The sequence below is a fragment of the Heyndrickxia sp. FW510-T9 genome (assembly GCF_058781025.1).
Window position 1 is genome coordinate 57,672 of the sequence record NZ_JBYSWK010000005.1, and the last position, 92,573, is coordinate 150,244.

The 92,573-nt window shown below is 35.2% G+C and carries 89 protein-coding genes, 1 other RNA gene, 1 riboswitch and 3 other annotated features (1 of these 94 only partly in view); of the genes, 78 read left to right on the forward strand and 12 right to left on the reverse strand.

Going from position 1 to position 92,573, the window contains the following annotated elements; translation table 11 throughout:
* The 24 genes from AC3WJF_RS04185 to AC3WJF_RS04300 all read left to right on the forward strand — a co-directional run.
* On the forward strand, window positions 1-621 hold the 3' portion of the coding sequence (locus AC3WJF_RS04185) for a type IV pilus twitching motility protein PilT (protein ID WP_492449863.1). 420 nt of this gene lie to the left of the window's left edge; 621 of the gene's 1,041 nt are visible here — the last part of the coding sequence; its start codon lies beyond the left edge, outside the window; it ends in the stop codon at window positions 619-621.
* Window positions 621-1,829, forward strand: coding sequence for a type II secretion system F family protein (locus tag AC3WJF_RS04190; protein WP_492449864.1), 1,209 nt, complete (start codon window positions 621-623; stop codon window positions 1,827-1,829). Before AC3WJF_RS04185 ends, AC3WJF_RS04190 begins: the two co-directional genes overlap by 1 nt.
* 98 nt (window positions 1,830-1,927) lie before the next feature.
* A riboswitch (cyclic di-GMP riboswitch) is annotated at window positions 1,928-2,011 on the forward strand.
* 83 nt (window positions 2,012-2,094) lie between these two features.
* On the forward strand, window positions 2,095-2,577 hold the full coding sequence (locus tag AC3WJF_RS04195) for a prepilin-type N-terminal cleavage/methylation domain-containing protein (protein WP_492449865.1): 483 nt from the start codon (window positions 2,095-2,097) through the stop codon (window positions 2,575-2,577).
* Window positions 2,578-2,708: 131 nt separating this feature from the next.
* Window positions 2,709-3,464, forward strand: coding sequence for a prepilin peptidase (locus tag AC3WJF_RS04200; RefSeq protein WP_492449866.1), 756 nt, complete (start codon window positions 2,709-2,711; stop codon window positions 3,462-3,464).
* Between the two features lie 15 nt (window positions 3,465-3,479).
* On the forward strand, window positions 3,480-4,454 hold the full coding sequence (pilM, locus tag AC3WJF_RS04205; RefSeq protein ID WP_492449867.1) for a type IV pilus biogenesis protein PilM: 975 nt from the start codon (window positions 3,480-3,482) through the stop codon (window positions 4,452-4,454).
* Window positions 4,455-4,464: 10 nt separating this feature from the next.
* The gene (locus AC3WJF_RS04210; RefSeq protein WP_492449868.1) at window positions 4,465-5,037 is read left to right on the forward strand and encodes a hypothetical protein; all 573 of its coding nucleotides are present in this window, start codon (window positions 4,465-4,467) and stop codon (window positions 5,035-5,037) included.
* A gap of 3 nt (window positions 5,038-5,040) precedes the next feature.
* The gene (locus AC3WJF_RS04215) at window positions 5,041-5,781 is read left to right on the forward strand and encodes a hypothetical protein (RefSeq protein WP_492449870.1); all 741 of its coding nucleotides are present in this window, start codon (window positions 5,041-5,043) and stop codon (window positions 5,779-5,781) included.
* Window positions 5,782-5,883: 102 nt separating this feature from the next.
* The gene (locus AC3WJF_RS04220) at window positions 5,884-6,879 is read left to right on the forward strand and encodes a hypothetical protein (RefSeq protein ID WP_492449871.1); all 996 of its coding nucleotides are present in this window, start codon (window positions 5,884-5,886) and stop codon (window positions 6,877-6,879) included.
* 127 nt (window positions 6,880-7,006) lie between these two features.
* Window positions 7,007-7,570: a Maf family protein gene (locus AC3WJF_RS04225; protein ID WP_492449872.1), complete on the forward strand. Its 564-nt coding sequence runs from the start codon at window positions 7,007-7,009 to the stop codon at window positions 7,568-7,570.
* 57 nt (window positions 7,571-7,627) lie between these two features.
* A complete protein-coding gene (gene radC / locus AC3WJF_RS04230) occupies window positions 7,628-8,299 on the forward strand; it encodes a RadC family protein (protein WP_492449873.1) in 672 nt (223 codons plus the stop codon).
* 441 nt (window positions 8,300-8,740) lie between these two features.
* Entirely contained in the window at window positions 8,741-9,754 is a 1,014-nt protein-coding gene (locus AC3WJF_RS04235) for a rod shape-determining protein (RefSeq protein ID WP_492449874.1), read from the forward strand.
* Between the two features lie 410 nt (window positions 9,755-10,164).
* The gene (mreC, locus tag AC3WJF_RS04240) at window positions 10,165-11,043 is read left to right on the forward strand and encodes a rod shape-determining protein MreC (protein ID WP_492449875.1); all 879 of its coding nucleotides are present in this window, start codon (window positions 10,165-10,167) and stop codon (window positions 11,041-11,043) included.
* Window positions 11,043-11,561, forward strand: coding sequence for a rod shape-determining protein MreD (gene mreD / locus AC3WJF_RS04245; RefSeq protein ID WP_492449876.1), 519 nt, complete (start codon window positions 11,043-11,045; stop codon window positions 11,559-11,561). Before mreC ends, mreD begins: the two co-directional genes overlap by 1 nt.
* 149 nt (window positions 11,562-11,710) lie before the next feature.
* Complete coding sequence (gene minC / locus AC3WJF_RS04250) at window positions 11,711-12,391, forward strand: septum site-determining protein MinC (protein WP_492449877.1); 681 nt, start codon at window positions 11,711-11,713, stop codon at window positions 12,389-12,391.
* Between the two features lie 2 nt (window positions 12,392-12,393).
* A complete protein-coding gene (gene minD, locus AC3WJF_RS04255) occupies window positions 12,394-13,197 on the forward strand; it encodes a septum site-determining protein MinD (protein ID WP_492449878.1) in 804 nt (267 codons plus the stop codon).
* A 339-nt stretch (window positions 13,198-13,536) separates the two neighbouring features.
* The gene (locus AC3WJF_RS04260) at window positions 13,537-14,307 is read left to right on the forward strand and encodes a peptidoglycan DD-metalloendopeptidase family protein (protein WP_492449879.1); all 771 of its coding nucleotides are present in this window, start codon (window positions 13,537-13,539) and stop codon (window positions 14,305-14,307) included.
* Window positions 14,300-15,166 (forward strand): site-2 protease family protein, encoded by an 867-nt coding sequence (locus AC3WJF_RS04265; protein ID WP_492449880.1) that lies wholly within the window; start codon window positions 14,300-14,302, stop codon window positions 15,164-15,166. The genes AC3WJF_RS04260 and AC3WJF_RS04265 overlap by 8 nt, the downstream gene beginning before the upstream one ends.
* An 86-nt stretch (window positions 15,167-15,252) precedes the next feature.
* Window positions 15,253-16,734, forward strand: a complete 1,482-nt coding sequence (locus AC3WJF_RS04270; RefSeq protein WP_492449881.1) for an Rne/Rng family ribonuclease — start codon at window positions 15,253-15,255, stop codon at window positions 16,732-16,734.
* Window positions 16,735-16,780: 46 nt separating this feature from the next.
* Window positions 16,781-16,865: a sequence feature (ribosomal protein L21 leader region), on the forward strand.
* 13 nt (window positions 16,866-16,878) lie between these two features.
* On the forward strand, window positions 16,879-17,187 hold the full coding sequence (gene rplU / locus AC3WJF_RS04275) for a 50S ribosomal protein L21 (RefSeq protein ID WP_492449882.1): 309 nt from the start codon (window positions 16,879-16,881) through the stop codon (window positions 17,185-17,187).
* An 11-nt stretch (window positions 17,188-17,198) separates the two neighbouring features.
* A complete protein-coding gene (locus AC3WJF_RS04280; RefSeq protein ID WP_492449883.1) occupies window positions 17,199-17,528 on the forward strand; it encodes a ribosomal-processing cysteine protease Prp in 330 nt (109 codons plus the stop codon).
* Window positions 17,529-17,540: 12 nt separating this feature from the next.
* Window positions 17,541-17,831 carry a 50S ribosomal protein L27 gene (gene rpmA / locus AC3WJF_RS04285; RefSeq protein ID WP_492449884.1) on the forward strand — a complete coding sequence of 97 codons (291 nt, stop codon included), beginning with the start codon at window positions 17,541-17,543 and terminating at the stop codon, window positions 17,829-17,831.
* A gap of 198 nt (window positions 17,832-18,029) precedes the next feature.
* Window positions 18,030-18,557 (forward strand): Spo0B C-terminal domain-containing protein, encoded by a 528-nt coding sequence (locus AC3WJF_RS04290; protein WP_492449885.1) that lies wholly within the window; start codon window positions 18,030-18,032, stop codon window positions 18,555-18,557.
* A gap of 58 nt (window positions 18,558-18,615) precedes the next feature.
* Entirely contained in the window at window positions 18,616-19,911 is a 1,296-nt protein-coding gene (obgE, locus tag AC3WJF_RS04295) for a GTPase ObgE (RefSeq protein ID WP_492449886.1), read from the forward strand.
* An 80-nt stretch (window positions 19,912-19,991) separates the two neighbouring features.
* Window positions 19,992-20,444 (forward strand): ACT domain-containing protein, encoded by a 453-nt coding sequence (locus AC3WJF_RS04300; RefSeq protein ID WP_492449887.1) that lies wholly within the window; start codon window positions 19,992-19,994, stop codon window positions 20,442-20,444.
* Window positions 20,445-20,547: 103 nt separating this feature from the next.
* Here AC3WJF_RS04300 and AC3WJF_RS04305 read toward each other — a convergent pair whose 3' ends face one another.
* Together AC3WJF_RS04305 and AC3WJF_RS04310 are read right to left on the reverse strand one after the other, a co-directional pair.
* Window positions 20,548-21,090 carry a transcription repressor NadR gene (locus tag AC3WJF_RS04305; RefSeq protein WP_492449888.1) on the reverse strand — a complete coding sequence of 181 codons (543 nt, stop codon included), beginning with the start codon at window positions 21,088-21,090 and terminating at the stop codon, window positions 20,548-20,550.
* Window positions 21,091-21,170: 80 nt separating this feature from the next.
* Window positions 21,171-22,328: an IscS subfamily cysteine desulfurase gene (locus tag AC3WJF_RS04310; protein WP_492449889.1), complete on the reverse strand. Its 1,158-nt coding sequence runs from the start codon at window positions 22,326-22,328 to the stop codon at window positions 21,171-21,173.
* Window positions 22,329-22,419: 91 nt separating this feature from the next.
* Between AC3WJF_RS04310 and nadB the strand changes: the two genes are divergently transcribed.
* The 12 genes from nadB to yajC all read left to right on the forward strand — a co-directional run bounded on the left by nadB (window position 22,420) and on the right by yajC (window position 34,929).
* Complete coding sequence (gene nadB, locus AC3WJF_RS04315) at window positions 22,420-23,997, forward strand: L-aspartate oxidase (protein ID WP_492449890.1); 1,578 nt, start codon at window positions 22,420-22,422, stop codon at window positions 23,995-23,997.
* Window positions 23,966-24,805 (forward strand): carboxylating nicotinate-nucleotide diphosphorylase, encoded by an 840-nt coding sequence (gene nadC, locus AC3WJF_RS04320; protein WP_492449891.1) that lies wholly within the window; start codon window positions 23,966-23,968, stop codon window positions 24,803-24,805. Before nadB ends, nadC begins: the two co-directional genes overlap by 32 nt.
* 81 nt (window positions 24,806-24,886) lie before the next feature.
* On the forward strand, window positions 24,887-25,930 hold the full coding sequence (gene nadA / locus AC3WJF_RS04325) for a quinolinate synthase NadA (protein WP_492449951.1): 1,044 nt from the start codon (window positions 24,887-24,889) through the stop codon (window positions 25,928-25,930).
* 360 nt (window positions 25,931-26,290) lie between these two features.
* A complete protein-coding gene (gene safA / locus AC3WJF_RS04330) occupies window positions 26,291-27,469 on the forward strand; it encodes a SafA/ExsA family spore coat assembly protein (protein WP_492449892.1) in 1,179 nt (392 codons plus the stop codon).
* On the forward strand, window positions 27,456-28,436 hold the full coding sequence (locus AC3WJF_RS04335; RefSeq protein ID WP_492449893.1) for a phosphotransferase: 981 nt from the start codon (window positions 27,456-27,458) through the stop codon (window positions 28,434-28,436). Before safA ends, AC3WJF_RS04335 begins: the two co-directional genes overlap by 14 nt.
* Window positions 28,437-28,541: 105 nt before the next feature.
* Complete coding sequence (locus AC3WJF_RS04340; RefSeq protein WP_492449894.1) at window positions 28,542-29,264, forward strand: YhcN/YlaJ family sporulation lipoprotein; 723 nt, start codon at window positions 28,542-28,544, stop codon at window positions 29,262-29,264.
* Window positions 29,265-29,533: 269 nt separating this feature from the next.
* On the forward strand, window positions 29,534-30,079 hold the full coding sequence (locus AC3WJF_RS04345) for a BofC C-terminal domain-containing protein (protein WP_492449896.1): 546 nt from the start codon (window positions 29,534-29,536) through the stop codon (window positions 30,077-30,079).
* Window positions 30,080-30,477: 398 nt separating this feature from the next.
* Complete coding sequence (gene ruvA / locus AC3WJF_RS04350; protein ID WP_492449897.1) at window positions 30,478-31,083, forward strand: Holliday junction branch migration protein RuvA; 606 nt, start codon at window positions 30,478-30,480, stop codon at window positions 31,081-31,083.
* 23 nt (window positions 31,084-31,106) lie between these two features.
* Window positions 31,107-32,108, forward strand: coding sequence for a Holliday junction branch migration DNA helicase RuvB (ruvB, locus tag AC3WJF_RS04355; RefSeq protein ID WP_492449898.1), 1,002 nt, complete (start codon window positions 31,107-31,109; stop codon window positions 32,106-32,108).
* A gap of 127 nt (window positions 32,109-32,235) precedes the next feature.
* Entirely contained in the window at window positions 32,236-33,264 is a 1,029-nt protein-coding gene (gene queA, locus AC3WJF_RS04360) for a tRNA preQ1(34) S-adenosylmethionine ribosyltransferase-isomerase QueA (protein ID WP_492449899.1), read from the forward strand.
* 186 nt (window positions 33,265-33,450) lie between these two features.
* A complete protein-coding gene (gene tgt, locus AC3WJF_RS04365; RefSeq protein ID WP_492449900.1) occupies window positions 33,451-34,590 on the forward strand; it encodes a tRNA guanosine(34) transglycosylase Tgt in 1,140 nt (379 codons plus the stop codon).
* Between the two features lie 30 nt (window positions 34,591-34,620).
* A complete protein-coding gene (gene yajC, locus AC3WJF_RS04370; RefSeq protein WP_492449901.1) occupies window positions 34,621-34,929 on the forward strand; it encodes a preprotein translocase subunit YajC in 309 nt (102 codons plus the stop codon).
* Between the two features lie 166 nt (window positions 34,930-35,095).
* On the opposite strand, the gene AC3WJF_RS04375 is transcribed toward yajC, so the two are convergent.
* Window positions 35,096-35,551 carry a TIGR04086 family membrane protein gene (locus AC3WJF_RS04375; protein ID WP_492449902.1) on the reverse strand — a complete coding sequence of 152 codons (456 nt, stop codon included), beginning with the start codon at window positions 35,549-35,551 and terminating at the stop codon, window positions 35,096-35,098.
* Window positions 35,552-35,677: 126 nt separating this feature from the next.
* On the opposite strand from AC3WJF_RS04375, the gene AC3WJF_RS04380 reads away from it, so the two are divergent.
* Window positions 35,678-36,340: a DUF421 domain-containing protein gene (locus AC3WJF_RS04380; protein WP_492449903.1), complete on the forward strand. Its 663-nt coding sequence runs from the start codon at window positions 35,678-35,680 to the stop codon at window positions 36,338-36,340.
* A gap of 29 nt (window positions 36,341-36,369) precedes the next feature.
* Here AC3WJF_RS04380 and spoVB read toward each other — a convergent pair whose 3' ends face one another.
* Entirely contained in the window at window positions 36,370-37,914 is a 1,545-nt protein-coding gene (gene spoVB / locus AC3WJF_RS04385) for a stage V sporulation protein B (protein ID WP_492449904.1), read from the reverse strand.
* Between the two features lie 103 nt (window positions 37,915-38,017).
* On the opposite strand from spoVB, the gene AC3WJF_RS04390 reads away from it, so the two are divergent.
* The 5 genes from AC3WJF_RS04390 (at window position 38,018) to AC3WJF_RS04410 (ending at window position 43,409) form a co-directional block, all read left to right on the forward strand.
* Complete coding sequence (locus AC3WJF_RS04390; RefSeq protein ID WP_492449905.1) at window positions 38,018-38,329, forward strand: post-transcriptional regulator; 312 nt, start codon at window positions 38,018-38,020, stop codon at window positions 38,327-38,329.
* Window positions 38,330-38,603: 274 nt separating this feature from the next.
* Window positions 38,604-40,871 carry a protein translocase subunit SecDF gene (gene secDF, locus AC3WJF_RS04395; RefSeq protein WP_492449906.1) on the forward strand — a complete coding sequence of 756 codons (2,268 nt, stop codon included), beginning with the start codon at window positions 38,604-38,606 and terminating at the stop codon, window positions 40,869-40,871.
* 417 nt (window positions 40,872-41,288) lie between these two features.
* Window positions 41,289-42,014 carry an SDR family oxidoreductase gene (locus AC3WJF_RS04400; protein WP_492449907.1) on the forward strand — a complete coding sequence of 242 codons (726 nt, stop codon included), beginning with the start codon at window positions 41,289-41,291 and terminating at the stop codon, window positions 42,012-42,014.
* Entirely contained in the window at window positions 42,014-43,048 is a 1,035-nt protein-coding gene (locus tag AC3WJF_RS04405; RefSeq protein WP_492449908.1) for an S-adenosylmethionine:tRNA ribosyltransferase-isomerase, read from the forward strand. The genes AC3WJF_RS04400 and AC3WJF_RS04405 overlap by 1 nt, the downstream gene beginning before the upstream one ends.
* Before the next feature lie 13 nt (window positions 43,049-43,061).
* Window positions 43,062-43,409, forward strand: coding sequence for a VOC family protein (locus tag AC3WJF_RS04410; protein WP_492449909.1), 348 nt, complete (start codon window positions 43,062-43,064; stop codon window positions 43,407-43,409).
* A gap of 124 nt (window positions 43,410-43,533) precedes the next feature.
* On the opposite strand, the gene AC3WJF_RS04415 is transcribed toward AC3WJF_RS04410, so the two are convergent.
* Together AC3WJF_RS04415 and recJ are read right to left on the reverse strand one after the other, a co-directional pair.
* A complete protein-coding gene (locus tag AC3WJF_RS04415) occupies window positions 43,534-44,046 on the reverse strand; it encodes an adenine phosphoribosyltransferase (RefSeq protein ID WP_492449910.1) in 513 nt (170 codons plus the stop codon).
* Window positions 44,037-46,406 (reverse strand): single-stranded-DNA-specific exonuclease RecJ, encoded by a 2,370-nt coding sequence (gene recJ, locus AC3WJF_RS04420; protein WP_492449911.1) that lies wholly within the window; start codon window positions 46,404-46,406, stop codon window positions 44,037-44,039. Before recJ ends, AC3WJF_RS04415 begins: the two co-directional genes overlap by 10 nt.
* A 300-nt stretch (window positions 46,407-46,706) precedes the next feature.
* On the opposite strand from recJ, the gene AC3WJF_RS04425 reads away from it, so the two are divergent.
* Window positions 46,707-48,896 carry a RelA/SpoT family protein gene (locus AC3WJF_RS04425; RefSeq protein ID WP_492449912.1) on the forward strand — a complete coding sequence of 730 codons (2,190 nt, stop codon included), beginning with the start codon at window positions 46,707-46,709 and terminating at the stop codon, window positions 48,894-48,896.
* Window positions 48,897-48,925: 29 nt separating this feature from the next.
* Window positions 48,926-49,375 carry a D-aminoacyl-tRNA deacylase gene (gene dtd, locus AC3WJF_RS04430; protein WP_492449913.1) on the forward strand — a complete coding sequence of 150 codons (450 nt, stop codon included), beginning with the start codon at window positions 48,926-48,928 and terminating at the stop codon, window positions 49,373-49,375.
* 38 nt (window positions 49,376-49,413) lie between these two features.
* On the opposite strand, the gene AC3WJF_RS04435 is transcribed toward dtd, so the two are convergent.
* Complete coding sequence (locus AC3WJF_RS04435) at window positions 49,414-51,180, reverse strand: N-acetylmuramoyl-L-alanine amidase family protein (RefSeq protein WP_492449914.1); 1,767 nt, start codon at window positions 51,178-51,180, stop codon at window positions 49,414-49,416.
* A 191-nt stretch (window positions 51,181-51,371) separates the two neighbouring features.
* Between AC3WJF_RS04435 and AC3WJF_RS04440 the strand changes: the two genes are divergently transcribed.
* From AC3WJF_RS04440 to AC3WJF_RS04485, 10 genes are all read left to right on the forward strand, one after another.
* Complete coding sequence (locus AC3WJF_RS04440; RefSeq protein WP_492449915.1) at window positions 51,372-51,548, forward strand: RNA polymerase subunit sigma-70; 177 nt, start codon at window positions 51,372-51,374, stop codon at window positions 51,546-51,548.
* A 72-nt stretch (window positions 51,549-51,620) separates the two neighbouring features.
* Window positions 51,621-51,849, forward strand: a binding site (T-box leader).
* Window positions 51,850-51,932: 83 nt separating this feature from the next.
* Window positions 51,933-53,201 (forward strand): histidine--tRNA ligase, encoded by a 1,269-nt coding sequence (gene hisS, locus AC3WJF_RS04445; RefSeq protein ID WP_492449916.1) that lies wholly within the window; start codon window positions 51,933-51,935, stop codon window positions 53,199-53,201.
* 14 nt (window positions 53,202-53,215) lie between these two features.
* Entirely contained in the window at window positions 53,216-54,994 is a 1,779-nt protein-coding gene (aspS, locus tag AC3WJF_RS04450) for an aspartate--tRNA ligase (RefSeq protein WP_492449917.1), read from the forward strand.
* A gap of 248 nt (window positions 54,995-55,242) precedes the next feature.
* Window positions 55,243-55,433: non-coding RNA, 6S RNA (gene ssrS / locus AC3WJF_RS04455), on the forward strand.
* 331 nt (window positions 55,434-55,764) lie between these two features.
* Entirely contained in the window at window positions 55,765-56,529 is a 765-nt protein-coding gene (locus tag AC3WJF_RS04460; RefSeq protein ID WP_492449918.1) for a tRNA threonylcarbamoyladenosine dehydratase, read from the forward strand.
* A gap of 121 nt (window positions 56,530-56,650) precedes the next feature.
* Window positions 56,651-57,430 (forward strand): hypothetical protein, encoded by a 780-nt coding sequence (locus AC3WJF_RS04465; RefSeq protein WP_492449919.1) that lies wholly within the window; start codon window positions 56,651-56,653, stop codon window positions 57,428-57,430.
* Between the two features lie 3 nt (window positions 57,431-57,433).
* Entirely contained in the window at window positions 57,434-57,811 is a 378-nt protein-coding gene (locus AC3WJF_RS04470; RefSeq protein WP_492449920.1) for a GntR family transcriptional regulator, read from the forward strand.
* Window positions 57,801-58,523 (forward strand): ABC transporter ATP-binding protein, encoded by a 723-nt coding sequence (locus tag AC3WJF_RS04475; protein WP_492449952.1) that lies wholly within the window; start codon window positions 57,801-57,803, stop codon window positions 58,521-58,523. The genes AC3WJF_RS04470 and AC3WJF_RS04475 overlap by 11 nt, the downstream gene beginning before the upstream one ends.
* Window positions 58,520-59,434, forward strand: a complete 915-nt coding sequence (locus tag AC3WJF_RS04480; protein WP_492449921.1) for an ABC transporter ATP-binding protein — start codon at window positions 58,520-58,522, stop codon at window positions 59,432-59,434. Before AC3WJF_RS04475 ends, AC3WJF_RS04480 begins: the two co-directional genes overlap by 4 nt.
* Window positions 59,427-60,368, forward strand: a complete 942-nt coding sequence (locus tag AC3WJF_RS04485) for an ABC transporter permease (RefSeq protein WP_492449922.1) — start codon at window positions 59,427-59,429, stop codon at window positions 60,366-60,368. Before AC3WJF_RS04480 ends, AC3WJF_RS04485 begins: the two co-directional genes overlap by 8 nt.
* Window positions 60,369-60,756: 388 nt before the next feature.
* On the opposite strand, the gene AC3WJF_RS04490 is transcribed toward AC3WJF_RS04485, so the two are convergent.
* Entirely contained in the window at window positions 60,757-62,034 is a 1,278-nt protein-coding gene (locus AC3WJF_RS04490) for a replication-associated recombination protein A (RefSeq protein ID WP_492449923.1), read from the reverse strand.
* 186 nt (window positions 62,035-62,220) lie between these two features.
* On the opposite strand from AC3WJF_RS04490, the gene AC3WJF_RS04495 reads away from it, so the two are divergent.
* The 7 genes from AC3WJF_RS04495 (at window position 62,221) to AC3WJF_RS04525 (ending at window position 70,445) form a co-directional block, all read left to right on the forward strand.
* Window positions 62,221-62,889: a YczE/YyaS/YitT family protein gene (locus tag AC3WJF_RS04495; RefSeq protein ID WP_492449924.1), complete on the forward strand. Its 669-nt coding sequence runs from the start codon at window positions 62,221-62,223 to the stop codon at window positions 62,887-62,889.
* Complete coding sequence (gene cymR, locus AC3WJF_RS04500; protein ID WP_492449925.1) at window positions 62,886-63,305, forward strand: cysteine metabolism transcriptional regulator CymR; 420 nt, start codon at window positions 62,886-62,888, stop codon at window positions 63,303-63,305. Before AC3WJF_RS04495 ends, cymR begins: the two co-directional genes overlap by 4 nt.
* Window positions 63,306-63,331: 26 nt before the next feature.
* Window positions 63,332-64,486 (forward strand): cysteine desulfurase family protein, encoded by a 1,155-nt coding sequence (locus AC3WJF_RS04505; protein ID WP_492449926.1) that lies wholly within the window; start codon window positions 63,332-63,334, stop codon window positions 64,484-64,486.
* 164 nt (window positions 64,487-64,650) lie between these two features.
* Entirely contained in the window at window positions 64,651-65,766 is a 1,116-nt protein-coding gene (gene mnmA, locus AC3WJF_RS04510; protein WP_492449927.1) for a tRNA 2-thiouridine(34) synthase MnmA, read from the forward strand.
* 110 nt (window positions 65,767-65,876) lie between these two features.
* On the forward strand, window positions 65,877-66,542 hold the full coding sequence (locus AC3WJF_RS04515) for a tetratricopeptide repeat protein (protein ID WP_492449928.1): 666 nt from the start codon (window positions 65,877-65,879) through the stop codon (window positions 66,540-66,542).
* 12 nt (window positions 66,543-66,554) lie between these two features.
* Window positions 66,555-68,951 carry an SF1B family DNA helicase RecD2 gene (gene recD2 / locus AC3WJF_RS04520; protein WP_492449929.1) on the forward strand — a complete coding sequence of 799 codons (2,397 nt, stop codon included), beginning with the start codon at window positions 66,555-66,557 and terminating at the stop codon, window positions 68,949-68,951.
* Window positions 68,952-69,494: 543 nt separating this feature from the next.
* A complete protein-coding gene (locus tag AC3WJF_RS04525; protein ID WP_492449930.1) occupies window positions 69,495-70,445 on the forward strand; it encodes an Abi family protein in 951 nt (316 codons plus the stop codon).
* Window positions 70,446-70,563: 118 nt separating this feature from the next.
* On the opposite strand, the gene AC3WJF_RS04530 is transcribed toward AC3WJF_RS04525, so the two are convergent.
* Together AC3WJF_RS04530 and AC3WJF_RS04535 are read right to left on the reverse strand one after the other, a co-directional pair.
* Window positions 70,564-70,743: a helix-turn-helix domain-containing protein gene (locus AC3WJF_RS04530; protein ID WP_492449953.1), complete on the reverse strand. Its 180-nt coding sequence runs from the start codon at window positions 70,741-70,743 to the stop codon at window positions 70,564-70,566.
* 77 nt (window positions 70,744-70,820) lie between these two features.
* Complete coding sequence (locus AC3WJF_RS04535; RefSeq protein WP_492449931.1) at window positions 70,821-71,231, reverse strand: hypothetical protein; 411 nt, start codon at window positions 71,229-71,231, stop codon at window positions 70,821-70,823.
* A gap of 231 nt (window positions 71,232-71,462) precedes the next feature.
* Here AC3WJF_RS04535 and AC3WJF_RS04540 point away from each other — a divergent pair, with 231 nt between their 5' ends.
* Window positions 71,463-72,920 (forward strand): WD40/YVTN/BNR-like repeat-containing protein, encoded by a 1,458-nt coding sequence (locus AC3WJF_RS04540; RefSeq protein WP_492449932.1) that lies wholly within the window; start codon window positions 71,463-71,465, stop codon window positions 72,918-72,920.
* A 224-nt stretch (window positions 72,921-73,144) separates the two neighbouring features.
* Here AC3WJF_RS04540 and AC3WJF_RS04545 read toward each other — a convergent pair whose 3' ends face one another.
* A complete protein-coding gene (locus AC3WJF_RS04545; protein ID WP_492449933.1) occupies window positions 73,145-73,381 on the reverse strand; it encodes a hypothetical protein in 237 nt (78 codons plus the stop codon).
* Window positions 73,382-73,620: 239 nt separating this feature from the next.
* On the opposite strand from AC3WJF_RS04545, the gene AC3WJF_RS04550 reads away from it, so the two are divergent.
* From AC3WJF_RS04550 to AC3WJF_RS04560, 3 genes are all read left to right on the forward strand, one after another.
* A complete protein-coding gene (locus AC3WJF_RS04550) occupies window positions 73,621-74,250 on the forward strand; it encodes a hypothetical protein (RefSeq protein ID WP_492449934.1) in 630 nt (209 codons plus the stop codon).
* 315 nt (window positions 74,251-74,565) lie between these two features.
* Window positions 74,566-78,975, forward strand: coding sequence for a colicin E5-related ribonuclease (locus AC3WJF_RS04555; protein ID WP_492449935.1), 4,410 nt, complete (start codon window positions 74,566-74,568; stop codon window positions 78,973-78,975).
* Window positions 78,976-78,986: 11 nt separating this feature from the next.
* Window positions 78,987-79,493, forward strand: a complete 507-nt coding sequence (locus AC3WJF_RS04560; RefSeq protein WP_492449936.1) for a hypothetical protein — start codon at window positions 78,987-78,989, stop codon at window positions 79,491-79,493.
* A gap of 264 nt (window positions 79,494-79,757) precedes the next feature.
* On the opposite strand, the gene AC3WJF_RS04565 is transcribed toward AC3WJF_RS04560, so the two are convergent.
* On the reverse strand, window positions 79,758-79,988 hold the full coding sequence (locus tag AC3WJF_RS04565) for a helix-turn-helix domain-containing protein (RefSeq protein WP_492449937.1): 231 nt from the start codon (window positions 79,986-79,988) through the stop codon (window positions 79,758-79,760).
* Between the two features lie 313 nt (window positions 79,989-80,301).
* On the opposite strand from AC3WJF_RS04565, the gene AC3WJF_RS04570 reads away from it, so the two are divergent.
* The 13 genes from AC3WJF_RS04570 (at window position 80,302) to greA (ending at window position 92,228) form a co-directional block, all read left to right on the forward strand.
* The gene (locus AC3WJF_RS04570; RefSeq protein ID WP_492449938.1) at window positions 80,302-80,787 is read left to right on the forward strand and encodes a hypothetical protein; all 486 of its coding nucleotides are present in this window, start codon (window positions 80,302-80,304) and stop codon (window positions 80,785-80,787) included.
* A 1,688-nt stretch (window positions 80,788-82,475) separates the two neighbouring features.
* Window positions 82,476-82,997, forward strand: coding sequence for a PRC-barrel domain-containing protein (locus AC3WJF_RS04575; RefSeq protein ID WP_492449939.1), 522 nt, complete (start codon window positions 82,476-82,478; stop codon window positions 82,995-82,997).
* The gene (locus tag AC3WJF_RS04580) at window positions 82,969-83,157 is read left to right on the forward strand and encodes a YrzR-like zinc ribbon domain (protein ID WP_492449940.1); all 189 of its coding nucleotides are present in this window, start codon (window positions 82,969-82,971) and stop codon (window positions 83,155-83,157) included. Before AC3WJF_RS04575 ends, AC3WJF_RS04580 begins: the two co-directional genes overlap by 29 nt.
* Window positions 83,158-83,175: 18 nt before the next feature.
* Window positions 83,176-83,304, forward strand: a complete 129-nt coding sequence (locus AC3WJF_RS04585; protein WP_492449941.1) for a YrzQ family protein — start codon at window positions 83,176-83,178, stop codon at window positions 83,302-83,304.
* A gap of 88 nt (window positions 83,305-83,392) precedes the next feature.
* On the forward strand, window positions 83,393-84,469 hold the full coding sequence (locus AC3WJF_RS04590; protein ID WP_492449942.1) for an AI-2E family transporter: 1,077 nt from the start codon (window positions 83,393-83,395) through the stop codon (window positions 84,467-84,469).
* A gap of 50 nt (window positions 84,470-84,519) precedes the next feature.
* Window positions 84,520-84,733 (forward strand) — a binding site (T-box leader).
* A 45-nt stretch (window positions 84,734-84,778) separates the two neighbouring features.
* Window positions 84,779-87,412: an alanine--tRNA ligase gene (gene alaS / locus AC3WJF_RS04595; RefSeq protein ID WP_492449943.1), complete on the forward strand. Its 2,634-nt coding sequence runs from the start codon at window positions 84,779-84,781 to the stop codon at window positions 87,410-87,412.
* A gap of 89 nt (window positions 87,413-87,501) precedes the next feature.
* Window positions 87,502-87,771, forward strand: a complete 270-nt coding sequence (locus AC3WJF_RS04600) for an IreB family regulatory phosphoprotein (RefSeq protein WP_055739186.1) — start codon at window positions 87,502-87,504, stop codon at window positions 87,769-87,771.
* A complete protein-coding gene (gene ruvX / locus AC3WJF_RS04605; RefSeq protein ID WP_492449944.1) occupies window positions 87,772-88,188 on the forward strand; it encodes a Holliday junction resolvase RuvX in 417 nt (138 codons plus the stop codon). It begins immediately after the preceding gene.
* 14 nt (window positions 88,189-88,202) lie between these two features.
* The gene (locus tag AC3WJF_RS04610) at window positions 88,203-88,499 is read left to right on the forward strand and encodes a DUF1292 domain-containing protein (protein WP_492449945.1); all 297 of its coding nucleotides are present in this window, start codon (window positions 88,203-88,205) and stop codon (window positions 88,497-88,499) included.
* Window positions 88,500-88,709: 210 nt separating this feature from the next.
* Entirely contained in the window at window positions 88,710-89,855 is a 1,146-nt protein-coding gene (gene mltG, locus AC3WJF_RS04615) for an endolytic transglycosylase MltG (protein WP_492449946.1), read from the forward strand.
* 351 nt (window positions 89,856-90,206) lie between these two features.
* Window positions 90,207-90,857 carry an O-methyltransferase gene (locus tag AC3WJF_RS04620; RefSeq protein ID WP_492449947.1) on the forward strand — a complete coding sequence of 217 codons (651 nt, stop codon included), beginning with the start codon at window positions 90,207-90,209 and terminating at the stop codon, window positions 90,855-90,857.
* Between the two features lie 46 nt (window positions 90,858-90,903).
* On the forward strand, window positions 90,904-91,539 hold the full coding sequence (udk, locus tag AC3WJF_RS04625) for a uridine kinase (RefSeq protein ID WP_492449948.1): 636 nt from the start codon (window positions 90,904-90,906) through the stop codon (window positions 91,537-91,539).
* A gap of 212 nt (window positions 91,540-91,751) precedes the next feature.
* The gene (gene greA / locus AC3WJF_RS04630) at window positions 91,752-92,228 is read left to right on the forward strand and encodes a transcription elongation factor GreA (RefSeq protein WP_492449949.1); all 477 of its coding nucleotides are present in this window, start codon (window positions 91,752-91,754) and stop codon (window positions 92,226-92,228) included.
* Window positions 92,229-92,573: the final 345 nt, after the last annotated feature.

Here is a 92,573-nt window from a genome sequence, read left to right on the forward strand (position 1 = left end):
ACATTGGCGGCAATGCTAGACTTAATGAACCGTACTGTAAAAAAACATATTATTACACTTGAGGATCCTATCGAATATTTGCATAAACATGGAACTTGTATTATAGATCAGCGAGAAGTAGGGTTTGATACGAAATCTTTTTCCAATGCGTTAAGAGCATGTTTAAGACAAGATCCAGATGTCATTTTAGTAGGAGAAATGCGTGACCTTGAAACGATATCAACTGCGATAACAGCTGCAGAAACGGGACATTTAGTTCTAGCAACATTGCATACTACTGACGCACCGACGACAATCGACCGTATTATAGATGTCTTTCCAGCAAGTCAACAAGCACAAGTAAGGATTCAATTAGCTTCTGTTCTCCGTGCTGTTATTTCACAAAGATTGTTTCATCATAAGGAGAAAAAAGCTCGAGTTGGAGCATTTGAGATTTTAATTAATAACCCAGCCATTCGCAATTTAATTCGTAATGAAAAAATCCATCAAATTCAAAGTGTAATGCAAACAAGTAAAGCAGCGGGTATGCAAACGATGCAATTGGCCATTCAAACGTTAATAGAAGATGGGGAAATTGCTAACAGTGATGCCAAACCTTATTTATTGGAAGGTGTACATTAATGGCTGTCTTTCAATATGATGGTAGAGATCGTAAGGGTGAGAAAGTAAAAGGAAAAATAAAAGCAGTCAACTACAATGAGGCTGTCTTAACAATGAAAGAGAATGGCATTGCCATTCGATCTTTAGTTGAATTAAAAGGAGTTTTATATAAAGATATAAATGTTTTAAAGCCGAAAGTTAAACATAAGGATTTAGTTATTTATATACGTCAATTCAGTACATTGATCAAAGCCGGTATTAGTGTTGTTGACTCGACCAAAATATTGGCAGAGCAAACGGGAAATCATGTTTTAAAACGTACACTATATAAATTGTATGAAGATATTCAATCCGGTAAAGCGTATTCGGAAGCTGCCGAAAATTTTCCGAGTATTTTTCCGCCCATGTTTATCAATATGATGAAAGCGGGAGAGGTTGGAGGACAAATAGAAGAAATTCTGGAAAGATTAGCTGTCTATTTTGAAAAACAACATCAAACAAGACAAAAAATTAAAGCGGCAATGTCATATCCCATTATACTAGCCATTATTTCTATCGTAGTAGTTATTTTTATGCTAGCTGTAATTGTCCCGAAATTTTCCGACATGTTTGCCTCTTTTAATGCTAAATTACCGGCAATTACACAATGGCTTCTAAATACAAGTCAGTTTGTCACCCAATATTTTTGGCTATTTCTACTTTTACCAGTGCTGTTTTTTATATGCTACCTTATGTTTGTCCGATCCACAAATGGTAGTTATTATTTAGATATGATGAAGTTAAAAATCCCGATTTTCGGAAAAATCATTCAAAAAGCAGCTCTAGCAAGAATGACTCGAACCTTAAGTACTTTATTCTCTTCATCTGTACCAGTATTGCAAGCAATCAGTATTGTTGAAAAAGTGGTGGACAATAAAGTGATTTCAAAAGTTTTAGGAGAATCAAAGGTTTACTTGGAAGAGGGGAAGTCGATCGCGGAGCCCATGCAAGATCATTGGGCAATTCCGCCACTAGTATCACAGATGATGATCTTAGGGGAGCAATCAGGTACTATGGATTATATGCTAGAAAAGGTAGCGGAATTTTATGAATCTGAGGTCGATCAGGCAACAGAGCAATTGAAATCACTTTTAGAGCCAATTCTGATTGTCTTTCTAGCAGGTATTGTCGGTACCATTGTTGCTGCCATAACCATCCCTATGTATAGTATTTTTCAAAATATCCAATGAATCGAACAAAAACACTGTTTGCAGAAAAATTTGTATTGTTTTGTAAAATAATGTTGTAATGTAAAGATTTGAGATAGTATAATAATTATAGATTTAATATAGTAATTGGAAGTGAAGAAGAGTCGTTTTTATTTGGGCACTTGAATGACTTGGAGCTTGTAGTGCAACCCGCCAATTTTTATGTTTATTAACCTATTAACATAGTAGCTTAATAAATATGAGGTTGGCTTTTTTAATACACTTTTGTATAAAAGGAGAAGATGAAATGAGAAGCAGACTGCAAAAAGTATGGAAGAACCAAAAAGGGATGACGCTAGTTGAGTTGTTAGCTGTAATTGTGATTTTAGCGATTATTACTGCAATCGCAGTACCTAGTATTGGTGGGATTATTAATAATACCAAAAAAAGTGCACATATATCGAATGGTTTGATGGTTATTAATGCAGCTAAGGTAGGGATTGCTGGACAAGATAGTAAATTACTGAATCTGGATAAAGACGGTACCGGAAAATTCACTGTAACTGTGCAACAATTAAATAATTTTGGATATTTGGATACTGTTCCTTCAGACCCTTCAGTTAAAGGTAAAAAGTATAATCCAACAGCAAGTACTGTTACAATAGAAAAAAATGGTGATAGTGGAAAATATTCATATAGTGTCGTATTATATCCAGCTGGAGATACTACTACTCCTTATGTAGATAATTCCGAAGATGGACTCAATAATGGAAAGGCAATAAAAAAATAAAGCAAAACAACATAGTAATAAAAAGGGGCATCCACTGCTCCTTTTTTTATAACAACTAAAACCCAGCATATGATAATATACAATTATATGAAAAGTTTCATAATCCAAAAAGGAGTAATCCCTTATAGCCAATGAACATATTCTGGACAATCTATTTTGCTATAGTAGGCTTCATCTTCGGTTCTTTTTTTAATGTAGTTGGGTTACGTATTCCGAAGAAAAAATCCATCGTGTACCCAAGCTCACAGTGTCCGTACTGTAAGCATAAATTAAGATGGTTTGAGTTGATTCCAGTGTTTTCATTTCTTCTTCAATTAGGAAAATGCCGTTCCTGTAAAGCATCGATTTCGTTCGTGTATCCAATAATGGAAGCAATAACTGGGTGTTTATTTGCTTTTTCATTTGCTAAATTTGGGTGGAGTTCAAATCTGTTGTTCGCGTTATTGCTCCTTTCCCTGGTCATTATCATTACCGTCTCAGATCTTGTATATATGATAATACCCGATATCATTCTATTAATTTTTACTATATTGTTTATATTTGCTAGGGTAATATTTCCTGCTGAACCATGGTGGGATTCTATAGTCGGTGCTATATTTGGGTTTGCCTTACTATTCCTTATTGCTATTATAAGCAAAGGAGCAATGGGTGGCGGAGATATTAAACTATTTTTTGTACTTGGTATAGTACTTGGACTGAAAAACACATTGTTAACCTTTTTAATCGCTACATTTCTTGGTGCGGTTTTTGGCGTATTGCTGATGTTAGCTAGAAAATATCAGAAGAGAAATCCTATTCCATTTGGTCCTTTCATTGGTGCAGGTGCGATAATCTCTTTCTTCTACGGAAATAATATAATTTCTTGGTATTTTAACTTGTTTATGTAATGGAGAGTGAAGTGAATGAGTCCACATATATTTTATAGACAACACCGGTTATTTCTAATGTTTACGGACCATTACGTTCGCTTTATTGTCACAGGGAAAAATAATATTATCCTTAAATTTGGACAAAAGTGTTTGCCTAATGGAGTTCTTCAAGATGGACAAATTGAGGATATTCTAACATTAAGTACATTACTAGAGCATTTTCTTCACGAAAACAAAATAAGACGACTACCGACTTATTTATGCTTACCAGATGGACATACGATAGCAAGAAAGATTCTCGTTCCAAAAGAAGTGCCTTCTGATGAATTGAAGGGCTATCTTTATATGTCTGTTGGAGAGAGCCTGCATCTACCATTTGAAGACCCAATCATGGAAGCAATAGAATTAAATGAGGAAATAGACCGTAGGGACGTACTAATGATATCTTCTCGTGAATCAGTTGTTCAACAGTATGTGAATTTGTTGAAAAAAATTAAATTAAAACCGGCTGTAATGGATTTATCCTTTCTATCTTTATATCGTTTATATTATCATTTGGATCTTGCCGGTCAGGATGAACATCTTTTAGTGGTGCAAATTCAATTATCCTATTTCCAATTATCGATTTTTCACCAGAATAAACCGCTGTATGTTCATCATGTTCATTTTAATGATAAATTAGATTTAGAGTTTCAAAGGACAAGATACACATATGAAAATTGGACAGTGCAAGAGAATCCGCAACATATTGAAGGACAATTGCAACAAATAGAACAGGAAGTAGAGCGAATTCGTAATTTTTATCAGTTTAATTTAACAAATGGACAGCATGAAATTAATGCAATATTAATAGCCGGAGAACATCCCTATAATAACTATTTTGCTGAGCGTATAAAAGAAAATAGTAGTATCAAGGTTCAATCTCTTACAGATTCACTATTTCAAACAAGAAAGAATATTAATGTACCTCCAGTTTTTTCAGAAAGTATCGGTTTAACTTTAAAGTAGGTGTATATGCATGCTAGTAGATATTAATCTTATTGAAAAAAAGCACCGCCCAAAGTTGTATTGGATTATTGTAACGGGTTTGTTAATTTTTTTGGTTATCGCCTTTTCCGCTTGTTATTCGTACTATATGTCACTCAAACAGCAAGAAGTTGGGTTAAATAGACAATTAATTTATGAAAGACAACTAAATAAAATTCAACAAAATGGTACTAAAGATAAGGACCAGCTGGCCGTTCAAAATTTAAAAAAAGAAATACAATGGGCTAAAGATTACCCGATTTCTACCGTCAAAATGTTAAAAAATATAATAGAGCTATTGCCTACAAGAGGATTTATCACCAATTTTTCATTACAGGACGATCGTTCCGTTCATTTAATTGTGCAATTCGATACTAGCAGTGATTCTGCCTATTTTCTGAAATACTTAAATGAAGCAAAATTTGTTCAAAATGCAGAAATTGAAAATATTACCACTTCTAATCTCGATACTTCTAGTACAAATACATTACCTAGATATTTTGCAAAATATACGATAAAACTTAACGAAAACTATTTGAAAAATAAGGATGGAAAGGAAGAATAGAAAATGGTTGCAAAAAAACTTAAAGTATATTTAACTATCGCCATCTTTCTATTGATCTTTAGTTTTTCAACTTTATTTTTTATACAAAAAGTCATTCCTGCCAAGAAAAACATTCAAGTACTAAAACATGAATTACAGGGAGAGAAAGTAAAGCCTATTATAAAAAAGAAAGCTGCAAATACAATGCAATTAGAAGCCACTAACCTGCAAAAACGGCTTCCCGTTGTATTGAATATGGACAGTTTTATATTGGACCTTGGAAAAGCGGAAGTTACCTCTGGGAGTACAATTAAAAATATTGATTTTGGAGATGACCAAACACAGGGAGAATCAAATACTGATCCATCGCAAGTATTGCCAAATAACAGTCAAAATGCAGATCAAAAAGACAATCAAAAGATTTCTACCAACACATTGCCTGATACAGTAAAAAAAGTATCTATTCAAATAATGTTAGATACACCAACTTTTTTTCATCTATATCGCTTTCTTGAACAAATAGAATCCTTTCAAAGGATAACAAGTGTAGATACTATTGAATTTCAAGGACCGGAAGAAACGAACTCGTCACAGAATATTACAACACCTATCCAATGCACTGTATCAGTTTCCATTTTCTATGATCCAACATTGGAATCAGAATTAAAATCAGCACTGCCTAAGCTTGAAACGCCAGATCCTAGTAAAAAAGAGGATCCATTCTTTTCTCCTCCCGAGCAAGAGGAATCAAATAATGGTAAATAAAAATTTTGGCGAAAACCTTCTGGAACAAGACGACAAAAGTCTTGGTCTTTTTTATTTCGCATATGTTAGCATTGAACAAATATGTGTGCGGGAGGGACAAATATGGACAAGCAACCAACAAATAGAATAAAAATTAAAATCAATGGTGATGAACGTCCGCTTAAAGAGGAGGTTGCTATACATAAATGGAACTCTAATGAAATAGAAGCGGCTGCAACCACAGAAGAAATTGTAGAGGAAGATCAATTTGATTGGGTCTTACCTGAAATCGAGGATAATCCCGTTCCGGAATTTAAGAAGATATATTATGAACCCTCATTGGAAAACGCTACACCGAGTATTTCACACCGGAAAAATTCTTCTTCCCATCTTCTAACGATTTTCATTTCAGCAGTGACTGCGATTTCAATCGGGGTACTATTTGGTTTTATTATGTTAAAGGTGATTGCTTACCAGACGAATGGTGTATCGCAGAAATCGCTAGGAAATAATTCGGACTCTGTTCCAGCAGGTGCTAATTCTCAGCAGAAAAATTCAGTTACTCTGCCAGCCTTATCGACCTCTATCATTCAAGGTGGTGCTTTTGATGATGCAGATCCAACAGTACCAGCAAATGAAATTAAAGACAAAGGATTGCCTGCTACTATCATCACACTTGCTGGCAAACAATATATTTTTATTGGGGTTTCGGATAATCTAGAGTCAGCTAAACAATTAGCTGCGGAGCAAAAAAAGCAGAATGTCGAAGTTTATGCGAAACAATTAACATTTCAAGAAAAAAAAATAACGGTATCTTCAAATGATGAAAAAACATTTGTCGAACAAACAGGATCTCTATTTCAAATAATGGCTGGGGTTACAGCTAATTCATATATAACAGGTTCATTAGATGCGAACGAATTAGCGAAAATAGAACAACAATACAAACAATTGCAAGAGCTGAAAGATTTGCAAAATAAAGCCATCAAAAATTTATTTAGCGTACAGTCGGAATGTTACCAACATTTATTAAGTTATCAAAAGAATAATGATAGTAAGGAAATAATAAGTGCGGAACAAGCTTTATTAAATTATTTAAAACAATATAATGAAATGTGAGAGGGAGAGGGTAGTATAAAATCTATCCTCTTTTTTTATGGAATCTTGGATTGTTAACACCATGTTTTTTTGATAGGATAAAAATGGATGTATCTCTAAAAATTAATATAAGGAAGGGAAAACTGTCATGCCAAAACTAATTCTAGCTTCGCAATCACCTCGTAGAAGAGAACTCCTCCAAAAGCTGCAAATCCCCTTTGAATCAATTGCCAGTAATGCAGATGAACAACTTTCTGAAAACATATCACCAGAAGAAGCTGTGATTGAACTCGCTGTCCGAAAAGCTCAGGTAATCGCAAATCAATATCAGGATGAGATAGTGATTGGAGCGGATACTATCGTTATGCTTAATGAAAGTATTCTCGGAAAACCAAAAAATGAAAAAATGGCTAAAAATATGCTAGAAAGTTTATCTGGAAACAAACACTCTGTTTATACTGGAGTAGCTATCCTCAATCAAGGATCCATTCATACATTTTATGAAAAAACGGATGTAACGTTTTGGGAGCTAACGGAAAAGGAAATTGATCAATATTTGGATAGTGGTGAACCATTTGACAAAGCTGGTGCATATGGAATTCAAGGCCTAGGTGCCCTTTTTGTCAAAAAAATTAGTGGGGATTATTTTAATGTTGTCGGATTACCGATTTCCAGATTAAATCGTTTTCTTAAAAAAAATTATTTTTTTTGAAACCAAACTCTTTAAACGTTCGTCTAAAAGGGGGGAAATAATCGCTTGGAGAAATTAATGATAAGAGATTTTCCACAGGATGAGAAACCACGTGAGCGCTTAATACAAAATGGGGCAAGCAGCCTCTCAAATCAAGAATTGCTTGCCATTTTACTGCGAACTGGTACAAAACAAGAGTCTGTAGTGCAAATGTCAAATCGTGTATTAAAAAAATTTGAGGGATTAAGTCTTTTAAAGGACGCATCTCTAGAAGAAATCATGAACATTAAAGGCATTGGGCTAGCAAAGGCTGTGCAGATTTTGGCTGCTTTTGAGTTAGGGAGACGCATCGCGAATCTATCATACGATGATCGTTATGTTATAAGAAGTCCTGAAGACGGAGCAAATTTTGTGATGAATGATATGCGATTTTTGTCACAGGAGCATTTTGTTTGCCTCTATCTGAATACCAAAAATCAAGTCCTGCACCGACAAACGGTTTTTATCGGGAGTTTAAATGCCTCCATCGTCCATCCACGCGAAATTTTCAAAGAAGCATTTCGGCGTTCAGCTGCATCCATAATTTGTATCCATAATCATCCATCTGGAGACCCAGCTCCTTCAAGGGAAGATATAGAAGTGACGAAAAGACTTGTAGAATGTGGGAAAATAATCGGAATCGATGTTTTGGACCATATAATCATTGGTGATAAAAAATATGTTAGTCTAAAAGAAAAAGGTTATTTGTAGCATATTGTTTTTAGCCAAAAAACTACAATCTTAATAGGGATTTTCAAGAAGAATGAAAAGCAACAATTTATATGAAACAAGCTTAGTAGCACTATGAAAATTTTTGTCGATACGCTATAATATTGTTTATGGTTTTTGGCGAAAACTCATCTTTGTAAATTATTTTGAGATAAAATACGCAAGCTAAAGAGGAGACCCAGTGCTTTTTTAATACAAATGACTTTGATTTTTCCTAAGGCTCTTTTCATAAAATTTGTTGCTTCTGTAAATGCAAATCTTATACATCTTCTTATTCCTGGTTGAAAAATGAATAACCTATTAGGAAAAGATGCCTCGAAACTATAGCTGGATTAGGATTGAAAACAATTTACGATAAGCAACAATGAAAAAGAAAGAGCCATCCTTAAGAAGTATTTTAAGTTTAGAAAGGGAGATACATCCATGTTTGGTAGTAGAGATCTTGGCATTGATTTAGGAACAGCGAATACATTAGTGTTTATTAAAGGGAAAGGTATCGTAGTTCGCGAACCTTCTGTTGTTGCAATAGAAACGGACACAAAACATATTAGAGCGGTTGGTAATGATGCAAAAAATATGATTGGTCGTACGCCTGGAAATATTGTTGCATTAAGACCTATGAAGGACGGAGTTATTGCCGATTATGAAACAACGGCAACCATGATGAAGTATTATATTAGACAAGCTTCCAAAAAAGGCGCTTTTTCACGTAAGCCTTATGTCATGATATGTGTTCCATCAGGTATAACTGCTGTGGAGGAAAGAGCAGTTATTGATGCTACAAGGCAAGCTGGTGCAAGAGATGCCTATACAATTGAAGAACCATTTGCAGCGGCAATCGGTGCAAATTTACCTGTGTGGGAACCAACAGGTAGTATGGTAGTAGATATTGGCGGAGGTACTACGGAGGTAGCGATTATTTCATTAGGCGGTATCGTAACAAGCCAATCAATCCGTATTGCCGGAGATGAAATGGACGATTCTATTATCAGTTATATTAGAAAAACATATAATCTTCTAATCGGAGATAGAACTGCGGAAACGATAAAGATGGAAATTGGTTCTGCAGGGGATGCTGAAGGTATTGAACCAATGGATATTCGTGGACGAGATCTGCTTACAGGTCTTCCGAAAACAATCGAAATTACAGGACAGGAAATCGCAACAGCACTTCATGACACAGTGTTTGCAATTGTTGATGCGGTAAAGAGTACACTTGAACAAACACCTCCTGAACTTGCGGCGGATATTATGGACCGCGGTATCGTATTAACTGGTGGTGGTGCCCTACTTCGGAATCTTGATAAAGTGATTAGTCAAGAAACAAGTATGCCGGTTATAATCGCAGAGAATCCACTTGATTGTGTAGCCATCGGTACCGGAAATGCTCTAGAGCATATCAATTTATTTAAAAGCAAAGCGAAAGATTCACGCTGAGTTACTTGTTGATTAGAATATTTTAATATTAACTCCGTAGATAACTTTTATTAAATTTTTTACGTCCAGCTTCAGCGCCTATCGGCTAGCGGATTTCTACGTCTCCTCCCTACGATAAGTCAACATCAGGTGAAATTGGTAGTTCAAATTTCAATAGCTCGTGAACTACCTCGCTGTGTTTCCTTTATCTCAGTCGAAGACTACTCAGGTGAAATTACACTTCAAATTTCACTCATCCGTACGCCGATGTTCAAGGCGCTTACGCATTTTGGATCGGCCGATATGACATAAAAGTCTACCGGCCAATTTTTTTCTTTATTATTTATATCGAAAAATTGTATGTTATAATTGACTAGTGAAAAATATCGAAAGTTACAATTCAGGATTACTTTTAATGAGGTGTACACAGCATGCCACAATTTTTTCTCAATAAACGACTGATTATCTTGCTCATCAGTATCATTTTACTAGTGGCATTGATAGGATATTCTCTTCGTGAACGTGGTCATCTTTCTAAGCCTGAACAGTTTTTAACAGATGTAGTTGGTTTTGGAGAAACAATCATTGCAGTCCCTGCAAATAGTGTGAAAGATTTCTTTGGAAGTATTTATGATATTCAAAATACATATACTGAGAATAAGAAGTTAAAAGCACGGATTGAACAATTATCACAGCTTAGTTCAGAAGTTAGTATTTTAAAAGATGACAATGACAAACTAAGAAAAATACTAAATAAAAAAGATGATTTAAGTGCCTATACAATTACACAAGCTTCTGTAATTGCCCGAGATCCTGATGGGTGGTATGAGCAAATTAAAATTAACAAAGGAAAAACAAGCGGTATTAAAGAGAATATGGCTGTCATTACTTCAGAAGGATTTGTTGGTAAAGTTAAAAGTGTATCAGCTTTATATTCTACTGTAGAACTGCTAAGTTCTGTAAACCCCAAAAATAGAATTTCTGCAAAATTATTGGGTGATAATAATAAGAACATTTATGGTACGGTTGAAGGGTACGATCAAACCGAAAGAGTATTACTCTTAAAAGGGATACCATATGACGTTAAAGTGAAAAAGGGTGCAAGTGTTTATACATCTGGATTAGCAGATATTTTTCCAGAAGGGCTCCCAATCGGTACAGTTGAAAAACTAGTCCCAGATGAAAACGGATTAACTCAGACTGCTTATCTTAAGCCTTCAGCTGATTTTTACGATATTGAACATGTCATGATTGTGAAAAGTTCAATAAACAAAGATGGCTTGGCTGATTTTAATGGGGGGGGACAATAATGAAACGTATTGTTCTTCCTCTTATTTTAAGTCTATGCTTTATCTTTGAAAGCTTGTTCGTTGAATTTTTTCCAAACGGATTATTTGGGGTAAATAAAATCTTTGTACCTCATTTTATTTTGGTTGTACTTATTATGATGGGGATATATTATGTACGTAATCGCACCATCATTTATGCTTTTGTTTTTGGGCTATTATTCGATGCTTTTTATACGGGAATACTAGGTGTATACTTATTTGTCTTTCCACTAGTCGTATATATAACCACATCACTCATGAAAGTTTTGCAAGCTAATTTATTTGTTTCCGCAATTGTCACAATGTTGAACATAACTATTGCCGAATTTATTGTATATGGTTTAAATATTTTGATTTTAAAAACAACGATGTCTGCAATAGATTTTCTTAATTTACGCATAGTTCCTACATTAATTCTAAATTTAGTATTTTATTTCATCATTTTCTACCCATTGCGAAAATGGCTTTTACGAGCTAGGAAAGAAGTATTAGATGAATAGAAAAGCGGAAGTGCCTTGCTCATCCGCTAGCCAATAGGCATTGGAGCTAGACAAAAATATTCAGTAAAAATTTAATTAGATTTTTTTCTAAAAGAGGAATTGCGTAACTATTTGTCGAATTTATAAGCCACTGAGGTGAGCAATTTGCGATGAAGAAAACACATAATGTTATGATTAAAGGTACGAAAGATGGTTTAATTCTCCAATTGAATGATCAATGTTCCTATTTGGACTTGAAGAAAGAATTAGAAGACAAGCTTATAATTCATCATGTTGAAGACGAGGAAGGTCCACTTATTTCTGTTAGGATTCAATTAGGAAATCGGTACTTAACTCCTGAACAGGAAGAGGAACTGAAGGAACTCGTTAGAAATAAACGGAATTTAGTTGTTGGCGACATTACAAGTAATGTAATGACAAAAGCAGAAGTGCAGAAGATCCGAGAGGACAATGATATTATATCTGTTACATCGATTGTAAGATCCGGACAAATACTGCAGGTTCCTGGTGATTTATTACTCGTTGGAGATGTAAATCCTGGTGGAACTGTTTTAGCAGGTGGTAATATATTTATTTTAGGCGCTTTAAGAGGTATTGCCCACGCCGGGTTTGATGGTATGAAAGAAGCGGTTATAGCAGCAAGCGTTATGGTTCCATCACAATTAAGAATCGCTGATTGCTTGAATAGAGCCCCTGACCATTATGAAAAGAAAGACCAGCATGAAATGGAATGTGCGTACATAGATAATACAAATCAAATTGTCATAGACAGACTGCAAGTATTAAAGCGTCTTAGACCAAATATTAATAGATTTAAAGGGGGATACTAATCATGGGTGAGGCGATTGTTATAACTTCTGGAAAAGGAGGAGTTGGTAAAACGACCACATCAGCGAACCTAGGTACCGCTCTTGCATTGCAAGGGAAAAAAGTTTGTCTAATAGATACGGATATTGGACTAAGAAACCTAGATGTTGTATTAGGTCTTGAAAATCGTATCATATATGATTTAGTAGACGTTGTAGAGGGACGATGCAAAATTCATCAAGCTATCGTAAAAGATAAAAGGTTTGATGATAAGCTATTTCTTCTTCCGGCTGCACAAACTAGTGACAAAACTTCAGTTATGCCAGAACAAATGAAGGATTTAGTAGGTGAATTGAAGCAGGAGTATGACTATATCATTATTGACTGCCCTGCCGGTATTGAACAAGGCTACAAAAATGCAGTAGCTGGCGCAGAAAAGGCGATAGTTGTTACAACACCAGAAATTTCAGCTGTACGTGATGCAGATAGAATTATTGGATTACTAGAAAAAGAGGAACATATTGATCCTCCGAAATTAATCATTAATAGAATTCGAAATCATATGATGTCAAATGGTGATATGTTAGATATTGATGAAATAACTACCCATTTATCGATTGATTTAATTGGGATTGTATTGGACGACGACGAGGTGATTCGTTCATCGAATCAAGGTGAACCTATCGTCTTAAATCCTAATAGTAAAGCTTCCATTGCTTACCGGAATATTGCTAGAAGAATTCTGGGTGAATCGGTTCCACTTCAAGCGATTGGAGATAACAAGTCAGGTGTGTTTTCAAAAATAAAAAAGCTGTTCGGTGTAAAGTAACAGTATATGCATGGAAATTGACATTTTGTCAGTTTCTTTTTTTTTGTCAATTTTACAAACGTCTACGTCTAGAAATCTAGTGCCTATCGGCTATAGGATTTCTACTCCTCCTAGTATTTCTGGTAAGGTCATCTGCTTATGAGCTGCCTCACTGTGTTTACTTTATCTCGGCTGTAACTACAAATGTGATATTCGTAATGCTAATGCCATTCTGTGAAATTACACTTCAAATTTCACACATTCGTACCCTAGATGCAGCGCTTCCACTTTTGTTTTTTGTCATATCAAAGATGGACAACTCATACATTAGTACAAAAGGAATAAAGGAGTAGGGTGATTGTGGGAAATCGTGCGGATGATATAAGGAAACAAATTGAGAAACGCAAACAGTTAAAAGCGAAGCCACCGAAAAAAGAAGCAGGTCCATTACCCTTGAATCAGAATGTATGGGAAGAGCAAGGGGAAATGACGATATTTGAAACAGATCCCCCACCAGAAAAGGTTCATCCTCTCTGGAATAAAGAAATGTTCTTATTTAAAATCCTAGCGTCTGCACTTCTAGTACTAGCAGTAGCGATAATATTTAAATCGCAAGCAGCAGTTTTTCAAGATGCTAGAAATGTAGTGAAGCAAGTGATGGGGAAAGAATTTCAATTTACAGCTGTATCCGATTGGTATGAGAAAAAGTTCGGTAAACCATTAGCATTTTTGCCTATCCAAACGAAAGAAAAACCAAATAATAGTGCAAAACAAGAATATGATCTTGCTGCATCAGGTAAGGTGCTAACTAATTTTTCATCGGATGGGCGTGGTGTTATGATAGAAACGAAAAATAATGAAACTGTTAAATCAATGGATAGTGGAACGATTGTATGGGCTGGTAAAAAAGATGATATAGGAAATACGGTAATCATTCAGCATTCGGACAAGTCAGAGTCTTGGTATGGAAATTTAAAGGCTATTAATGTAAACCTATATCAACAAGTCGCTGCCGGGACGAAATTAGGAACAGTATCTAGCAAAGATGATGGTACGAAGGGTGAGTTTTATTTCGCTTTAAAAAAAGGTGAAACATTTATTGATCCAATACAGGTGATAAAATTTGAATAATTTACTTGGCATCATTCGAAAAATTCATATTCATCCACTATTTTGGATTGTGATGGGGGTAGCAGTAATGACAGCAAGATTTTATGAACTGCTAACCCTATTATTTATTCTTTTCATCCATGAAATGGGTCATGGGGTGATGGCTCATTTTTTTTCTTGGAGAATAAAAAAAATTTCCATCCTTCCTTTTGGAGGAGTAGCCGAAATGGATGAGCATGGAAATCGTCCGTTGAAAGAAGAATTTTTGGTAATTGCAGCTGGACCACTACAGCATGTTTGGCTCTCTGTGTTAATTTTTGTATTATGGAATCAGGAAGTGGTATCTAGTCTTTATTTTCATATGTTTATGGAATTTAATTTAATGATTCTATTATTTAATCTTTTGCCAATTTGGCCACTAGATGGTGGAAAGCTATTGCACCTTACCATTTCAAGATATATTCCTTATTTACAATCATTTCGTATAAGTATTATCAGCTCCTTTATATTTTTAATTATTTTTCATTTCATTTCTCTTTTTATTGCTCCATTCAATTTAAATATTTGGATTGTTGTTAGCTATCTTTATATATCACTTTGGTTGGAATGGAAACAATTGCGCTTTGTATTTATAAGATTCCTTCTGGAAAGATATTACGGAAAAAAGAATGGGATTAAAGGTCTCAAACCTATTATTGTTGATAGTAATACTTATTTGTATGAAGTTTTGGTACAATTTCAGCGTGGCAGTAAGCATCCCTTAGTTGTAACTAATGATGGCAGAGAATTTGGCAAATTAGATGAAAACGAGCTTCTTCATGCTTATTTTGCAGAAAAACAGGTTACTGCAAGGATTAAGGATATCATGTATATTTATTGACAGAAGCTAATGGTGTATAATGTTTAGAATCAGTTATCATACGGAGATAAATTAATTTTACAATAGTTAAAAGCAGGTGCTATGGATTGAATGAGATTGTTATTGATTGCAAATCAAGAGAGAAGCGTTTTGCAGTTATGGAAAATAAAAAGGTGTCAAAAATCAGTATCCAGCAATCGACGGATCAATCAAAGGTTGGTAATATCTACCTTGGAAAGGTAGTCGATGTAAAAGTCGGAATAAATGCCGCTTTTATTGATATTGGTGAAGGGAAAAATGGATATCTACATAGAGATCAGCTTCCGATGTATGTACAATGCACGGATATAAATAAAGAAAAATTATCGCTATCAACATTTATCCAAGAAGGTAAAAAAATAATTGTACAAGTAAAAAAAGATGAAACAGATAAAAAAGGTCCACTTTTAACAGCAATTATAGAGCTTTCCGGACAAAACATGATATATATACCTGAGGGAGATTACATTGCGGTATCAAAAAAAGTAGATCAAGCAACGCGGGAAAAATGGCAAACAATTGCTCATAAGAACAAAAAAGAAAATGAAGGTTTTATTATCCGAACGGAGGCAGCAAAAGGCAGCGAATCGGAATGGGTTCAAGAGTTACAGTTCCTTCGAGATCATTATCTAGAGATTGTTAACCACTCAAAAAATATGAAGCATCCATCAATTATATGGGAAAAGCCTATCTTCTTTGAAGAAGTTATAAATGAATTAGTGAGGCTTAAAAAGGGTACTGTGGTAGCGGATGAACCCGGAATCATTAAAGCCTTACAAGAAAAAACAAAGAGTATATTTGGATTGAACTGGGAGTATGTTTTTAATCAGCGTAACCAAAATATATTTTCAACCTTTCATCTCGAAGAAGAAATAGAAAATGCATTAAAGAAAGTCGTTTGGTTGAACAATGGATCTTACATTGTTATCGAGGAGACAGAGGCTTTAGTCATTATTGATGTGAATACCGGAAAATATACCGGTCATCAAAACCTCCAAGATACAGTATTAAAAACTAATATACTAGCAGCAAAAGAAATTGGTAGGCAGCTTTCTCTTAGAAATTATGGTGGGATTATTTTAGTTGATTTTATTGATATGAAGCACAAGGATGATCAGCAAAAAGTAATCGATGCACTACAAGGAGAGTTGAAAAAGGATCCTAGATATACACGAATTGTTGGTTTCACGGATTTAGGAATATTGCAGATCACAAGAAAAAAAACGAATAAATCGTTACCAGAAACCATTATGACTACTTGTCCGATCTGTAATGGTAAAGGAAAAATTCATAGTGCCGAAACAATGGCTTTTCGTTTAGAACGGGAATTATGGGAAAAGCCTTTTCAAGATCATGAGGCAGTGCTTATTGAGATCACCGAAGAGCTGAAAAAAATTTTTTGTGGAATGAAAAATATTCATTTAGATCGATTAGAGCAAGCCCTTCATATTAAAATAAACTTTAACATTATAGAAAATCCGACCCCTGTTTATTATATTCGTCAATTTGGAACGGAAGAAGAAATTCTTGCAGGTAGATCAAGCTATTGACACGAATCTATCGATATGTTAGGATTTTAATGTTATGTTTGTAGCACCCGTGCTACAACCGCACGATTCAGGTCTTAAGATTTTGCTTAAAGTTTGCAAAGCGCCTGCAATTGGCGAGTCTGAGTTTATTAAGGAGGTGCAGGTATGTACGCAATTATTGAAACTGGTGGAAAACAAATCAAAGTTGAAGAAGGTCAAGCTATTTACATCGAAAAATTAGCTGCTTCTGAAGGTGATTCAGTTACATTTGACAAAGTTCTTTTCGTAGGTGGCGAAACTGTAAAAGTTGGAAGTCCACTTGTTGCTGGCGCTACTGTTACAGCTAAAGTTGAAAAGCAAGGACGTCAAAAGAAACTAGTAGTTTTCAAATACAAGTCTAAGAAAAACTATCATAAAAAGCAAGGTCACCGTCAACCATATACAAAAGTTGTCATTGAAAAAATCAATGCATAAGGGTGACGAACATGATTCATGTTCAAATTAAGCAAAAATCAGATGGAACCATTTCATCCTTCAAGATGACTGGCCATGCCGATTTTGCTGTAAAAGGTCAAGATATTGTTTGTGCAGGTGCATCAGCAATATCATTTGGCTCCATTAATGCGATTATGGAATTAACTGGGGTTAAACCTGAGATTAACCAATCTGAAGGTGGCTACCTGGAATGTAAATTTCCTGATTCCTTACCTAGTGATTCGGCTGAAAAAGTTCAGTTGCTAATGCAAGGGATGATCGTATCGTTACAAACCATTGAACAAGACTATGGGAAATATATTAAAATAACCTTCGGGTAGGAGGTGGAACAAATGCTAAGATTAGATCTTCAATTTTTCGCTTCTAAAAAGGGAGTAGGTTCTACAAAGAACGGTCGTGACTCTATCTCAAAGCGCCTTGGCGCAAAGCGTGCTGATGGTCAATTTGTAACTGGTGGATCCATTTTATATCGTCAACGCGGTACAAAAATCTATCCAGGTGAAAACGTTGGCCGTGGTGGAGACGATACACTTTTTGCTAAAGTTGACGGTGTAGTACGTTTCGAACGTATGGGCCGTGACAAGAAAAAAGTGAGCGTATATCCAGTTGCTCAAGAAGCATAAGAAAATGCTTAGAAACCCTAATCGCTAAGTCGATTAGGGTTTTTTATTAGAATAATAACAGGAAATCACTGCTAGTACTGTATTTTCTCGGTCTCACATCTCATATCTCACCTCTCTCCTCTAGAATATGCAGAAATTCTCCATTTTTGGTATACTTGCAAGAAGAAATGATATGAAATGTAGTAAGGAGCACTGAAAATGAATAATTGGACGGTTGTTGAAGTGCTACGCCATGCACGTCATGATTGGATGAATAAATTACAATTAATAAAAGGAAATCTTGCGTTAAATAAAATTGAACAAGTAGAACGATTGTTGGATGAAATGGTAATGGATGCTCGCAGGGAAACGCGACTTTCAAATCTAAACCTTCCAAAATTTGCAGAAATATTAATGACTTTTAATTGGGAAAAACATCCCTTTCAAATTGAATATGAATTAATCGATGATTCAAGTTCATGGTCAGTGGATGACGAAAAACTTTCAAAATGGATTCTATCTTTTTTTGAAACGATTGAAAATAGTGTTGAACCATATTATGATAATCATTTATCCCTTTCCTTTGAAATATCTGATCAAAATGTACGATTCTATTTTGATTTTAGCGGAACAATAAAAGATATACATAAAATAAACAATTGGTTGTCTGAACAAAAAACACTATTAACAGACGTTTCCGTAAAAGAAATAGACGAACGGAAATTTATTGGAGAATTTTTAGTATAACCTGCATGAATGATCGCGTGTGATAAATACTTAATAATAGAATAAAGGTGGTGCATCTATGTTTGTCGATCAGGTCAAGATTTATGTAAAAGGTGGAGACGGCGGTAATGGAATGGTTGCCTTCCGTCGTGAAAAATACGTTCCAAAAGGAGGACCTGCCGGAGGTGACGGTGGCCGAGGTGCTAATGTTATTTTTCAGGTTGAAGAAGGACTAAGAACGTTAATTGATTTCCGCTATCAGCGTCATTTTAAAGCGAAACGTGGGGATCATGGTATGTCGAAAGGGCAACATGGTCGTGGAGCTGAAGACATGATTGTAAAGGTTCCTCCTGGCACAGTAGTGATGGATGACGACACAAAAGAAATAATCGCAGACTTAACAGAGCATGGACAGCAAGTGATTGTGGCTAAGGGTGGTCGTGGTGGCCGAGGCAATACACGATTCGCTACACCTGCAAATCCTGCCCCGGAAATAGCGGAAAACGGCGAGCCAGGTCAGGAAAGATATATTGTTTTGGAATTAAAAGTACTTGCAGATGTTGGCTTAGTAGGTTTTCCAAGTGTCGGGAAATCAACCTTATTATCGGTTGTTTCGGCAGCGAAGCCAAAGATAGCAGAGTACCATTTTACAACGATTGTACCGAATCTTGGTATGGTTGAAACGGAAGATAGTAGAAGCTTTGTAATGGCAGACTTACCGGGTCTCATTGAAGGGGCGCATGAAGGGGTAGGTCTTGGACATCAATTTTTAAGACATATTGAAAGAACAAGAGTTATCGTTCATGTTATAGATATGTCCGGTATGGAAGGAAGAGACCCATATCAAGATTACCTTACGATAAATGAAGAACTGACGGAATATAACTTAAGATTAACGGAAAGGCCGCAAATAATTGTGGCAAATAAAATGGATATTCCGGAAGCGGAAGATAATTTAAAGCAATTTAAGAGCCAGCTCCAAGAGGATTATCCGATATTTCCAATTTCAGCTGTTACTAGACGTGGTCTAAGAGAGTTGTTATTTGCCATTGCTGACTTATTGGAAGATACACCTGAGTTCCCGCTTCATGAAATACAAGATGAAGAAGAAATAGGTATTCATCGAGTTGTATATAAACATGAAAAGCAGGAAGATCAATTTATCATTACAAGGGACCCTGATGGAGGATTTGTCGTGTCAGGAGAAAAATTAGAGAAGCTCTTTAAAATGACGAATTTTAATCATGATGAATCTGTTCGCCGTTTTGCAAGACAAATGAGATCGATGGGTATAGACGATGCATTAAGAGAACGCGGAGCGGGAAATGGGGATATCGTACGGATTCTTGATTATGAATTTGAATTTGTTGAATAGAAAATTATTCTTTTAATTAGGAGTGAATTATTTAAATTAATTTGCTCCTGATTTTCATTCTTCTTCAGGGGGAACTTGTAATGGAGAAAAAAGAGGATCTGCAATTTTATTTAGTTCGAGAAGATGTATTGTCAGAAGCAATGAAAAAAACATTAGAAGTAAAAGAATTACTTGAGCGTGGCAAAGTAACATCAGTAGGAAAAGCTGTTCAAGAAGCCGGTTTGAGCAGAAGTGCTTTCTATAAATACAAAGATAGCGTATTTCCATTTCATACGATTGTAAAAGAAAAGATAATATCATTGTTTCTATATTTAGAAGATCGTAAAGGTACACTTTCTGAGTTATTAAGAGTCATTTCATCTCATTCCTGCAATGTATTAACAATACATCAGACAATCCCGCTTCTAGGAAGAGCAAATGTAACAATTTCATTGAATGTAACAGAAATTTCATCTAGTTTAGATGAGCTATTAACAAAGTTGAGACGCTTAGAATTTGTAGATAAAGTAGAAATTTTGGGCACTGGTGCATAAGTGGATACAGAAGGGAAGAAGTCTGTTAAGTTGCTTTGGAGCCATCAACCTTACTTATTTAGAGAAAATGTTAAAAGAGGGTTCCGAAAATATATCGGTACCCTCATTCATTTTCATTTAATAGAAATCCCGCAGCATTTAAAGCTACTAATGCTTCTTGTATAGTTTGTTCGTCATCGGCAGCAATCGTGTGTAAATGTATACCTTCTGTTAACACTGATAAATACGAAGCCTGGGTGCTTTTAATCTTCTCGATAAATTGTTTAACCTCTTTTCTATTGGATACCATAATGGATGCAGTTAAGTCACCGTATACAGGATGTTCTATCTTTACATCTTTAACAGTAACACCATGATCGACTAGAAGATTGAGCTCGTTTTCCGTTTTTTCGGGACGATGAAAACAGGCAATTATTTTTTCTATTGATGTTTTTACAGTAGGTGGTTCCATATATAAATAACCTTGGCTAGTAGCAATAATAGGTTCGTTTTTTGCTTTTAAAAGCGTAATGTCATTTACAATTACTTGTCTACTAACATTTGCAATACTAGCTAGTTCTCCTCCTGTAATTGGAGATTTTTGTTCTTGAAGTAGTTTTAACAAAAACGCACGTCGATTCTCCCCAAGAAGTTTTTTATCCGCCAATACCCTCTCCTCCGATTCTATACAATATATTTGAATAGTATCACATGTCTACTAGTGAACCAAACAATATAGTAGAGTAATTACTTATTACTTAGTATTTCTTTGTTTCCCACTACATCCAAAGAGAGTTGAATAAAACAATCTGCTAGTTGGATTACATGATGTTCCTCGGTTTCTTTTCCAAATGTTACACGAATGAACTCGTTTGCTTTCGCTTTTTCTATACGCAGCGCTTTCATGGCTAACGAAGGTTCTTGCTGGCCAACCTGACATGCGCTTCCTGTAGATATTGCATACCCTTTTCGATTACATTCTAACATTGCTAATTGTCCTTCCATTCCAAGTATCCGCATTCCGATAATTTGCGGCAATTGCATGTTCTCCACATTTGCTTGAAATATTTCAAATAGATTAGGGACTTCGTTCAATTTGTTTATAAATAATGCCCGTAAATTACTATAAAATTTTTGTTTATTCTGCTCATGAATTTTTTTGGCTGCAAAAAGGAATGCGACAATTCCAGGTACATTTACAGTCCCCCCTCTAAAGCTGTTTTCGTGATGAAAGCCTGGAAAAACAGGGTTGATGTGATGTACTGGATTAATATAAGCAGCACCAACCCCTTTTGGCCCATAAATCTTGTGACTAGAAATGGTCAAGCTGTCAAGATAAGGTGTTAGCTCCTTTAGGTTTGATTTTCCGAAGGATTGTACACAATCACAATGGAAAAGGATATGTTTACCTTGAATAAACTCTGCAATTTCGCGAATCGGTTGAATGGTGCCTATTTCTGAATTAATATGTTGAATGCTAACTAAAATGGTATCGTTTCTGATTGTTTCTTTTAAAACCTCTAAATCTATTATTCCTTCAGATGTAAAAGGAATATAGCTAATTTCAAAGCCATCTATTTTTAAATACTCCATGGCTGCGTGTACAGACGCATGTTCAGCCATGGAAGTTATAATATGTTTCCCTTTACTTGAATGGCTTTTTGCAAGGGAAATAATCGTTAATAAGTTGCTTTCAGTTCCTCCTGAGGTGAAATATATCCCTTTACTTTGAACATTTAACATTTTTGCAAATTCTGACCTGCACTTTTCAAGTATTTGCTGTGCACTTGTTCCAATGTCATGAAGACTGCTTGAATTTCCGTAAATATTCTTCGAAGCTTCTGCATATACCCGGATAGCTTCGTCATCCATCGGTGTTGTTGCTGCATAATCAAAATAAAACATAGCAATCCTCCTAAAAAAATCTCTTGCTTTCAGTCTAATAATATGTAAACATATGTGTCAAGACACCTGTTAAAACAGGAGGATGTATTTTATGGAAAAAATAGATATTATTATTGTTGGAAGTGGAATTGCTGCCATGCAATTAGCACACCATTTATCTAAGGAATTTCATGTGATGATTATCACAAAGTCTTCAAAAATGAATAGTAACTCTTATTTGGCCCAAGGTGGCGTCGCTGCAGCACTTTCCAAAACCGATCACTATATGTCTCATTATCAGGATACATTAGAAGCTGGCTGTCATTTTCATAACAAGAGGGAAGTGTATGAACTTGTAAAATCTGCTCCCGAGCTTATTAACGAACTAGAAAAATCCGGCATAGCATTTGATTTGGATGAAAAAGGTGTGTGGAAATTAGGGAAAGAAGGTGCACATAGTCATAACCGGATCGTTCATAGTGGAGGAGATGCCACAGGAAAATATATAATGGAGTATTTCTTAAAGAATATTCCCACAAATATCGTCATGAAGGAACATGAATATGTGTATGAAATCATGATAGATCATAAGACGAATAGATGTATGGGAGTAAAGACAAAGAATACAAACAATCAAGTTAACCATTATTTTGCTCAGCATGTTGTCTTAGCGGTTGGTGGTGTTGGTGGATTATATCCTTATTCGTCCAATGCATCATCCATCACAGGTGATGGTATTGCGCTCGCATATAATGCTGGAGCGGAAATTTCAGATATGGAATTTATTCAATTCCATCCTACGCTTCTGTATGTAAACGGCATGACGCATGGACTTATTTCCGAAGCTGTTAGAGGTGAAGGAGCAATATTGATAAATGAGGATAATGAAAAAATTATGATTGGGAAACATCCTGCCCTAGATCTTGCCCCAAGACATATTGTGGCTGAGCAAATATATGAGGAATTACAAAAAGGTAAGCGTGTTTTTCTTGATATTACAATGATAGAAAACTTCAAAGAAAAGTTCCCGACCATTACAGCACTATGCGAAAGAAAAGGGATTTCTATTTATGAAGGAAAGATTCCAGTAGCTCCAGGCTGTCACTTTCTAATGGGAGGAATAGCTATTGATTCGGTAGGGAAAACAACTATAGACGGTCTTTTTGCAATAGGTGAAACGGCCTGCAGTGGTGTTCACGGTGCCAATCGCTTAGCAAGTAATTCTTTATTAGAAGGATTACATTTTGGTAGAAAACTAGCTTATTATCTAAACAAAGATACAAGTTCCCAAGCTTTAATAGAGCCTATTGAAAAATGCATCATAAAACAACCTTTATTGGCATTGCCAGCTAAAGATGAGATTCAAACTAGAATGATGGAGTGCGCAGGTATTTTACGTACAAGCGAGAAACTAACAGCATTTCTCCACTGGCTTGAGCAATATGATACAAACAATATTAATCTTGATGCAATTTCGATTAAACAAATCGAAATCATTTTTATGCTTATAACAGCCAAACAAATTGTTGAGTCAGCTCTATTAAGAAAAGAAAGCCGAGGAGGACATATTCGTAAAGACTATCCAAACGAAGTTGAAGGCTGGAGCAACCAACATATAATTCTTTCAAAAAATCGAATTTATATAAGGGGAGATCAAAATGAATATCATCATATTGCGGTCCATGCTTAATAAATTTTATGTGGAGGATATCGGGGACAGGGATTTAACAAGCGAGCTTATTTTTACAAATAATAATAATGGGGAATTATCTTTTATCGCAAAGCAATCAGGTATTTTTTGCGGTGAAACAATTATCCAAGAAGGATATAAAATTTTAGATGAAAAGATTGAAGTACAGTTATTGGTTCATGATGGAGAGCAAATAGAAAAAGGAAAGCTCATTGCGATTGCTAAAGGGGCAGTTCAAAATCTCCTAAAAGGAGAACGTGTCATTTTAAATTTAATTCAAAGAATGAGTGGTATATCTACAAAAACGGCAAATGTCATGAATAGTATCGAAGGAACTAGGACGAAGATATGTGATACAAGAAAAACGATGCCCGGATTAAGAATGCTGGATAAATATGCAGTTAGAATTGGCGGTGGGGTCAACCATCGAAATGGGCTATACGATGCAGTAATGATAAAAGACAATCATATTTCATTCGCCGGATCGATAACAAATGCCATTTCAAAAGTGAAATCTGGCTTAGGTCATACGGTAAAAGTAGAAGTGGAAATCGAAACAAAAGAGCAACTTTTCGAGGCGATTGAAGCAGGTGCCGATATCATTATGTTTGATAATCGAACACCAAAAGAAATTGGCGATTGGATAAAATATGTACCAGATTGGATTGTAACGGAGGCATCTGGAAATATTACTATACAAAATGTGCGCGAATATGCAAATACAGGTATACAATATATTTCTTTAGGAAGCTTAACCCATTCAGTCGAAGCATTTGATATAAGTGCAAAAGTAATAGTGAACAAATAAATATGAGGAGGATCACTGATGTCTATATTAAATTTTCTAGAACAAGAACAAAACTCAAGAATTCCTGATCACTACCTTAAGATGGACAATATGGAAATGGAAGCTCGTGTATGGGAAATTAAAAATCAGTTAGGGAAAGAGCTTTTTTTACCTGTGCACCACTATCAAAAAGATGAAGTTGTACAGTTTGCAGATACAACCGGTGATTCTTTGCAGTTGGCAAAAGTATCGGCAAATAATAAAGAAGCAAAATATATCGTCTTCTGTGGAGTTCATTTCATGGCAGAAACAGCAGATATTTTAACTAGTGATGATCAAAAAGTATTTTTGCCTGATATGAGAGCGGGCTGTTCCATGGCAGATATGGCGGATATATTTCAAACTGAAAGAGCATGGAAAAAACTTAAATCTATCTTTGGTGACACCATTCTTCCCTTAACATATGTAAATTCTACTGCTTCTATCAAAGCATTTGTTGGAAAAAATGGTGGTGCTACAGTAACAAGCTCTAATGCACATTCAATGATAAATTGGGCATTTGGACAAAAGGAAAGAATTCTCTTTTTACCAGACCAGCATTTGGGTAGAAACACTGCGTTCGATATCGGGGTTCCTCTAGAGAAAATGGCAGTTTGGGATCCGATTCAGGATGAATTAGTATACGAAGGAAATTTCGATGAAATTAAAGTGATTTTATGGAAAGGTCATTGCTCTGTACATGAGAAATTTACAGTACAAAATATCCAAGATGTTCGAAAGAATTATCCAAATATGAAGGTAATTGTCCATCCAGAATGTAGCAGAGAAGTAGTTGCTGAATCAGATTTAAATGGTTCCACTAAATATATTATCGACACTATTTCTCAAGCAGAGCCAGGATCGGAGTGGGCTATAGGGACAGAAATGAATCTTGTAAAGCGGTTGATCAACACTCATAAAGATAAGCATATCATTTCCTTGAACCCTCATATGTGTCCATGCTTAACAATGAACAGGATTGATTTGCCGCACTTGCTTTGGAGTTTAGAAAGTATAATAAATGCTGAACCAATTAACCAGATTAAGGTTGATGAAGAAACTTCTACACTTGCTAACTTAGCATTAGAGCGTATGTTAAGAGGATAAAATTTTGGTAAATATAAACTAACTACTCATAGTAAATGTATGTGCCTTCTCTTTATGGGAAGGCTGTTTTCGTATTAATTGTTATAATCCAAAAGCCGATTTTAACTTGTTTCTTTTCTATCATTGATTAATCTTCTAATAAAATATAGTTTCCGGCATCTTTTCTTAATAGGATAATCCATCAAATACCGAATGAAAAATTTATGAGGTATATGGTTATATAACCATAAATGATCAAGAAAAGAGCCTTTTGGGAAGGCATAATTTCATGGAATTCAACATAAATTTTTGTGTAGATTATTAGCATTTTACCTATTTTCACATACGATATATGGACTTATGCCTGAGGAGGGGAAATGAGTGAAGATCCATATAGTACAAAAAGGCGACACTCTTTGGAAAATTGCCAAAAAATATGGCGTAGATTTTGAAGAGTTAAAGAAATTGAATTCTCAACTTTCCAATCCGGATATGATTATGCCGGGGATGAAAGTAAAAGTACCAACATCAGGAGGATCGGTAGTAAAACATGTAGGGAATCCAGGATATGTGAAAAAAGAAATTCCACATGCTGTTCATCCATTTGCACAACAGCAAGCTCCAACACTGCCGGTTCAAAAAGAAATCATCAAGGAAGTGCCAAAAAAAGAAACGATCGTGCATAAAGAAATATACACTCCAAAAATGCCTCAACCAGTCGTTCCTGAAATCGATATAAATAATTACTATATGACAAATATGGCGCAAATCCAAACTCAGCAAGCTACACAGCAACCTCCACCACAGCCAGTAATAGAGAATGTTGAATATCAACCAATTATGCCGGTTCAAGAGGAGTGTTATGAAATGTATCCTAGCTATCAGATGCCAGTTCCTGATTGTGGATGCGGCCCGGATCCATATTCCTATCAGTATCCGTACATGGCACAAATGCCTGCATACAGTATGCCTGTAGTAGGTTCCGAAATGATGATGCCTGTAATGCATGGTCAAGGGCATTGGGGGCATCATTACGAAGATGAGTCGTCATCTTCCTCTATGCCAATGTATCAGCAAGGCGGTTATCAAATGGATGGATATGTTCCTCACCAAGGATATCAGCCGCAATACACTACAACCAATGTTATCCAACAAGGCTTTGAAATCAGTGGAAGGCAAAATATCCCAGGTCAGCTTTCCGTTCAATCTGGTGGACAATATCCAAGCGGGTTTACTAAAACCGGACAGTATGTAGGTGGACAATATCCTAGTGCACAGTATCCAACTGGGCAGTTTATGGGAGGACAATATCCAGGCATGCAATATCCAGGAGGACAATATCCAGGAGGACAATATCCAGGCATGCAATATCCAGGAGGACAATATCCAAGCATGCAATACCCAGGGGGACAATACCCATATGGAGGACAAATGACATATGGTCAGCAATACGGTTTCCCTTATGGTATGCAAGGTGGACAGTACCCATACGGTATGGGATTCCCTGGTCCTAGCGGTTATCCTTCACCAAGACAAGATGATGACAGTGAAAATTGTTAGAGAAGGAAAAGAAGGAGACGAAAGCAAGCGTCTCCTTCTTTATTTAGCAGACATAACTGGACAGAATTTTACAAATATGACAATCATAAAAAATGGAGTATTTCTTTGCCAGACAGACAAAGAAAAATGGGTATTGAAAGAGTTTTCTAAATCATCGAAGTTAAATATGCAAGTCAGACTCACAGAATCATTACTATCTAATAACTTTCCACATACCTACAAATTCCATCCTATTCATGCAGAAAAACAAATTCAATTCAATAAAAAAACTTATGGATTAATCGAATATATTGAAAATGAAAAAGGAACAAAATTCTCCTACCGAAACCATGAAAATAGAAAACAGGCATTACAGCTTTTAAAAAAGTATCACAATGTAACAGGGAAATTTACTAAGGATTATGAAAAAACTTTCCCCTTGTTTAATCAAATTAAAAAGTGGCAAGAGCGACTTAACGAATTCAAAGCAAATGAAAAGTATATTATGAAGTGGCTGCCACTGAAATATTATAATGCATTTATATACTGGTCTGAATGGTCCATTGAAAATATGTTAAAAAATAAAGACTATTTTACAAATAAACCTTATTGTATTATACATGGTGATGTTGCTCACCATAATTTTATCTTAAGCGATAAAGGCTTATATTTAATTGATTTTGATTTAGCGAAAATTGCTCCAGCACTTATAGATGATTTACAATTTTGTAATAGAATCTTGCCTCAGTTAGATTGGTCTTTAGATAAGTTATTTATTTATCGACAATTAGAACAGTATAAAACGGAGAAACCATTTTTAACTGCGTTAGTCTATCCGACAGACTTATTAAGGGAATGGAACCATTTCCTTCAGTATGAACATGGAAGGGAAAGATTATCCTCTTTCTTAACCGAAATAACCTTCAGGGAATTCAAATACAGAGAAAAGTTTGTAAAGGATGTCATGTATCAAATAAAACATCATTAACATGGTATGAATTCCAGAATTTCTGTGTAATGAAAACAACCTCCCTCTCACAAACTAATCTCGAGCATTTATTTGCTCTACCTAAAATCTAGGGGGAGTTCTAGTTTGCAAAAAAAATTATTTGTTGCACCGATATCAGCATTAATAATAAGTGGATTAGCCGCTTGTGCACAAGATAAAAATGCAGTAAATGATCGAAACGTAAACAGATTCCAGCCTGTTGGGTATTCAACAAATGACCAAAGTATTGTGGATCATGATGGTCCATTTACGGAATTAATGGATTATTCTACAGGGAATGTCGATTATGTAAAAAATAATAATCGCTTTCTTCCATCGGGGTATCCAGATGACTATATACCACATCTTAGGTCGTCAATGACTCAATATGACACTAACAATACGACGGTTAATCGAGATAGACATTTACGCGATATCAATTATCATGGTCATTTAAATACGCGGAACAGTAAAGCAAATACATCCTATTATAATGCGTATGAAGGAAAGCTTTCTGAAGATATTTCTAATACAGCTGCTAATGTGACCAATGTATCAGATGCCCGAACCATTGTTGATGGTAATCGGGTATTAGTTGCAGTTGCTTTGAAAAATGAAAATAAGGCAGAAGCAACAAAGCGCTCAGTGGAAACTGCTGTTCTTCCATTATTAGGTGGAAGAAAATATTTAGTCACTACAGATATTGGAAACTATTACAGGGTAGTAGCTCAAGACAATGATTTACGAAATGGAGGACCGAAAAATACAATCCAACTAGATGTGGATAAAATGTTTGAAAGCTATAAGAAGAAATCAAGCACACAATAAAAGCTAATTAAGGAATAGATAAGGATATCCTTACCTATTCCTTTTTTTATTTGAAAAAAAATTTGTTGGACGATCAGCTTGAACAAGCCATTATGAAAGGTGAATAACAATGCAGTGAAAGAGGGTCGACCAACACTTTTAAGATGAATTTATTAGAGGTAGCTCATGTTTTGTTCGTTTTTCCATATGTTTAAAGGATATTAATCTTAAAAAAGGTAACACTATGAATAAATATAGGAAAATATATTTGGATTGTAGAGGTGACAGCAATGAGTATTGTTGTAAGAACGCTAATATTGATTGCGCTACTCTTTGGCGTAAACTTTTATCATTTACCACAATCTGAACGTGAGCATCTTGCAAATAAAGCAAAAATAAAACCTTCCATAGAGGTTTTTTCGAAAGGAAAAAAAACGATTATTCTCGAACGCGTATTTGTTGATGGCGAAGTAAGTGAAGAAATTCTTCATGAACCACGTTTATCTGATAAAGTATATATGAAAAAATATAAAAGTTGGCAATTGGTTGAAATGGATGACGACCAACTTGTATTTCAAAAGAAAGTAGACGATATCTCTCCATTACTTAAGTCAAACGGATATTTTGGTTTATCAAGTGATGGAACTCTAAGCATATTTAATGGGAAACCAAGTAAAGCAGATATTATTCAGTCTTTTTTTCAAATTGATATGAAAAAGCTGGAAGGGAAAAAGCAGGAAGAGCTACTAAAAGGAATACCAATAAAATCTAAAGAAGACTATACAAATGTATTAGAAACTTTAAAACGTTACTCTATTTCAAAACATGAACAATGAAACCGGTTAAAATACCGGTTTTTTCTTATGCAGATGAAATCTATCAATTAAAGGAATGAATATGTTACAATGTAGATTAGCGTATTGTTAAGCTCCCTTTAGTAGGAGTTTTTGTTTGTTTATGAAATTATAAAATCCAACTCTATGGGAGTATTTTAACAATTTGTTTACGTCCAGCTCCAGGTGAAATTCGAACTTCAATTTCAATAGCGCCTATCGGCTAGCGGATTTCTCCGTCTCCTCCCTACGATAAGTCAACATCAGGTGAAAATAGTAGTTCAATTTTCAATAGCTCGTGAACTACCGAGCACGGTTTCCTTTATCTCAGTCGAAGACTACGAAATCCGTACGCTAGATCTACGGCGCTTCCGTATTTGTATTTAGAGGAGAGAAATAGATTGTATGAATTTATAAAAGGCACGATTGAGTATGTTTGTCCCGAGTTTATCGTAATTGAAAATGGGGGTATTGGCTATCAAGTTTCAACACCTAATCCATTTTCGTTTTCAAGACTTCAAGGACAAACAACAAAAATCTATACATATCAACATGTAAGAGAAGATTTAATTGCATTATATGGCTTTTTGTTGCGCGAAGAACGGACATTGTTCAAAAAATTACTAGGTGTATCAGGAATAGGTCCAAAAGGTGCTTTAGCTATTCTTGCATATGGAGAACCAACACAAGTAATCCAAGCTATAGAAGAAGAAAATGAGGCATTTTTAACTAAGTTTCCGGGAGTTGGAAAGAAAACAGCTCGGCAAATGATTCTTGACCTTAAAGGCAAGCTTCAAGATATTGTTCCTGACTATTTTCCAAACTTATTTAATGAACAGGATATGAGAGTTGAAAATGACAACGGTTCATTTGAGGAAGCAGTTCTTGCATTAAAGGCACTAGGATATTCAGACAAAGAAATTAAAAAGATTTCGAAAGAACTGCAAAAAGAACAATTAACGACAGATCAATATATAAAATTAGCTTTGAAAAAATTAATGAAATAAATATGTAGGAGGGAGGAAGTAATTTGGAGGAGAGGGTAGTATCAGGAGATGCAAATAGCCAAGATCTTTCTTTTGAACAAAGCTTGCGACCTCAAGTGTTATCACAATATATTGGCCAAGATAAGGTAAAAGCCAACTTAGCTATATTCATTGAAGCGGCAAAGCAAAGAAGAGAAACATTAGATCATGTATTACTTTATGGCCCACCTGGTCTTGGGAAAACAACCCTTGCCGCTGTCATTGCTAATGAAATGGGTGTAAGCTTGCGGACTACTTCAGGACCAGCAATCGAACGGCCAGGCGATTTAGCAGCGATCTTGACAGCTCTTGAACCTGGAGAAGTATTGTTTATCGATGAAATTCATCGTTTACCACGGGCAATAGAAGAAATCTTATATCCTGCAATGGAAGACTTTTGCTTAGACATTGTAATCGGAAAAGGTCCTAGTGCCAGATCTGTTCGCTTAGATCTGCCTCCGTTTACACTAGTTGGTGCTACAACTAGACAAGGGGCTATTTCTGCACCTCTTCGTGATCGTTTTGGAGTGTTAAGTCGTCTGGAATATTATTCGGAAAAACAACTTACCAATATTGTTTTAAGAACGGCAGAAATTCTCCATACTGATATTGATAGGGAAGGTGCTATTGAAATTGCCCGGAGATCGCGAGGGACACCAAGAATTGCTAATCGCCTTTTACGAAGGGTTCGTGATTATGCACAAGTTCAAGGTAACGGAACAATCACAATCGAATTAGCAGAATCAGCTCTCGAAAGCTTACAGGTTGACCGATTAGGCTTAGATCATATAGATCATAAATTACTAATAGGTATAATTGAAAAATTTAAAGGTGGACCTGTTGGGTTAGATACCATTGCTGCTAGCATTGGTGAAGAGTCTGATACAATTGAAGATGTGTACGAGCCATATTTATTGCAAATAGGATTCTTACAAAGAACACCGCGGGGGAGAATTGTTACAAGGCTTGTATATGATCATTTCAATATGGAAATTCCAACGATGTGATATATTGTTGATTTAGTCTTATGCGTACATGTTCACTAAAGTTACTCGTCCCGAGTAAAAGCCGTTCACATGTACGCATAAGGCGGTATAAAAACTACCACTAAAAACAAACATGAAGGTGACAACGATGAAAGTAGATATATTTGATTTTCATTTACCAGAAGAATTAATTGCACAAACCCCTTTGAAAAATCGCTCCGACAGCAGGTTAATGGTACTAAACAAAAAAAGCGGTGAATTAGAACACACCGTTTTTAAAAACATCACTCAATATTTAAAAAAAGGCGACTGTCTAGTATTAAATGATACGAAAGTACTGCCTGCCAGATTGTTTGGAGTAAAAGAAGATACTGGTGCGCATATTGAGGTTCTCTTATTAAAGCAATTAGAAGAGAATAATTGGGAAACGCTTGTAAAGCCTGCTAAACGGGTAAAAGTTGGGACTAAATTAATTTTTGGAGATGGGAAGCTCATAGCTCATTGTGTGAAGGAAGAAGAGCATGGTGGCAGAATCTTAAAATTTGAATTTGAAGGTATCTTTTACGAGGTATTAGAGGATTTGGGAGAAATGCCATTACCTCCATATATTAAAGAACAATTAGAAGATCGTGACCGTTATCAAACGGTGTATGCAAAAGAACGAGGTTCAGCTGCAGCACCAACTGCCGGCTTACATTTTACAAATGAACTGCTGGATGAAATACGAGGGTTGGGTATCCATATTGCTTTCATTACCCTCCATGTTGGACTTGGAACCTTTCGACCGGTAAGTGTTGAAAATGTGGATGAGCATGATATGCATGCGGAATATTACCAGGTATCTGAGGAAACAGCAGAAATAATAAATCGCGTAAGAAGACAAGGTGGAAGAATCATTTCTGTCGGTACAACCTCTACGCGAACATTAGAAACTATTGCTTCCGAGCATAATGGACAAATCGTTGCTTCAAGCGGTTGGACGGATATCTTTATCTTCCCAGGCTATGAATTTAAAGGTATTGACGGAATGATTACCAATTTCCATTTGCCAAAATCAACGTTAATTATGCTTATTAGTGCGCTGGCTGGAAGAGAACATATTCTTCATGCCTATGAAACCGCTGTTTCAGAAAAATATCGATTTTTTAGTTTTGGAGATGCGATGCTCATAATATAGATGAGTAAGGCCCTTTTCTTAATCAATGCTGCTTTTGTTAACGAGGACTTATATACTCCTAATTAAGTTAATAATAAACAACATTTTAAGAAAAGATGCCTGAAACTAAGTCTAATTAGGATTTATAACAATTTTGAAAAGCAATAATCAAAAACAGCCATGAGTATTTGGAAGGAGCTTTTACATTTGACAGCAATTACATACGAATTAATTAAGACGTGCAAACAGACAGGTGCTCGTCTAGGAAAGATTCATACACCACATGGTTCTTACGATACACCAATGTTTATGCCGGTAGGAACATTAGCTACGGTTAAGACGATGTCACCCGAAGAGTTAAAGGAAATGGGTTCAGGAGTGATACTAAGTAATACGTATCATTTATGGCTGCGTCCGGGTCATGAAATTGTTCGTGAGGCTGGCGGACTCCATAAGTTTATGAATTGGGACCAAGCAATCTTAACAGATTCAGGTGGTTTTCAAGTTTTTAGTTTAAGTGATTTTCGTAAGATTGAAGAGGAAGGTGTTCATTTTCGAAATCATCTAAATGGGGATAAACTCTTTCTATCTCCCGAAAAATCAATGGAAATTCAAAATGCCTTAGGATCCGATATTATGATGGCTTTTGATGAATGTCCCCCATTCCCTGCTACCCATGAATACATGAAAAAGTCAGTGGAAAGAACATCCCGTTGGGCGGAAAGATGCTTGAAAGCGCATAACCGTCCAAGTGACCAAGGTTTATTTGGGATTGTCCAAGGTGGAGAATATGAGGATTTACGGCGCTTAAGTGCAAATGACCTTATTTCACTAGACTTTCCTGGATATGCGGTTGGTGGATTATCTGTAGGAGAACCGAAGGATGTTATGAACAGGGCATTAGAATTTACGACACCTTTACTTCCAGCGAATAAGCCTCGATATTTGATGGGTGTAGGGTCACCTGATTCCTTAATTGATGGTGCTATTAGAGGAATTGACATGTTTGACTGTGTACTTCCAACTAGAATTGCCAGAAATGGTACTGTCATGACGAGTGAAGGAAGATTAGTGGTTAAGAATGCCAAATATGCAAGAGATTTCAGTCCGCTAGATAAAAATTGTGATTGTTATACATGTCGAAATTATTCTCGTGCTTATATTCGCCATTTAATAAAATGTGATGAAACTTTTGGAATTAGACTTACTTCTTACCATAATCTCTATTTTCTGTTACAATTGATGGAGAAGGTTAGACAAGCTATTATGGAAGACAGGCTTGGAGATTTTCGGGAAGAATTTTTTGAGCAGTACGGATTTAATCGTCCAGATGCGAAAAACTTCTAAATAGATATATTAGTGAAAGGAGGAAAAGCAATGCAATATGCACAAATACTACCAATTGTTGCTATGATTGTTTTGTTCTATTTCTTATTAATCAGACCAAATCAAAAGCGACAAAGAAAAGTTCAAGACATGCAAAACAGTCTTTCAAAAGGCGATAAAATCGTCACAATTGGAGGACTTCACGGATTCATTGACTCCCTTGACGATAGCAAAATCGTTTTAAAATGTGGAGATGGAAGCCGTCTTACATATGATCGCTCCGCTATCCGCGAAGTGGTTGAGCAAGTAAATAAGCCAGATCCAATTTCTACTTTGGAAAATGAAAAGAAGCAATCTTGATTGCTTCTTTTTTCTGCCTAAAAAATAGATTGATGTTAGATCTACTTGAACAAGCTTTTATAAGCATCGTATTACAGTGCAGCGAAAAGCAGATCAGCCAACATATACAGACCTGGTTTTTATTGCTAGCTCATTATAGTTTTAACTTTATGTTGCGAAAAACGGCTTAAACATATTTTGATTTTCCAGACAACATATTTACTCCAAGAACTCCACCCATCATAGCAGTAAGAATATAGCAAATGTGGTAGACAGTTTGTTCAAAACTAAATAAATGACCATACCCTAAATACTGGGATAGAAAAATAATAAATGTGTATAGAACGCCAGTCAGACTACCCAGCAACCAACCTTTTTCCTTCCCTTTCCCACCACATACAAACCCACCACTAAATAATGCAATAAAGGAAATAATCGTAACGATAAGACTAATGGAATGCTCTTGTATATTAGTGAATCTTAAAATAAAGGAAAAAATAAGACTAGATATCGTGATCAAAATAAAGATGACTAACACACCATATAATACGCTTGTTCCGATTTTTTTCGTTTCGATGTTCGTTCTCTCCCTCCATAAAAATACGATTCTATATCTAGTACAAGCATATTCTCTAGCTTTCATTTTAGAATCAAAAATTTTATAAATAGTACATCCAGAAATAACGACAAAACAGATAACAACTATTTCCAAATCAGTTAAGATGTTTTTTGAACATACTAACCATTAAAGTGTCATTGATTGGAGGGAATGGTGTTGTCAGATTTTATTGTAATCGTTTTTCGGACCTTGCTGCTGTATGCAAGCATCCTTGTGATATTTCGCTTAATGGGAAAAAGAGAAATAGGTGAATTAAGTGTGTTAGACTTGGTTGTCTTTATCATGATGGGTGAGATGGCTGCTATCGCAATTGAGAATCACAAATCTCCTATTTGGTATGTGCTATTGCCAATGATAATTTTGTTAGTCATACAAACCGCACTTGCTTTTATCTCGTTGAAAAGCTCTAGATTTAGAAAAATTGTTGATGGTTCTCCAACCATTGTCATAAATAAAGGGAAAATTGATGAAAATGCGATGCGGAAAATTCGTTATAATTATGACGACTTGCTTACTCAATTAAGAACGAAAGATATCAATAATATTGCGGATGTAGAATTTGCGATTCTAGAAACATCAGGGGAGCTATCAATTGTTAAAAAGGATAAAAAGAAGAAAAAAGTCAATACATTTACATTACCACTTATTATGGACGGCCAAATTATCGCTACAAATTTGCAAAAAACAGAAAAAAGCGAAATGTGGCTAAGGAGAGAGTTAAGAAAAAGAGGTTATCCGAATATAAAAGAAATTTCTTTATGCAGCTTTCAAGACGGACAGTTCTATATCGATTTAATCGATGAGAAAAAGTAAGAAAGTGACTATATAAATGGTCACTTTCCTTATATAAATTTATTTATAATCGGTATAAGTCGCAAATCTGTCCTTCTTAAGAGCTTTGTGCCGATTAGTAAAAGCAAATATAAAATGGAAGTAAGTGTTATACATACAAGTAACCGCATAACAAGTATTTCCTTGTTAAAGAAGTGATCATAGATCCAATATCCAAACCAACCAGCTGCAAGGGTGACAGCTGCAAATTTTGCATATTCAGAGATATATATAGTAAATGGTATTTTCTTAAGCACTGTAGCGAAATGTAGCAATGTTACTAAAAGCATACTAGTAACAATTCCTAATGCAGCACCATTTATTCCGAACTCAGGTTGTGATGCCAGTGCAAAGATGACAGCAAGCTTTACTACAGCTCCAATCAAACTGTTTATCATGGCTGCTCTAGCTAAATCAAGTGCTTGCAGTGTTGCTTGCAATGGACCTTGATAATATAGCAAAAGGAAAAATGGAGCCATCATTTTGACAAATTGAGACCCATTTTTAGAACCATACATTACCATCATTAACGGTTCAGCGAAAACGAATAAAATAATGACAGACAATCCTCCTGCAAGTAACGAAAATCGTAACGCCTGCTGCAACCGATGTTCGACTAAAAGACTATTTCTTTTTGTATTGGCTTCGCTAATAGCAGGCACTAGCGCAGTAGATAGGGATGTTGTTACAAAGGATGGCAGCATCATTAAAGGCATTGCAAATCCAGTCAGTAATCCATATTGTTTTGTCGCTAAACTAGCGGTTAAACCTGCAATTGCTAAACTATTGGCGACAATGATTGGTTCTAAAAACCATGAAATATTTCCAATTAGACGACTTCCTAGTGATGGAAGGGCAACTCTCATTAATTCATTTAATGCATCTTTCCCTGATTTCAATGCTTGGAAGAATTTTCTCCTAACTTTAAATTTTTTCTTTAATTTAAACATAGCAAACATATAGAATAACGATATTAATTCACCAATTATCGAGGCAAACAACACTCCAGCCGCTGCATACTCAATGCCGAGCGGTAAAAATATTTTTGCTAAGAAAGCTATTAAGAAGATCCTTACCACTTGCTCAATCATTTGAGAAATCGCAAATGGCTTCATGTTTTGTATACCTTGGAAATAACCACGCAGCACTGCTGATACAGCAACAATTGGGATAATTGGAGTGATAGCTACTAATGGATAATAAATTCTTGGATCTGTAAATAATACTTTAGTTAGAAAAGGTGCTAATAAAATTAGTCCCGGTGTAAAAATTAATGACAAAGATATCGTAATCGCTAGTGATACAACAAGAATTTTTTTGATTTTTTGGCGGTCACCAATAGCATCTGCTTCCGCTACACATTTTGATATTGCGACGGGAAGTCCAAGTTGCGTGAAAGTAATAACAAGCATAAGTGTCGGGAACGCCATCATATATAACCCAACACCTTCTTCTCCAATAAAACGTGCAATTACAATTCGATTTATAAACCCTAAGACTCTTGTAAAGAGTCCTGCAGCTAATAAAATCATCGTCCCCTTGAGAAACTTTGACATATTTTTAACCTACCTTCTCAAAATCGGTAATTTCATATACAATTATGTATATGCTGAATGATGGACAAAGCATGACAAGTTCATTATCAAGGGGGAAAAGGGGTTGGATAAAAAACATCCGTATGATCAATATTTTGAATTACTTCAACCTGCGCTAAAAAGCAAAATCGAGGAATTTTTGCTTATAGGCTACGGAAAAGTGGAAGTGAAGGATTTATGGGATTACTTGACCAAGAAAAAATGGAAAAAAACGCAAAGTGAAATTAGAATACATGAGCTAGTTTCTGATGTTCTATCGGCTAAAGCAGGAGATTATATGAATTACGCAACGATAGAAGCCTTTAAGTCGCCCGATTGGTTTGCCGAACTTGACAGAGAGGAATTACAAGAACTATTAAAACCTAATGACAAATAACGATTGGATAAGGCTGTTTTCGTAATAATTGATCTTTTCGTTATTTGTTATCAATCCTAAGTAAGATTAGTTTCGGGACATCTTTTTTATGTTTATTCATTTCTAATCTGAATAAGGTTGCTACATAGAATTTCATTACAAAACCAACAAAGTTTAAGAAAAGAGCCTTTAATAAAAACAAAAATTGACACATTTTTTTTTCTACTTCATAATGATTATTAACTGTTAAAGATTAGCACTTATAGTTTTTTTATTTGCTGGGAGGATTTACATAATGGTAAAAAGAAGTCGTATTATTGCCTTTCTTCTGATTGTCCTGTTGTTTTTTGGACTTATAGGAGGCACCACCGACAGTATTGTCAAAAGAATTAGCTTAGGACTCGACTTGCAAGGCGGTTTTGAAGTCTTGTACAAAGTAGAGCCAGCAATTAAAGGTCAGAAAATTACAAAAGATGTTTTGAATAGTACGGTTCAGGCACTTGATAAACGGGTAAATGCATTAGGTGTTAATGAACCAAATATTCAAATTGAAGGAAAAGATAGAATTCGTGTTCAGCTTGCAGGGGTAAAAAATCAAGAAGAAGCACGAAAAATGCTATCTACCGAAGCAAATATCTCGTTTCGGGATGTAAATGACAAAAAAATGATGGATGGTACAGATTTAGTACAAGGATCTGCGAAGCAGTCATTTGACGAAGCTGGGAATCCCGATATTGTTTTGAAAGTAAAAGACCGTAATAACTTTAAAAAAGTTACGGAAAAAATTTCACAAATGAAACCAAATAATCAATTGGTTATTTGGATGGATTTCCAGGAAGGAAAAGATTCATATAAAAATGAAGTTGGCAAGAAAAATCCAAAATTCCTTTCCGATCCAAATGTAGAAACTGTTTTAAGTACAGATAATGTACAAATCACAGGCCATTTCACGGTAGAAGAGGCACAAAATCTAGCATCTCTATTAAAAGCTGGAGCGCTACCTGTTAAGATGAAAGAAGAATATTCAACATCTGTTGGAGCGAAGTTTGGTCAACACTCGCTAACAACAACTGTTACAGCAGGTATTATCGGTGCACTAGCCATTTTCATATTCATGATTGGCTATTACCGCTTACCGGGAATCATTGCTACAGTTACATTGTTAATTTATATCTATTTAACGCTTTTAATCTTCTATTTAATTCATGGCGTCTTAACCTTGCCGGGTATTGCTGCACTTGTTCTCGGGGTCGGTATTGCAGTGGACGCAAATATCATTACGGCTGAACGAATCAAGGAAGAAATTAGGGTTGGTAGGACCTTAAAAGCTGCTTTTCAGGCTGGAAGTAAATCATCATTTGTAGCGATTTTTGATGCCCATATTACAACGCTATTAGCTGGAGCTGTATTATTTGTATATGGGAATAGCTCTGTAAAAGGCTTTGCAACGATGTTAATTATCAGCATTTTATTAAGTTTCCTAACTGCCGTATATGGGTCACGTGTTTTCTTAGGATTCTGGGTTAACAGTAATTTACTGAAAAATAAACCAGGATGGTTTGGAGTTAATCGCAAAAAAATTCATAGTCTATCGGAAAATGTGGATACACATGATTTAACAACCCGTTTTGATAAATTTGATTTTGTTAAGCATCGAAAAATATTTTATACAATTTCCATGAGCCTAACTATTATTGGAATTATCGTTCTAGCCATTTTCCGTTTGAATTTAAGTATTGATTTTTCAAAAGGTACACGTTTGCAAATAATGGCAAAACAGCCATTAACAGAGCAGCAAATACAATCAGATATACAATCGCTTCATTTGACTTCAGAAGATATAGTATTAGGTGGAAATAAAAATCAAGTTGGTGTAGTCCGATTTAGGGACGACTTTTCAAAACAGCAAGAGGCGAATGTAAAATCATATTTTGACAAAAAATATGGGGATAACACAACTAGTTTGAGCAAAGTATCTCCAACTGTTGGAAAAGAACTTGCAAAGAATGCGGTTATTGCGCTCGTTATCGCTGCAATAGGAATCTTGATTTACGTTTCTTTTCGATTTGAATGGAGAATGGGATCGGCGGCGATACTCGGTCTGGTTCACGATGCCTTTCTGATTGTAGCCTTCTTCAGCATTACAAGATTGGAAGTAGATTTAACCTTTATTGCAGCAGTATTAACAATCGTTGGTTACTCTATTAACGATACTATCGTAACATTTGACAGAATCCGTGATAATTTGAAGGTAAAAGGACGACTTAAAACTACAGAGGATATTGCAAACATCGTAAATGCTGGTATCCGTCAAACGTTAACCCGTTCTATTAATACAGTGTTAACCGTTGTTATTACAGCATTAGCTCTATTCATATTTGGAAGTGAGTCGATTAGAAACTTCTCTATCGCATTGTTAGTCGGATTGGTAATGGGTTGTTATTCTTCTATATTCATCTCAGCTCAGCTTTGGTTTGATTTTAAGAATCGTGAATTGAAGAAAAAAGGCCCTCTTAAAACGGTAAAAGAAAAACGTAAATGGTCCGATGAACCACAAGTATAAAAAGAAAAGCGGAAGCGCCTTGTCCATCGGCGTACGGATTTCGTAGTCTTCGACTGAGATATAGGAAACACAGAGAGGTAGTTCACGAGCTGATGTTGACTTATCGTAGGGAGGAGACGTAGAAATCCGCTAGCCGATAGGCGCTGGAGCTAGACAAAGACCAAACTTTTGCAATAAATTATGTGATACAAAACTTATAAATTCGTATATCAAAATGAAAAAGGTACCTGAATTATTCAGGTACCTTTTTTCATGCCTAAAAAGAATGTTTTAAAGCAGAAAAAAAAATCTAAAAATTTTAAACAAAAAGAATTGACTGTTCGAAAAAAGATGGATTATAATCAAATTACTTATTATACATTTTTATATAAAAAGTATAATTAATTCGAAATGTATATTTATTGAGGAGGAATATTCATGTCAAAAGTAGTTATGATTACTGGAGCATCAAAAGGTTTAGGAAAAGCACTTGCTATTCATTTCGCTAAAGAAGGATACAATCTTGCTATCTGTGCACGTGGAGAAGAGAAGCTGCACGAAATAAAGAGAAAAACGGAAAGCTTTGGGGTTAAAGTTCTTGCTGTCGTTGCAGATGCATCCGTTTCAAGAGATGTTGAACGTTTTATTGCGATGACAGAAGATCATTTTGGCCAAATTGATGTTCTTATCAATAATGCTTCTGTACTTGGACCAAGTCCAATACCATATTTACTCGATTATCCTGAGGAAGACTTTGCTGAAGTGTTAAGAGTAAATGCTATCGGACCATTCCTTGTTACAAGACGTGTATTACCAGGTATGTTAAGACGTAATACTGGAAGCATTATCAATGTTACATCTGAAGCTGGAAATGTTGGCTATGCAGGCTGGGGAGCATACGGAATTTCAAAATTTGCGTTAGAAGGGCTAACCGAAACATGGGCAGATGAGGTGAGTGAAACTGGAGTCCGTGTGAATATGGTTGACCCAGGTGAAATGGATACTGAAATGCATGCGCTTGCAGTACCAGATTGTGATTACGAGCTAAACAATCCTAATGATATTGTTCATGTGTTCGGCTATTTGGCATCTGACGCATCAAAAGACATGAATGGAAAGCGGATTGTTGCAGAGAGTTTTTCAATAGATAGGGGTGAAAGATAATGGCTGTTGCAGCGATGAACTTTATTTTACCAGATGAATTAAATGCTAAAGTACCGCCTGAGAGAAGAGGTGTCCGTAGAGATCATGTTCGAATGATGGTTTTAAATAAACAAAACGGAAAAACGGAGCATACACTATTTTTTCAGCTTGATCAGTACTTAAAAAAAGGCGATTTGATCATATTAAATGGAAGTCGAACGGTTCCTGCCGTGCTTAAAGGTATTTGGGAACACGGAACTGGCAGAAAGGAAGTTGAAATACGTCTAGCTCATAGAAAAAGTGCGAGTATTTGGGAGGCTTTAGTGGTTGGGGAGACGATGCCAATTGGTGCAACCATTAGATTTACTCCATCCCTGATTGGTACGATTACTCATGCACACTCCGAAGCGCCTTTTGTAACATTGGAATTTAACTTATGCTGTTCAGATTTGTATAACGAAATTTATCAGATTGGCCAGCCTGTTCGTTATGAATATATTGAACAGCCTTGGGATCTTGATTATTATCAAACTGTTTTTGCTACTGAACCTGGATCAGTAGAAATGCCTTCTGCGGGCAGAGCATTCAGTTGGGAGATGTTATTCCGCTTGCAAAAGAAAGGTGTTAATATAGCTTTTATCCAGCTTCATACCGGTTTAAGCTACCTTTTAGATGACAAATGGCATCTAGGTCCAAGAGGAAATTATGAAGAATACCATGTGCCGGAAGATACGGTAAAAGCGATAGAAAAAGCAAAGAAAGAAGGCGGAAGGATTATTGCGGTCGGCACAACAGTAGTGAGAACGCTCGAGACGGTTGCCGATACAGAAGGAAAATTGCGTTCACAAAACGGCTGGACAAATCTGTATATACAAAAGGATACAAAATTGAAGATAGTAGATGGTCTTATCACTGGCCTTCACGAACCTGAGGCAAGTCATCTTGATTTATTAACTGCATTCATTGATCAAAGTTTACTGTATAATGCCTATCAGGAAGCTATTAATAGGAAATATTTATGGCACGAATTTGGCGATATGAATCTGATCTTATAAGAGGATTTTTTAAATGAATGTACATCATATAGGAATTGAGGTCAGCAATTTAGAAAAATCCATTCAGTTCTATCAGTCCTTTTTAGGATTACATCCTAGTCATTCTTTCCAATTTCAAGGCGAGCAAATAGTATTTATGGATGGGAATAGAATCACATTAGAGCTTATTTTAACCAACCAATCTATGAAGCAGCATCCCGCCCATTTTGCTATGCAAATAGATTGTTTAAGTGAATGGTTGCAACATCTGGGTAGTTTGGGCTTTGAACCGGAAGAAGGTCCATTCAATTTAAATAATGGCTGGAAAACAGTTTTTTATAAGGGCCCCGATGGTGAATTAATAGAATTCATCCAAGCATAGAAGAACAAATATTCTAGCTGGCAAGCTCTGTACCTAGATGGGGAAGATTATTATAAACGGTTATCTACTGTGTAAAATTTTATTAATTCATAAAACGTGAAAAAAGCACTCCACAGAGTGCTTTTTAATATTTCATTAAAGTCAAAATTTCATATCCATCTAATTTATTACGACCATCTAAATAGGATAATTCGATTAGGAAAGCGATTCCTGCAACAATTCCACCAAGTTCTTCGACTAGTTTGATTGTTGCCTCGATAGTTCCGCCGGTAGCAAGTAAGTCGTCGGTAATTAGTACTCGTTGACCAGGTTTAATGGCATCTTTATGGATAGTTAGTGCGTCTTTGCCGTACTCTAAGCCATATTCCACTTTTATCGTTTCCCTTGGCAGTTTGCCTGGCTTTCTTACTGGTGCAAATCCTACACCAAGTGCATATGCAACCGGACATCCAATGATAAATCCACGAGCTTCTGGCCCGACAACAAGATCAATTTCCTTTTCTTTAGCATATTTAACAATCTCATCCGTTGCGAATCTATAGGCGTCACCATTATCCATTAAAGTGGTAATATCCTTAAATACGATGCCTTCTTTCGGCCAGTCTGGAACAATTGTAACAAATTGCTTTAAATCCATATCTTTTTTTCCTCCTCATGTGGAACGATTCGTGAAACTCTTTCATCAAACCACGATTTCAACTCTTTATAGGATGAATATAAAAGTTCATTTTCAAGAGTTATTTGTTCTTGTTTTCTTTGATAGGTTTCGGATTCAACTAAATCTTTTTTTGCTTTTACAGATTTTAGAGAAATAAGCCCATCCTCTATTGTAACAAAATCAAGATCAAAAAACACCTGTGACATAAAATCTATTGTTTCACGAGTCCAGCCTTTAAAGTTTGCAAGCTCGTTTCCTAATTGTTTTAGATTAAAAACGTTTCGCTTTCTTAAAAATGCATAATACCAGGTGAAATGTTCTCTTGTCGGGATGGTGCTAAAATAATGATCCTGTTCATGGGAAAAATGACAATAAATACGATTTGGATGATTGCCCCCAATAAGCTTTTCCAACAATGATTTTGACTTCGGAAGATCTAGCAAGACAATATTTCGATTATCAATAGTGAGTTCATTTACCTCAGTTTCATTATTGATATGTACGATATCAAGCTGAAACGAATCTAGCGGAAATTTCTCTAGTGCTTGTTTTTGGAAAACAACTCCAATCGAATCCTTTATAGGAATGGATGGTATCCACTTATTCCATTGATTAACTCCACGAAAATCAAAGAGTTGCCATTCTTCGATTTTCATATCTTTTAAAAAGATTTGCGGTTTCCGGACATTATTCCATTCATTGATCGCCAGTTCTCCTAAAATAGATACTTTTGCTAGTGGGGAAATATGGTGATAATACTCTCCCATCCCAAATCCAACACCATCTAATAAAGAACCATCTTGTCCGAGCAACACTTTTAAATGTTTATTGTCAGCTCCGATTTGCCTTAATTGTTGTATGGACAAACCTTCCATCATTATTTTTGGTTTCGTATTACCCGTTCCATATGGAGCAAGTAAATTTAATTGTTGGATAGAATCCAAACTTACCTCCTCAATTGGAATGCAGGCATCAACCTCTGTAAGCGGAATGAAATCTTCATTCGATAATATATTATTGGCAAGCACATTTAATCGTGAGCGTAATTCGGAAACATGATCTATTTCTAATGTCATCCCTGCCGCCATTGTATGTCCGCCAAAATGTGGGAGTATATCCCTACAAGTCGACAAGTTTTGAAAGAGATCAAATCCAATAATACTTCTAGCTGATCCTTTTGCTAATTTCTTTTCGGAATCATAACTTAATACAATAGTTGGTCGATAATAACGCTCCACAAGGCGGGAAGCAACGATGCCAACGACTCCAGCATTCCATCCCTCTTTGCCAATGACAATTACTTTGTTTTCATGAAGATCGTAATCTGATTCAATCATCGAAATAGCGTCTTTTGTGATATCATTAACGATTGTTTGCCTTTCTTTATTCATCATATCGATTTCTTTCGCTATTTCATTTGCCTCTTGTTCGTTTTCACTTAATAGTAAATGGACAGCAGGTGCTGCATCCTCCAAACGTCCAGGCGCATTAAGACGAGGTCCAATCAAGAAACCAACTGTTTCTTCATTAATTTCCTGCAACGAAGTATTTCCTAATGTATAAAGCGCTCGAATTCCCTGCCGTTCCGTAGTTGCCAATTTCTTTAACCCTTTTTTTACAATGAGACGATTTTCTCCATGCAATGGTACTAAGTCGGCAACTGTTCCAATTGTTACAATATCTAATAATTCTTCTGGGACTCTGTTATATAAAGCATGAGCAAGCTTAAAAGCGACTCCGACACCAGCTAATTCAGTAAAAGGGTAGACGCTATCAGGATGCTTCGGATGTATAATAGCTAGTGCATCTGGTAGTTCAGGGCCAGGCTCATGATGATCGGTAATTATTAAATCTATATTTAATTCTCTAGCTAGTGCTGCTTCATTAATAGCGGCTATTCCTGTATCAACCGTTATGATTAATTTAAACCCTTCCGAAGCGGCCCACCTAAAAGCATGTTCATTTGGCCCATATCCTTCTGAAAAACGATTTGGAATATAGAAGTCAAGCTTTGCACCTAAATCCTTCAAAACCGTCATCATAACCGTAGTACTGCTTACACCGTCGGCATCGTAATCACCAAATACAAGAATTGGTTCCTTGTTCTGAATGGCTTGATTGATTCTATCAACTGCAATATCCATATCTTTCAGCAGAAACGGATCGTGGAAGGTAGTATCCTCTAAAAATAAAAAAGACCTCGCTTCTTCTGCTTCTACAATTCCACGATTTACTAGCAATGTAGAAACTAGCGGGGTTATGTTTAATTGTTCTACTAATTTTTCAACTGCTGCAGAATCCGTTTGTTTAACTGCCCAGCGACTTTTCGATTTTAGCATAAGTTCACCTCTTAACAATCCTATTATACAATTTTTCATTCTATCCTGTCATCCATACATTCTAGGTAGAAAAAAGTAGTAAGTAATAACGGTATATGTTACTCCAGCATAATACTAATGGAAATAGTTCATTTTGTTAAAATGGCCATTTTTTTCAAAAAAATAACCTATAAATATGAAAATTCGACAAAATCATATGGAATTCCATAAAAAAACACTATGAATTACTTTACATTATTCGTTTTTTTTTCGATAATAAATACAATCATTCAAAAATTCATTTAAAGGTGATCTTATATTATGGCGAAGGATCAAATATTATCCGCCGATGAAGTAATAAATCGTACAAAAGAATATTTAAACGAGGAACATGTGGCTTTAGTGAAAAAGGCATTTGATTTTGCGATGGAGGCACATAAAGATCAGATACGTAAATCAGGTGAACCTTATATTATCCATCCCATTCAAGTAGCAGGGATACTAGCAGATTTAGAGATGGACCCTTCTACCGTGGCTGCTGGTTTTCTTCATGATGTTGTGGAAGACACAAATGTAACTCTTGAAGAAATCAATAATGAGTTTAATGAAGAAGTAGCCATGTTAGTTGATGGTGTAACAAAGCTTGGAAAAATTAAGTATAAATCTCATGAAGAACAACAAGCGGAAAATCATCGAAAAATGTTCGTTGCGATGGCGCAGGATATTCGTGTAATTTTAATTAAGCTTGCTGACCGTCTTCATAACATGAGAACCTTGAAGCATTTACCGATTGAAAAACAAAGAAGAATTGCAAATGAAACATTGGAAATTTTCGCCCCTCTTGCACATCGACTCGGGATTTCCAAAATAAAATGGGAGCTCGAGGATACTGCCCTCAGGTACTTAAATCCCCAACAATATTATCGAATTGTAAATTTAATGAAACGAAAACGTGCTGAGAGGGAGCAGTATTTAGAAGATGTAATTGAAGAGGTAAAGGAACGATTAGGAGATGTATTGATAAAAGCTGACATCTCTGGTAGACCGAAGCATATTTATTCGATTTATCGAAAAATGGTTCTTCAGCATAAGCAATTTAATGAAATATATGATTTGCTTGCTGTTCGTATTGTCGTGGGCAGCATAAAAGATTGCTATGCAGTTCTTGGGATCATTCATACTTGTTGGAAGCCAATGCCTGGCCGCTTTAAAGATTATATTGCAATGCCAAAGCCAAATATGTATCAATCTCTGCACACAACTGTAATTGGACCAAAAGGGGATCCGTTAGAAGTACAGATTCGAACATTTGAAATGCATCGTATATCGGAATACGGGGTTGCTGCACATTGGGCATATAAAGAAGGAAAAGCTGTTAATAATCAAACATCATTTGAAAAGAAGCTTTCTTGGTTTCGGGAGATTTTAGAATTCCAAAATGAGTCAGCGAATGCCGAAGAATTTATGGAATCCTTAAAAATAGACCTTTTTTCCGATATGGTGTTTGTATTTACACCAAAGGGAGATGTTATTGAACTTGCCTCAGGCTCTGTCCCAATCGATGTTGCTTATCGAATTCATTCGGAGATTGGCAATAAAACGATTGGTGCCAAAGTAAATGGCAAAATGGTCACGCTCGACTATAAGCTAAAAACAGGTGACATTGTCGAAATATTAACATCAAAGCATTCCTATGGTCCGAGCAGGGACTGGATAAAATTAGCGCAAACATCGCAAGCAAAAAATAAGATAAGGCAATTCTTTAAGAAACAACAAAAAGAAGAAAACATAATTAAAGGCAAAGAATTAGTCGAAAAAGAAATAAAAAATATGGACTTTGACTTAAAAGAAATCTTAACAACAGATAATATAAAGAAGGTTGCCGAAAAGTTCAATTTTGTCCAAGAAGAAGATATGTATGCTGCTGTAGGCTACAACGGCATTACTGCATTACAAATTGCCAATAGATTAACCGAAAAATGGCGTAAAAAACGTGATCAAGAAGAAGCTGTTCAAGAGGTAATGACAGAGCTTAAAGCTCCTTCGAAAAAGAAAAAGCACGACACAGGTGTAGTAGTAAAAGGAATTGATAATCTATTAATTCGTTTATCACGTTGTTGTAATCCGGTTCCTGGTGATGACATAGTCGGTTTCATTACAAAAGGCAGAGGTGTTTCTGTTCACAGAGCAGATTGTCCTAACGTGACCGATGAGGAATTGCAAAATCGCCTTATTGAGGTTGAATGGGAATCCGATTCTACGGGTCGCAAGGAATATAATGTGGATATTGAAATATCAGGCTATGATCGCTCTGGAATATTAAACGAAGTATTGCAAGCTGTAAATGAAACAAAAACAAACATTTCAGCTGTAAGCGGCCGATCTGACCGAAACAAAATGGCGACCATTACGATGTCTATTTCTATCGTAAATATTAGTCATCTTCACAAAGTAGTGGAAAGAATTAAACAAATTCCTGATATTTATTCTGTTCGTCGCATTTTGAGTTAAAGATTGTTTTAAAAGGAGTATACAGATTCATGCGTGTAGTATTGCAAAGAAGTAAGGAAGCAAGTGTTAAAGTAAATGATAAAACAGTCGGGCAAATTTCAAAAGGATTCGTTCTTTTAGTAGGGATTACTCATTCAGATACAATGGAAGATGCGAAATATGTAGCGGATAAAATTATTCATCTCCGTGTGTTTGAAGACGAAAACGAAAAAATGAATCATTCATTATTAGATGTCGGCGGACAAATTCTTTCTATTTCACAATTTACATTATACGGAGATTGCCGAAAGGGAAGAAGACCAAATTTTATGGATGCAGCAAGACCTGAACATGCTATAAATATTTATGAGTATTTCAATGATTGTTTAAGGGAAAATGGAGTACATGTGGAGACAGGTGAATTTGGCGCCATGATGGATGTAAATCTAATCAATGACGGTCCTGTTACCATTATAGTGGAAAGTAAAGAGAGAATCTGACAGTATGTTCAGATTCTCTCTTTGCATTTTAAAGGTAATTATTTAAAGTATTGGACGAAACCATTGTAGATACCTGTTGCGAGAAGCTCTTGGTATTGCTCCGAATTAATTAGCAATTCTTCATTCGGATTACTTAAATACCCTAATTCAGTCAAAACTGCAGGTGCATTATTTTCTCTAATTACGTGAAAATCTGCAAAACGAACGCCTCGGTCCTTAATGGATACTTGAGTTGAAATCGCTCCATTAATATCATTTGCTAATTCTTTCTGATTTTCATGGTAGTAATACGTTGTATGACCAGTTACACTTGGGTCTTCCTTGAGACTATCGAAGTGAATGCTAATAAAGGCATCTGCATGATAACTTGCGGAAATTCCAACTCGTGCCGGCAACGACACGTAATGATCATCACTTCTAGTTAAAATAACATTGGCACCTGCATTTTTTAATTTTTGATATAGCTTCATAGCTGTACTTAACGTCATATTTTTTTCGTAAGTGCCCCTATACCCAGTCGTACCTTTATCTTGCCCACCATGACCAGGATCGATAACGATGGTTTTTCCTTTAAGCCCACTTGTGGATTTAGTGGATGTTTTGTTTGTATTTTTATTTGAGATGTTAGTTGCACCATCATTATGTGTAGTATTTGGTACAGATACTAGCCATGAAGCTACAAAAGCAATTCCGCCATTTGAAAGTTGAATTTTATACCAATCATTAACTTTCTCTTGGATTGTAAAAGAATCGCCAGCATTTCCTCTTGCAACTATATTAGAATTTGTAGTTGCATCACTTCTTAAATTGGTTCCATTATATAGAATTGTTACGCTATCTTCCGTCTTGCCATTGGGAAGCTTTTCCGATGTTGTTTGAGTTGCTTTATTAACATACCAACCTGCAATCCATCCAACTTGATTGTTTATTAGTTTCACTTCAATCCAATTATTCATTTCTTTAATAATTTCAAAGCTTTGCCCATTTGTAACAGAACCTATAATCTTACCATCTAAAGAAGGGTTGTTTCGAACATTAAGAGAACTTACGCTTACCGATCCAATCATCTTTTGATTTGAATTTTTGGTTTCGCTTTTTTGCTCTTCCACACCACTTTTTACTTTTTGTACATACTGACCGCTAACCCATCCCTCTTGATTGTCCATGGAAAAATGAATCCAACCATTTTGATCTTCAAGAATGGTGACTTCATTGCCTGTATTTAACGTACCAATTGTATCGCTAGTTAAGTATGGTGAAGTACGAATATTGAGATGATCCACTGTAATTATTCCCTTTGTTACGGCTTGGATTTTCAGCTTATGATGAATGGAAAGAAAGCCTTTTGAGACCCAGCCATTCATTCCATCAACTGTAATGTTTATCCAATCTCCGTTTTGCGCTAAGGTTTTTACCACTTGGTCTTTTTGCAAAACTTTCAAAATGGAAGAGTCAGAGCTTGGCCCGCTTCTTAATCGCAATCCACTTACAGTAACAGTTCCAGATTCCTCGCTCATTGTGTTTGCTTCATTTAGTGAAACAAGCCAGCTTGCTGCCCAGCCTGTCTCTCCGGATGGCATTTTTATTTCATACCAATCACTTTTTTTCTGCAAAACAATAAATTGATCCCCTTTTTTTACTTGCTGCAGAATTGGATATGATAATCCTGGCCCTTTACGAATATTTAGTACAGGGGCATTGATGGTTACGCTATTTGTTTCCGCATGTGCTTTTTTCTCTGGTTGATTGATTCCAGTAAAGAAGAGTAAAAGTGTAAGAAAAATAAACGTTAGTTTTCTCCTCAAATGGAGAGTGCACCTCCTTATTTTTAATAGCTAATAAGGGATTTCCCTTTTTTATTGCCTCATGTATGTATTCTTGAAAAAATAAAAATGTCCTTTTTATGTAAGAAAAGATTTATCGTGGGGAAAGATAATAATATGACAAATTATGAGCAATTTACTTTCCCGACATTTCTATAAAAAGGAGAAAAAACATGAGATTAAGTAATAAGAATCAAATAAGTAATGCCGGAAGCAACCAAATTTTTCATACAGATTTACATCACTTTATGGAAAGAGAAAACCAAGCACAGTCGTTGGAACTTGCATCGGAATTCGGCTTAACCTTAGGCGAAGTAAAATTATTAAAAAAGAAATTGGAGCGCTCCTAGATTTTATCATTATTGACTTGACAATACGTTTTTAGCCTCGTATTATTATATAAATATAAAAGTACAATTCAAAATAAACTGTTGATAAAGCATAGTAGTTAAGAGTACACATGGAAAGAAAAGAGTTGCCTAGGCTGGAAGCACTCCGCATGATGACTTAGCGAATGAACACTTTGTAGGTTTCTTCCTGAAAAATTTATTTAGTAGGGAAAGAACGTAAAACAGGCGTTAACTGTTCTTAAGTGGAAGTGAAAGCTTCAATTAGGGTGGCACCACGGGAAACCAAACTCTCGTCCCTTGTTTTTTTAACAAGGGATTGGGGGTTTTTTTATTTTTCATAGCACAAATCTGTACATACCAAAAAAAACAAAAGGAGGAAATACGATGGCGATTCAGATTCCGAGAGGAACACAGGACATTTTACCTAGCCAAGTTGGTACATGGGAACTCATTGAAAACAAAGCAAAAGAAATTTGTCATAAATATCAATATAAAGAAATTCGAACTCCAATATTCGAACATACGGAATTATTTCATAAGAGCGGGGAAACGACAGATATTGTCCAAAAGGAAATGTACTCTTTTAAGGACCGCGGCGATCGTGATCTAACATTGCGGCCAGAAGGCACTCCTGCCGTTGTTCGTTCCTATGTGGAAAATAAAATGTTTGGTGATGCTAACCAACCTGTTAAATTATTTTATAATGGACCAATGTTTAGATATGAAAGACCGCAAGCGGGAAGATATCGTCAATTTGTACAATTTGGGGTAGAAGCGCTAGGAAGCCAGGATCCTGCTATTGATGCAGAGGTTATTTCACTCGCGATGGAGGTTTATCAAGGCCTAGGATTGAAACATTTGAAATTAGTCATTAACAGCCTTGGAGATAAGGAAAGCAGAATCGCACATCGCGAAGCTTTAATCAATCATTTCAAACCAAGAATTCATGAATTTTGTGGAGATTGTCAAAATCGTCTCGAAAAAAATCCATTACGAATTTTGGATTGTAAAAAAGATCGTGACCATGAATTAATGAAATCAGCACCACCTATTTCTGAATTTTTTAACGAAGAATCAAAGCAGTACTTTGATCAAGTTCTTGCTTATTTAGATGCTCTTAATATCAAGTATGAGATAGATCCTACACTAGTTAGGGGACTAGATTACTATAATCACACAGCATTTGAAATTATGAGCGAGTCGGAAGGATTCGGTGCCATTACCACTTTATGCGGAGGCGGTCGTTATAATGGACTGGTTCAAGAGATGGGGGGACCGGAAACACCAGGAATTGGATTTGCACTTAGTATTGAAAGACTAATTGCTGCATTGAAAGCAGAAGGTATTGAACTCGACACAGAAACAAAAGTGGATTGCTATGTTGTCTCCTTGGGTGATGAAGCAAAAATTCCATCCATGGTTTTATTACAACAGCTTAGAAAAGCTGGATATTCAGCTGAAAAAGACTATCTCGATCGTAAAATGAAAGCCCAGCTTAAATCAGCAGATCGAATTAAAGCGAAATTTGTAGCTATTCTAGGCGAAGACGAAATTAAAGGAAATAAAGTTGTCGTGAAAAATATGGAGAATGGTGAGCAGGTTGAACTTTCTATCTCAAACTTCATAGCAGATTTTGAAAAATTGGTTCAATAGGGAGGCAAGAGAAAATGTTTGGTCGAACATATTATTGTGGAGAAATTACGGAAAGCAAAATAGGAGAAATAGTTACGTTAAAAGGCTGGGTGCAAAAAAGACGGGATCTCGGAGGATTAATCTTTATTGATTTACGTGATCGTACGGGAATCGTGCAAATTGTCTTTAATCCTGCAAATTCACCAGAAGCACTAGCTGTTGCAGAAAAGATCAGAAGTGAATATGTTCTCGATGTTAAAGGCGAAGTGGTTGCAAGAAGTGAAGGAACAATTAATGAAACTCTAAAAACCGGAAAAGTAGAAATAAAAGTCGAGAACGTTTCAATAATAAATGAAGCAAAAACACCACCATTCATGATTGAAAATAATACAGATGTTTCTGAAGACTTAAGACTGAAATACCGCTACTTAGATTTGCGCAGACCGGTTTTGTTTGAAACATTTAAGATGCGACATGACGTAACAAAATCGTTTCGAAACTTTTTAGATGAAGAAGGCTTCTTAGATGTGGAGACACCTATCTTAACGAAAAGCACTCCTGAAGGGGCACGTGATTATTTAGTGCCAAGCCGTGTTCATCCAGGAGAATTCTACGCACTTCCGCAGTCACCACAAATATTTAAGCAATTATTAATGGTGGCAGGATTCGATAAATATTATCAAATTGCTAGATGCTTTAGGGATGAGGACTTACGGGCAGATCGTCAACCGGAATTTACACAAATCGATATAGAAACGAGTTTCTATAGTCAAGAAGACATTATGGAAATGACGGAAAGAATGATGGCGCGTCTGATGAAGGAAGTTAAAGGATTGGACATCGTTACCCCGCTTCCGAGATTAACTTATGATGAAGCGATGGGCCGCTATGGTTCAGATAAGCCGGATACTCGTTTCGGCTTAGAATTAGTTGATGTATCTGAACTAGTGAAGAATTCCGGCTTTAAAGTATTTTCAGGAGCAGTTTCTGCAGGTGGCCAAGTTAAAGCAATTAATGTAAAAGGTGCCGCAGATAAATATTCCAGAAAGGATATTGACGGCTTAACGGAATTTGTTTCTGTTTATGGCGCGAAAGGCTTGGCATGGTTAAAGGTGGAGGATGAAGGCTTAAAAGGTCCTATTTCTAAATTCTTTTCCGAAGAAGAACAAAATCAGCTTAGTCAACTACTAGAAACAGAAAATGGAGATTTATTACTATTCGTAGCAGATAAAAAATCTGTAGTAGCAGATGCACTAGGGGCATTACGTTTAAAACTGGGAAAAGAATTAAACTTAATTGATCAAAGCAAATTTCACTTCTTATGGGTGACCGATTGGCCGCTATTTGAATATGACGAAGAGCAAGGTAGATACTATGCAGCCCACCATCCATTTACAATGCCTGTAAGGGAAGAAATAGACAAATTAGATACGGATCCTGGTAGTGTTAAAGCGCAAGCATACGATTTAGTACTTAATGGCTATGAGTTAGGTGGAGGATCTCTACGTATTTTTGAACGTAATATTCAAGAAAAAATGTTCCAAACTCTTGGGTTTACAAAAGAAGAAGCGTCTGAACAATTTGGCTTCTTGTTAGAAGCGTTTGAATATGGCACGCCACCTCATGGAGGGATTGCCCTCGGGTTGGATCGAATTGTAATGCTTCTTGCAGGACGCACTAACCTTCGTGATACGATAGCATTTCCGAAAACAGCGAGTGCAAGCTGTTTATTAACAGAAGCACCGAGTGGTGTAAGTAAAGAGCAATTAGATGAACTTAATTTAGCTCTAAACTTAAAGAAACAGAAAGAGTAAGTTTTGTCGAGTTTGTTTCAAATAAATATTGGTTTTCGTTTTTTTTTAACATACTAATCAAGTCTAGTTTCTGGGCATTTTTTCTTAATATAGCCGCTTTTTTAAAGCTAAATGAGGAAATAATATATTTTTCGATTTAATAATTGGAAAAGTTAAAGAAAAAAGCCTTTGTCGGAATTAGTCAAACATTTCCAACTTTAGACACATTGAAATAGATATGAAACCGTGATATTCTATTTACAACACGATGAGTCCTGATATGTACGTTTTAGTACCCTATCGTTTTGACCGAACATTTCTACCTTCGGGAGTTCAGAGTTTCTTACTGGCATCCATGCCTTCCTTGCAAGGACGGATAATAGTTGGAACAGAACACCCACCTGCTGAGTGCGGGTTCAAAACACAAGGATTTTTTAAGGACGGCATGATTGGGGCTCATCACTCTATACTGAATTTCAACCCTCTACAGAAAGAGGGTTTTTATTTTTGGGTAAAATGATTCATATTGCAATTCCGCAATGAATTGTATATTCTTATTCAAGGAAGAAAAAGATGTTTTGGAGAGGTTCTTTTCTTAACATATGTTCTTTTTGTAGATAGAAACCTTATAAAATTTCTAATTTGGGTTAAGAATATTTAACTTCATTAAGAAAAGATGCCCGAAACTAAATCCACTTTAGAATTTATAACCATTTACGAAAAGCAACAGGTTAATATCGGCAGTTGGATTTTAACAATCAATACGAATACAGGCTTTGGAGATGATACATATGCTTCACCAATTTTCTCGTAATGAGCTTGCAATTGGATTGCAAGGACTTGATAAATTAAAAAATAGCACTGTAGCAATTCTTGGCATTGGGGGTGTTGGCTCATTTGCAGTAGAAGCACTCGCAAGAAGTGGAGTAGGGAAACTAATTTTAGTCGATAAAGATAGTGTAGATATTACTAATATTAATCGTCAATTGCCAGCACTCCTTTCTACAGTAGGAAAACCTAAAGCGGATCTCATGAAAGAAAGGATTAAAGATATTAATCCTAATTGTGATGTTATTGCACTAAATATGTTTTATACGGAAGAAACTTATGAAGAATTTTTTAGCTTTAATCTAGATTTTGTCGTTGATGCATCGGATACGATTATCTATAAAATTCATTTAATGAAAGAATGCTTAAAAAGGAATATCCCAATCATTTCAAGTATGGGTGCCGCTAATAAAATGGATCCAACACGCTTGCGGATTGCTGATATTTCAAAAACTCATACGGACCCAATTGCAAAGGTAATCCGTACTAAGCTTCGAAAGGAAGGGATTCGTAAAGGGATACCAGTTGTCTTTTCTGATGAAAGCCCAATCGTCATTCGGGAAGACGTCCGAAAAGTGGTTGGAAATGATGAAGCAACGATTCGTAAAGCAAAAATGCCGCCTTCATCTAATGCGTTCGTCCCTTCAACTGTTGGATTGTTTATGGCAAGCTATGTAGTGAATACCATCCTAAAGGATATTGAAATTAAACGTGTTAAAGATAAATAATAAATTGAAATAAGCTGCTAATGTATGCAGCTTATTTTTTTTGACAAAAATCTATTGACTTGTATTTCTGTACTAGTGTACTATTCAAATAGAACACTAATACAGAAGGTTGGGATATTAGATGATACCATTCAAAGGATTGTTGAAGAAAGAATTTTATATTACAAGACTTTGGTTTTTTACCTGGATCATTATTATGTTAATAGCTATCATTGCTTCCTACATCATCGCATCTCGAAACAATGAGCCGATGGTACCAGTGGGATTCCATATAGCTATATATGTTTTTCACTTCGGTTTTTTACCGCTTATGTTATTATCTTCGCTTAAGCTTGAGGGAAGAAACCAATTTTGGCTGCACAATCCGCAAGGCAGTAAGACACTGTTGTTAGCGAAAGTAACTATCATATTTATTTATCAAGCGATATCGCAGTTAATTCTCACTGTTTCATATTTATTTGTGTACAAATATGTTTTAGATCATGGTAGTCAAATAGTGTATTTTTCATTTCCAACAATTTCCTTTATATACTTTTTTTCATTACTAACAGGCTTGTATTGGTCTTGTTGGATTCTCTTTTATTGGTGTGTATATCACTCACTAGGGAAATATCCGATTATTAAGAAAATAAGATGGTTATTCCTTCTGTTTTTGCTTTTTATTTTTAATGCAATTGTATTCTTTTTAATGAAAATAGCCAATTTAGCAGACAACATTTTAAATTGGAAGTTGCCGGTACATATTAATCCGGACTTCAATTATGATAAAACCTCTCATGGTTGGAGCATGCAATTTGATTTATTACAAATTTCGATTATCCCTATTATTGTCTATGCCTTCATCGGAATTGCACTTTATTTTGCGGCTAGCTGGTTATTGGATAAAAAAGTTGAGGTGTGAGTTATGACAGAAGAATTTCAAACATCCAAACCAATATATTTACAAATTGCCGAAAGAATTTTTCAGCAAATTGTTAGAGGTGAAATGGCATCTGGAGAAAAGCTAGCATCTGTAAGAGAAATGGCTATTCTAACCGGTGTAAATCCAAATACAATCCAAAGAACTTATAGTGAGATGGAGAGGATGGGAATTGTGGAAACGAAAAGGGGACAGGGGACATTTATTACAGAAAATAAGGAAATACTTGCGGAATTAAAAATTCGGATGCAAACAGAGATTATTGAGTCGTTTGTGAGAAGTATGAAAGATATTGGTTTTTCGAAAGAGGAAATAGTGTTAGGATTACAGGATTATTTAAGTGGATGTGATAATCATGATTGAATTAAGAAATGTCTCCAAAAAATATGGGAAGGATTTTTCACTGAATGACGTTTCCATAACTTTTAAACCAGGTAAGATATATGGGTTGCTTGGCCCAAATGGGAGCGGTAAATCAACTACTCTTAAAATGATAAGTGGTTTGGTCTATCCGAATAAAGGGGAAATATTTGTAGACGGGGAGATAGTCAATCGGAAAATTTCGAGTAAAGTTTCCTATTTGACAGAGTTGGATATGTTTTATGATCCTTTTACTGTCCAACATTTTATTGAGTTTTATTCCACCCAATTTTCGGACTTTGATATGGAACAAGCAAATACGCTTGTAGAAGATTTAAAACTTGATCGAAACAAAAAAATTAAACAATTGTCAAAAGGAAATCGCGGCCGCTTAAAGCTTGTTGTTGCCCTTTCTAGAAAGGCACCTATCTTGCTTTTAGATGAGCCATTTTCTGGATTAGACCCGATGGTTCGCGATTCGATTGTAAAGAGTCTATTAAGTTATATTGACCTTGAGGAGCAAACCGTTATTATTGCTACCCACGAGATTGATGAGATAGAACCATTATTAGATGATGTTGCGGTTATATATAATGGGAACTTTATAGGTGTACAAAACGTAGAAAGATTACGGGAAGAACAAGGGGTTTCTATTTTACAATGGTTTAAAAAATCTATAGAAGAAAATAGAATATATGGAGGAGAGAAGGAATGAACCCGGTAGTTGAGCTAAAAAACGTCACAAAAGTAATAAAAGGGAAAAAAATTATTGATAATTTGAGTTTTGCAATTAATGAAGGTGAAGTATTTGGATTTTTAGGTCCTAACGGTGCCGGAAAAACAACTACTATTCGGATGATTGTAGGATTGATGGGGATTACCTCTGGAGAAATTATTATTTGCGGTAACAGTATTACGAATAATCATGATGAGGCACTTCGCAATGTCGGGGGAATCGTCGAAAACCCTGAAATGTATAAATTTTTAACAGGGTATCAAAACTTAATGCAGTATGCTCGCATGATCAAAGAAATTACAAAAGAAAAAATAGATGAAGTAGTGCAGTTAGTTGGTCTGACTGATCGTATCCATGATAAAGTGAAAACTTATTCTCTCGGGATGCGACAACGTTTAGGATTAGCGCAAAGTCTCCTTCACGATCCGAAAGTCATGATTTTAGATGAACCAACGAATGGGTTAGATCCAGCAGGGATTAGAGAAATCCGCGATCATTTGCGTATTTTGTCAAAAGAAAAAGGAATGGCAATAATTGTTTCCAGTCACCTTTTAGCAGAAATGGAAATGATGTGTGATCGCATTGCTATCATTCAAAATGGGAAGTTGATTGATGTTCAGCAGGTTCATGAATTTGTAAGTGGAAATGTTCAAAAGTATTTTATTGAATTAGATGTAACAAGTCTACATACTGTTCAAAACCTAGCAAATTTACCTTTTGTGCAACAGGAAAATGGGATTGAAGTAGAAGTGGAAAAGGAACAAATCCCAGATGTTATTAAACAATTAGTAGAAAGCGGTGTACGTATTTACGAAGTGAAAGCTGTATCAAGATCTCTGGAAGATAGATTCTTAGAAATAACTAGCAAGGAGGAAGTAACGAATGCTTAATCTTGTGTATAATGAGTGGTTGAAAATATTTAAACGCCCAGGAACATTTGTGATGATTGGTTTAATTATTATTGGGGTTATTGGAATGGGTGCGATACAGAAAATTTATTTAGATAAACATGATCAAGATAAAAATTGGAAAGCTACAGTCACTGCTGAAATCAAAAGTGATGAAAACATGATGAATCAAATGCCGAAAATAGCTCAAGGCGATTTTAAACAAAAAATCGAGATAAATAAATATCGGTTACAACATAATATTCCACCAGAAACAAAAACATCAATGTATTCTTTTATCGATGATAGTTCCAATCTCATTACTTTTGCGGGTCTTTTTACCATTATTATTGCCGCAGGGATTGTAGCGAGCGAATTTGGTTGGGGAACGATTAAGCTATTACTGATTAGACCGATAAAGCGTTCCAAGATTTTATTATCCAAATATTTTACGGTTCTATTATTTGGTGTATTAATGAGCGCTATTCTATTTATCAGTGCTTCTTTAGTCGGTTTAATACTTTTTGGCGCAGATGCAGGTGAAAATGTTCATTTGGCCTATGCAAACGGTCACGTAGTGGAAAATAGTATGCTATTATTTTATGTGAAAAAATTCTTGTTATCATCCATTGATGTCCTTATGCTTGCAACAATGGCATTCATGATTTCAGCTGTATTCCGAAATAGTTCACTTGCAATTGGTATCTCCATTTTCTTATTGGTAATGGGTTCAAGTATAACAACTATGTTAGCTATGAAATTTGATTGGGCTAAATATATATTATTTGCAAATACGAATTTAATGCAATATGTGGACGGACATCCAATTGTTGAAGGTATGACACTGGGATTCTCTATTACAATGTTAATTATTTACTTTGTTGTTTTTCAATTACTTGCCTTTAGTGTATTTATAAAGAGGGATGTAGCGGCTTAGGTGAACATTTTAATCAGCATCATATATAATGATTGCTGCTAATCAAAATATTAAAAGAGGACACAGAATCCGTTATATTTACAAAATGACCATAAATTAAAGGGAAAGAGGACAGAGAATCCGCTATTTTGGAAAAACTCACCAAAAACACTATGAAAACACTGCTTTTTTGCAAAATAGCGGATCGTATGTCCGCAAACATAGGGAAATATGCCGTTTTGTCACAGATAGCGGATCTGGTGTCCACCAAGTTTAATAAGACCAAAATTCATTTAGCTTTGTCGCAAAGTATTCTATCATATCTTAACCAAAACAGTTAACAATAAGCCAAATCATATTGAGATTTGGCTTTTTATGCTGCTCCATAAAAACAGTACCACTCGGATTCTTAATTTTTTGCATTTCTAATTAATTTTTCATAAACACCCGCAAGAGCTTGTTCAAATTTACCATTCTGTTTTGGTTTATAATAGGCTATCCCTTTCAGCGTGTTAGGTAGATATTGTTGATTGACCCAGCCATTTTCATAATCATGAGGGTATTTATAGTCAAGACCTCTCCCTAATTGTTTGGCGCCTTGATAATGTGCATCTTTTAAATGTATTGGCACATCTCCGCTTTTCCCTGCTCGAATATCGGCTATAGCTTCATCAATTGCGATGATAGCTGAATTTGATTTTGGCGATAAGCAAAGTTCGATAACTGCATTTGCCAATGGGATTCTTGCCTCTGGAAATCCGATTTTTTCAGCTGTTTGGATGGCGGCGAGAGTTCTTGCTCCTGCTTGAGGACTTGCTAATCCAATGTCTTCATAGGCGATAACGAGCAAACGCCGGCTAATACTTGGAAGATCCCCTGCTTCTATAAGTCTTCCTAAATAATGTAGGGCTGCATTCACATCACTTCCCCGGATTGACTTTTGAAATGCACTTAGCACATCATAATGGCCATCTCCATCTTTGTCGTGTGTAAAAGCCTTCTTCTGTAGGCACTCATCCGCTATATCCACTGTTATATGGACAATACCATTTTCATCAGGTGTTGTTGATAAAGCTGCTAATTCCAGTGCATTAAGTGCACTGCGGACATCTCCATTACTTGCGGAAGCGAAATGAAGGAAGGCATTTTCGTCTATTTCTAGTTGCTTGTTTCCTAACCCTCGTTCAACGTCATTTAGGGCATTATTTAACGCTATTTTCATTTCTTCCAATGTAAGTGGGTACAACTCGAAAATCTGACATCTACTTCTAATGGCTGGATTAATCGCATGGTATGGATTGCTTGTTGTTGCACCAATTAAAATAATCATTCCATTTTCTAGATAAGGAAGAAGGAAATCCTGTTTGGCCTTATCAAGGCGATGTACTTCATCGAGAAGTAAAATAACCTTCCCCGACATTTTCGCTTCTGCAGCAACAATTTCCATGTCTTTTTTATTATTTGTAACGGCATTTAGTTTTCGAAAGGCGTATTTCGTGCTGCCTGCAATGGCGCTGGCAATCGAAGTTTTTCCAATGCCGGGAGGACCATATAAAATCATAGAAGATAATTGTTTTGCCGAAACCATACGGTGGATGATTTTTCCTTCCCCGACAAGATGCTGCTGTCCTGCTACTTCATCGAGTGTCCTCGGCCGCATTCGATAGGCTAATGGTTGATCATTCATTATTTCCCTCTCCATAAAATGTAATAGTTCTATTAGTATATCATTACATCTTGTTTTTTCGCTAAATTTGTCCTACGATTCCCACTTATCCCTTCCGATATATGAGAATGCATCTTTTATTTCTCATATGGTATAATGTCTTAAGCTAACTATATATTCGAGTACCAGATGAATTGAGGAGTACGAATGAAAGATATAAGCGTATTACTGGTTCGATTTCTTATTTTTGTGATAGGATTACTTATCATGGCGTGCGGACTTGATTTAATGATTGTGGCTGATTTTGGAGCTACACCATGGGATGTTTTACATGTGGGTTTAAATCAACATTTTGGTTTAACGATTGGAAGTTGGTCGATTATTGTCGGCTTTTTTGTTTTAGCGATATCAGCTATTTTAATGAAAAAATGGCCCAAACTAGGTGCTTATTTAAATATGCTTTTAGTTGGAATGTTTATGGATATGCTTTTTCACTTATCATTCATGCATACACCTGTGTCAACTCTTGGAAAGATAGTAATGTTTGGTGCGGGAGTCATCATTAATGGAATCGGTATGGGAATTTATATTTCCGCCCAGTTAGGAGCAGGTCCTAGAGATAGTTTTATGCTTGTATTTACAAAACTAACAGGTTGGAAGGTTTCACATGTTAGACGTTTAATGGAAGTAATCGTTTTGCTATTGGGTTGGCTATTAGGTGGTCCGGTTTATTGGGGAACAATTATTTTTAGTGTTTCCATCGGTACGATAGTTGGAATTGCTTTGCCTAAATTTCAACTTTTAACAGATACCATTATTGAAAAAATAAAGAATAAAAAATGGAATAAAGATATAAATAGAGGTGCTAATGTATGAAAATATCTACAAAAGGTCGATATGGATTAACGATCATGATTGAATTGGGAAAAAGATACGGAGAGGGGCCAATTTCCTTAAAGACAATTGCGCAAATTCATGATTTATCCGAGCATTATTTGGAACAACTAATTGCTCCATTAAGAAATGCAGGTTTGGTAAAAAGTATAAGAGGTGCATATGGTGGGTATATTTTGGCTGATGAACCATCTAATATAACGGCTGGAGATATTATTAGGGTCTTAGAGGGTCCTATCAGTCCCGTGGAAGGCATTGAAGACGAAGAGCCTGTAAAACGTTCTTTATGGATCCGAATTCGTGATGCAGTAAAAAACGTTCTTGATAACACGACAATTGAAGATTTAGCTAATTATAAGGATGAAGGCGAAACAGACTCTTATATGTTTTATATTTAATGGTAAGAAAAATTGAGGTGATGAAAATGGAACGAATTTATTTAGATCATGCTGCTACTTCGGCAGTACATCCTAAAGTAGTGGAAAAGATGATGGATGCTCTAAGCAATTCTTTTGGAAATCCTTCGAGCATACATTCGTACGGACGTGAATCAAGACAGCTTCTCGACGAAGCGAGAACAATGATTGCAGGAAGTATTGGAGCACATTTTAACGAAGTCATTTTTACGAGCGGTGGAACTGAGGCAGACAACTATGCCATTATTGGGACAGCAGAAGCAAGACAGGAGCAAGGGAAACATATTATTACTAGTAAGATTGAGCATCACGCTGTTCTTCATGCTTGCCAATATTTAGAGAAAAAAGGATTTGAAATTACGTATTTAGATGTGGACCAAGATGGCAGTGTAAAAGCAGAAGATGTCCAAAATGCTCTCCGTGATGATACCATTTTAGTGACGATTATGTATGGAAATAATGAGGTTGGCAGTATTCAACCTATTAAGGAAATCGGTGAAATTCTAAAAGATCATGGAGCATATTTCCATACGGATGCTGTTCAAGCCTATGGCGTTATAAAATTAAATGTGGAAGAGCTTAAGGTGGACATGCTGTCTGTTTCAGCCCATAAAATTAATGGTCCAAAAGGAATTGGATTTCTATACATTCGAAATGGCATAAAAATCGTCCCACGTTCACATGGCGGTGAGCAGGAGTTAAAGAGACGAGCCGGTACCGAAAATATCAGTTCGATTGCAGGATTTGCTGAGGCAGTAAAAATTGCACAAGAAGCATTTGAAGAAAAGCAAGCATTGTACAGAAAATATAAAGAAACTTTTATTGATATATTAACAAAGAATCAGGTGGAGTTTTCGTTAAATAGTACGATGGAACAATCACTCCCACATGTTTTAAATATAAGCTTCCCTGGTACGGACGTAGAATCGTTATTAGTGAATTTAGATATAGCTGGTATAGCAGCGTCAAGCGGATCTGCATGTACAGCTGGCTCCATTGAACCGTCCCATGTATTAGTGGCAATGTATGGTAGTGTTTCTGAACAACTTAGAAATTCTATACGTTTCAGCTTCGGTATTACTAATACGTTAGAACAAATAGAAGATGCAGCTGAAATGGTTTCAAGCATTGTACGTCGTTTCCAGGTTGGGCTCTTTTCTTAAACTTGTTGTTTAAAACAAAATTCTTGAATTTTTTTCTTTCTGCTATTAAAGTACTAATTATTTAGAAAAGATGCCTAAAAACTAAACTAATTAGGATTTTTGCTAAAGAAATGAGAAGCAACAATTGAAAGGGACGACTGTAGACTAGAAAGAAGGAGCAAAAAATGAATAAATTACCAAAAGATACAAGAGTAGTGGTAGGTATGTCAGGTGGAGTAGATTCATCAGTAGCCGCATTACTTTTAAAAGAACAAGGTTATGACGTTATCGGTATTTTTATGAAAAACTGGGATGATACCGATGAATTTGGCGTTTGCACGGCAACAGAAGATTATAACGATGTCATTAGAGTATGTAATCAAATCGGAATCCCTTATTATGCAGTGAATTTTGAAAAACAATATTGGGATAAAGTATTTACGTATTTCCTTGATGAATATAAAGCGGGAAGAACTCCGAATCCAGATGTAATGTGCAATAAAGAAATTAAATTTAAAGCTTTTCTTGAACATGCTACGAATCTTGGGGCTGACTATTTAGCAACAGGTCACTATGCACAAGTAGCATTTCAAGATGGCGAATATAAAATGCTAAGAGGTTTGGACGAAAATAAGGATCAGACGTATTTCTTAAACCAATTACAACAACATCAATTGGAAAAAGTAATGTTCCCTATTGGAAATATCAATAAAAAACGAGTACGTGAAATTGCTTCAGAAGCAGGTCTTGCTACTGCAACGAAAAAAGACAGTACAGGAATTTGTTTTATCGGGGAAAGAAACTTTAAGGAATTTTTGAGCAATTATTTACCTGCTCAACAAGGGAAGATGAAAACTTTAGACGGAAAAGTTATGGGTACACATGATGGCCTAATGTATTACACAATCGGACAAAGACATGGTCTCGGAATCGGCGGCTCAGGTGATCCTTGGTTTGTAGTCGGCAAAGATTTAAAAGAAAATGTGCTTTTTGTGGAGCAAGGCTTTGATCATGAGTCAATGTATTCTGATTCAATTACAGCAGTAAATGTCAGTTGGGTTTCTAATCATAAAAAGCCGGAAAGCTTCCAATGTACAGCTAAATTCCGTTACCGTCAACCAGACCATAAAGTAACGGTTCAACTATTGCCTAATGATGAAGTAAAGGTTATTTTTGATGAACCTGTTCGTGCAGTAACCCCTGGACAAGCTGTTGTTTTTTATGATGGTGAAGAATGTCTCGGCGGCGCGACTATTGATAAAATTTATAAAGATGAACAACAATTACTATATGTCGGTTAGACCCTTCTCGCTTTTGTGAAGGGTTTTTTTTTCCTACACAAGAAAGAGAATGGGTCAACATTATGATATAATTACTCATATAAAATTGATGGAAAACCGGAGTGTGGAAGATGGATAAGAATAAGCAAGGTATCAAACATTTACAAGCAGGACAATATGAAGAAGCAATTAAATATTTTAGTGAGGCTATTGAAGAAAATCCACAAGATCCAGTGGCATATATAAATTTCGGGAACGTTCTTGCAGCAGTTGGAGAAAATGACAGGGCGATAAACTTTTACAATAAAGCGATTCAGTTGGATGAAAAGGCATCATCTGCCTACTATTGCTTAGGAAATTTATTTTTTAATCTAGATCAGTATTCTGAAGCAGCTGGTCAGTTTGAAAAGGCAATAAAAATGGGTCTACAAACAAATGATGCTTATTATATGCTTGGCATGTGTTTTGTGCATTTGGATAATACACGCTTAGCAATTCCATATTTACAAAGAAGTGTTGAATTGAATTCAGAAGATGTAGAAGCACAGTTTCAATATGGTCTTGCGCTAGCAAAATGTGAGATTTATGAGGAAGCAACGAAGCAATTTAAAGCTGTTATTGAAAAGGATTCTACTCATGCGGATGCCTATTATAATTTAGGTGTAGCGTATTTTGGAGTTTACGATAAACCAGATCAAGCATTTGCTTATTTTACAAAAGCATTGGATATTCAACCTGACCACATGTTAGCTGGTTATGCTTTAAAAATGATTGAAAAAATGAAGGACCCGCAGTAAGGGGGGCTTTACTTGGAACGACAAAATTCCATGGATTTGTTTGAAAATGAGGAAAAGTATATTAAAGGCAGGCATCTCGTTACTATTTTTCATAATGAACAAAACCTTTATTCGGTTATTCGTATCAAGGTAGATGAAACAAACGAGGATGCAGCAGATAAGGAAGCAATCATAACTGGCTACTTTCCGAAAATGCATGAACAAGAAACCTACATTTTCTATGGAGGTTTCCAGGAACACCCGAAATTTGGACTTCAATATCAAGCAAAACATTTTAAAAAGGAAATTCCTCAGACGAAACAAGGAATTGTTGCCTATCTTTCCAGCGAGCTTTTCAGCGGAATCGGTAAAAAAACAGCAGAGCGTATTGTGGATGATTTAGGCGAAAATGCGATCAGTAAGATATTAGAGACCCCTTCTTTACTAGATAAAGTTCCAAAGCTCCCTCCTGAAAAAGCCAAACTTTTATATGATAAACTCATCGAACATCAAGGCTTGGAACAAGTAATGATTGGTCTGAATCAATACGGATTTGGTCCGCAAATTTCCATGAAAATCTACCAAGTATATAAAGAACAAGCACTTATAATACTACAGCAAAATCCATATCGTCTTGTTGAGGATATTGAAGGAATTGGGTTTGGTCGTGCAGACGAGCTTGGAAAATCACTTGGAATTACTGGAAATCATCCTGATCGAATCAAAGCGGGAATTAAATATACAGTCGAAATAGAATGTCTTCAAAATGGACATGTTTATGTAGAAGCAGAAGAGTTACTGCCAAATGTAAAAAAACTGCTCGAGGATCATCAATCATTTGAAATACAGTTCACAGAAATTTCGGCAGAATTAATCAAAATGGAAGAAGAAAGTAAATTAGTAATCGAAAATAAACGTATTTATCTTCCTTCTCTTTTTTTCTCAGAAAAAGGCATTGTAACGAATATTCAAAGAATCATGTCTCAAGAAGATTATAATGATCAATTTCCGGAATCAGAATTTTTGTTAGCACTAGGAAAGCTGGAGGAACGGATTCGTGTGCAATATGCACCGTCTCAAAAAGAGGCAATCCAAACAGCACTCATGTCGCCAATGATGATTCTAACCGGAGGTCCAGGAACTGGAAAGACAACCGTTATAAAAGGCATTGTGGAGCTTTATTCCGAGTTACATGGCTGTTCGTTAAATCCTAAGGACTACAGCAAAGATAATCCATTTCCAATTGTTTTGGCGGCACCAACTGGGAGAGCCGCAAAGAGAATGTCGGAATCTACTGGTTTACCTGCTATGACCATCCATCGGCTTTTAGGTATGACAGGACAGGAAGGGATGGATGAGGATGATGATCGAACCATAGATGGCAAATTTATTATTATTGATGAAATGTCAATGGTTGATACTTGGCTTGCCCATCAATTATTGAAGGCATTGCCAAACCACATCCAGATCATTTTAGTTGGCGATGAAGATCAGCTCCCATCTGTTGGTCCTGGTGTCGTTCTTAAAGATCTTTTGCGTTCACAAGTAATTCCTACGGTAAGATTAACAGATATATATAGACAAGCAGATGGTTCATCCATTATCGAATTAGCGCATGAAATTAAGAACGGCCATGTACCACCAAACCTTATGAAGCAGTATAGTGATCGTTCTTTCATAAGATGTACTACACAGCAAATACCAGAAGTGGTTGAAAAGGTTGTTTTAAGTGCAAAACGAAAAGGACATTCTGCAAAGGATATACAAATTTTAGCACCTATGTATCGCGGCCCTGCTGGAATCGATCGGTTAAACACGTTGCTCCAGGAAATATTAAATCCGAATACTGACAAAAGTCGCAAGGAACTTCAATTTGGAGAAGTTAAATATCGCATTGGTGACAAAGTACTGCAGCTCGTTAATCAGCCAGAACAGCATGTTTTTAATGGGGACATCGGAGAAATAATTTCTATTTTTTATGCAAAGGAAAATACCGAAAAGCAAGATATGATTATTATCTCCTTTGACGGAATTGAAGTTACGTATACGAGACAGGATTTTAACCAATTCACCCACGCTTTTTGTTGCTCTATTCACAAATCACAAGGCAGTGAATTTCCGATTGTTATTTTGCCTGTTGTGAAAAGCTATTATCGAATGCTGCGGAGAAATTTACTATATACAGCCATTACAAGAAGTAAACAATTTCTTATATTATGTGGGGAAGAGGAAGCATTTCGCCTTGGAATTGAACGAGAAGATGACGGGCAGAGAAAAACGACTTTATGTGAAAAATTATGTCTCATAAATAATCGTGATATTGAAGATCAGTCCACAGAAAAAAGTCATTATATTTTAACGGAAGAAATCATCTTAAAAATTGATCCAATGATTGGCATGGAAAACGTTACACCTTATGATTTTATGTAGGAGGGTTGAGAAAGAAGCATAAATAGTATGAAAAACGTTGGTATATCAAGGGTTTAGAGCGTTTTTAATCTAGTTTAAAGAATACCGTTCTTTCCCGTTTAGTGTTAAAAAAGTGTGACTTTTTATGTGACTTTCAAGATGAGTGTGACTATAAGTGTGACTAATATTGAATACAAGTTTAATTAATTATTTATATATCCTAGAATATTTGTATAGGATCCCCTTTCCAGTAACGGGTTTGGTTTATAGGAAGAAAATGTATAAAACAATATAAATAACAATGAGTAAATAGGGTATTTATATCCTATTTACTCATTACAGGAATTCATAAAAAAATATAGTAATTTATAATAAAGTTCTAAAGGCTACTTAATAATAGCTAGGCAATGTATTGTATAAAAATATATTGTTTTTTTAAGCATTTCTGTTATAATAAAGTTAACCGTTGGAAGGCATGGGTAGTGCCTGAATCCAAATATTCCATTTGCGGGATTAAGAATGGTATACCATTCTTTTTTTTTTGCATTTTTTAGGAGGAAAAAAATGTCTAATTTGGATACACCGTTCAATATCGAGGACCAAATAGTTTTAATGAAAAAATATGTTGTATTTACGAAAAAAGTTAAAATGAGAAGATTATTGAGTTATGCGGGATATTTTAGAATAAGCAGATACGGTAAATATTTATTATCTTTTACTAACACATTGGGAAACAAACCAAATCAGGAATTATTATTTAATATATATGATTTTGATATTGAGTTAAGAAAATTATTCTTTTCGTATTGTAAGAAAGCGGAAATTCAATTTAAAAGTCATTTAGCAAATACGGTTTCGTTAAATACAAGTGATCAAATTTTTTATTTAAATGATACCTACTTTACTAAAACACGTGGCGAAAACGATAGACAAAAAAGAAAGAGTAATGTTGTTTTCTATTCAAAGTATAAAAAGTCTATAGTGGAAGAAGAAAAAAAATTGAGGACAAATGTCCATAAATACCCCGAATTTAAGGAGTACCGACGCGGTGGTAGTCGTGCTAGTAAGAAGATACCATGCTGGGCAGCTTTTTCGTATTTTGAATTCGGTTTGATAACTCATATGTACTCGTATCTTCGCGGAGATTTGAGAAAAGATGTTTTAACGTATGGTTATTCACAGAAAAAATACGGAAAGCCAACAACCAAACAAATGGATACATGGCTTGATGCCATAAGGAATCTAAGAAATGTTTGTTCGCACCATAATAAATTAGTGGGAAAAACATCATCTGTTGTTCTATTAGATAGTACTGATGATCCAACCTTATTATCTAGTGATACAGACTTGTTTTCAAGAATATATGCATTGAAGAAAGTCTTAGATGTAGAAGATAATTTAAGATTGAAAAAGGATCTTCAAAAGGTTATAAAAAATGCTAAGTTTAATATTTATCAATTCAACATTCTTCCAATCGACTGGGAAACTAAGTTTGACCTAATAAATCTCTTATAAGTAAACATAAAAGACCTTTAAGTAGCATAAAATATTTTTACCATCGGAAGGCATGGGTAATGCCTGAATCCAAATATTCCATTTGTGGGGGGAGTGAAACTATATGTTTCACTCCTTTTTAACGCCTAAGAGGAAGATTGTTCAACTGTTTTGAAACTCGATACAAACTAGCCTTTGATACTCCTGTTATTTCTGCAATTTCGTATGAAGTATATTGATTTGAGTGATAAAGTTTAATCTCTTTCTCCACGGACTTTTTTTCTTTTTTGGGTCTACCTCCGATTCTGCCCTTCGCTATTGCTTGCCGAAGGGTGGCTTTTTTCTTCTTTGACTAAAGGGGCAGGATAGTTCAATAAGAATTTTATCCATATATGCTTAATCAGTATATTTCGTTAATTTATCTAATTCTTTATCAGAAACATACCGATGCTTGTAATTTATAACATTGTATTTAGTATATTTTTCCCCAGGTATTCGAATAGTCATTTGAATTAACTTAAAAGGTGGGTTCAGTGGTCCTTCAAATCCAATAACCCTTAATGATACATCATACGAATCATTTTCATAATCTCTTGAGATTTTTTCAATTCTTTCAAATGTAAATAACTGTCTATCACCGTGAGTATCCATAATTTCAAGGATAGTTCCGCCGAGGTATTTTAAAAAAGCTAACTCCATTATGGAAGGACGTTGATTTTGTGGGATTATTTCTGTTTTGATTTTAGCTTCTATGTTATTTGTGTACGAGATGAAAAAGATAAGAAAGAGCAATACAATTTTTCTCATTTTCTAATCCCCCTGTATTTAGTTATCTTATTTTTTACAAGAAGATAGGCTTTATTCAAAAGAAAAAACTCTTCTTAAGCTAAGGGGCAGGTTAGTTGAAGAATGATTCAATGATGAGCATTCCCGTTTTATAGAATCTAAGAGGGTATATAACGAAGAATTTACTCCACCTAAATAGGCACATTAAACTTATGATTAATTTACCTATTTAGTTATGGGATGGTGATAATTTTGAGTTTCTTAAAAAAAATCTCTTGTTTGTTAGTTGTTTTTTTAGTTTTTGTAAATTTGATTGGTCGTGAAGCAATCGCATCAGATGGTGAAATTACGCTAAAAGAAGCGATTGACATTGGATTCCAGAGAGCAAAAGAATGGAATGTAAAAGCCACACTTAAAAGAGTAAACAGTGTGGATGAAACGATGGGAGGTTCAAGAGGAGGAGTAGGGAAACGCTTTAAATGGTTTGTTCACTTTATGGTTCCAGGTACAGATGATTATTTACTAATTGGTATCTCAGAAAAGAAGATTACTGTGTTTAAACCAATTAAGCAACCTAGTCGGGAGCCAATAATAACCTATGATGAGATTAAGTTAGATAGCTCTGATGTTCTCCAAATAGCAAAGGATAAATATGGACTAAAAAAAGGAAAAGATTGGGCAACAGGATATCATTTTACACTTGATAGTATCGATGGTATGCCCATTCTGACAGTATTTGGGAATGATCGAGATAACCGTTTTACTCGAATTTCATTCAATGCCCAAAACGGAGATGTAGTCAGTGCCATTCATAAAGTACCTTTCGGTGGAGGATTAATATCCAAACGTATTGGTACCGATAACCTAACAAAAAAAGGGATGGCGATTACGGGGGTTGTAGGAGGAAACGAATATTTAGTGGTATGGGGAGACAAAAAGCCAACACAATTTAGCACAACCAACCAACCTTTTATTGAATGGAGCCATAACAATGGAGAAACATGGACAGAACTACAAGTTAATAATTATGTAACACACATGTGGTTTGATAAAAATAATCAATTATATGCAGCAACCGAAAAAGAATTATGGGCAGGGATTACATCAAAAAGTAAAGGAAAGAAAATTCTTTCATTAGAACACATGATTGAGAAAATCGATTATTCAATCAACAACCATATAGCTGTGATATCAAAAGGAAAGATTTACTATACGAACAATCAAGGCAAGAGTTGGGAACAAGCTATTGTACACAAACCATTTTATGTGGTTCAAATCTCGGATAATGGTGATTTGGTAGGATTCACAGAAGAAAGGAAGATTTTGCAAAAAACAAATGATGGATGGAAAGAGATAACCATGCCGAATAGTAATGATGTACCTGAGGATATGAAAGTAATTAAAAATAGGCTTTTCATTACTACACAAAGTGGAATTTGGATCCGAAATCTTCAAGAAGGAAAATGGAGAAAAATTCAAGTTGATGAAATGGTAGTTAAACTTATTAAAAAAGGAGAGAAATTATTCGGAATCACGAGCAGAGGTGAAGATATTTATTACATCAACACGAATGATGAAAGAAAATCTGAAAAAGTTTTTGATGCGAGGGATTTCATCGTTTGGGATGTGGATATCATGGGAGATACGTTATGGATTGCAACTATACCAGATTATTCGTGGGAAGAAATAACGATAAAGCAGAGACGATAAAAAGTTCAAGTGTATATCCATGAAAAAATATAATGTGAAACATTTTACTTAAAATAAAGGCGGCGTTGATCCAATAAGGATTGTTGCCTTTTTTTGTTATAGGTTTTTATTGTGCTAACGGGGCATTCCATTAATAAGGGATGCTCTTTTCTTATTGAAGTAAAGAGGCAGGTTAGTGGAATAAGGAACCATCTTAGGGAACACTAAAATGAGGTGTGAACTAATCAAGAGGTATTGTTTTTTTTTTCTACGAAATAGGCAAATATAAATGGAATTAATGGTATAAGAGCAAGTAATCTAAACCAATTATTTGCACCAAGAAAATAAAGCATTGGAAGTATCAATGCTATCCCACTTACATTGAACGAAAGACGTGATTTCACAAATAATCCGTAAATAAAAAACAGCAAACCAATTCCCGTTAACGCCCATAAAGCGAATACAACCCAATTAATAGCCATATTTATCTCCCCAATTTCAACTAATGTCTAAGAGTAATTCTAACAGAAAATTCAATTTAATATATTTATATTTTTTTCTGTAAAAAGCAACATTCCTTACGAAAACAGCCTTTTTTTAAAAATGAATGAAAATTTGACATAAAACATTCCCTTTTATTTAATACTTTCGGCAGAAAAAAGGGAATACCTTTATAAAAATAAAAAAAACGGAAATGTTAAGGTGCATAAAGAGGTGTGTTATGAAAAAATTTGTCATTTTAAGCATAATCCTAATAGGATTGTTAATTAGTACTTCCGCATTATTGGTTAAAGGGAAAGAACAACCACCGATGGTAGAAGAACAATACTACTCAGTAGGATTTGAGCAAGGTAAAACAGCCATAAAAAAATTCACAAGGGAATTCAAAGTAAATCCATTAATAGGTATTTCAAATGTTTTACCCTTTAAAGAATCACATTGTTTTGGATACTTTAACAGCAAAATGGACGATGGGAATCCTATTTTACATGTAGATTATATTAATGATCGTAATTTTGCCTTGTTCAAAGTGATGGTTTTCCCGATAAATCCAGGAGAAAAATTAAAACATAATCAGACTGAAAAGCTATCTGGTATGACTGATGGCACACCATTCTCCTTTAGAAAAGATAAACTGTTTACATTTCGATTTAATACCAGTAAGTGGGGGTATGTGCTTGTATCGAATTTTAAAGGAGAAAATACTAGTATCAGTACTGATGATTTTATAAAGATTGCACAACTTATTAAAGCAAATGAAAAAATAAATTCAACGTTAAAAAGAGTCCTCCAAAAATGTTTCTTTTATACAAAAAATAACGAACTTTTCCCACCTAAAATAACTCCATAGATTATGTTGTAAGAAAATATGTTTTTATTGTATATCTAATCCTTAATTTCTTTATAATGGTTGACCGCAGCATTATAAACGCTTGGAATTGAAAAAAAATTCTTTTAAATTTTCCCCTGATGCTTTATACGTATTTGATGCTATGCGGAAACTTTATTTCTCCAATCGTATGATTTTGGTAAAAAAATTAACCTAGCAAAAACGATCAAATAAGGGTTTACCAGGTTTACTTGGTAAACCTCGTTACAACAGGGTAAACAAGTAAACTTCGATAGTTCTGCTTCAGCTGAAGTAAAAAAAGCAATACCTAATAAAGTGGATTTTCCAGATAATTTACAGGTTATTGGAAAAGCTTATCCAGAAACTGATTCAGTAAATAAAAATCGAGGATGGTTTGAAATATCATGGGATCCTGTACCAAATGCTACTTCATATAGAGTACTTGTTTATAATGGTGTTCATTATGAAGAGTTTGAAAATGTAAAAACTACAAAATGGAGTACCAAAGGAAGAAATCTTTGGCCAACAGATAAAGAAATTGCGGCTGGAAAATATAATCTTCATATATCTGATACGAATGGTGCGGAGTTCCCTATTGATCCTGGGCCAGCCTATCAAAATGCTGCCGTTGATGGAGGGGGATCTAGTGCATCGCACAGATACAGCATACGTGTTAGAGCAGTTAGCAGTACTAATGTTGAATCTTCGAATTCCGATGTTAATTACGGATATATTCCTTTAGAAACTCCAAAAAATGTATCAGTAAGTGGACAAATGGATGATTACGTCAATTCAATAGGAACACTAAATATTAAGTGGAATGCTGTTATCGGAGCTGGAGGGTATGTAGTAGAGATTTTTGATGGTAAAAATTACAAATCTTTCGACGTTGGGAAAGTCACTTCTTGGAATTCAACAGGAAAGTCGCTGTTTAAAGGTATAGTGAATTTACCCGCAGACCCTACTAAACAATATATTAGTAATGGGGCAGATCAGACATTCATAGCTAAAAAAGCTTATCAAGTTCGAGTAAGAGCCTATCGATATAATGATTCAACAGCTCCAGCAAGCGAAGAGGGAAAAATCTCAGGATATCGCGGACTAAGTGAAGCTTCTACTATTCAATATGGTACGATTCCTTTACAAGAGGATCTTCTTGGACTAGAAGATTATTTCACATACGGTACTCATCAAATGGGTAATGGGAACATGTATGTAAATGTCACAGCTGGAAATATGATAATGAAATTACCTGATGAGAATATGGTTACCCGCGGTTCGCTAGGCTTTACCTTTACAAGATATTATAATTCTCGTTCGACACGTACAACCGTTCTAGGTAATGGATGGACTTTCATGGGGAATGAAAGTTTACAAATAGTTGCAGCAGTGGGATCAACTCCTGAACAAGTACTTTATTATGATGAGGATGGAACACTTCACACTTTTAGTAAGGATAGTAGTACCAATAGCTATACCTCTCCTAAAGGGAAATACTTAACATTAACAAAAGAAACAGTGAACGGTAGTGATGGATATAGAATAAAAGATAAGGAACAATTTTCTAAGGTATTTGAAAAAAATCCTTTAGATTCAAATTCATATAGACTTTTTTCATATCAAGATGAATTTAATAATACTATTCGTTTTATCTACAATTCAGCCAACCAGTTAACGGAAATCAAAGAAGTAGACAGTTCAGGTAATAAGATCAAAAATAGTATTCTGCTAACCTATTATAAAAATACGGTTGATCCGAATGATCCCAAAAATGGGTTACTTGATACACTTGCTTACAATACTCATAAAGTCCAATATGGATATAATTCAAATAAACAATTGATAAAAACAACATTAACGGCGACAGGATCGAGCGATAATATAACGAATAATTTTTATTATAACGGTGATGGCTTACTGGATACTTACAAAGATGCCAAAGGAAAGAGCAATACTATTTCTTTTGATGAAAATCAAATCATAATTAATCAACCCGAGTTTGATAATGGCCCGAATAGTCCGAATTCTACCACTTCAGAATCAAACGAATATGATTTTGATTATGCCAAAAATTTATATACTGTCAGTAATGCTGAAGGGAACACAACCACCTATAAACGTGATACTACTAATAAAACATTTGCGGTTGTAGATACAACCAATAACCAGCATAATACGAAAGTTACTTATGACACCAATTATAATGTGCTTAAATCAACTCAAACCGATGGTACTAACCCAGTAATAACAACGACCAATCAATACGATAGTAATGGAAATTTAATACAAAGTACGGAAAAAAGCGGTTCGGAACCAAATAAAACGACAGTATCGCACTATGATAGTAAAAACCGTGTAATTGATGTAACAGATCCAGAAGGGAAGAAGACGACCTACGAGTATGGTTTGGATCATTCCGAAACCATTAGTATTGGGAAAGAAGTAACAAAGTATGAATACGATCCAAATGGTCGACAAATCAAAATTTCCTATCCAAACGGAACCTTTGAAACCACTACTTATACAGATTCTGCCAATAAAGTGGTTCAAATTGATAAAGAAGGAAATTCAGTCACAACCATTTATGACAGCTTCGGTCATGCTGTAAGTATTACAGATAAAGGAAATAGAACAATCCAATACACCTATGATCCTCTATATACAGAACGTTTATTATCTGTAACAGATGGTCTAGGTAAGAAAACTAGCTATGTATATGATAAAAATGGAAACCTTACCACTTTAACAGATGCTAAAAACCGTAAAAAAACCTTTAATTATAATGATAACAACCAATTAATTCAAGCAACTACGCCAATGCCAACATCAACAGGAACATTGAACACGACGTATTTGTATGACCATGCGGGAAATATTTTAAAAACCACTAAAAGCTCTGGCACTGTTATTACAAATCAATATAATGAAGATGAACAGGTCAATAATATTGATATAGTAGGTAAATCAAAAAATAAGTTACATGTTACATTTAACTATAAAGATAGTGGAGATTTAAATAATATTGAATTCAAAGATACCGTACTGAATAAAGTTCTATCAAAAAAAGACTTTGATTATTATGACAGTGGTTTAATAAAAACATTAAAAAATGGAAACTTCCAACTAAGCTATGATTCTTATGATCTAAACGATCGAATAACTAATGATACCTTTCAGTATTCAGAAGGTAATCAAACTTGGAGTATTAAACAAGGTTTAACATACACAGATGAAGGAAAAACAGATTCCTTATCTACAGAAACTAATGGAACAAAACTATTATCGTATGGATATTTCTATGATCTAACAAATAATAAAATTAATGTAACCGTCAATAACGGACTATTTACAAAAGAAACAAGCCTAAAAGACAGTAATGTAACAAAAGCCATTGTATATAAAAAGGGAACTACCACTACAACATATTCCTATGAATATGATGGTTCTGGAAACATCCTTAAGGAAACAAGTCCACTTGGTGAATCAACATACACCTATGACGCAAATAATCAATTAAAAACAGAGGTAATACCGAATAGAGTGACGAATTCTTATACGTATGATGAAGTAGGAAATCGTTTAACCGATACTCAGAACGATATATCACACTCCTTTACGTATAATAATGGTAACCAAATTTCAGCGAAAGATGGGGTTTCCTATAAATATGACGATGACGGAAATCTCCTTCAAGACGAAAAGTATAAGTATGAATACAATGCTGCCGGCCAGCAAACACGCATAACGAACTTACAAAGTGTAGAAGTCGCCCGGTACGAATACGACGAAGAAGGTCTGCGTACAAAGAAGATCATTGGAAACGAAATCCATGAATATTACTACGAATCTGGCAATCTTTCTCTAGAGATTGTTCGTGACAGCAGTGGCATCAAGCAGTATCGTTATTATCAATGGGATTCAGCAGGAATACCACTCGGCATGATTATCCGAGAAAAAGACACCAATGGAAATTGGCAAAATACAGTCTTTCATTTCTGGACGAATAAGCGTGGAGATATCCTAACTATCTTAGATAACAGTGGAAACGAAGTGGGCTCCTATATGTACGATGCCTTTGGAAATGTCCTAAGTGAAAATGGCACTGTCGCGCAAACGAACCCAATACGTTATGCAGGATATTACTATGATGCAGAGACGAAGCATTATTATTTGCAAGCTAGGTACTATAATCCGGAAAATGGCAATTTTCAAGAGCTAGATCCACAACCGGGAGATTTATATAATCCAAACTCGCAAAATGGATATAATTATGTGGAAAATAACCCTGTTACCTTTGTTGACCCGAGTGGGAATATAAAATCTGAGCGTCAGGAATTAGGATTAGATGGCGGAACACCAGGGATGATAAGTGAAGGAAATTTCATAAAAAGATTATGGAATAGTTTTAGAAAATCACTTGGACGTCTATATAAGGGTACGGGTAAAATAAGTGGGAAAGATATTGTTTTTAGTGACAAATTTAAAAAACCAGCATATAAAAATCAAGTTAGTGAACGTGGGTGGACAAAAGAAAGCATAGCAAAAGTGATAAATAAACCATATAAGACTGCTAGTGCGGTAAACAAATATACAAAAAATTCAGTTACAGTTTACTTTAAAGATAAAACACATTATATAGCAGTAGATAATGGTACTGGGAAGGTAATACAAGTTTCTGATTTAAATAAATCAAATTGGAAATTTGATCCTAATTTTTCGAAGTAGGTGGTGAAGTAATGATAATAAAAAAAGAAGGCGCAATTAACGAAATAATCTATGAATATACAACATATCACAGCGGTAAATCCAGGCTATATCCAACAATTACAGATTTGAATGTTATTTTAGAAAAGATAATTGAATCCAGATCAACGACAGAATATTTAAGAATTAATCCATTTTATATTAATGAAAAGGTTAATGTGCAGATCGAATTCGATGAATATATGTTTTATTTGGAATGTAGGGAACATTTCGATGAGAGAGCACTAAAAGACCATGTTTTAGATTGCCTAGATGCACATTATCCAACTGTGTCTAAAGAGCAATTTGAGATGGGGAAAATACTGTATCCGCTATGTCAACACAACGATGTAGAGAGTTATAAGCTCTCGCTAGAAACATATCGTGATTATTTAGGTACGCTTTTACCGAGGTTGTTTGATATTGCTAAAAGAAAAATGCAAATAAAAGACTATGACTTAGCATTTGGATATTTTTGTTTTGAAGTTCATAGTGGATAATATTTGAACCTTGATTGGCTATTTGCCTTTCAAGGTTTTTTATATTAAAAACTGTAATGGTTAAAAAATAGCTTTATTTTTGAATCAAAAGTTCATGATGGAAGTAGAATTACGAGATTGGTTTCAGTGATAAAATAATAAGATAAACCATCTTACTAGGGGATTAATATTTGCATACGAAAATGCAAAGCTATTACTGCTAAGGAGAAAAGACAAAGAAATACTTTTAAATTCATCGCAACTTTCCCACACATACAACGATTATTAGCATGTAAACACCTTTTTCCTTTGTTTCTTTTCGTTAATAATGAGGTATTCTCCCTTGATGCCCAATGCTTTAAATACTCTTTCAAGCGTATCTAAGTATACCCTGTCTGTCTTGTCTGAACAAAAGTGGCTTAGTGTGTTAGGGCATAGCTTCGTTATGTGAGCCAATTCTCGCTGTGACATGTTTCGCTCTTTGATAATTTCATTCAGGTATAACCGTAAGGTCATGTGTTTCCCCTCTATTATTCATATTATTTTTACGAATTTGCAATTCTTTTCAAAAGACTTGACAAAAAATATTAAAAAAATCTACTTGGAGGAATTAGAGTTAAAATAGAAAAATTTGAAAATGGTAGTTTTGGAAAGTTTAAATTAGAAAAAGACAGAGGAATTAATAGTGGTAATGGCACACATTGTGGGAGTTATTGGAAATTAAAAGACACAAGAAATCCTAAGTTATATTGGACTCTAGATAAAAATGGGAATATATTAAGGTATAAACAGTAAAATATAACCATCAATAAATTTATTGGGGGTTTTCTTGGATATTAATATGATATCAGAAACAGAAAAGGAAATATTAATTAGTAAATATGGTAAGCTGAATATTGAGAAAGAAGAACATCCTAATAGTAAGTTTTATGTAGGAGTCCTTGATAGGTTTAATAAACCATTAAGTATTGAAGAAGCTGATAACCTTTTTATATCATTTGACCCAACAAACAAGGAAACACAAAGTGAATTTTTTGAACAAGAGGATAAATTTCTTAAATTTTTTAAAGTTGCTTATAAAATAAATGGTGAAAAATCTGTATATGTATATTGCCCAGAATTCTTCACCCTAAAAAGAAAAGCATATAGTACAATTATTAATACATTTTTTAATGATAGGGATAAACAGCTATTAAAAATGTTTCTCAAAAATAATAATTATAAAAACGGTATTTTTACAGTAGAAAATGAATGCACTAAAACTATTTGCGAAATTATCTATAAGAGAGGTATGCTTCTCAAACTTCTTTTTTGATAATTCTAGCTCTATAAAAATTGGGAATTATGAATTAAATTTTCCAATTTATTGTTTACACGAGTTGACAATGAAAAGTTATGAGAGGGAAGCAACTGAAATTGGTTTATTAATCAGATAGTAAGATAAATTGTTAAAGTTTACAATTTACGAACCTTGAGGATAGTATGAATAAGTCATACTATCTCAAGGTTTTCTTTTTGGTGGGGAATATACCCAGTGCCGAAAAACTCCTTTTAGTTAGAGAATTGAGATAACACATGTAAGACCTAAATGATGTTTTGGCTACAGGTATGAGGATAATAATCCTGTGATTAAACCAGACCAGATGGCAAATTTGTATATGTCATTGTCAACCCAGGTTTTGCAATCTATGATGGCTATAAAAGTATAAGCAGGTAAGAACAAAAAGCAAATAGCCATGGGCAGTTGCTTCAAGTTACATTAGTACTTGACATGTTAAACGAGTTTATCGTGTGGCAAAGATTGTTAAGAGAACTCCTAAACTTAATGAATCAATAGCAGGAGATAATATTGGTAAAGGTTTTACAGGAGGTATTTCAAAACAATAGGAAATACATCGATAAACAAAAGAGAGGTTAGAGTTGACATTGAGTTTCCAACAGAGGAAGTACAGGAAATGTTAATATACAAATAAAAGGTTCTGTTGGAAAACGAAAAATATATCTAAACAGCCCGAATGGTATAAATAATATAGAAAAATCTATAAGAAAAAATAATACAAATGTGGGGAAATAAAGCCTTTGAAATGTTTGAAAGAGCAAGGAGAATTAATAGTGAAGTCTGTAAGTAAAGAGATTAGCTTGAAACTAGAGTTTTTTGAAAGTAGGCAAGATGATGAAAAAGCATTTTTGAGGGGGGAGTAAAAGATCCAGAATGATTAGATGAAATCAATATTGATGTCATTGATGGAAAAACTTTTGACTTTGAAAATGATGAATTTGTGAGTAGTGGAAAACTTGAAGTTCATTTAATAGGAAGTGAAAAAGCATTTAGAGAATTAGGCAAATATCTGATAGTAATGACCTAATATACACAAAAGACAGAGATTATCATGACCATTTTGACAACCTCACTACTACTAATGGAGAAAGTAATATAGACATAATTAATTATAAACCAAAGAAGTAAAGTTGCTAAGAATTGCATAATAAGTTATGCAATTCTTTTAATTAGTACCTAGTAACGAATGAAAAGCTTGTTACATACGGTAAAGAGATAAAGCTTGTAATACCTATATGATGGTTTAGCAAATTCTTTAGTACTACAACATATATATAAAGTGTACCCTATTTAGTGAGTTTCATTTCTTTTGAAATAACCTAAAATCATCAGATACCACCATTCTTATCCTAAAATACTTACCCTTCGCTTTCTCCCAGCCTTTAGCTCAACAGGAAAATATCAAGATTATTCAAAGAGACTTGGTCATAAAAAAGCCTCGAATACTCTTGATATTTATGCTCTCATTCTTCTTAGTATGTCACAGATAAATTATATAAAATATATGATTGTGATTATGATGCGACTAAATCAAGTTGAATATACCTTCAAAGAATTGTTTAATAAAGGAATTAAAAGGAATCCACAATGGAAAACGTTACACCTTATGATTTCATGGTTTAATACAGACAATATAAATGTTCGAAAAAGGATGGGGATGCTTTTTGCGAACATATTCTCTTCTAAAAAACATGCCTGTTTACGACCAAAAGGGTAGTTTTCTTGGGGAAGTCTGCGATATAAGTATTACGGATGAAGGGAAAGTAACATCCTTAATTGTAAAAAGAAAAGGTTTTTTTAATAAGCTGTATAGGTTGCCAATTGACAAGGTGACAACTTTTGGGCAACATGTCATAGTTCTTCACGAAAAGGATCAATTAACAAAATATGAAGAGGGACAAAATGAGCATACAATATGCCATTTTCAACCGGTTGGCAAAATCTATACGGTATCGTCATGCGGTGAAGAGTTAGGATTACTTGAGGACGTATATTTTCAAGAAGAAGCGGGCACAATCATAGGATACGAGCTAACGGATGGTTTCTTTTCCGATTTGTTGGAAGGAAGACGAGTAATTCATTCCATTCATCCGCCTAAGTTTGGGAAGGATGCCATCATCGTGAAGGTAAATCAATTACTAGGTGGAGATATGTCTTATGATGAAGTGCCCGAATTGCCAGAGTAAAGACCTTGGGAAAATTGGTATTAACCAATACTATTGCTGGAATTGCTTTATTGAATTATCCATTTCTAAAGAGATGATATACACTCATCAAGTAGAAGAAGATGGATCATTAAGTTCTTTAGATGATTTATTTGATGAAGACACAAGAAAACTAAGCTAATGGAAAGGGTGCATAGTTTTGAACAAAACGATTGTTTCCTTGCTAGGCTTTGGAGCAGGTATTGCTGCAGCCACATATTCACGCCAAGGATTTAATGGTAAACAAATGCGAAAAATGACGAAACGTTTGCGAAAAGCATTTAGATAACATTTGAAGCTGTCTCACATTGAGGCAGCTTTTCATTTATGGATAATTACTCCTCATGTTATGAATACTATGAAGAGGAGTGATTGAATTGAAACAACCGCGCGGGAAATGGTTATATATTCTCGGATTAATTTTACTTATCTTCATGATTTTATATATTTTATTACTATTAAAACCTATTTGGTCCCCGATTGTTAAAGTGTTATTCATGTCACTTGTACCTTTTATAATAGGTGGATTTATTACCTATTTGCTTCACCCGCTTGTTGAACGGTTGCATGAAACGGGGATGCACAGGGCTTTAGCCATTTCCGTCATTTATATCATTTTTTTTGGAGGTATTTGTTACGGAATCTATTTAGGAGTACCATTGTTAATTGAACAAATTAAAGATTTATCAGATCATTTACCTGAATTTGCTAGCCAATATCGAAACTGGGTGGATCAATTACATTCTTCCACTTCCCGCTGGCCAGATGGTATTCAGGATCAAATAGATGCTCGAATAGACAAATTTGAAATATGGGTAAATGAATATTTAGTGAAAATCATTAATACGACAATGAAGTTTTTGAATTTTATTTTTGTTCTTGCCATAATTCCGTTTATTTCATTTTACTTCTTAAAAGATATTGAATCGGTAAAAAAAACGGCTTGGTATTTCACCCCTAAAAAATGGCGAAAACAAGCTATCTCATTTTTAAAAGATGTTGATGAATCAATCGGCGGCTATATTCGTGGACAATTACTAGTTTGTTTTTTAATAGGAGTTATATCCACTGTTGCTTTTTGGTTATTGCATATTAAATATCCTGTCTTATTGGGCCTCATAATTGGAATTACCAATATTATTCCCTATTTTGGACCGATAATCGGAGCTATACCGGCTGCAATTATTGCTATAACGATTTCAACTAAGCATCTCGTCTATGTAGTGGTAATAATGTTTATATTGCAATTTTTAGAAGGTAATATACTTTCCCCGCTTATTGTTGGCAAGTCCTTACACTTACACCCTATCTTTATTATTATGGCACTAATTGTAGGGGAAGAGGTTGGTGGTGTCCTTGGGCTAATCCTCGCAGTCCCAGTATTAGCGATCATAAAGGTAGCGGTTATGCATGCTAAATTTCATTTTTTAACAAATCATCGATCGAACAATTGACAAACAGGCTAGAACTTTTTTATAATTCGACTATATAAGTAATAAATATATACAAAACATTGAAAGATCGAGTATGTTATAGTCCGTCTAAAGAGAGGAATTTCGATAGCTGAGAGAAATTCTAGATGAAGGATAACAGAAAGCTAATCTGGAGTGCAGCTAAAAACTGCCGTCTTGCCCCGTTACAAGCACCCAAGAGTTAGACTATCTATTAGGATTGTCTAAAATCAGGGTGGTACCGCGAGTAAATCTCTCGTCCCTGCACACCAGGGATGGGGGATTTTTTTATTTTTTAAGGAGGTTTTGAAAATGAAAAAATTAACAGGTGCTCAAATTCGCCAAATGTTTTTAGACTTTTTTCAAGAAAAAGGTCATAAGGTTGAGCCTAGTGCATCCCTTGTACCACATGAAGATCCATCATTACTTTGGATAAATAGTGGTGTTGCAACATTGAAAAAATATTTCGATGGTCGTGTAATTCCTGAAAATCCGCGTATTGTAAATGCACAAAAAGCGATTCGTACGAATGACATTGAAAACGTTGGAAAAACTGCACGCCATCATACATTTTTTGAAATGATGGGTAATTTCTCTATCGGCGATTACTTTAAAGAAGAGGCAATTACATGGGCATGGGAGTTTTTAACTAGTCCTGAATGGATTAGCTTTGATCCAGAAAAATTATCTGTAACCATTCATCCTGAGGATGATGAAGCATTTGAATTATGGAATAAAAAAATCGGCATTCCGGAAGAGAGAATAATCCGTTTAGAAGAGAACTTCTGGGATATTGGCGAAGGACCAAGTGGACCAAATACAGAAATATTCTATGATCGTGGACCGGAATATGGCGACGATGAAAATGATCCAGAATTATATCCAGGTGGAGAAAATGAAAGGTATTTAGAGGTTTGGAACCTTGTATTTTCCCAATTTAATCATAATCCAGACGGTTCCTATACACCACTACCAAAGAAAAACATTGATACAGGTATGGGCTTAGAAAGGATGGCATCCGTTGTACAGGATGTTCCAACCAATTTTGATACAGACCTATTTATGCCGATTATTAAAGAGACTGAAAAAATTTCTAGTGAAACATATGGTAAAGATAAAACATTAGACACTGCATTTAAGGTAGTTGCGGATCACATTCGAACAGTTGCATTTGCTGTAAGCGATGGTGCACTTCCTTCCAATGAAGGACGTGGGTATGTATTGCGCCGCTTGCTGCGCAGGGCGGTAAGATATGCAAAAACCATTAATATTGAAAAGCCATTCATGTATAAATTAGTTCCTGTAGTGGCAGAAATAATGGTTGATTTTTACCCTCAGGTTAAAGAAAAAACAGATTTTATCCAAAAAGTAATCAAAAACGAAGAAGAGCGATTCCATGAAACCTTGCATGAAGGACTATCCATCCTTTCCACTATTATTAAAAAGGCGAAACAAGAAAAGCAAGATACGATTTCAGGCTCAGATGTTTTCCGTTTGTATGACACTTATGGTTTCCCAATCGAGCTTACGGAAGAATATGCGGAAGAAGAAGGCTTGAAAGTCGATCATGAAGGATTTGAGGTGGAAATGGAAAACCAGCGGGATCGTGCACGTAAAGCACGACAAGATGTTGGTTCCATGCAAGTACAAGGCGGTATTTTAGGTGACATAAAAGTGGCAAGTGAATTTGTCGGATATCAAACACTTGAAACAAATGCAACAGTTGTGGCAATTGTTAAAGATGGTGAACGTGTAACAGAAGCGAATGAAGGGGAAGAAGTTCAATTCATATTGAGTCAAACCCCTTTCTATGCTGAAAGCGGAGGACAGGTTGCGGATGAGGGAACATTAACAGCTGATCGGTTAGTGGTGGAAGTGAAGGATGTTCAAAAAGCTCCAAATGGCCAAAACTTACACCGTGCAATTGTAAAACAAGGAAGACTATCATTGGAACAAGATGTTCTTGCAGAAGTTAACCGTACTAACCGTAATAAAATTATCAAAAATCATTCGGCAACACACTTATTGCATCAAGCATTAAAGGATGTTCTTGGCACACATGTAAATCAAGCTGGATCTCTTGTAGGACCAAGTCGCTTACGATTTGATTTTTCCCACTTCGGACAAATTACGTCGGAAGAGCTTGTAAAGATTGAAGAGATAGTAAACGAAAATATATGGTCTAGCTTGCCAGTATCCATCGATTTAAAGAATATTGAAGAAGCGAAAGCAATGGGCGCAATGGCACTTTTCGGTGAGAAATACGGTGAGATTGTTCGCGTCGTTTCAATGGGTAATTACAGCTTAGAATTATGTGGTGGCTGCCATGTTCCGAATACCTCCACAATCGGTATTTTCAAAATTGTTTCGGAAAGTGGGATTGGGGCAGGTACTAGGAGAATTGAGGCTGTTACAGGTGAAGCTGCATACCATTTAATGAATGAACAAATTCTACGATTGAACCAAGCTGCTGAAAAATTAAAAACAAATCCTAAGGATATTTTAACAAGAATTGAAAATGTCCAATCAGAAATGAAAGAATTACAAAGGGAAAATGAGTCGCTTTCTGCTAAGCTTTCGAACATTGAAGCAGGTAGTCTTTCCGATTCAGTAAGAGAAATAGAAGGTATAAAGTTCATTGCAAGTAAAGTCCAAGCGGTAGACGCGAATAATCTTCGCAATATGGTCGATGATTTGAAAGAAAAATTAGGATCAGGTATTGTTGTACTTGGAACTGTCCAAGATGATAAGGTAAATATCATTGCGGGAGTTACAAAGGATCTTGTTGAAAAAGGATACCATGCTGGTAAGCTTGTCAAAGAAGTTGCTACACGTTGCGGAGGCGGTGGTGGCGGTCGCCCTGATTTAGCTCAAGCAGGTGGAAAAGATCCCGCAAAACTTGATTCTTCACTACAATATGTAGAAGAATGGATAAAATCCATTTGAATCGTATTAAAAGTGGTGTACAATGGAAATAAAGTTTGAATAAGGTACTTGTTTAGAAATAGACAAGCCTTAAAGTGAGGTGCTGTATAATGAGCTCTTTTGACAAAACCATGCGATTTAACTTTTCGGAGGAACCTTTTGAACATGATGTGAAGGAAGTACTGTTACAAGTATATGAAGCACTTCAAGAAAAAGGGTATAATCCGATAAATCAAATTGTCGGTTACTTACTTTCCGGAGACCCTGCATACATCCCAAGACATTATGATGCAAGAAACATTATTCGCAAGCTTGAACGAGATGAAATCATCGAAGAATTAGTGAAATCGTATTTAAAACAGCATCGTGAGGGATATTAATTGAGAATAATGGGTCTAGATGTTGGATCCAAGACAGTTGGTGTTGCAATAAGTGATGAACTGGGTTGGACAGCACAAGGTATTGAAACTATTTCCATTGATGAAGAAAATGGGAAATTTGGCTTGGAACGAGTAAAAGAACTGACAGAAAGCTATCAGGTTGAGAAAATTATTGTTGGATTTCCGAAAAACATGAATAATACAGTAGGACCTAGAGGGGAAGCTTCATTGTCTTATGCAGATAAGTTAAAAGAACTTCTAGGACTTCCTGTTGTCATGTGGGATGAACGAATGAGTACGATGGCTGCTGAAAGAGTCTTACTCGAAGCAGATGTAAGTAGAAAAAAACGGAAAAAAGTAATCGATAAAATGGCTGCAGTCATGATTTTGCAAGGGTTTCTTGACAGCCAATTATAATGAGGTGAAAGAATATGACACATGAACATGAAGAACATCAACATATTACAGTAGTAGATGAAGACGGAAATGAACAATTATTTGAAGTACTTTTCACATTTGATTCTGAGGACTTCGGAAAATCATATGTACTATACTATCCTATAGGTGCTGAAGAAGACGAAAATGAAGAAATTGAAATTCACGCTTCTGCCTATGTACAACATGAAGATGGTACAGAAGGTGACCTTCAACCTATTGAAACAGATGAAGAGTGGGAAATGATCGAGGAAATGTTAAACACATTCCTTGATGAAGAAGAGGAAGAATAAAATAATATTTGAAAGTCGACTTTCATAAGTCGGCTTTTTTCATACTTTTTTATTCATTAAACCGTATTTTTTTTCATTTTTCATAAATAGAGTCGAAAATGACGAAAGATGTAGTATAATGTACAGGAAAAAAGCTTGCTATAGAATTATTAAAAAAGGAAATTTATTTTATTTCCTTTAGTTTTTTTTTGTGTAAAGGAGTGTAAGTATTTGACGGATAATAATAATGAAAATGAAAAATCTTCTAATGAATCGACGCAAAAATTAATAGAAAAACAAACGGAAGCAAGAACAATTAGAAAAATTGTTGCAATTATTAGTTTTTCTATTTTATTAGTTATAGGCGGTCTGATATTAGCAGGCTACTTATATGTCCAATCCGCTTTAAAGCCTGCAAATCCAAGCAATCATCAATTAACTAAGGTAGAAATTCCGATTGGGTCGAGTGTTTCATCAATAGGGAGCATCTTAAAGGACAAAGGAATTATTAAGAATGGATTCATTTTTAAGTATTATGTAAAGGTTAATAATGAAACTGGGTTTCAGGCGGGTACATACAGTTTATCCCCCTCTATGACATTAGATCAAATCATCAAATATTTAAAAACAGGGAAAGTAGTAAAAAATGCAGATGTGAAATTAACAATTCCTGAAGGGATTCAGCTATCTGAAATTGCTACGATTATTGCAAAAAATACAGACTTTAAAAATGTTGAAGTGATGAAGCATCTTGATGATCAGAAATTTATAAAGAAACTTATAAAACAATATCCAAATTTATTATCTAATGACATTTTAAAACCGGAAGTAAAACATCCTTTAGAAGGATATTTATTTCCAGCAACTTATTATTTTTATGAAAAGAAACCATCGCTTGATTCGATTATTATCAAAATGTTGGATAAAACGAATACAGAGCTTAAAAAGTATCAAGCAGATATGCACAAAATGAATTTATCTCCTCAAAAAATGCTTACAATGGCTTCATTGATTGAAGAGGAAGCCACAAGTAAAGCGGATCGTCATAAAATCTCAAGTGTTTTTTATAATCGCTTGAAGATAGGAATGCCATTGCAAACAGATCCAACTGTACTGTATTCACTTGACAAACATAAAGATAAAGTGACTTATAAGGATTTGGAAGTGAACTCTCCATACAATACTTATAAAATAAATGGTTTACCGCCTAGTCCAATAGCAAATGCTGGCGAATTATCTATTGAAGCAGCCATTCACCCAGCAAAAACAAATTATCTATATTTTTTGGCTGCATCCAAAACCGGTAAGGTGTATTTCTCAACGACTTTAGCGGAGCATAATCAGTTGAAAGCAAAATATATAACTAGCCAACAATAATAAAAGAAAATTCGCTTTCCACTTTAAAATATGCTAATATAATAAACGGTTATTAAATCTGTGGTGAACTTATATCGTGCTATAGTAGAAAGCTAACTAAATGTAGCTTTCTACTTTCTTTGTAATTTAGAAAATAATAAAATTTTACCATATTGATTACTATTGAAAAGAATTGTCTACGTCTAGCTCTAGCGCCTATCGGCTAGCGGATTTCTACGTCTCCTCCCTACGATAAGTCAACATCAGCTCGTGGAATGCCTCGCTGTGTTTCCTTTATCTCAGTCGAAGACTCCGAAATCCGTACGCCGATGAACAAGGCGCTTCCGCATTTGTTCAATAGGAGGCATTTTAGTGCAGGATAAGATAAATACCTATATCGAATCTTTAATTAAAAAAAGATTGCCGATATTTGAAGAATTGGAACAGTATGCAAGCGAACATGATGTACCCATCATGGAATTAGCAGGAATAGAAGCATTACTGCAAATGTTAAGAATCCAAGGACCAGCTAATATTCTAGAAATTGGAACTGCTATTGGTTATTCTGCTTTGAGAATGGCGGATGCTTTGCCAAATTCTAAAATCGTTACAATTGAAAGGGATGTAGAACGCTTTCAAATAGCGATCGATAATATTAGCCATACAGATAAGAATCAACAAATTAAAGTCATTCAAGGTGATGCATTAGAAGTATTTGATAAGATAAAAGCAGAAGGTCCGTTTGATGCGCTATTTATCGATGCAGCGAAAGGACAATATTTGAAGTTTTTTGAACTATATGCACCGCTTTTATCTGAAAATGGAATTATTTATACGGATAATGTTTTATTTAAAGGACTTGTTGCCGAAGACAATATTGAAAGTAAGCGAACAAGAAATTTGGTAAAGAAAATAAAGGCTTATAATGAGTGGCTTATGAATCATGGTGACTATATCACAGCTATTATTCCAGTTGGTGATGGACTAGCAATTAGTAAAAAGAAAAACAATTATTATGTATAAGATAAAAGAAAAAAAGTATAAATAGATTGAAGGGAGTCCTATTTGGATGGTAAGGAAGCCAGCAATAATCGGGGTAGCAGGTGGTTCGGGCTCAGGAAAAACGAGTGTAACGAACGCCATATATGATCAATTTAAAGGTCATTCGATATTAGTTATAGAACAAGACTATTATTATAAAGATCAAAGTAATTTGCCATTTGAAGAACGATTGAAAACAAACTATGATCATCCACTAGCATTTGATAATGACTTATTGATTGATCACATACAAAAATTGTTAAATTATGAGTCCATTGAAAAACCAGTTTATGATTATACAATACATACACGGTCTGAAAAGAAGATTCTTGTCGAACCAAAAGATGTTATCATTTTAGAAGGAATTTTAGTATTAGAAGATGAAAGATTGCGCAATTTAATGGATATAAAACTTTATGTTGATACGGATGCAGATTTGCGGATTATTAGACGGATGTTACGAGATATCGAAGACAGAGGTCGCACGATGGATTCCGTTATTGACCAGTATATTAATGTAGTAAGACCAATGCATAATCAATTTATCGAACCTACAAAACGTTATGCTGATGTTATTATACCTGAAGGTGGACAAAATGTTGTGGCCATCGATTTAGTTAATACTAAAATTCAAACAATTCTTGAACAAAAGTCATTTTTGTAATACGATTATCTATAAAATAATTATATAGTCAAAAAGCGCGGGCATCTAATGTCGCGCTATGATGTATTTTTTTAAAAGATAGACGGTAATAATTTCAAATCGTCTATTATGTAGGGATTTCCACTTATGTCAGAGATGCAAAAGCTTCACAAAGTATCTCTAGATATTTTCTACATAAAAAAACAAAAAAGAATTTATAGGAGTGAAGGGATATGACTACAGAAAAAGTATTTCCAATGACCCATGAAGGAAAAGTAAAATTAGAGCAAGAACTTGAACAATTGAAAACGGTTAAACGGAAAGAGGTAGTAGAGCGCATAAAAATCGCAAGAAGCTTTGGTGACCTTTCCGAAAACTCAGAATATGATTCCGCTAAAGAAGAACAAGCATTTGTAGAAGGACGCATTACCACTTTGGAAAATATGATTCGTAATGCGAAAATAATTGAGGATGACGGTACCAACTCTGATACTGTGTCATTAGGGAAATCAGTCACTTTTATAGAATTGCCTGATGGTGATGAAGAAACGTACTCCATTGTGGGAAGTGCAGAAGCTGACCCATTTGAAGGGAAAATTTCTAATGATTCACCGATTGCAAAAAGCTTATTAGGAAAAAGAGTAAATGATGAAGTAACCGTCCAAACACCTGGCGGCGAAATGAAAGTTAGAATTACTTCCGTAAAATAAACCAAATGAAAAACATTGATGTTCACTTTTTGTGCGTGGATATCAATGTTTTTTTCTTTGTGCAAAAATAAATAGTGGGTGGATCTAATTGAACAAGTGAAATTAGCCCTTCAAATTTCAACAAGCCTTTAAGAGACAAATAACAGCGCAGAGAAAGTAAATAACAAACATTCACATTCAATTGGTATACTTGTATTTTTAACATGAAATTTGGCCATTAATGATAAGGAAAAGAGAAAATATGAATTATACTAAATCTCTTATAACAAGGCTCTTTTCTTAAACTTTGTATAAAATCCAAAAGCCGATTTTAACCTGTTGCTATTTATATATGAGTAAAAATCG

Coding starts and splice junctions, on each gene's coding strand:
- AC3WJF_RS04495 (WP_492449924.1), top strand. CDS start 62,221: ATGAAAGATATAAGCGTATTACTGGTTCGATTTCTTATTTTTGTGATA.
- AC3WJF_RS04490 (WP_492449923.1), bottom strand. CDS start 62,034: ATGAATGATCAACCATTAGCCTATCGAATGCGGCCGAGGACACTCGAT.
- aspS (WP_492449917.1), top strand. CDS start 53,216: ATGTTTGGTCGAACATATTATTGTGGAGAAATTACGGAAAGCAAAATA.
- AC3WJF_RS04460 (WP_492449918.1), top strand. CDS start 55,765: ATGCTTCACCAATTTTCTCGTAATGAGCTTGCAATTGGATTGCAAGGA.
- secDF (WP_492449906.1), top strand. CDS start 38,604: ATGGTAAAAAGAAGTCGTATTATTGCCTTTCTTCTGATTGTCCTGTTG.
- AC3WJF_RS04515 (WP_492449928.1), top strand. CDS start 65,877: ATGGATAAGAATAAGCAAGGTATCAAACATTTACAAGCAGGACAATAT.
- AC3WJF_RS04410 (WP_492449909.1), top strand. CDS start 43,062: ATGAATGTACATCATATAGGAATTGAGGTCAGCAATTTAGAAAAATCC.
- AC3WJF_RS04470 (WP_492449920.1), top strand. CDS start 57,434: ATGACAGAAGAATTTCAAACATCCAAACCAATATATTTACAAATTGCC.
- AC3WJF_RS04375 (WP_492449902.1), bottom strand. CDS start 35,551: ATGAAAGCTAGAGAATATGCTTGTACTAGATATAGAATCGTATTTTTA.
- AC3WJF_RS04300 (WP_492449887.1), top strand. CDS start 19,992: ATGGAGAAAAAAGAGGATCTGCAATTTTATTTAGTTCGAGAAGATGTA.
- AC3WJF_RS04485 (WP_492449922.1), top strand. CDS start 59,427: ATGCTTAATCTTGTGTATAATGAGTGGTTGAAAATATTTAAACGCCCA.
- nadA (WP_492449951.1), top strand. CDS start 24,887: ATGGACAATATGGAAATGGAAGCTCGTGTATGGGAAATTAAAAATCAG.
- minD (WP_492449878.1), top strand. CDS start 12,394: ATGGGTGAGGCGATTGTTATAACTTCTGGAAAAGGAGGAGTTGGTAAA.
- minC (WP_492449877.1), top strand. CDS start 11,711: ATGAAGAAAACACATAATGTTATGATTAAAGGTACGAAAGATGGTTTA.
- AC3WJF_RS04200 (WP_492449866.1), top strand. CDS start 2,709: ATGAACATATTCTGGACAATCTATTTTGCTATAGTAGGCTTCATCTTC.
- rplU (WP_492449882.1), top strand. CDS start 16,879: ATGTACGCAATTATTGAAACTGGTGGAAAACAAATCAAAGTTGAAGAA.
- AC3WJF_RS04190 (WP_492449864.1), top strand. CDS start 621: ATGGCTGTCTTTCAATATGATGGTAGAGATCGTAAGGGTGAGAAAGTA.
- AC3WJF_RS04505 (WP_492449926.1), top strand. CDS start 63,332: ATGGAACGAATTTATTTAGATCATGCTGCTACTTCGGCAGTACATCCT.
- AC3WJF_RS04290 (WP_492449885.1), top strand. CDS start 18,030: ATGAATAATTGGACGGTTGTTGAAGTGCTACGCCATGCACGTCATGAT.
- AC3WJF_RS04565 (WP_492449937.1), bottom strand. CDS start 79,988: ATGACCTTACGGTTATACCTGAATGAAATTATCAAAGAGCGAAACATG.
- cymR (WP_492449925.1), top strand. CDS start 62,886: ATGAAAATATCTACAAAAGGTCGATATGGATTAACGATCATGATTGAA.
- nadB (WP_492449890.1), top strand. CDS start 22,420: ATGGAAAAAATAGATATTATTATTGTTGGAAGTGGAATTGCTGCCATG.
- mreD (WP_492449876.1), top strand. CDS start 11,043: ATGAAACGTATTGTTCTTCCTCTTATTTTAAGTCTATGCTTTATCTTT.
- AC3WJF_RS04215 (WP_492449870.1), top strand. CDS start 5,041: ATGGTTGCAAAAAAACTTAAAGTATATTTAACTATCGCCATCTTTCTA.
- AC3WJF_RS04560 (WP_492449936.1), top strand. CDS start 78,987: ATGATAATAAAAAAAGAAGGCGCAATTAACGAAATAATCTATGAATAT.
- AC3WJF_RS04440 (WP_492449915.1), top strand. CDS start 51,372: ATGAGATTAAGTAATAAGAATCAAATAAGTAATGCCGGAAGCAACCAA.
- AC3WJF_RS04405 (WP_492449908.1), top strand. CDS start 42,014: ATGGCTGTTGCAGCGATGAACTTTATTTTACCAGATGAATTAAATGCT.
- AC3WJF_RS04220 (WP_492449871.1), top strand. CDS start 5,884: ATGGACAAGCAACCAACAAATAGAATAAAAATTAAAATCAATGGTGAT.
- queA (WP_492449899.1), top strand. CDS start 32,236: ATGAAAGTAGATATATTTGATTTTCATTTACCAGAAGAATTAATTGCA.
- AC3WJF_RS04535 (WP_492449931.1), bottom strand. CDS start 71,231: ATGAGAAAAATTGTATTGCTCTTTCTTATCTTTTTCATCTCGTACACA.
- hisS (WP_492449916.1), top strand. CDS start 51,933: ATGGCGATTCAGATTCCGAGAGGAACACAGGACATTTTACCTAGCCAA.
- AC3WJF_RS04580 (WP_492449940.1), top strand. CDS start 82,969: ATGATGAAGTGCCCGAATTGCCAGAGTAAAGACCTTGGGAAAATTGGT.
- AC3WJF_RS04600 (WP_055739186.1), top strand. CDS start 87,502: ATGAGCTCTTTTGACAAAACCATGCGATTTAACTTTTCGGAGGAACCT.
- AC3WJF_RS04465 (WP_492449919.1), top strand. CDS start 56,651: ATGATACCATTCAAAGGATTGTTGAAGAAAGAATTTTATATTACAAGA.
- spoVB (WP_492449904.1), bottom strand. CDS start 37,914: ATGTCAAAGTTTCTCAAGGGGACGATGATTTTATTAGCTGCAGGACTC.
- AC3WJF_RS04345 (WP_492449896.1), top strand. CDS start 29,534: ATGAGTATTGTTGTAAGAACGCTAATATTGATTGCGCTACTCTTTGGC.
- AC3WJF_RS04235 (WP_492449874.1), top strand. CDS start 8,741: ATGTTTGGTAGTAGAGATCTTGGCATTGATTTAGGAACAGCGAATACA.
- radC (WP_492449873.1), top strand. CDS start 7,628: ATGATAAGAGATTTTCCACAGGATGAGAAACCACGTGAGCGCTTAATA.
- alaS (WP_492449943.1), top strand. CDS start 84,779: ATGAAAAAATTAACAGGTGCTCAAATTCGCCAAATGTTTTTAGACTTT.
- AC3WJF_RS04545 (WP_492449933.1), bottom strand. CDS start 73,381: ATGGCTATTAATTGGGTTGTATTCGCTTTATGGGCGTTAACGGGAATT.
- recJ (WP_492449911.1), bottom strand. CDS start 46,406: ATGCTAAAATCGAAAAGTCGCTGGGCAGTTAAACAAACGGATTCTGCA.
- mnmA (WP_492449927.1), top strand. CDS start 64,651: ATGAATAAATTACCAAAAGATACAAGAGTAGTGGTAGGTATGTCAGGT.
- udk (WP_492449948.1), top strand. CDS start 90,904: ATGGTAAGGAAGCCAGCAATAATCGGGGTAGCAGGTGGTTCGGGCTCA.
- AC3WJF_RS04400 (WP_492449907.1), top strand. CDS start 41,289: ATGTCAAAAGTAGTTATGATTACTGGAGCATCAAAAGGTTTAGGAAAA.
- AC3WJF_RS04425 (WP_492449912.1), top strand. CDS start 46,707: ATGGCGAAGGATCAAATATTATCCGCCGATGAAGTAATAAATCGTACA.
- AC3WJF_RS04610 (WP_492449945.1), top strand. CDS start 88,203: ATGACACATGAACATGAAGAACATCAACATATTACAGTAGTAGATGAA.
- pilM (WP_492449867.1), top strand. CDS start 3,480: ATGAGTCCACATATATTTTATAGACAACACCGGTTATTTCTAATGTTT.
- AC3WJF_RS04210 (WP_492449868.1), top strand. CDS start 4,465: ATGCTAGTAGATATTAATCTTATTGAAAAAAAGCACCGCCCAAAGTTG.
- rpmA (WP_492449884.1), top strand. CDS start 17,541: ATGCTAAGATTAGATCTTCAATTTTTCGCTTCTAAAAAGGGAGTAGGT.
- yajC (WP_492449901.1), top strand. CDS start 34,621: ATGCAATATGCACAAATACTACCAATTGTTGCTATGATTGTTTTGTTC.
- greA (WP_492449949.1), top strand. CDS start 91,752: ATGACTACAGAAAAAGTATTTCCAATGACCCATGAAGGAAAAGTAAAA.
- AC3WJF_RS04525 (WP_492449930.1), top strand. CDS start 69,495: ATGTCTAATTTGGATACACCGTTCAATATCGAGGACCAAATAGTTTTA.
- AC3WJF_RS04550 (WP_492449934.1), top strand. CDS start 73,621: ATGAAAAAATTTGTCATTTTAAGCATAATCCTAATAGGATTGTTAATT.
- AC3WJF_RS04280 (WP_492449883.1), top strand. CDS start 17,199: ATGATTCATGTTCAAATTAAGCAAAAATCAGATGGAACCATTTCATCC.
- dtd (WP_492449913.1), top strand. CDS start 48,926: ATGCGTGTAGTATTGCAAAGAAGTAAGGAAGCAAGTGTTAAAGTAAAT.
- nadC (WP_492449891.1), top strand. CDS start 23,966: ATGAATATCATCATATTGCGGTCCATGCTTAATAAATTTTATGTGGAG.
- AC3WJF_RS04380 (WP_492449903.1), top strand. CDS start 35,678: ATGGTGTTGTCAGATTTTATTGTAATCGTTTTTCGGACCTTGCTGCTG.
- AC3WJF_RS04310 (WP_492449889.1), bottom strand. CDS start 22,328: ATGTTTTATTTTGATTATGCAGCAACAACACCGATGGATGACGAAGCT.
- AC3WJF_RS04225 (WP_492449872.1), top strand. CDS start 7,007: ATGCCAAAACTAATTCTAGCTTCGCAATCACCTCGTAGAAGAGAACTC.
- AC3WJF_RS04415 (WP_492449910.1), bottom strand. CDS start 44,046: ATGGATTTAAAGCAATTTGTTACAATTGTTCCAGACTGGCCGAAAGAA.
- AC3WJF_RS04195 (WP_492449865.1), top strand. CDS start 2,095: ATGAGAAGCAGACTGCAAAAAGTATGGAAGAACCAAAAAGGGATGACG.
- AC3WJF_RS04480 (WP_492449921.1), top strand. CDS start 58,520: ATGAACCCGGTAGTTGAGCTAAAAAACGTCACAAAAGTAATAAAAGGG.
- obgE (WP_492449886.1), top strand. CDS start 18,616: ATGTTTGTCGATCAGGTCAAGATTTATGTAAAAGGTGGAGACGGCGGT.
- mreC (WP_492449875.1), top strand. CDS start 10,165: ATGCCACAATTTTTTCTCAATAAACGACTGATTATCTTGCTCATCAGT.